General features: G+C 64.6%; 94 protein-coding genes, 2 tRNA genes, 1 pseudogene and 1 riboswitch (2 of these 98 running past the window's edge). Of the genes and pseudogenes, 44 read left to right on the top strand and 53 right to left on the bottom strand.

The window, feature by feature from the left end; all coding sequences use genetic code 11:
- Nucleotides 1-47, bottom strand: partial view of a TerC family protein gene (locus OSH05_RS11085; RefSeq protein WP_104221550.1) — the 5' portion only. The gene continues 946 nt to the left of window position 1, outside the view; only the first 47 of its 993 coding nucleotides appear in the window; the start codon lies at nt 45-47; its stop codon lies beyond the left edge, outside the window.
- 250 nt (nt 48-297) lie between these two features.
- Between OSH05_RS11085 and ilvD the strand changes: the two genes are divergently transcribed.
- Nucleotides 298-2,148, top strand: a complete 1,851-nt coding sequence (gene ilvD, locus OSH05_RS11080; protein WP_266352206.1) for a dihydroxy-acid dehydratase — start codon at nt 298-300, stop codon at nt 2,146-2,148.
- 202 nt (nt 2,149-2,350) lie between these two features.
- On the opposite strand, the gene OSH05_RS11075 is transcribed toward ilvD, so the two are convergent.
- Nucleotides 2,351-3,853, bottom strand: coding sequence for a M48 family metalloprotease (locus OSH05_RS11075; RefSeq protein ID WP_104221553.1), 1,503 nt, complete (start codon nt 3,851-3,853; stop codon nt 2,351-2,353).
- On the bottom strand, nt 3,853-4,779 hold the full coding sequence (locus OSH05_RS11070) for a thermonuclease family protein (protein WP_266352205.1): 927 nt from the start codon (nt 4,777-4,779) through the stop codon (nt 3,853-3,855). The genes OSH05_RS11075 and OSH05_RS11070 overlap by 1 nt, the downstream gene beginning before the upstream one ends.
- Before the next feature lie 90 nt (nt 4,780-4,869).
- On the opposite strand from OSH05_RS11070, the gene OSH05_RS11065 reads away from it, so the two are divergent.
- The 11 genes from OSH05_RS11065 (at nt 4,870) to OSH05_RS11015 (ending at nt 17,616) form a co-directional block, all read left to right on the top strand.
- Nucleotides 4,870-4,946: transfer RNA gene (locus tag OSH05_RS11065), tRNA-Arg, on the top strand.
- Between the two features lie 671 nt (nt 4,947-5,617).
- Nucleotides 5,618-7,081: an aldehyde dehydrogenase family protein gene (locus OSH05_RS11060; protein ID WP_104221561.1), complete on the top strand. Its 1,464-nt coding sequence runs from the start codon at nt 5,618-5,620 to the stop codon at nt 7,079-7,081.
- Between the two features lie 3 nt (nt 7,082-7,084).
- Complete coding sequence (gene xylB / locus OSH05_RS11055) at nt 7,085-8,608, top strand: xylulokinase (RefSeq protein ID WP_207778839.1); 1,524 nt, start codon at nt 7,085-7,087, stop codon at nt 8,606-8,608.
- A gap of 23 nt (nt 8,609-8,631) precedes the next feature.
- On the top strand, nt 8,632-9,306 hold the full coding sequence (locus OSH05_RS11050; protein ID WP_104221563.1) for an HAD-IA family hydrolase: 675 nt from the start codon (nt 8,632-8,634) through the stop codon (nt 9,304-9,306).
- A gap of 1 nt (nt 9,307) precedes the next feature.
- Nucleotides 9,308-10,150 (top strand): MurR/RpiR family transcriptional regulator, encoded by an 843-nt coding sequence (locus tag OSH05_RS11045; RefSeq protein ID WP_104221554.1) that lies wholly within the window; start codon nt 9,308-9,310, stop codon nt 10,148-10,150.
- Nucleotides 10,151-10,197: 47 nt separating this feature from the next.
- Nucleotides 10,198-10,920, top strand: coding sequence for a ribose 5-phosphate isomerase A (gene rpiA / locus OSH05_RS11040; RefSeq protein WP_104221555.1), 723 nt, complete (start codon nt 10,198-10,200; stop codon nt 10,918-10,920).
- Between the two features lie 241 nt (nt 10,921-11,161).
- On the top strand, nt 11,162-12,244 hold the full coding sequence (locus tag OSH05_RS11035; protein ID WP_207778840.1) for a substrate-binding domain-containing protein: 1,083 nt from the start codon (nt 11,162-11,164) through the stop codon (nt 12,242-12,244).
- A gap of 92 nt (nt 12,245-12,336) precedes the next feature.
- On the top strand, nt 12,337-13,863 hold the full coding sequence (locus OSH05_RS11030) for a sugar ABC transporter ATP-binding protein (RefSeq protein WP_104221556.1): 1,527 nt from the start codon (nt 12,337-12,339) through the stop codon (nt 13,861-13,863).
- Between the two features lie 34 nt (nt 13,864-13,897).
- Complete coding sequence (locus OSH05_RS11025) at nt 13,898-14,899, top strand: ABC transporter permease (RefSeq protein ID WP_104221557.1); 1,002 nt, start codon at nt 13,898-13,900, stop codon at nt 14,897-14,899.
- 300 nt (nt 14,900-15,199) lie between these two features.
- Nucleotides 15,200-16,840 carry a GMC family oxidoreductase gene (locus tag OSH05_RS11020; protein WP_104221558.1) on the top strand — a complete coding sequence of 547 codons (1,641 nt, stop codon included), beginning with the start codon at nt 15,200-15,202 and terminating at the stop codon, nt 16,838-16,840.
- Nucleotides 16,841-16,851: 11 nt separating this feature from the next.
- Complete coding sequence (locus tag OSH05_RS11015) at nt 16,852-17,616, top strand: SDR family NAD(P)-dependent oxidoreductase (RefSeq protein ID WP_104221559.1); 765 nt, start codon at nt 16,852-16,854, stop codon at nt 17,614-17,616.
- 44 nt (nt 17,617-17,660) lie between these two features.
- On the opposite strand, the gene OSH05_RS11010 is transcribed toward OSH05_RS11015, so the two are convergent.
- Both OSH05_RS11010 and OSH05_RS11005 read right to left on the bottom strand, forming a co-directional pair.
- Nucleotides 17,661-19,151 (bottom strand): ROK family protein, encoded by a 1,491-nt coding sequence (locus OSH05_RS11010; protein WP_266352200.1) that lies wholly within the window; start codon nt 19,149-19,151, stop codon nt 17,661-17,663.
- A 2-nt stretch (nt 19,152-19,153) separates the two neighbouring features.
- Nucleotides 19,154-20,065 (bottom strand): tagatose-bisphosphate aldolase, encoded by a 912-nt coding sequence (locus OSH05_RS11005; RefSeq protein WP_104221026.1) that lies wholly within the window; start codon nt 20,063-20,065, stop codon nt 19,154-19,156.
- 180 nt (nt 20,066-20,245) lie between these two features.
- Here OSH05_RS11005 and OSH05_RS11000 point away from each other — a divergent pair, with 180 nt between their 5' ends.
- From OSH05_RS11000 to OSH05_RS10985, 4 genes are all read left to right on the top strand, one after another.
- On the top strand, nt 20,246-21,148 hold the full coding sequence (locus tag OSH05_RS11000) for a sugar-binding transcriptional regulator (RefSeq protein ID WP_104221027.1): 903 nt from the start codon (nt 20,246-20,248) through the stop codon (nt 21,146-21,148).
- Nucleotides 21,149-21,537: 389 nt separating this feature from the next.
- Nucleotides 21,538-22,536, top strand: coding sequence for an ABC transporter substrate-binding protein (locus OSH05_RS10995; RefSeq protein ID WP_104221028.1), 999 nt, complete (start codon nt 21,538-21,540; stop codon nt 22,534-22,536).
- Nucleotides 22,537-22,654: 118 nt separating this feature from the next.
- Nucleotides 22,655-23,773 (top strand): ABC transporter permease subunit, encoded by a 1,119-nt coding sequence (locus tag OSH05_RS10990; protein WP_104221029.1) that lies wholly within the window; start codon nt 22,655-22,657, stop codon nt 23,771-23,773.
- Nucleotides 23,766-24,521 carry an ATP-binding cassette domain-containing protein gene (locus OSH05_RS10985; RefSeq protein WP_104221030.1) on the top strand — a complete coding sequence of 252 codons (756 nt, stop codon included), beginning with the start codon at nt 23,766-23,768 and terminating at the stop codon, nt 24,519-24,521. The genes OSH05_RS10990 and OSH05_RS10985 overlap by 8 nt, the downstream gene beginning before the upstream one ends.
- 31 nt (nt 24,522-24,552) lie before the next feature.
- On the opposite strand, the gene OSH05_RS10980 is transcribed toward OSH05_RS10985, so the two are convergent.
- Nucleotides 24,553-25,572, bottom strand: a complete 1,020-nt coding sequence (locus tag OSH05_RS10980; RefSeq protein WP_165801716.1) for a LacI family DNA-binding transcriptional regulator — start codon at nt 25,570-25,572, stop codon at nt 24,553-24,555.
- A 195-nt stretch (nt 25,573-25,767) separates the two neighbouring features.
- On the opposite strand from OSH05_RS10980, the gene OSH05_RS10975 reads away from it, so the two are divergent.
- From OSH05_RS10975 to OSH05_RS10955, 5 genes and pseudogenes are all read left to right on the top strand, one after another.
- A complete protein-coding gene (locus tag OSH05_RS10975) occupies nt 25,768-26,730 on the top strand; it encodes a sugar kinase (RefSeq protein ID WP_104221032.1) in 963 nt (320 codons plus the stop codon).
- A complete protein-coding gene (locus tag OSH05_RS10970) occupies nt 26,727-27,989 on the top strand; it encodes a class II D-tagatose-bisphosphate aldolase, non-catalytic subunit (protein WP_104221033.1) in 1,263 nt (420 codons plus the stop codon). Before OSH05_RS10975 ends, OSH05_RS10970 begins: the two co-directional genes overlap by 4 nt.
- A 126-nt stretch (nt 27,990-28,115) precedes the next feature.
- Nucleotides 28,116-28,844: an SDR family oxidoreductase gene (locus tag OSH05_RS10965; protein ID WP_104221034.1), complete on the top strand. Its 729-nt coding sequence runs from the start codon at nt 28,116-28,118 to the stop codon at nt 28,842-28,844.
- 20 nt (nt 28,845-28,864) lie between these two features.
- Nucleotides 28,865-28,954: pseudogene (locus tag OSH05_RS25255) on the top strand (NAD(P)-binding protein); the annotation flags it as partial.
- Between the two features lie 37 nt (nt 28,955-28,991).
- Nucleotides 28,992-29,201, top strand: a riboswitch (cobalamin riboswitch).
- A gap of 112 nt (nt 29,202-29,313) precedes the next feature.
- The gene (locus tag OSH05_RS10955; RefSeq protein ID WP_266352199.1) at nt 29,314-30,336 is read left to right on the top strand and encodes an acyl-CoA desaturase; all 1,023 of its coding nucleotides are present in this window, start codon (nt 29,314-29,316) and stop codon (nt 30,334-30,336) included.
- Between the two features lie 119 nt (nt 30,337-30,455).
- Here the strand turns inward: OSH05_RS10955 and OSH05_RS10950 are convergent, their stop codons facing one another.
- The 10 genes from OSH05_RS10950 to OSH05_RS10905 all read right to left on the bottom strand — a co-directional run bounded on the left by OSH05_RS10950 (nt 30,456) and on the right by OSH05_RS10905 (nt 41,362).
- Nucleotides 30,456-30,716, bottom strand: coding sequence for a hypothetical protein (locus tag OSH05_RS10950; protein WP_104221035.1), 261 nt, complete (start codon nt 30,714-30,716; stop codon nt 30,456-30,458).
- 491 nt (nt 30,717-31,207) lie between these two features.
- On the bottom strand, nt 31,208-31,591 hold the full coding sequence (locus tag OSH05_RS10945; protein WP_104221037.1) for a COG4315 family predicted lipoprotein: 384 nt from the start codon (nt 31,589-31,591) through the stop codon (nt 31,208-31,210).
- Nucleotides 31,592-31,679: 88 nt separating this feature from the next.
- On the bottom strand, nt 31,680-32,237 hold the full coding sequence (locus tag OSH05_RS10940; protein ID WP_266352198.1) for a hypothetical protein: 558 nt from the start codon (nt 32,235-32,237) through the stop codon (nt 31,680-31,682).
- Nucleotides 32,238-32,387: 150 nt separating this feature from the next.
- Nucleotides 32,388-33,191, bottom strand: a complete 804-nt coding sequence (gene xth, locus OSH05_RS10935) for an exodeoxyribonuclease III (protein ID WP_104221039.1) — start codon at nt 33,189-33,191, stop codon at nt 32,388-32,390.
- A gap of 296 nt (nt 33,192-33,487) precedes the next feature.
- A complete protein-coding gene (locus tag OSH05_RS10930; protein WP_104221040.1) occupies nt 33,488-34,138 on the bottom strand; it encodes a LolA family protein in 651 nt (216 codons plus the stop codon).
- Nucleotides 34,139-34,351: 213 nt separating this feature from the next.
- On the bottom strand, nt 34,352-36,904 hold the full coding sequence (locus tag OSH05_RS10925; RefSeq protein ID WP_104221041.1) for an FtsK/SpoIIIE family DNA translocase: 2,553 nt from the start codon (nt 36,902-36,904) through the stop codon (nt 34,352-34,354).
- Nucleotides 36,905-36,920: 16 nt separating this feature from the next.
- Nucleotides 36,921-38,108, bottom strand: coding sequence for an aminotransferase class I/II-fold pyridoxal phosphate-dependent enzyme (locus tag OSH05_RS10920; protein ID WP_104221042.1), 1,188 nt, complete (start codon nt 38,106-38,108; stop codon nt 36,921-36,923).
- A 200-nt stretch (nt 38,109-38,308) separates the two neighbouring features.
- A complete protein-coding gene (locus OSH05_RS10915; RefSeq protein ID WP_104221043.1) occupies nt 38,309-39,661 on the bottom strand; it encodes an ammonium transporter in 1,353 nt (450 codons plus the stop codon).
- 153 nt (nt 39,662-39,814) lie between these two features.
- Nucleotides 39,815-40,153 carry a P-II family nitrogen regulator gene (locus OSH05_RS10910; RefSeq protein WP_104221044.1) on the bottom strand — a complete coding sequence of 113 codons (339 nt, stop codon included), beginning with the start codon at nt 40,151-40,153 and terminating at the stop codon, nt 39,815-39,817.
- A 276-nt stretch (nt 40,154-40,429) separates the two neighbouring features.
- The gene (locus OSH05_RS10905) at nt 40,430-41,362 is read right to left on the bottom strand and encodes an acyl-CoA thioesterase (protein WP_407660361.1); all 933 of its coding nucleotides are present in this window, start codon (nt 41,360-41,362) and stop codon (nt 40,430-40,432) included.
- 66 nt (nt 41,363-41,428) lie between these two features.
- On the opposite strand from OSH05_RS10905, the gene OSH05_RS10900 reads away from it, so the two are divergent.
- A complete protein-coding gene (locus tag OSH05_RS10900) occupies nt 41,429-42,673 on the top strand; it encodes a ubiquinone biosynthesis hydroxylase (protein WP_104221046.1) in 1,245 nt (414 codons plus the stop codon).
- On the opposite strand, the gene OSH05_RS10895 is transcribed toward OSH05_RS10900, so the two are convergent.
- From OSH05_RS10895 to OSH05_RS10880, 4 genes are all read right to left on the bottom strand, one after another.
- On the bottom strand, nt 42,674-42,874 hold the full coding sequence (locus tag OSH05_RS10895) for a Trm112 family protein (protein WP_104221047.1): 201 nt from the start codon (nt 42,872-42,874) through the stop codon (nt 42,674-42,676).
- A 1-nt stretch (nt 42,875) separates the two neighbouring features.
- Nucleotides 42,876-43,535, bottom strand: coding sequence for an LON peptidase substrate-binding domain-containing protein (locus tag OSH05_RS10890; protein ID WP_104221048.1), 660 nt, complete (start codon nt 43,533-43,535; stop codon nt 42,876-42,878).
- Between the two features lie 12 nt (nt 43,536-43,547).
- Nucleotides 43,548-44,477 carry a thioredoxin gene (gene trxA / locus OSH05_RS10885; RefSeq protein WP_104221049.1) on the bottom strand — a complete coding sequence of 310 codons (930 nt, stop codon included), beginning with the start codon at nt 44,475-44,477 and terminating at the stop codon, nt 43,548-43,550.
- 89 nt (nt 44,478-44,566) lie between these two features.
- A complete protein-coding gene (locus OSH05_RS10880; protein ID WP_104221050.1) occupies nt 44,567-45,085 on the bottom strand; it encodes a prolyl-tRNA synthetase associated domain-containing protein in 519 nt (172 codons plus the stop codon).
- Between the two features lie 427 nt (nt 45,086-45,512).
- Between OSH05_RS10880 and OSH05_RS10875 the strand changes: the two genes are divergently transcribed.
- Nucleotides 45,513-45,587: transfer RNA gene (locus tag OSH05_RS10875), tRNA-Gly, on the top strand.
- A 282-nt stretch (nt 45,588-45,869) separates the two neighbouring features.
- On the opposite strand, the gene OSH05_RS10870 is transcribed toward OSH05_RS10875, so the two are convergent.
- Nucleotides 45,870-46,958, bottom strand: a complete 1,089-nt coding sequence (locus tag OSH05_RS10870; protein WP_104221051.1) for an AraC family transcriptional regulator — start codon at nt 46,956-46,958, stop codon at nt 45,870-45,872.
- A gap of 173 nt (nt 46,959-47,131) precedes the next feature.
- Here OSH05_RS10870 and OSH05_RS10865 point away from each other — a divergent pair, with 173 nt between their 5' ends.
- Nucleotides 47,132-48,553, top strand: a complete 1,422-nt coding sequence (locus OSH05_RS10865; RefSeq protein ID WP_104221077.1) for a DUF1254 domain-containing protein — start codon at nt 47,132-47,134, stop codon at nt 48,551-48,553.
- Nucleotides 48,554-48,611: 58 nt separating this feature from the next.
- Here the strand turns inward: OSH05_RS10865 and OSH05_RS10860 are convergent, their stop codons facing one another.
- From OSH05_RS10860 to OSH05_RS10850, 3 genes are read right to left on the bottom strand one after another with little or no spacing between them, the layout of a single operon-like run.
- On the bottom strand, nt 48,612-50,453 hold the full coding sequence (locus tag OSH05_RS10860; protein WP_104221052.1) for an adenine deaminase: 1,842 nt from the start codon (nt 50,451-50,453) through the stop codon (nt 48,612-48,614).
- Nucleotides 50,450-51,106: a helix-turn-helix domain-containing protein gene (locus OSH05_RS10855; protein ID WP_104221053.1), complete on the bottom strand. Its 657-nt coding sequence runs from the start codon at nt 51,104-51,106 to the stop codon at nt 50,450-50,452. The genes OSH05_RS10860 and OSH05_RS10855 overlap by 4 nt, the downstream gene beginning before the upstream one ends.
- 3 nt (nt 51,107-51,109) lie before the next feature.
- On the bottom strand, nt 51,110-52,054 hold the full coding sequence (locus OSH05_RS10850) for an N-carbamoyl-D-amino-acid hydrolase (RefSeq protein ID WP_104221054.1): 945 nt from the start codon (nt 52,052-52,054) through the stop codon (nt 51,110-51,112).
- A gap of 268 nt (nt 52,055-52,322) precedes the next feature.
- On the opposite strand from OSH05_RS10850, the gene OSH05_RS10845 reads away from it, so the two are divergent.
- Genes OSH05_RS10845 through OSH05_RS10825 form a run of 5 tightly spaced genes read left to right on the top strand, consistent with a single transcriptional unit; the run spans nt 52,323 to nt 57,688 of the window.
- Nucleotides 52,323-53,330: a BMP family protein gene (locus OSH05_RS10845; protein ID WP_104221055.1), complete on the top strand. Its 1,008-nt coding sequence runs from the start codon at nt 52,323-52,325 to the stop codon at nt 53,328-53,330.
- Nucleotides 53,331-53,333: 3 nt separating this feature from the next.
- Nucleotides 53,334-54,872, top strand: a complete 1,539-nt coding sequence (locus OSH05_RS10840; RefSeq protein WP_104221056.1) for an ABC transporter ATP-binding protein — start codon at nt 53,334-53,336, stop codon at nt 54,870-54,872.
- Nucleotides 54,869-55,948 (top strand): ABC transporter permease, encoded by a 1,080-nt coding sequence (locus OSH05_RS10835; RefSeq protein WP_104221057.1) that lies wholly within the window; start codon nt 54,869-54,871, stop codon nt 55,946-55,948. Before OSH05_RS10840 ends, OSH05_RS10835 begins: the two co-directional genes overlap by 4 nt.
- A 3-nt stretch (nt 55,949-55,951) precedes the next feature.
- Complete coding sequence (locus OSH05_RS10830; protein WP_104221058.1) at nt 55,952-56,902, top strand: ABC transporter permease; 951 nt, start codon at nt 55,952-55,954, stop codon at nt 56,900-56,902.
- A gap of 9 nt (nt 56,903-56,911) precedes the next feature.
- Nucleotides 56,912-57,688: a TatD family hydrolase gene (locus OSH05_RS10825; protein WP_104221059.1), complete on the top strand. Its 777-nt coding sequence runs from the start codon at nt 56,912-56,914 to the stop codon at nt 57,686-57,688.
- A 90-nt stretch (nt 57,689-57,778) separates the two neighbouring features.
- Here OSH05_RS10825 and OSH05_RS10820 read toward each other — a convergent pair whose 3' ends face one another.
- From OSH05_RS10820 to deoC, 3 genes are all read right to left on the bottom strand, one after another.
- Nucleotides 57,779-58,672 (bottom strand): sugar phosphate isomerase/epimerase family protein, encoded by an 894-nt coding sequence (locus tag OSH05_RS10820; RefSeq protein ID WP_104221060.1) that lies wholly within the window; start codon nt 58,670-58,672, stop codon nt 57,779-57,781.
- Between the two features lie 110 nt (nt 58,673-58,782).
- Nucleotides 58,783-61,158: an aldehyde dehydrogenase family protein gene (locus tag OSH05_RS10815; protein ID WP_104221061.1), complete on the bottom strand. Its 2,376-nt coding sequence runs from the start codon at nt 61,156-61,158 to the stop codon at nt 58,783-58,785.
- A 47-nt stretch (nt 61,159-61,205) separates the two neighbouring features.
- Entirely contained in the window at nt 61,206-62,204 is a 999-nt protein-coding gene (gene deoC / locus OSH05_RS10810) for a deoxyribose-phosphate aldolase (RefSeq protein WP_104221062.1), read from the bottom strand.
- A 207-nt stretch (nt 62,205-62,411) separates the two neighbouring features.
- Here deoC and OSH05_RS10805 point away from each other — a divergent pair, with 207 nt between their 5' ends.
- Nucleotides 62,412-63,143 (top strand): GntR family transcriptional regulator, encoded by a 732-nt coding sequence (locus OSH05_RS10805; protein WP_104221063.1) that lies wholly within the window; start codon nt 62,412-62,414, stop codon nt 63,141-63,143.
- Nucleotides 63,144-63,160: 17 nt separating this feature from the next.
- Here the strand turns inward: OSH05_RS10805 and tkt are convergent, their stop codons facing one another.
- From tkt to OSH05_RS10775, 6 genes are all read right to left on the bottom strand, one after another.
- Nucleotides 63,161-65,170, bottom strand: coding sequence for a transketolase (tkt, locus tag OSH05_RS10800; protein ID WP_104221064.1), 2,010 nt, complete (start codon nt 65,168-65,170; stop codon nt 63,161-63,163).
- Between the two features lie 109 nt (nt 65,171-65,279).
- Nucleotides 65,280-66,053 (bottom strand): ATP-binding cassette domain-containing protein, encoded by a 774-nt coding sequence (locus tag OSH05_RS10795; protein ID WP_104221065.1) that lies wholly within the window; start codon nt 66,051-66,053, stop codon nt 65,280-65,282.
- A 2-nt stretch (nt 66,054-66,055) separates the two neighbouring features.
- On the bottom strand, nt 66,056-67,027 hold the full coding sequence (locus OSH05_RS10790) for an ABC transporter permease (RefSeq protein WP_104221066.1): 972 nt from the start codon (nt 67,025-67,027) through the stop codon (nt 66,056-66,058).
- A 70-nt stretch (nt 67,028-67,097) separates the two neighbouring features.
- Entirely contained in the window at nt 67,098-68,039 is a 942-nt protein-coding gene (locus tag OSH05_RS10785) for a substrate-binding domain-containing protein (protein WP_104221067.1), read from the bottom strand.
- Nucleotides 68,040-68,385: 346 nt separating this feature from the next.
- A complete protein-coding gene (locus tag OSH05_RS10780; protein WP_104221068.1) occupies nt 68,386-71,067 on the bottom strand; it encodes a bifunctional diguanylate cyclase/phosphodiesterase in 2,682 nt (893 codons plus the stop codon).
- 26 nt (nt 71,068-71,093) lie between these two features.
- Nucleotides 71,094-72,182 carry a TRAP transporter substrate-binding protein gene (locus tag OSH05_RS10775; protein WP_207778822.1) on the bottom strand — a complete coding sequence of 363 codons (1,089 nt, stop codon included), beginning with the start codon at nt 72,180-72,182 and terminating at the stop codon, nt 71,094-71,096.
- A 570-nt stretch (nt 72,183-72,752) separates the two neighbouring features.
- Here OSH05_RS10775 and OSH05_RS10770 point away from each other — a divergent pair.
- A complete protein-coding gene (locus OSH05_RS10770; protein ID WP_266352190.1) occupies nt 72,753-73,079 on the top strand; it encodes a hypothetical protein in 327 nt (108 codons plus the stop codon).
- Nucleotides 73,080-73,145: 66 nt separating this feature from the next.
- On the opposite strand, the gene OSH05_RS10765 is transcribed toward OSH05_RS10770, so the two are convergent.
- Nucleotides 73,146-75,272, bottom strand: a complete 2,127-nt coding sequence (locus OSH05_RS10765; RefSeq protein ID WP_104221071.1) for an ice-binding family protein — start codon at nt 75,270-75,272, stop codon at nt 73,146-73,148.
- A gap of 157 nt (nt 75,273-75,429) precedes the next feature.
- Between OSH05_RS10765 and OSH05_RS10760 the strand changes: the two genes are divergently transcribed.
- Nucleotides 75,430-76,086 carry a Crp/Fnr family transcriptional regulator gene (locus tag OSH05_RS10760; RefSeq protein ID WP_104221072.1) on the top strand — a complete coding sequence of 219 codons (657 nt, stop codon included), beginning with the start codon at nt 75,430-75,432 and terminating at the stop codon, nt 76,084-76,086.
- 12 nt (nt 76,087-76,098) lie between these two features.
- On the opposite strand, the gene OSH05_RS10755 is transcribed toward OSH05_RS10760, so the two are convergent.
- The gene (locus tag OSH05_RS10755; protein WP_104221073.1) at nt 76,099-76,632 is read right to left on the bottom strand and encodes a L,D-transpeptidase; all 534 of its coding nucleotides are present in this window, start codon (nt 76,630-76,632) and stop codon (nt 76,099-76,101) included.
- A 240-nt stretch (nt 76,633-76,872) separates the two neighbouring features.
- Nucleotides 76,873-77,976, bottom strand: coding sequence for a tetratricopeptide repeat protein (locus tag OSH05_RS10750; RefSeq protein WP_104221074.1), 1,104 nt, complete (start codon nt 77,974-77,976; stop codon nt 76,873-76,875).
- Between the two features lie 417 nt (nt 77,977-78,393).
- Here OSH05_RS10750 and OSH05_RS10745 point away from each other — a divergent pair, with 417 nt between their 5' ends.
- Both OSH05_RS10745 and OSH05_RS10740 read left to right on the top strand, forming a co-directional pair.
- The gene (locus tag OSH05_RS10745; protein WP_104221075.1) at nt 78,394-80,880 is read left to right on the top strand and encodes a glycosyltransferase family 2 protein; all 2,487 of its coding nucleotides are present in this window, start codon (nt 78,394-78,396) and stop codon (nt 80,878-80,880) included.
- 115 nt (nt 80,881-80,995) lie between these two features.
- A complete protein-coding gene (locus OSH05_RS10740; protein WP_266352185.1) occupies nt 80,996-88,483 on the top strand; it encodes a hypothetical protein in 7,488 nt (2,495 codons plus the stop codon).
- 131 nt (nt 88,484-88,614) lie between these two features.
- Here the strand turns inward: OSH05_RS10740 and OSH05_RS10735 are convergent, their stop codons facing one another.
- From OSH05_RS10735 to OSH05_RS10685, 11 genes are all read right to left on the bottom strand, one after another.
- Complete coding sequence (locus tag OSH05_RS10735; RefSeq protein ID WP_104220756.1) at nt 88,615-89,409, bottom strand: DUF1684 domain-containing protein; 795 nt, start codon at nt 89,407-89,409, stop codon at nt 88,615-88,617.
- Nucleotides 89,406-90,179, bottom strand: coding sequence for an ATP-binding cassette domain-containing protein (locus tag OSH05_RS10730; RefSeq protein ID WP_104220757.1), 774 nt, complete (start codon nt 90,177-90,179; stop codon nt 89,406-89,408). Before OSH05_RS10730 ends, OSH05_RS10735 begins: the two co-directional genes overlap by 4 nt.
- Nucleotides 90,176-90,982: an ATP-binding cassette domain-containing protein gene (locus tag OSH05_RS10725; RefSeq protein ID WP_104220758.1), complete on the bottom strand. Its 807-nt coding sequence runs from the start codon at nt 90,980-90,982 to the stop codon at nt 90,176-90,178. The genes OSH05_RS10730 and OSH05_RS10725 overlap by 4 nt, the downstream gene beginning before the upstream one ends.
- Nucleotides 90,979-91,827, bottom strand: a complete 849-nt coding sequence (locus tag OSH05_RS10720; protein WP_207778810.1) for an ABC transporter permease — start codon at nt 91,825-91,827, stop codon at nt 90,979-90,981. Before OSH05_RS10720 ends, OSH05_RS10725 begins: the two co-directional genes overlap by 4 nt.
- Nucleotides 91,824-92,771 (bottom strand): ABC transporter permease, encoded by a 948-nt coding sequence (locus OSH05_RS10715; RefSeq protein ID WP_266352383.1) that lies wholly within the window; start codon nt 92,769-92,771, stop codon nt 91,824-91,826. The genes OSH05_RS10720 and OSH05_RS10715 overlap by 4 nt, the downstream gene beginning before the upstream one ends.
- Nucleotides 92,772-92,962: 191 nt before the next feature.
- Nucleotides 92,963-94,426, bottom strand: coding sequence for an ABC transporter substrate-binding protein (locus tag OSH05_RS10710; protein WP_407660389.1), 1,464 nt, complete (start codon nt 94,424-94,426; stop codon nt 92,963-92,965).
- Between the two features lie 396 nt (nt 94,427-94,822).
- Nucleotides 94,823-95,494 carry an SGNH/GDSL hydrolase family protein gene (locus OSH05_RS10705; protein WP_104220760.1) on the bottom strand — a complete coding sequence of 224 codons (672 nt, stop codon included), beginning with the start codon at nt 95,492-95,494 and terminating at the stop codon, nt 94,823-94,825.
- Between the two features lie 19 nt (nt 95,495-95,513).
- Nucleotides 95,514-96,461 carry an ABC transporter permease gene (locus OSH05_RS10700; protein ID WP_104220761.1) on the bottom strand — a complete coding sequence of 316 codons (948 nt, stop codon included), beginning with the start codon at nt 96,459-96,461 and terminating at the stop codon, nt 95,514-95,516.
- A 1-nt stretch (nt 96,462) separates the two neighbouring features.
- Entirely contained in the window at nt 96,463-97,407 is a 945-nt protein-coding gene (locus tag OSH05_RS10695) for an ABC transporter permease (protein WP_104220815.1), read from the bottom strand.
- Nucleotides 97,408-97,424: 17 nt separating this feature from the next.
- A complete protein-coding gene (locus tag OSH05_RS10690; protein WP_104220762.1) occupies nt 97,425-98,927 on the bottom strand; it encodes a sugar ABC transporter ATP-binding protein in 1,503 nt (500 codons plus the stop codon).
- A 74-nt stretch (nt 98,928-99,001) separates the two neighbouring features.
- Entirely contained in the window at nt 99,002-100,081 is a 1,080-nt protein-coding gene (locus OSH05_RS10685; protein ID WP_104220763.1) for a substrate-binding domain-containing protein, read from the bottom strand.
- Nucleotides 100,082-100,420: 339 nt separating this feature from the next.
- Here OSH05_RS10685 and OSH05_RS10680 point away from each other — a divergent pair, with 339 nt between their 5' ends.
- Entirely contained in the window at nt 100,421-101,077 is a 657-nt protein-coding gene (locus tag OSH05_RS10680) for an SGNH/GDSL hydrolase family protein (RefSeq protein ID WP_104220764.1), read from the top strand.
- A gap of 57 nt (nt 101,078-101,134) precedes the next feature.
- Nucleotides 101,135-102,229 carry an ROK family transcriptional regulator gene (locus OSH05_RS10675; RefSeq protein WP_104220765.1) on the top strand — a complete coding sequence of 365 codons (1,095 nt, stop codon included), beginning with the start codon at nt 101,135-101,137 and terminating at the stop codon, nt 102,227-102,229.
- A gap of 112 nt (nt 102,230-102,341) precedes the next feature.
- Here the strand turns inward: OSH05_RS10675 and OSH05_RS10670 are convergent, their stop codons facing one another.
- Entirely contained in the window at nt 102,342-102,860 is a 519-nt protein-coding gene (locus OSH05_RS10670; protein WP_104220766.1) for a Dps family protein, read from the bottom strand.
- A gap of 370 nt (nt 102,861-103,230) precedes the next feature.
- Here OSH05_RS10670 and OSH05_RS10665 point away from each other — a divergent pair, with 370 nt between their 5' ends.
- The 8 genes from OSH05_RS10665 (at nt 103,231) to OSH05_RS10630 (ending at nt 110,818) form a co-directional block, all read left to right on the top strand.
- Complete coding sequence (locus OSH05_RS10665) at nt 103,231-104,757, top strand: sensor histidine kinase (RefSeq protein WP_266352180.1); 1,527 nt, start codon at nt 103,231-103,233, stop codon at nt 104,755-104,757.
- Nucleotides 104,754-105,395: a response regulator transcription factor gene (locus OSH05_RS10660; RefSeq protein ID WP_104220768.1), complete on the top strand. Its 642-nt coding sequence runs from the start codon at nt 104,754-104,756 to the stop codon at nt 105,393-105,395. The genes OSH05_RS10665 and OSH05_RS10660 overlap by 4 nt, the downstream gene beginning before the upstream one ends.
- Before the next feature lie 84 nt (nt 105,396-105,479).
- Nucleotides 105,480-105,860, top strand: coding sequence for a response regulator transcription factor (locus OSH05_RS10655; protein ID WP_104220769.1), 381 nt, complete (start codon nt 105,480-105,482; stop codon nt 105,858-105,860).
- A gap of 358 nt (nt 105,861-106,218) precedes the next feature.
- Entirely contained in the window at nt 106,219-106,350 is a 132-nt protein-coding gene (locus OSH05_RS10650) for a hypothetical protein (protein ID WP_266352179.1), read from the top strand.
- Between the two features lie 661 nt (nt 106,351-107,011).
- Complete coding sequence (locus tag OSH05_RS10645) at nt 107,012-108,109, top strand: glycerol dehydrogenase (RefSeq protein ID WP_104220770.1); 1,098 nt, start codon at nt 107,012-107,014, stop codon at nt 108,107-108,109.
- Nucleotides 108,110-108,142: 33 nt separating this feature from the next.
- Nucleotides 108,143-109,030 (top strand): transketolase, encoded by an 888-nt coding sequence (locus OSH05_RS10640; protein WP_104220771.1) that lies wholly within the window; start codon nt 108,143-108,145, stop codon nt 109,028-109,030.
- Between the two features lies 1 nt (nt 109,031).
- The gene (locus OSH05_RS10635) at nt 109,032-110,012 is read left to right on the top strand and encodes a transketolase family protein (protein ID WP_104220772.1); all 981 of its coding nucleotides are present in this window, start codon (nt 109,032-109,034) and stop codon (nt 110,010-110,012) included.
- Nucleotides 110,013-110,125: 113 nt separating this feature from the next.
- Nucleotides 110,126-110,818: an SDR family NAD(P)-dependent oxidoreductase gene (locus OSH05_RS10630; RefSeq protein ID WP_104220773.1), complete on the top strand. Its 693-nt coding sequence runs from the start codon at nt 110,126-110,128 to the stop codon at nt 110,816-110,818.
- Between the two features lie 10 nt (nt 110,819-110,828).
- Here OSH05_RS10630 and OSH05_RS10625 read toward each other — a convergent pair whose 3' ends face one another.
- The 5 genes from OSH05_RS10625 to OSH05_RS10605 all read right to left on the bottom strand — a co-directional run.
- Complete coding sequence (locus tag OSH05_RS10625) at nt 110,829-111,536, bottom strand: GntR family transcriptional regulator (protein WP_104220774.1); 708 nt, start codon at nt 111,534-111,536, stop codon at nt 110,829-110,831.
- 73 nt (nt 111,537-111,609) lie between these two features.
- Nucleotides 111,610-112,482, bottom strand: a complete 873-nt coding sequence (locus tag OSH05_RS10620) for an SMP-30/gluconolactonase/LRE family protein (RefSeq protein ID WP_104220775.1) — start codon at nt 112,480-112,482, stop codon at nt 111,610-111,612.
- A gap of 27 nt (nt 112,483-112,509) precedes the next feature.
- A complete protein-coding gene (locus tag OSH05_RS10615; protein ID WP_104220776.1) occupies nt 112,510-113,451 on the bottom strand; it encodes an ABC transporter permease in 942 nt (313 codons plus the stop codon).
- Nucleotides 113,448-114,944: a sugar ABC transporter ATP-binding protein gene (locus OSH05_RS10610; protein WP_104220777.1), complete on the bottom strand. Its 1,497-nt coding sequence runs from the start codon at nt 114,942-114,944 to the stop codon at nt 113,448-113,450. The genes OSH05_RS10615 and OSH05_RS10610 overlap by 4 nt, the downstream gene beginning before the upstream one ends.
- Before the next feature lie 40 nt (nt 114,945-114,984).
- Nucleotides 114,985-115,343, bottom strand: the 3' portion of a protein-coding gene (locus OSH05_RS10605) for an ABC transporter substrate-binding protein (RefSeq protein ID WP_165801688.1). 706 nt of this gene lie beyond the right edge of the window; only the last 359 of its 1,065 coding nucleotides appear in the window; the start codon falls outside the window, past its right edge; its stop codon occupies nt 114,985-114,987.

Below are 115,343 nucleotides of genomic sequence, written 5' to 3'. Positions count from 1 at the left end.
AGCGGCTGGCCGAGGAAATCGGTGGCGAGAAAAGGAACGAGATTCATCGAGCGGGCCCTGGTCGCCGTGCCATATGCTCAAAGGGTCCGACATCACGGTGGGCGACTCACCGCCAGAGGGGCCCGGACCCCGCTCGTGGAGCGTTAGCTGTGAACCGTTTGTTGCCCTTTCAAGGGGCGGCATCGGCAAAATCGCTCGACACCCTTCGGATTCTTGTGCAACGAGACTATCTATCGTCACCGGCCCGTCAGAGGCCCGGCGAAACCCCACGCCAATCGCCACCGATGCGAGGATAAAATGCCCGCCTATCGCTCTCGTACCACCACCCATGGCCGCAACATGGCCGGAGCCCGCGGCCTCTGGCGCGCGACGGGCATGAAGGACGGCGATTTCGGCAAGCCCATCATCGCGGTGGTGAATTCCTTTACCCAGTTCGTGCCCGGCCATGTCCATCTCAAGGATCTCGGCCAGTTGGTCGCGCGCGAGATCGAGCAAGCCGGCGGCGTCGCCAAGGAGTTCAACACGATCGCCGTCGATGACGGCATCGCGATGGGCCATGACGGCATGCTCTATTCGCTGCCCTCCCGCGAGATCATCGCCGACAGCGTCGAATACATGGTCAACGCGCATTGCGCCGACGCCATGGTCTGCATCTCCAATTGCGACAAGATCACCCCCGGCATGCTGATGGCGGCGCTCCGCCTCAACATCCCGGCGATCTTCGTCTCCGGCGGTCCGATGGAGGCCGGCAAGGTCGTCATGCACGGCAAGAAGGTCGCCCTCGACCTCGTCGACGCCATGGTCGCCGCCGCCGACGACAAGGTGTCCGACGAGGACGTCGCCGTCATCGAGCGCTCCGCCTGTCCGACCTGCGGCTCGTGCTCGGGCATGTTCACGGCCAATTCGATGAACTGCCTGACCGAAGCGCTCGGCCTGTCGCTGCCGGGCAATGGCTCGACGCTGGCCACCCATTCCGACCGCAAGCGCCTCTTCGTCGAGGCCGGCCATCTGATCGTCGACATCACGCGGCGCTATTACGAGCAGGACGACGCGAGCGTGCTGCCGCGCAACGTCGCCTCCTTCGGCGCGTTCGAAAATGCCATGACGCTCGATATCGCCATGGGCGGCTCGACCAATACGGTGCTGCACATCCTCGCCGCCGCACATGAGGCCGAGATCGACTTCACGCTCGACGACATCGACCGCCTGTCGCGCCGCGTTCCCGTGCTCTCCAAGGTTGCGCCCGCCAAGCAGGACGTCCATATGGAGGACGTCCACCGCGCCGGTGGCATCATGGCCATTCTCGGCGAACTCGCCCGCGCCGATCTGCTCAACACAGAATTGCCGACCGTCCATTCCTCGACCATGGCCGAGGCTTTGGCGCGCTGGGACATCCGCCAGACCAACTCGGAAAGCGTGCGCGAATTCTTCAAGGCGGCGCCGGGCGGCGTGCCGACGCAGGTGGCTTTCAGCCAGTCCTCGCGCTGGGAGGAACTCGATCTCGACCGCGAAAAGGGCGCGATCCGCGACGTTCCGCATGCCTTCTCCAAGGATGGCGGCCTCGCTGTCCTGAAGGGCAATCTCGCCCCCAATGGCGCGATCGTGAAGACGGCGGGCGTCGACGAATCGATCCTGAAATTCACCGGTCCGGCCGTGATCTTCGAGAGCCAGGATGATGCTGTCCACGGCATCCTGAACAAGCGCGTCAAGGAAGGCGACGTCGTCATCATCCGCTATGAAGGGCCAAAGGGCGGACCCGGCATGCAGGAGATGCTCTATCCGACGAGCTATCTGAAGTCGCGCGGCCTCGGCAAGGCCTGCGCCCTCATCACCGATGGTCGCTTCTCGGGCGGCACCTCGGGCCTCTCCATCGGCCATGCCGCACCGGAAGCCGCCTCGGGCGGCGCCATCGCGCTGGTCGAGCCGGGCGACACGATCGAGATCGACATCCCCAACCGCTCGATCCGCATCGCCATCTCCGATGCGGAACTGGCGGCCCGCCGCGCGGCAATGGATGCCAAGGGCAAGGCCGGCTGGAAGCCGACGGCGCCCCGCAAGCGCAACGTCACCCCGGCGCTCCGCGCCTACGCCGCCATGGCCACCAGCGCCGATCGCGGCGCGGTGCGCGACGTGACGCAGGTCGAGTAGCCACGCGCGAGCGCGAGCGGCCAAGTTCACGGCGGCTCGCCTCCTCCCCATCCCTCCCCCGCTGCGCGGGAGAGGCGGCGGCCGGGATTAGGTCGCTTACCTATGAAACACGCGGCGAACTCCCTCTCCCGCAGCGCGGGGAGGGAATTCACCTTATCTCCGCCAGCTTGTGCGCTTGGGATATGTCGCGGGTGCCGTCGCCCTATTCCGCGACGATCTTCACCTTCTGGCCGACTGCCGGCAGGCCGGCACCCGGCTTGATGTCGTTGAGGACCTGGAAGAGATCGAGCGGACGGTCGACGCCGCGCATGCGCGCCGCCACGCTTTGCACGGTATCGCCCGGCGCCACCGTCACGAGGCGGATGCGCAGCGGCTGCAGCGCCGCGACCTCCTGCTGCGTCAGGTGGCGGAAGCTCTGGATCGTCGCCTGCGCGGCCTGCTCAAGGCCGGGCGTATCGCTCTCATTGGCGAAGATGAAGCGATAGGTGGCGTTGGGCCCGACGCGGATTACCGCGATGCGGAACACCCAACCCTTGGCCTGCGCCTTGGCGGAAGCCGCCTCGAGCCCGTTGACCGAAAAGGTCTGGATCGAGGCCGCGTCGAGGCCATTGACCCAGCCGGAGGCGATATAGGTCGCCAGCGACGAGCCCGCGGGAAGATTGGCGCCGTCGAAGCGCAGCGCGGTTCCGTCCGGTCCGGTCGCCAACACAGCGTCGCTGGTATTGTCGAGCACGAAGCCATCCGGCACAGCGAAGCCGACGCCGAGCGTGGGATGCAGGAAGGTCTTTCCGCGCACGAAACCCTGCGTCTGGTCGTCGCCGAAGATCATGCCGTCGATGCCCTGGAGATAGCGATCGCGATCGACCTCGCCGATCCCTGGCGCACCGAACTGGCGCGCGGCGCGGATCGCGAAATCCACGCGTTGCGGCGTCGCCGGATGAGTGGCGAGAAAGTCCGGGCGCTTGTCCTGCACCGTTCCGGCCGACTTATAGGCCGCGTAGCGGCCCATGAGATCGAGGAAGCGCGCGGCGGCGAAGGGATCGTAGCCGGCCTTGCCGATGGTCCGCACGCCGATCGCGTCGGCCTCCAGTTCCTGCTGCTGCGAGAAGGCGGCGAGCGTGCGCTGGCTTGAGGCAAGCGCCAGCTGCCCAGCCTCGCCATCCTGCAGCACATCGGTGACGACGCGGCTGACGATGACGGCGGCGCGGGCCTTGTTCTGGCGCTGCATGGCGTGATTGGCGGTGACGTGCCCCATCTCATGCGAGATCACCGCCGCGACCTCGGAGGAATCATTGGCGAGCGCCAAGAGGCCGCGCGTCACATAGAGATAGCCGCCGGGCAACGCGAAAGCGTTGACCGAAGGGCTGTTCAGGATCGTGATCCGGTAGGATTGGGAGGGATCGTCGGAGGCGGCGACGCAGCGGCCGACGATGCGCGCCAAAGTCCGCTCCAGCTTGTCGTCGTGATAGACGCCGCCATAGCTGGCGACGATGCGCGGATGCTCCTCGGCCCCGATCCGGGCCTGGACGGGATCCACCGGCGCCGGATTGGCCGATCCGGCGACCGTGGTCGGCGGACCATAGGTTCCTTCAAGCGCGGTTGTGCAGCCGGCGAGGAGAAGCCCCGCCAGCATCGCGAACACCGCGCCGCGCCACCGCGGCCTCTCGTTGCGGACGCAGCACCCGTCCGTCGCGCCTTCGCTCATCACCCACCGTCGTCCAGCAGCTCGAGCTGCTCGGGATGCGTCACCCGAATGCTCGGACCGCCGCGTTGTTCGATCCAACCCCTGACCCGCACGCGTCGTCCTACAAGATCACCGGCCTTCCAGCCGATTTCGGCAAGCGCCGCAGCCGCCTCGCTCGACAGGACCACCGTAAAGTCCGTCGACCAGGTAAGTCCGAAATCAAGATAGAGGATAGGACCGCGTTCACCGACGGAAAGGACACGGCCCTCTACCAGATCATAGCTGTCTCGCCGACGCGCAAGAGCTGGATTGGTCGCCGAGGAAACCTCGTAGTACGGATCTGCCCAGAGACCAAGAGTGGAACGTCTGGCCACCCGCTCGGTTCCGGTCAGAGCGCCGATGCATTGCCGATTATCGGCGAAGGAATAGACCCGCGCGAGGCCGGCGGCGAGAATTTTCTCCTGAAGCCAGGTCTCGCTGCCATCTTCCGACAGCACGAAAAGTTGAGCGAGCGCTCGGCCATAGCGGTCACGCCGCGTCCCGCCATAGCGCAGCTCCACGGCGGCGCCGAGGGCCAGGCGCTCCAGTTCGGCCTTGGCCTCGCCAGCGAGCGGCCATGGCGCGAAATCGGGACGGCCAAGCGGCAGCTTCGGCGCCTGGATGCCGGCGAGGCGGACTTCGAGGCCGCTGTCGAGGATGATGGTGTCGCCGTCGACGACCGACGCTACCAGGCCGCCCTCGCCCGCTACGAGATCGCAGCGCGATCCGCCGAGCAGCCGCTCCACGCCAGCCGCCGACCGCGCCTTCGCTTCGCTCAAGCCGCTCTCCACCGGATCCGCCGCCGATTCGCCCGCGCCTGCCATGATGGTGATCATGCCGACGAGCATGGCAAAGCGATGGCATGGAAGCCTCTTCGCGGCAACAACATGGCTCCGGAATGCGAACATCGCCGCCATGCTCCCACGTTCCCGGCCCGGCGGAAACGGGGGTGCACGCGGCGCGCGGATCATGCTAGAGGAGGCGTCGCCAAACGGCCTGTCCCGGTAGCTCAGCAGGATAGAGCAACGGTTTCCTAAACCGTAGGTCAGGGGTTCGAATCCCTTCCGGGACACCATTTGAAGCGGCCAGACGTCGCTGCCAATGTTCAGGGGCCGGGTTGCCCTCCGCTTGATCCATTGACAGAGCAGGAAGCGCGGGCGCCGGCGATAGGTTCGGCCTTCCAGCGCCGCAGCACGATCGCCGTCACCGGCCTCGATGGCGGCGACAGCGGTGCGGAAGGTTATCGCCGACGGCGAACGGCTGCGCCCGGCGATAGCCCCAGGCTCCGTATCTGCGGCAACATACGAGTGGCATCCTCTTCAACTGAGCCGAACGGGAAGCCTTCCGACGACACCGTTGTCGAGGCGCTCGACGGACGCGTACACCGCGAATGTCTGAATCTGCACTGGCTCCTGGCGACCACGGCTACTGAATTCTATCCAGACTCGGCTGTCGTGTCCGTAGTAAAACTACCTTCTCTCTGTCGTTTTAGCCGGATCTCTGGCCGAAAGCGCGCTGCGATCCCGCACTCCATCCCTCTGCACTCCACTCATACCGCTTTAGCAGAGCCAAATATGACGCTATTATAATCGCTTATGGCGATGGCGCCCTATCGGCGCGCTCCCGGGAAATTTGGTGGGCGCTCCCTTGTGATCATGTAGTTATGCTATATTCTGAGCCAGGCTCGTCTCGTCCGCACTGACTTGGACGATAGCTATGCCGGGCATCGAGCCGCAGGGACGCGACATGATTTCTGAGCTGAATGGGAAGCTGTTCATCGGTGGCAGTTGGAAGGTCGGAGCAGGTGGACGGGTTCCTGTCGAGAACCCGGCAACCGGCGAGGTGATCGGTGAGATCGCCGCCTCGACGGGCGAGGAAGTGAATGCGGCCGTCGCCGCGGCCAGGCGAGCTTTCCGCGGCTGGGCCGACCTCCCGGGCCGCGCGCGGTCGGCGGCGCTGAAGCGGCTTGGCGGTCTGATTTCGGCTGACGCCGACCGGATGGCCCGGATCATGACAATGGAGCAGGGCAAGCCGCTCAACGAGGCTCGCGGCGAAATCCTGAAGCTTGCCGAGGCCTGTCATTTCTACGCGGAAGAGGCGGTCCGCGTGCATGGCGAAATCGTTCCGAACGATACGACGGACCATGAAAGCCTGGTGATCCGGGAGCCGATCGGCGTGGTGGCGGCGATCACGCCCTGGAACTATCCGGCCGAACTGGTCGGATGGAAGCTGTGCGCGTCGCTCGCCGCCGGTTGCACCATCGTCATCAAGCCGGCCGACCTGACGCCGTTTACGGCGCTGGCGATCGCGCAGAAGGTTGACGAGGCCAAGATCCCCGCTGGCGTCGTCAATGTCGTCACCGGGCCCGGCTCGGTCGTCGGGCAGGCGCTGGTCGAACATCCGGGCGTGGACAAGATCGCCTTCACCGGATCGAGCAGCGTCGGGCTGCACATCCAGCGTTCCTGCACCAGCGTCAAGCGGATGTCGCTGGAGTTGGGCGGCAACTGCCCGATCATCGTCACGCAATCGGCCAATCTCGATGCCGCGGTAAAGGGAACCGCACGGCGCTCGTTCCGGAACATGGGCCAGATCTGCATCGCGATAAACCGGGCCTATGTCGCCCGGCCGATCCTGGACGAATTCGTTGCCAAGCTCGCGGTCGCCGCCGAGGCGCTGACCATCGGCAACGGGCTGGACAGGCCCGATGCCGATCTGGGCGCCATGGCTTCGGCCGCACCGTTGGCGAAGACCCGCGAGCATCTGGCCGACGCACTCGCCAAGGGCGCCCGCCTCGTCACCGGCGGATCGGCGCCCGAGGGAGACGAGTTCGCGCGCGGCCACTTCTTTCGCCCGACCATCGTGACCGGCTGCACGCATGAGATGAAGGTGATGAGCGAGGAGACGTTCGGCCCCCTGATCGGCGTGATGCCATTCGACCGGCTGGACGAGGCCATCACACTGGCGAATGACACGCCCTACGGGCTCGCCTCCTATGTCTATGCGAAGGACCTCGATGAGGTGCGCTATCTGACGACGCGTCTCGACTATGGAAATGTCGCGGTCAACAATGTCGATGCCGGTGTGATGAACGCGCCCTATGGCGGGCGCAAGCAGAGCGGCGTCGGCTATGAGCACGGGCGTGAGGGTATGCTGGAATATATGAATTTCAAGCATATCCGCGTGCGCCATGACCTGCCGCAGGGGTCCTAGCCGATGATTCTGGCCCTGCTGGGGATCGATATCGGCACGTCGGGATGCAAGGCGTTGCTGATCGACGCCGATGGTGCCGTGCTGGCCAGCCGTACCGAGAGCTATGGCGTCTCGCAGCCGCGCCCCGGTTGGACCGAGCAGGATCCCTCGCTATGGATCGAAGGTGCACGGCGCGCCGTTGCCGGCGTGCTGCAGCAGCGGCCGGACGCGGAGATCGGCGGCATCGGGCTTTCCGGCCAGATGCACGGCATGACGCCACTCGACGAGGCGCACAACGTCCTGCGGCCGGCCCTCTTGTGGAACGACCAGCGCAACGCGGCCGAATGCGCCGAGATCACGGAACGGGCCGGCGGCGCGGAGGCTCTGCTGGCGCTGACCAACAACCGCATGCTGATCGGCTATACCGGCGGCAAGATCCTCTGGATGCGCAACCATGAGCCGGCGCTATACGCACACCTGCGGCATGTACTGAACCCGAAGGACTATCTCCGCCTGATCTTGACGGGCGAGATCGCGACCGAGGTTTCGGACGCTTCCGGCACCGGCCTCTTCGATGTGCGCCAGCGCAGCTGGTCGCGGCCGCTGCTTGATCGCGTCGATATCGATCCGGCATTGCTGGCGCCCTGTCATGAATCGCACGCGATCACCGGCCGTGTCAGCCGGTCCGGCGCTGCGCTTTTCGGCCTCGCGGAAGGGATTCCTGTCGTCGGCGGCGGTGGCGACAGCGTCATCCAGACGCTGGGCTCTGGCGTGATGGCGCCGGGCGAATTGCAGACCACGATCGGCACAGCCGGGATCGTCGCTGGTGCGCTCACGGCCCCGGAAGACAATCCGGACGGCCGCCTCCAGATCTTCTGCAATGTCGCGCCGGAAGCCTGGCATTGCATGGGCGTCTCGCTCAATGCCGGCGGCGCGATGGCCTGGTTCCGCGGCGTGATGGGCGCTTTCGGGCCGGCGGCGGATGAGCTTTCCTTCGACGAGATCGTTGAACGTGCCTCGCAAAGCCCGGCGGGATCGCGCGGGCTGTTCTTCCTGCCCTATCTCTATGGCGAGCGCTGCCCGCATCCGGACCCTCTGGCGCGTGGCGCGTTCATCGGCCTGACGGCCCGCCATGACGCTGGCGACCTGGCGCGCAGCGTCATGGAGGGCGTGACCTATGCGCTCTATGACATTTACGCCCTGATGAAGCGGACCGGGACCGGCCACACGGTGATCAAGGCCTCAGGCGGTGGCGCGCGCTCCGAACTCTGGCGGCAAATGCAAGCCGATCTGTTCGACTGCGAGGTTGTCACGACGGAGGGCGCGGCTGAGGGCGGAGCTTTTGGCGCGGCGCTGGTCGCTGGCGTCGGCACTGGCATCTGGCCCGACACGCATACGGCCGCCGCGCTCTGCCGCCCGTTGACGCGGCAGACGCCGGACAAGGCCGCCGGGCAAGTCCTGCGCGGCGCATTCGAGATCTTCCACTCGCTCTATCCGGCGCTGTCGCAGAGTTTCGCGACGATCTCCGAAGCGGCGCTCGACCCATGAGCGCGACCAGGGAGACCGAGTTCATGGCGACCCCAACGCCGGCCTATCAAGCGCTGATCTTCGATCTCGACGGTACCCTGATCGACAGCGCGCCCGATATCGCCGCCGCGGTGAATGGCTATCTGCGCGCTCAAGGCTGGCCGGTACAGGAGGCGGCATTTATTGAACGCTTCATCGGCAATGGCCCTCGCCGCCTGCTTCTCGACATGTTCGTCGAATTGAGGCTGCCGAGCGACACGGCAACGATCGACGACGCGCTCGCCGGCTATCTGCGCAATTATGACGAGGCGCCGGTCAGCCTGACACGCTTCTATAGCGATGTCCGTACCGATCTCGACCGGCTCAGGCAGGCGGGATTCCGGCTCGGCATTTGCACGAACAAGCCGCACGCCCTTACCCTGCGCATTCTTGACCTCCTCGGTATCGGACCGCTGTTCGAGGCCGTGCTCGGTGCCGACGCGGTCCCTGCCTGCAAGCCGGATCCAGGGCATCTGCTGGCGGTGGCGCGGCTCATGGGGCTGCCGGGCGGCGCCTTCGCCTATGTGGGTGATACGGCTGTCGACGCGGCGACCGCGGAAGCCGCCGACGCGCCGTTCTTCGTCGTGCCCTGGGGCGGGGGTCCGCTCGTCGAGACGTCGCGCGGCCAGCGTATCACCCGGCTACTCGATCTCCTGGCCTATCGACCGGCGGACCCCTGACATGTCGACGAACAGCCTGCTGCAGCGCATCCTTCAAGAGAACGACCGGATGGGTCCGGCCGAGCAGCGGCTGTGCAGCTTCGTCAAGTCTCATCCCGGCAAGGTCATCCATATGAGCATGGCGCGGCTATCGCAGGAATGCGAGGTCAGCGACCCGACGGTCATGCGGTTCTGCCGGCGCTTCGGCTATGAGGGCTACCAGGACTTCAAGCTGCATCTGGCGCAGAGCCTCGTCCCCTCCGCGCCATTCGCCTATGAGCAGATCGTTCCCGACGATTCGATCGAGAACATCGTCCGCAAGACGGCACGCAACTCCCTGGCCGCGATCCAGCGCGCGCTGGAGGATTTGATCCCGCGGCAACTCGAGGAAGGTGCCCGCCTGCTGCAGGCGGCGAGTTGGATCGGCATTTACGCCACCGGCATTTCCGAAGTGACCGCCATCGACGCCGAACACAAATTCCAGCGGCTGGGCCTGCGTTGCGCCGCGCTCGTCGGGCGCAAGAAGCAATGGATGCATGCGGAGACATCGCGGCCGAACGAGGTCGCGCTGATCTTCTCGCAATCGGGCCATACCAAGCAGATGGTCGAAATGGCGATCGCTTGCCGCGCCGGCGGGGCAAGAGTGGTTTCGGTCACGGCCGCCGATAGCCCGCTCGCCAGCGTTTCGGACGTGCTGATCGCCGTGACGCCTTACGACCGCACCGAACTGCTGACGCCGCTCGCCTCGCGGCTCAACCACCACCTCGTGATCAACATGCTGGTGACCTCGATCGCCGTCACCAGCGGCAGCGAATTCCCGGACCAGCTTCCGGCGCTCGATTCCTGGCAGACGGACAAGATCTGAGCCTTCCACGACTCCACCGTCCCGATCATTGGACCCCAAGGACAAAGATGACTGCGCAAGATGAAGCCAAGAAGGTCGCCGGGCGACGCGTAATCGAGGAATTCGTGCGCGACGGCATGAAGCTCGGCCTCGGCTCCGGCACGACGTCGCATTTCTTTGTCCGCGAACTCGGCAAGCATGTCGCCGCCGGCCTTCGCGTCACCTGCACCACGACGTCGCGGGCGACGAATGACGTTGCCCGTGATGTCGGCATCCGCATCGCCGACCCGAACGATATCGGCGAACTTGACCTGACGATCGACGGCCCGGACGAGATCGACCGCAGCTTCCGAATGATCAAGGGCGGCGGCGCGTGCCTGCTCTGGGAGAAGATCATCGCGCATGCGTCGCGCCGCATGATCACGATCTGCGACGAGACGAAGATCGTCGATCAGCTCGGCGCGTTTCCCCTGCCGGTCGAGGTGGTGCAATTCGCCTGGAAGCAGACCGAGCGGATGGTCAGCCGGCTGCTCGCCGAACACGGCATCCCAGAGGCGACGATCGCGCGTCGGATGCGCGACGACCAGCCGGTCGTGACCGACAGCGGCAATTTCATCCTCGACTGCCGTTGCGGCACCATTCCTGATCCCGAACGGCTGGAGCTGGAGCTGAACCGTATACCAGGCGTGGTCGAGAACGGACTGTTCACACGGGAGTCCCAGGGGATGGTCGTCGGCTGCCTCGACGGCACGTCCTATGTCGCGTTGCGTAATGTAGTGAAACACACATAGCCGCAATCTACCTGTTGCGAATGAACGGTCGGTGGTGCTCGCGCAACAGGCGCACCGCCGGCCCTACTACGTGGAAAATCCACGTAATTCGAACGACTTAGGCATCTTACAAGCCCTGATGACCAATGCCGAGACTTTGTTGCCTTCTCGACGGGATGCCATTGACACCCACGCCAATGTAGTGAAACTAGATAACTCTATTCGGCAGGGACAGGAGGCCGAATGGGAATGGGAGGATCAAGTGACGGACATAAACAATCTGAGCCGCCGCAGCCTGATGAAGGCGGGAGCGGCGATCGGCGTGGGTACGATGCTGGGGGGCTCCGCCTTCGCGGCGGATCGTGTCTTCGTCCCCTATAGCAACAAGAGCCTCGACTACTACTTCTTCGTCATCCAGGAAGAAGCCGTGAAGCGGGCGGTGCTGGCGAACACCTGGGAATTCCAGGCGACGAACGCCAATTTCGACAATACGCGCCAGCTTGAGCAGTGGCAGAGCCTGATGCTCAGCAATCCCTCCGCGATCATCAGCGATCCGATCGATAGCCAGGCCATCGTCAGCGCCATCCGCCGCTACAACCAGAAGAAGATCCCCGTCGGCATCATCGATACGCCGGCCGATGGCGGCGATGTGGCGATCACCGTGAGCTTCGACAACCAGCTGGGCGGCGTGATGGCCGCGCAGGAGATCATCAAGCGGCTGATCGCGAAGCATGGCAGCCCGAAGGGTACCGTGCTGAACTGCTTCGGCGCGCTGCAGAGCGTCGCCTGGCGCCTGCGCAAGGAAGGCATGGACGCCGAGTTCGCCAAATATCCGGAAATCAAATATCTCGCGCGGCCGACCGAAGGCGCGCTCGACCAGATGCTGGCCGTGACGCTCTCGACGCTTTCGGAGTTCCCGGATCTCGACGCCGTGCATGCTCCGTCCGACTCGCCCTCGCGCGGCATCGTTACGGCCCTGCAGCAGAAGGATCGCTGGAAGAAGGTCGGCGAGGAAGGCCATGTCATCTTCGTCAATATCGATGGCGAGCCGGTCGCGCTGAAGTGGATCCAGGAAGGCTATATGGATAGCTGCGTCTCGCAGGACCCGATTGCCTATGGCGAGATCGCCGTGGAGATGCTCGGCAAATACGCGATGAAGGGCGAGGCCGTGCCGATCGGCCCCTATACCAACAGCAAGTATTTCTGGGAAAAGGGCGATATCGTCCAAGGCAAGACGGGCGCGACGCTGATCATCCCGCCCTTCATCATCGACGCCAGCAACGCCGCCGATCCCCGCCATTGGGGCGCGATTGCGGAAAACGTCTGGAAGATCCCCTATACCTAGCAGGACAGGAAAGCGGCGTCGTACCCATGAGGTGCGGCGCCGCCTGAAGCTTGGCCGCGGCGTGTCCGCGGCCGATCGTTGTCGGATAGGAGATGCGCGTGACCGTGCCGATGACAGCCCGATCGCAGGCCACGAGTGACTATGTCCTGCGCGTGGAGAATGTCCGCAAGGTCTATGGCGGCGCCGTGGCCCTGGACGGCGTCAGCCTCGCCATCCGACGCGGTTCGATTCACGGCCTGCTCGGCGAGAACGGTGCCGGCAAGAGCACCCTGGTCGGCGTGATCTCCGGGCAGCGCCAGCCTTCCAGCGGCACGATCTATCTCGACGACGTCCCGATCACCCATGCCGACGTTCAGTCGATGGAAGAGGCTGGCGTGTTCCTGGTGACCCAGGAGCCGATGATCATTGACCATCTGAGCGCTGCCGAAAACCTGATGCTCGGCATATGGCCCCGCCGGTTCGGCTTCGTGAACTGGCGCAAGCTTCGCGCCGACGCCGCGCGGATGCTCGAGGGAACGGGCATCGACCTCGACATGCGTGCCGGTGCGCTCAATGCTGTGGCTCGGCGCAAGCTTAACATCCTGCGGGCCATGTTCAGCGGCGGCAAGGTCATCATCCTCGACGAGCCGACAGCGGCGCTGACCGTGGAGGACCGGACGCAGCTTTTCGACTTCATGCGCAGATTGAAGGCCGAGGGCGTCACCTTCATCTTCATCTCGCATTACAATGACGAGATCCTCGATATCTGCGACGCGGTTTCTGTCCTTCGCGACGGCCTCCTCGCCGGCAGTTCCGACGACGTCGGCAGCCTGACCTCCGCGACGCTCTCCGAGATGGTGCTTGGACGCGGCCTCGTCCTTTTCCAGCGCGAACGCCGCTCGTTCACCGCGGAGAGTCCGGCCGTCGAATTCCGCGACATCGTCAGCCCGAACGTCCGCATCCCCGCCTTCGACCTGCGCGTCGGCGAGGTTGTGGGCTTTACCGGCCTGCCGGGCGCCGGCGCCAAAGAACTGGCGCGCTGCATCTTCGGGCTGATGCCGGTCGAGTCCGGCACGATCCGCTTTCCGGGTGCCGCCGTGGCGCAGAAGCTGCCCGGCTCGCCGCGCGACGCATTCGAGAATGGTATCGCCTTCCTGTCGGACGATCGCCGCCGCGACGGCGCGATCGGGCAGATGTCGATCGGCGCCAATATCTCGCTTTCGTCCTTACCAGCAGTGGCCCGTTCGGGCTTTCTGAGCCGCGAAGCGGAACTGGAGCTCTCGGAACGCTATTTCGCGGCCATGGGCATCAAGGCGCCGTCCGCGTCCGTCGCGGTCAACACCCTCTCCGGCGGCAACCAGCAGAAAGTGTGCCTCGGCCGGGTGCTGGCGACCGAACCACGGGTGCTGATCCTCGACGAACCGACCCGCGGCATCGATGTCGGCGTCAAGCAGGATGTGCTCCGCATCGTCGACCGATTGAGTGATGCCGGCGTCGCGGTCATCATCGTCTCGACGGACACGGACGAAATCACCCGGGCGGTCGACCGGGTCTGCATTTTCGAGAACGGAATGATCGCCAAGGAACTCACCGGTTCCGACATAACCAATGACCGGCTCCGCGGCCTGGAACCCAATTGATGGGGCGCGGAAGCAGGGAGGATAGCGAGCAGAGATGAGCCGCACGATGACCGTCGCCGCCAAGAGCAATGCCTCCTCCACCGCGCGAGGTGGCGGGATGTCCGCGCTTGGCTGGATACTGCACAATGTCGTCTGGATCTGGCTGATCGCGCTTGTCGCGATCTTCGGGCTGTTCAACCAGTTCTTCTTTACGGTCTTCAACCTGCAGAACATCATGGTGCAGGCGACCGTGCTCGGGATTCTCGGGCTCGCCGTCGCGCTGCCGCTGTTGGTCGCGGAGATCGACCTGTCGCTACCCGCCAATCTCGGCTTCTCATCGGCGATTGGCGCCTTGGCTTATTCCGACTGGGGCCTGCCCTGGTTTCCGGGCGTCATGCTCGGCGTGGCGGTGGCGACGCTGATCGGCTTCTTCAACGGTCTCTGCATCACCAAGCTGAAGATGGTGTCGTTGATCCAGACCCTCTCGATGATGATCATCCTGCAGGGCGCGCTGCTGGCCCTGACGCAGGGCCGCACGATCACCAATCTTTCGGACGGCTATATCTGGATCGGTCAAGCCACGATCGGCGGCTGGCCGATCATGCCCTTCATCTTGATCGTCGCCCTCGCCGGCGTCGGCATCCTGCTCGGCCGGACCGTGTTCGGCCGCCGGATCTATGCCGTCGGCGGCAACCCGGTCGCCTCGAACTCCGCCGGCATCCGCGTCGACAGCGTCAAGATCATGACCTATACGCTGGCCGGGTTCCTGGCCGGCGTGGGCGGGTTTCTGCTGGCCTCCTGGCAGATGGCGATCACCTCGAACCAGGGCTCGAGCTACCTGCTCTATGCCATCGCCGCGCCGATCATCGGCGGCGTCAGCGTGTTCGGCGGCAGGGGCAACGTCATCGGCGTTTTGGGCGGCGTATTGCTGCTCACCGTGATCCAGGTCGGCCTCGCCATCGTCTCCGTGCCTTCCTTCTATGTCGGGATCATCGGCGGCTTCATGATCTTCATCGCGGTCGCCATCGACGCGATCCGAGTGCGCTACTTCAGCTGATAGCGTGGGGGGAACGGCATGCTTTGCCGACGCCCGCGGGGCTCGGCATGGGGAGATGCCCGCGGACGACCGGCGATGCGGACTTCAATGCACGCTCCGATGAACAAAATGCCATGAATCGTGCCCCATGTAGGCGCGCCCGGCGTATTGACAGGCGCGTCCCGCCGTCCGACCAAGTATCGGAGCAGCGATCCAACGGGCGGCGGCGAGGTGACGACCGTATGGGAGCGCTTCGAAGGGCCAACGCGATTCCGGAAGCCCTTCCAATGAAATAGAAGGCTTATTCCAAGGGAGCGTGCGTTGTCAGAGACATTCGATCATATCGTCATCGGGGGCGGGGCGTCCGGATGCGTTGCGGCCTCCCGGCTTGTGACGGACGGCAATCGACGGGTCCTGCTGCTCGAGGCGGGATATTCGCACCACCATCCATTGCTCGACATGCCGCCCGGCATCTTCAAGATGATCAATGGCTCCAAATATATGACCTACCATCACACGGTGCCGCAGCCGCACCTGCATGACCGGGTCCATGATATCCCCCAGGGCAACGTTCTCGGCGGCGGCACGTCGGTGAACGCGCAGGTCTATATGCGCGGCCGCCCCTCTGACTATGATGAATGGGAAGAGATCCTTCGCGGCAACAATGAGGGTGCGTCCTGGGGGTGGTCGACCGTCCTCAAGCATTTTCGCCGCATCGAAGGCAACAACCGGCTGAGCAACGAGTTCCACGGCAGCGACGGGCCTTTGCTGGTCTCCGATCCCGGATATGTCGACGACGTGTCGCGGTGGTTCGTGCAGAGCGTCCAGGAAATGGGCGAACCGTTCAATCCGGATTTCAATGGGACGGCGCAGCGCGGAGTCGGCTTCTATCAATTCATGAATCGGGCGGGAAAGCGGTCGAGCGCCGCCTACGCCTATATCGAACCGCTCAAGAACGATAAGCGTCTGACGGTCCGTTTGCGCGCCGCGGTGTCGCGCATCAACGTTGAAAACGGCCGGGCCGTCAGCGTGACCTACACCGACGAGAAGCGACAGGAGCACACGGTATTCTCGAAGGGCGATATTGTCCTCAGCGCGGGCGCTCTCGTTACGCCCAAATTGCTAATGTTGTCGGGCATCGGACCGGCGGCGCATCTGGAGGCGCACGGGATCCAGACCTTGGTAGACCTGCCGGGCGTCGGGCAAAATCTGATCGATCATCCGGAGGTTCCGGTCATCTCGGTCGCCAACGGCCCTTATGGCTATTATCGACAGGGCGTCGGCTGGCGGATGCTGATGAATGGCTTGCACTTCAAGCTGTTCGGCAGCGGCCGAATCCTGTCGACGGGATTCGAGGCCGGCGCCTTCATCAACCCCATCGATCGCGACGCCCCGCCGTCCATTCAGGCCTTCTGCGTTCCGATCGTCTATCTCGATCGCGACCTCCTGAAGGTGTTTGACGATACCTACGGCGTCACCATCACCACGGTCGTCGCCAAGCCGAAGTCACGCGGATATGTCCAGCTTCGTTCCGCCGATCCGGCCGCCCCACCGCTGGTCTCTCCCCACCTGCTCCAGCACGCGGACGATATGGCAACCATGGTCGCGGGGCAGCGCTTCTTCCGCGATGTTCTGCTGTCGGGACCGCTGGGCAAACGCGTCGAAAAGGTGATTGCGCCGGCAGGTCCGGATCTGAGTGACGAGGCCATGGCGGAACATTGTCGCCGTTTCGTCAAGACCAATTACCACCCGGCCAGCACGGCACGCATGGGGGCTGATGGAGACCCGATGGCGGTCCTGGACGCCCGGCTCAGGGTGCGTGGCATCGACAATCTGCGTGTCTCGGATCTCTCTGCCGTGCCCAACATCAATGCCGGCAACACGACCGCGCCGGCCATGATGCTGGGAGATCGCTGCGTCGATTTCATACTCGGGGTCGAACAATCCATGGCGACAAACTGAGAGATAAGACCATGATCCTCGATCTGTTTTCCCTCGCGGGCAAGGTGGCGCTGGTTACCGGCGCTACCCGTGGCATCGGGCTTGGCGTAGCGCAGGCTCTTGCCGAAGTAGGCGCGCACGTCATCCTCTCCTCAAGGATGCCCAAGCCGGACGTGATGGCATCGCTCCAAGCGGCCGGACACAAGGTGTCGTATATCGCCGCCGACATGGAAGATCCGGTCGCGCCGGCCCAGCTTGTCGCCGATGCCACGGCCCTGCATGGCAGGTTGGACATTCTCGTCAACAATGCCGGTATAGCCTATCACGGCGACACCCACAGTTTTGCCGAAGCCGATTATCGGCGTCTTATGGACGTCAACGTCGATGCCGTCTTCAAAACCTGCCAGGCCGCCCTCGGACCGATGCGCCTGCAGAAGAGCGGCGTCATCCTCAATATTGGCTCGATCTCTGGCTTCGTCTCCAACATTCCGCAGCCCCAGGCGGCCTACAACGCCTCGAAGGCGGCGGTGCATATGCTGACGAAAAGCCTTGCCAGTGACTACGCCAGCGAAGGCATTCGAGCCAACGCCATCGCTCCGGGCTATATCGACACCGATATGACGGCCAGCGGCTTTGCCAATCCAGAATGGTCGCCCATCTGGAAGGCGATGACGCCGCTGCCGATGGTCGGCACGCCGAGGGACATCGGCGCGGCCGCCGTCTATCTGTGCTCGGAGGCGTCCCGATACGTGACCGGTGAAGTGCTGGTCGTCGACGGCGGCTATACGACCCGGTGAAACGTTCGTTTCGCTCCGGGACACCAACCATCGACGCGGATCGTTCAGCGGGCCGGGTCCGGCAGCGACAGGGCGTCTGACATCAGCCACCGGACCAGCCGGTCGACATCCACCGGCGCGGTCGTCTCGACGTCCAGCAGCGGGCCACGGCCGATCGGCTTGGCGCGGGCGGCGAGGGCCCTCAGTTCCTCGGCATATTCGGGGCCCGGATGGCCGGGCAGACGCGTGGTCGCGCGGGCCGCATAGCGCGCGGCAACGATATCCGGCGGCGCATGGCACCAGATCTCGGCGGTCGACGCCACCTTGGCCATGGCGAGGTGCTCTTCCAGCAGTTCGGGAGGCTGGAAGCCGAACCAGGCATCGACGATGAAGGTCGAACCTGCCGGTGCCTCGCCGATGATAGAGAAAATTGCCTTGTAGCTCGCCCGCCCCAGCACGCGGTTGAAGGGCCGGTCGACATTCTCGATCAGTTCGAGGAAAGGATTCTTGACGGTGTCGAGCCCGAGGATCGGCCAGCCCGTATGGGCCGCCAGCGCCCGGGCGACGCCGCTCTTGCCGCTGGCCGGGACGCCATTGACGAGAATGGCACGACGGCCGACGGCCGCGGTCGGTCGCAAGGCCGTTATAGCAGGCGATGCGGGCGGCTTGGCCGTGGCAGCGCTCGTCCTTTCGAGCGCGGCCAGAGCGCCGCCGATTACGCCGGCGTCATCGCCAAGCGCGGCGGCGGCAATGTGCGATTCGTACCAGGAAGTCTGGTTCGGCAGCGCCGCGACAGCGGATGCGGCTTCCGAGCCGAGCCCGCCGCCGAGAAGGACGACCTCCGGATCGAGTGCGGCGACCAGACTGTCGATCGCCGCGCGGAGCGGGACCGCCCAGCGTTGCAGAATATTCGTGGCGGCGGCATCGCCATTTGCGGCAGCGGCGCGCAGATCGGCCGCCGTGGTGCCTCCGGGCAAGCCGGCCTCGGCGATGAGCCGGCCGAGCGCCGTGCCCGAACTGGTCGTCTCGACGCAGCCGCGCTTGCCGCAGACGCAGCGAAGTCCCTCCGTCTCGACGACGATATGGCCCAGTTGGCCGGCCGTGCGGCGGCCATGAACCAGGTGGCCCCCGTCCATGACGGCGCCACCGATGCCGGTACCAATGGTCAGCATCACGGCATTCTTCAAACCGCGCGCCGCACCGATCGCCGCTTCGGCGACGAGAGCCATCGCGCAGTCATTGTCGATCGTGACCGACCGGCCGAAAGCTGCTTCGATCCGGCTGCGCACGGGAAGGCCCGAGAGGTCGACATAGCCGCCCGAGAGCACCTCGCCTGTGGCCGCATCGACACGGCCGGGGACGCCGATGCCGATCGCTTCGGCATCCGGCGCATCGACCGCTTCGATGGCAGCCGCGATGGCAGCCATGGCGCGCTCGGGATCATGATCGCTTCGGATCCGGGTGCGAGCGAGAATCTCCCCGCTTTCCGAAACGCGGGCGGCACGGATATGGGTGCCGCCGATATCGACGCCGACAGCCGTCCTCCCGCCCGCCATGATCAGGCGGCTGCAGCGACGGAGCGGTGGCGCGCAATAACGGCCTGGATTTCGCGCAGGCGCGGCACGGCGATCATGGTCAGGCGTTCGCGTGTCACTCTGCGGTCGAGCGAAATGCAGTCCTTCCAGAGCGAGCGGCCGGCGATCACGCCCGAGGCGCCGTTGGCCATGGCGATCTCGACCTGCTTCAGGAAGGTGTCATGGCCGACGCCGGCCGACAGCACCGCCCACGGCACGTCTCCGGCGAGGCGGGTGACGGCGGCGCAGGATTCGGGCGAGCCGGGATAGGGCAGCTTGAGAACCTTGGAGCCGAGATCGAGGCAGATCTGCGAGCCACCCTGGATCAATTCGGGGATCTTGGCCGCATAGGCCTCCGGCGTCTCGCCTTCGAGCGCATAGGTCAGGAATTCCACGACGATCAGCAGGTCCTCGGCCGCGAAATCGGCGATGACCTGTTTCAGGATCTCGATGTTGTGCGTGTTGGCGGCAGGCGTGTCGGAGCGCAGATAGACCATGATCTTGCCGCCCGTTCCGCCGAGCTCGCGCACCTTGCGGGCGGTGATGCCATCGACCAGCTTGGAGAGGCGATAGCCTTCCGGCGAAACGTCCCAGCCCGAAGCGTCGAGGCCGATCAGGAGCGCCGTATTGCGATGCAGTGTGCCGTTGTTCACGATCGCCGGCACGGCGCAGATCGGATCGACCAGCACGCAGGAGGCCTCGATCGCGAGATAGCGGGCAATATCCGCCTTGGTGTCGCCCAGCACTTCATTGCTGATCTTCGCCTGCTCGGCCGGATCGCTCGCCAGCAGCGTGCGCATGCCGCCGCGCTGGTCGCAGGCAATCACCATCATGGCGCCGTCGGCGCCGCAGATCTGTTGGTAGCCGCGAAGTTCGGCGGTTGTCATGCGAGCCATGGGGGTCTCCTCGGGCGCGAAAATGCATTATGCGGCTATTGCCTCACCGTGGCGGCTAAGGACAATTGCCTCATCGCAGGGATCGGGTATAGCGTCTCTCGGTGCTGGTCTGTAACACATTGCTGAAAGGAATTGCAACTGTCCCAGTCCACGCCTCCGGAGACCCGTTCAGCGCGGACGATGCTGCACACGGTCGCCAAGCTGCACTACGAGAGCGACATGAGCCAGGTCGACATCGCCAAGCGGATCGGCGTCTCGACGGCCACGATCTCGCGCATGTTGCGGCAAGCCCGGGCGGAGGGGATCGTGCGGATCGAGGTGCGCGATTTCGAGGAGCCGGAGGATCTGGCGGAGCGGCTGGCCAAGGCGCTCCGCCTGCAGCGCGCGGCCGTCGTCGACGTGCCTCCGGCGAGCGCCGCCGCGGCGCTGGCGGACCCGCTGGGCGGCTTGCTGCGCCAGTCCGGCCTTGCGGCGGGCGGGGTGCTGGCGGTTGGCTGGGGCCGCGCCATTCGCGAGGTCATCCAGGTCGGCCTTCCCTCGATTCCGGGCGTCCTGGTCGTTCCGGCGACCGGCGGCATGCAGCAGCAGGCGGCGCATTTCCAGGTCAACGAATTCGTACGCCTCGCGGCCAAGCATCTGGGCGGCGAGCCTCGCTTCATCCATGCGCCCTACCTGCCCTCGGCGGAGACGCGGGCAGCGTTTCTCGTTGATCCGACGATTCGCGAAACGGTCGCGCTGTGGGACCGGATCGACGTCGCGGTCGTGGGTGTCGGGCTGCCGCATCTGCCGACCGTGACCGAGGAGAGCGCGGCAACGCCGAGCGAACGCCGGCTGGTCGGCGCGGCCGGCGATGTGATTCGCCACTATTTCGATGCGGACGGCAACATCCTGTCCTGGGAGGGGGAGGGCCGGATGATCGCCGTCTCGGTCGACCAACTCCGGCGGGTACCGCTCGTCATCGGCGTGGCTGTCGGCGAGGCCAAGGCCGAGGCGATCATTGGCGCGGCGCGGGCCGCACTCCTGAGCGCCCTGGTTACCGACAGCACGACCGCAGCGGCGATTCTCGCCCGGTTGGCGCGTTGAGTGTGCCGCGCGCAAAGCAGCAGAAATGCTGCATTGCGGCGTGATCTCAGGACCGTATCTTTCGCCACGTAAAAATAGGGCTTGTCGCGCACAAACGCAATTGACAGGCGGGGCCGGCTGCCCTCTAGTTTGCCCCGAGCGCCGGCCGGGAACCGGCAAACAGGGCGCTCGCCCCGCGATCGGTCCTCGGAGGAGGGCGCGCAATCGTTGTTTTCGGGGCCGGCGTCATTCCGGCCGTCGCCAGAGCGCAGGAGGCGTTCTGAGGTGTGAAAATCGCTTCAGCAACAAATTTCGCTTGACGAGACGGCCCGTCTGTCGCGGTGATATGGGAACTGGCCACGTTGATCGGGCCGGTTAGAAACTTTGAACAGCTCATGAGGGAGGAAACCATGGAGCGTCGTTCGGTTATCAAGATGGCGGTCGCAGCCGCCTTGGCCGCGTCGATCGGTCTGCCGGCAATGGGCGGTGTCGCCCACGCCCAGGCCAAGAAGTACACCATCGCCCTGATCCCTGGCCTGACCACGGATGCGTTCTACATCACGATGCGCAAGGGCGCGCAGGCAGCCGCCGATGCCCTCGGCGTCGAGCTGGTCTTCCAGGGCGCCCCGGATTTCAATCCGGTTCTGCAGGTCCCCGTCCTCGACGCGGTCATCGCCCGCAAGCCCGACGCGATCCTGATCGCGCCGACGGATACGACCCAGCTTGTCGAGCCGCTGCGCAAGGCGAATGATGCCGGCATCCCGGTGATCACCGTCGACACCTTCATCGGCACCGGCAAGTACCAGACCGGCGCCGGCGATGCCGACTTCCCGTACTCCTACATCGCCTCGGACAACGTGCTCGGCGGCCGCATGGCAGCCCGCGCGCTGGCCACCGCGATCGGCGGCGAGGGCAAGGTTTACGTCTCGAACGTCAAGCCGGGCATCTCGACCACCGACCAGCGCGAAGAAGGCTTCAAGGCGGAGATGAAGGAGAGCTTCCCGAAGGTCACCGTGCTGGAGACGCAGTTCAACGAGAACGACGCCAACAAGGCGGCTTCCCAGCTGCAGGCGGTATTCGCCCGCAATGCGGACCTGAAGGGCGTGTTCGGCGCCAATCTGTTCTCGGCTCTCGGCGCCGGTACCGGCGTCCAGCAGGCCGGCCAGGCCGGCACCATCCGGGTCGTTGCCTTTGATGCGCCGACGTCGATCGTCGACAACATCAACAGCGGTCTCGTCGACGTGGCGATTGCGCAGCATCCCGCCGAGATCGGCTATTACGGCGTTGTTTCCGCCTATGCCCACCTGACCGGACAGTCCATCCCGGTCTCGATCGGCACCGGCTTCACCGTGATCGACAAGAAGAACGTCGCCGATCCGAACGTCGCCAAGTACATCTACTCCAACTGATCTCGGAGTGACTATATCCTCCCCCGGACGTTCCGGGGGAGGTCCTTTGCGACCTGTCGCCGTCCCTGCCGCCTCAGGCCGAATAAAGTGCGCCGTCCCGCGCTGACCGGGTGAACTCATGACAATTTCCGAACCGAATGTGCCGGCCGCGGCCGGACATGCCAGCCCGAAGGGGCATGCCGCGGAGCATGGCCATGGTGCCGGGCCCGGCCACGTCGCGCCCCAGGCCGATCACGCCGACCGCGCCAAGACCATACTCCAGCGCGTGGCCGACCTCCGGGCCTGGCTCTTCCTGGCCGCGCTGATCATCATCTTCGAAATGTGGGCCCGCCTCGATTTCGGCGGTACCTTCGTACTCAACCCCTTCAATCTGCAGTCGATCGCGATCTTCGCCGTGGCGCCATTGCTGTTGGCGACCGGGCAGACCTTCGTCATCATTTCCGGCGGCATCGATCTGTCGCTCGGCTTCATCATGGGTCTTGCGGCCGTGGTGGCGTCCCATGCCATCAACTTCGCCAATCCGGTCATGGGCCTGCCCATGGCGGTGCTGTTCGGATTTCTCGTGGCCGTGGCTATCGCGGCGATACCGGGCGTCATCAACGGCCTCCTGATCTCGCGGCTGCGCGTTCCGCCCTTTATCGGCACGCTCGGCATGTTCGGCGTCGCGCGCGGCGTCGCTTTCCTGCTGGCCGGTGGGACGACGGTTCCCGTCAACAATTCCTTCTTCGCGACGATCGGCAATGGCCGCTTCTTCACGATTCCCTACATCGTCATCGTCGCCGCGATCTTCGTGCTGATCATGCATTACCTGCTGAGCCAGACGAAATTCGGCCAGCACAATTATGCGATCGGCGCCAATGTCCAGGCGGCGCGGCGTGCCGGCATCGACATCAAGTCGCATCTGCTGCGCCTCTATATTCTCTCGGCCGTCTGCGCCGGCGTCGGCGGCGTACTCTACGCTGCCCGCTTCAGCGCCGGAGCCGCACAGGCCGGCGAGCCGCTGCTGCTCGACAGCGTGGCCGCGGTCGTGATCGGCGGTGCCAGCCTGTTCGGCGGCTCGGGCACCATCCTTGGCACCGTCGCCGGTGCACTCGTCATCGCCGTGATCCAGTACGGCCTCGTCTTCGTCAATGTCGAGCCGTTCTGGCAGTTCATCAGCGTCGGCGTCGTCATCATCATATCTGTTCTCATCGACCAGGCGCAGCGCCGGTTCAGCGGGGGTCGCCAGGATGAATAACGTTCCTCATGCCGGGCCTCTGCTCGAGGTCATCAATCTCTCCAAGCATTTCGGCGCCGTCCGCGCCCTGAGTGACCTGTCGATGACGGTTCATCCCGGCGAGGTGGTGGCCCTTGCCGGCGACAATGGCGCCGGTAAGACGACGCTCATTAAGGCAATCTCGGGCGTCTACCGTCCGAGCTCCGGCGAAATCCGCCTCAAGGGCCAGCCGGTGAGCTTCGCCACGCCGCAGGAGGCGCGCGACCAAGGGATCGAGACGATCTACCAGGACCTTGCGCTCGCCGACAATCTGACGATCGGAGCCAACATCTTCCTCGGCCGCGAGCCGATGACCAAGCGCTTTGGGTTCCTGCCCGTGATCGACCGCAAGAAGATGGCGGACGCTGCCCGCAAGACCATGGCGCTGCTCGACTTCCATGTCAGCCGCATGGATGCGCCGGTGAGCAATTTCTCCGGCGGCCAGCGTCAGGCGGTGGCGATCGGCCGGGCTGTCTACTGGAACGCGCAGATCCTGATCATGGACGAGCCGACGGCGGCGCTCGGCGTTCCCGAACAGCGCAAGGTCATCTCGCTCATCCATCAGTTGAAGGCGCAGGGTCGCGGCGTGATTTTCATCTCGCACAATCTGCAGGATATCTTTGCCGTCTCCGACCGCATCGTCGTGCTGCGGCGCGGCGTCATGGCCGGCGAGCGCAAGATCTCCGAGACGACGCATGATGAGGTCGTCAAGCTCATGGTCGGCGGCTGAACCCTACCGCGCGGCGCAAGCCGCGCGGGCCTCAAGCCGAGGCGCGCAGCACGAGTTCGGCGTTGACGAGGACCTGGTCTCCCGACAGGCGCGGATCGTCGAAGACGCGGCCCGGATCCAGTTTGGAAAGCAAGAGATTGATGGCGAGCCGTCCCATCTCCGCCGTGTTCTGCGACACCGTGGTCAACGGCGGCCACGTATATTCGCTGAGCGGCTGGTTGTCGTGACCGGCGATCCGGAGATCGCAATCAGGTCCGAGCCCAATTTTGAGGCCAGCCTGGTTAACGGCCGCCAGAACACCGAAGGCGACACGATCATTGCCGCAGACCACGATTCCCGTCGGGAAGCCGCCATTGCGCAGGATCCGGTTCGCCTGCTCAAAGGCATAGCGCTCAAAATCCCAACTGTCGGAGCGCTCGAGTTCCAGAACGATCGGCTCCAGCCCGCGCCGCTCCATTGTCGCGATATAGGCGTTACGCCGGTCATGGGCGTTGCTATTCACCCAGGGCATGTCGAAATAGCAGGGCCGGTCGCCAAGCCGCGTCAGGTAATCGGTAATGAGCGACATGCTTTGTGCATTGTTGGTGCCAACGAAGGGCTGCTCATCATCGAAGGGCGCATCGATGAAGACGATCGGGTTGCTCCGGGCGAGCGCCTTGACCTTGGCGCGGTGCTTCGCATTGCCGCCGACAGGCGCCATGATGATGCCGGCGACGTTCAGCGAGGTCAGCGTCTCGATCGCCTCAGCCTCCAGTTCGGCCTTGCCGTCAGAGGAAAAGACGAACGGCATGTAGCCCGCCTGCGTCGCTTCCGCCTCGATGCGCCGGCGCAGGCCCGTATAGAAGGGGTCCAGCGAATTCGGAAAGATCAGGCCGATGATCTTGGTGCGGCGCCGGTTCAGATTGACGGCGAAGAGGTTCGGCCGAAATCCGGTCTCCGTCAGCCCGACCTCGATCCGTTCGCGAACCTTGACGCGGACCGAGTTCGGATTTTGGAAGTATTTCGATACGGTCGGCCGCGACAGGCCGACGGCGGCCGCGAACTCTTCCATCGTCCGGATGTTCGTCTTCGTCATGCGTCTCAGTCTTTCGCAGGTAGATCCGGGCTGCGCCGCCCGGCAAATCGGTCTACGAAAGGGCTGCCAGCTTGCACCCATCTTGTCAAACAAATAGACGTGCGCAAATAAAATGCTTTACGTGCATAAAGTAATGGATGCCCGTGGTGCCTCTCGCCCCGTGGCCGCATTATGACGGCGGCAATCGGGCCTGCCGTCGCCTCGCTAGGCGAATTGCTTGTCGAGTTCGTCTGCACGGAAAAGGACGGCCATAATCGCCTCGCCGCTCCCTATGTCGGGCCGTTTCCGAGCGGCGCGCCGGGCATCTTCATCGATCAGGCGGCACGTGTCGGCGCACGCGCGATCTTCGCCGGAGCGGTCGGTTCCGATGCCTTTGGCGGCGTGCTCACCGACCGGCTCACGGGCGTCGGCGTCTCGAACGAATTGATCCGTGTCGTCGACGGCGTTCCGACCGGTTCGGCCTTCGTCTCCTACAATAGCGACGGCACCCGCGACTTTGTGTTTAACATCGCCCACTCGGCCGCGGCGCATCTGCCGGACGCCGACGAAATCACCGCGGCCTTCTGCGTCTACGGGACGGGCGTCTTTCATATATCGGGATCGACGCTCGGCGACGGAGCCATGCGGGCCACGGCGCTGGAGGTGGCGCGCGGGCTTGCCGAGGCCGGAATCGCGATTTCCTTCGACCCCAATGTACGCAAGGAACTGCTTGGCGATCCGGGCTATTTCGCCGCCGTCGAGGCGCTGACGGCGCTCTCGACCTATTTCCTGCCGAGCGAGGAGGATGCGGCCGTACTCTTTCCCGGTGCCGAGTTCGCCGATTATGCGGGCCGCCTGATCGCCGCCGGCGCGGAAAGCGTCGTCCTGAAACGGGGCGAGTTCGGCTGTCTCGGTCTCGACCGCAGAGGGGAGCGCGTGAGCCTTCCGGCGCATCGAACCACAGTCGTCGATCCCACCGGGGCCGGCGATTGCTTCTGTGCCACCTATGTCGCGCTGCGCACGCTCGGCCTCCCCTTTGCCGCGGCACTGGCGCGGGCGAACGCAGCCGGTGCGCTCGCCGTTGGCAGGCTCGGCCCGATGGAGGGCAATTCGAACCTCGCGGCGATCGAACGCCGGCTGGAGGGCGCGGCATGAGAACGCTGCTCGATATCGTCGCCGCGAACCGCGCCGGCGAACGGACCGGGATCCCGTCCTACTGCACGGCCCACCCCGAAACGCTGCGTGCCATCTTCGCCGCCTATCGCGACGATGACGCGCCGATCCTGATCGAGGCGACCTGTAACCAGGTCAACCAGTTCGGCGGCTATACCGGCATGACGCCCGCCGATTTCCGCCGCTTCGCCGAGGGCCTCGCCGCCGACGAGGGCGTCGACGCAGATCGTCTCATCCTGGGTGGCGACCATCTCGGCCCCAACCCCTGGAAAAACGAGCCGGCAGCCATCGCCATGGAAAAGGCGAAGGCGATGGTCGCGGCCTTCGTCGAGGCTGGCTTCACCAAGATCCATCTCGATGCCTCGATGGCCTGCGCCGATGACGGCCAACTTGCCGAAGCGACCATGGCGGAACGCGCCGCCGACCTCGCCATCGTGGCGGAGCGCGCCGCCGCGAGCCGGCAGCTCGCCTATGTCGTGGGTACCGAGGTGCCGATCCCGGGTGGCGAGACCGAGACGCTGGACGCCCTCGCCGTCACGACCACGACCTCGGTCCAACGCACGATCGATCTCCACCGCACCGCCTTCGCGGCGCGCGGCCTCGACGCCGCCTTCGACCGAGTCGTCGGCATCGTCGTCCAGCCCGGCGTCGATTTTGGCAACGACAAGGTCTACGCCTTCGTGCCGGAGAAGGCCGCCGATCTCTCGGCCACGGTGGCGAGCCTGCCGGGCCTCGTCTTCGAGGCCCACTCGAGCGACTACCAGACCGAGGCGGCGCTGGCGGCGCTCGTCGACGGCCATTTCGCGATCCTGAAGGTCGGCCCGGAACTGACCTTCGCCTATCGGCAAGCCGTGGTCGCACTGGCCGGCATCGAGGCGTCGCTGGGGCCAGCCGAACCCTCCGGCATCCTTGACGTGATCCGCACCGAAATGCGCGCTGCGCCGAAGGATTGGCGCGGCTACGTCGCCGCCGATGAGCGTGAGGCAGCGATGATGCTGTTCGGGCTCAGCGACCGCGTACGCTATTATTGGCCCAATCCGCGCATCCAGGCCGCGCTTGGCCGCCTCCACCGCAATATCGCCGAGGGCCGGCCTGAACCCGGCCTCGTCGCACAGGCGACCGGTGGCCTTGTCGGCCCGGCCATCGATCCCGCCGGGCTCCCCCGCCAACTCGTCCGACAGATGGTGGGCGCGGTCGTCGCCAAATATCGCGCGGCGGCGCGCGACGGCGGCGCGGGCTGATCGATCGGCGGCCTTGATATCCGGAAGAATATTTGCGCGAGAAAAGATATGAATTGACGAGCGGAATATATGCCGCCTAGCATCCGCTCATGAGCGCCGCAAGGCGCCGGCCATCGGGAGGAAGGCATGCGGACGGAACTCAAGAACAAGATCGTCCTCGTCACGGGCGGCAGCTCGGGCATCGGGCGGGCCATGGCACGCGCGGTCGCCGAAGAAGGGGCGAAGCTAGTCCTGGTCGGACGCTCGGCCGAACGCCTCCAGGCCGTGGCGTCGAACCTGCCGACCGAGGCGCTGCCGATCGCCGCCGATCTCACCAAGCCAGCCGAGGTCGACCGGGTCGTCGCCGAGGCGCGCGCCCGCTTCGGCCGTATCGATATATTGCTGCCGAATGCCGGGCTCTATATTCCCGGCGACGTCGCCGAGGGCGATCCCGACGCCTGGGACGAACTCCTCGCGGTCAACGTCAACAGTGTCTTCCGCCTGGTCCGCGCCGTCCTGCCCGAAATGATCGAGCGCAAGGACGGCCATATCCTGATCACCAGCTCGATCTCGGGCCATCAGGCGATCCAGTGGGAGCCGATCTATTCGGCCTCCAAGCATGCGATCCAATCCTTCGTCCATGGTCTCCGCCGCCAGGTAGCCCCGCAGGGCATCCGCGTCGGCGCCGTCGCGCCGGGCATCGTGCTGAACGAACTCTGGGGCTACAAGGACCCGGCTGCGATCGACGCAAAGGTCGAGAGCCGCGAGGGATTGCGCTCCGAGGATGTCGCCGATGCGGTCGTGTTCATGCTGACGCGGCCCGCCAATGTCACGATCCGCGACCTCGTCATCCTGCCGCAGAACCAGGACCTCTGATCGTGTCCGGCTTCGACTACATGATCGTCGGCGGCGGCGCCGCTGGCTGCGTGCTCGCGAACCGGCTTTCGGAGAATCCGAAGGTACGCGTTGCTCTCGTCGAGGCCGGGCCCGACCGGCACGCGTTGACTTCGTATCCGAATTAACGCCTAGTCTGACCGTCACGGTCTCTTGAAGCCCAAGATTCGAGCGTTTGAGGGAAGCCGGTGCGGCATCTGCCAAACCCGGAGCTGTCTCCGCAACGGTGAGCGGTTCGCCGAAGCCCATCGCGCGTCACCGGGATCGAAATGATCCTGGAAGGCCGGGCGGAAGCGACGACCCGCGAGCCAGGAGATCTGCCGCGACGCCGTAAACGTCCCTGGGCGGAGTGTTCCGGTGGATCGTCGCTTGCTGCAGACGGCCCCCGTGGCGTCCGCGTGCCTCTTGCGCGTCCTCCCGGCCTTGGCCCCAAACGATTGGGTTTGTGCCGGTGCCTGTTCCTGTTGATGCCGATGTCGCACGGGCGGATCCCCATGGTCATCTGGATATTCCGAAAGCCGCGCAGCCTCTTCGGCTCGCCCGCATCGATGCGATCGGAATTGGGGCGATCCACCTGCTGGCGCTTCTGGCGTTCGTGCCGTGGCTCTTCAGCTGGACCGGCGTGGTGGTGGCGATTCTGGGGCTCTATGTATTCGGCACGCTCGGGATCAGCCTTTGCTTCCATCGCATGCTGACCCATCGCGGCGTCGTCTGCCCGAAATGGCTGGAGCACAGCTTCGCCATCCTCGGCGTGTGCTGCGTTCAGGATACGCCGGCCCGCTGGATCTCCATCCACCGCAAGCATCACGAGCATGCGGACGAACAGCCGGATCCGCACACCCCGCTGGTCAACTTCCTGTGGGCGCATATCGGGTGGATGCTCTTCACCAATCGCGAGCTGACACGTCGGGCGTTGATCTCCCGCTATGCCAAAGACGTCCTGCAGGACCCGTTCTATGCGAGGCTCGAAGCGAACTTCCGCTGGGTTCGGGTGATCCTGATTTCGTGGGCGCTCTTCTTTGCCGGCGGGTTCGTAGCCGAATTGCTGCTGGGCGGCAGCCTGCTGGAGGCTTTGCAATTCGGCCTCAGCCTGCTGGTTTGGGGAGCCTTCGTCCGCACGGTGCTGGTTTGGCACATTACGTGGTCGATCAATTCGGTGACCCATCTTTGGGGGTACCGCAATTATGAGACCGACGAATCCAGCCGGAATAATCTGATCGTCGGCTTCCTCAGCAATGGCGAGGGCTGGCACAATAATCATCACGCCGACCCACGCTCGGCCCGCTACGGCCACCGCTGGTGGGAACTGGATGTAACCTGGCTAACGATCCGGTTTCTCTCGGCCGTGGGCCTCGCCACCAAGGTCATCAAGCCCTCCCCTCACGTCCAGGAGCGCTACGCCAAGCTGGCCGCCGCGACCGCGCACGGCGGCTCCGCTTCAACGCCGCAACGGGCGGATCGCCAGACCCCCTGACAGGCACGGAGAAGGCGCGTACCGCTCCCGAACATCTGCGTCAAGAAATACCGTTCAGCAGCGACTTGAATCCTGCCGCGATCCGCTGAGAGCCTTGGATGCGGCGCGACCGCTCGGCCTCAGTCGTCGAGGGCGTGCCAGGGCAGGTCCGAATCGGAGATCGGCTCGCGTTCGAAGACGATCGATCCATGGAGGTCGTCACCGAGTTCGATGACGCGCGAATACATGCCGAGTTCGGCGGCGGAGCTGGCGAGATTCGTCGCGCTCCGCAGCGCGTCATCATGGGACGCGAAGCTCGCCACCGGCAATCCGTCGCGATGGAGAAGCGAACGCTGCCCGCCGCCGTCATACTCGATATAATACGTTGCAAAATCGAGCATATCGGCACCTCCACTCCCCGTGCCCGGCGGATTCTAGGCTGAGTCGACCATGGGTCCTGTGCCTCGCGGGCAACAGGAGCCAAAGGAACGCCTATTCCCCCGGAAAAGCAGTGGATCGACCGGTACCCGCTAGGATTGACGAAGGGAGATTAGCCCTGCAGCTCGAAACGCGGCGCGTCGAAGCTCATTCGGCGACCTCGCAGCTAAAGCGGATCTCCAGATTGGAAGGGCGTGGTGACGAGAGAAGACGCTGCCCCGCTGCCTGACACGCCGCCAGCGACTCAAACCCGCCCACGGCCGAGATCGAAGAGGAAACGGCGAGACTCTTCGTCTCCTCCGTCGCCCCGTAAACGATCGACAGCATAACCAATATGTACATTCAATCCCCCGAACCGGGCCCACCCGATGTGGGCCTGAAGCCCACGAATATGCTTGCCTTTATCGAAAATTGAAAGTGGCGGTGCCGCCAGGCAGGCACCGCCCTTAGCTGGCTATTTCGCGACGTGCCAGACGCCGCCGACGCCATCACCGACGACGTCGCCCGGCTTCTTGTCCTTGATGAAGGTGTAGAGCGGCATGCCGTCATAGGCCCACATCTTCGTTCCGTCCTTCCGGTCGACCAGCGTCCACTCGCCGCTCGCCTTCGCCTTGGCTCCGGCCACAAAGGGCGGCCAATTCACGGCGCACTGGTCGTAGCAATTGGACACGCCCTTCTGGTCCTTGTCGAAGGTGTAGAGCGTCATCCCCTTGGCATCGACATAGACCTTGCCGACGGACGTCTCCATCATCTTGGCCGGTCCGGCGGCAATCGCCGGCCCGAAGGCTCCGGCAAGCATGGCCAGAGCCAGAACAGTTCTCGTGGCTGCGGTTCTCATGGCTGAAATCCTCTCTGTTGACGTGTGCCGACGATGTCGGCCGCAGCAAGAACACGCGAGGACGGCAATCTATTCGAGCCGGAGTCGGTTAACGCAGATCCGTTTCGGGATAGGCCCGGCTCGGCTGGCATATGCCGTCGCGACAGAGGAAGAGCAGGGTCTGGTCGGGCCAGCAGCCATGCGACGCCAGCTCTGCTTTCGCCACATAAAGAATGAGAAGGCGAAACTCGGCCACGCCATCCGCCGACGGATCCAGATTGGCATAGACCGCCACGCCGTCGAGACCGGATCGCTCGATAGAACCTGCAAGCCGCACCCCGCCGTGGACGAGGCCGCCTTTCCAATAGACGCCAGCCCGGCACGCGGAGTAGCCGCTTGGGGCCACGAACCTGGCATAGTAGCTGCCGCCACGAACCCGGGTGAGCCAGGCCGTGCCGCGATAATCATCTGAATGGATGAGCCGCTTCAGGAACCGGTCGCTCGAATCTTGTCCGGCGGCGTCCGGAGAGCAATCGGTCCGAAGAGCGCGACAACCGGCTTCGACGAGCAGGGCGGCCGTCCCGCTGTCCATATCGCGCCAGCCCGGAAGCTGGAAGTCACGATCGGCGCGGAGATGAAATTCCTCCTGATAGACGCGCGGGACCAAGTCCCGGGCAGCAGCGGTACGGGCCGTTGCCGGGAAGAGAAGCCCAAGGGCCGCCGCGACGCCAAGCCACCGGAACATGGCCGCCTCCGATCGGAGACAACCATTCTATCATGCGAGGCTGCGACGCAGAACGATCGGATAGATGAGAGCTCAGGCAGCGATGCGCACGATGACCGGGACATGGTCGGAAGGCCGGGCCCAGCCGCGCGCCTCGCGCAGCACCTCGACGCCAAGGAGGCGCCCCTTGAGCGGCGGCGTCACCCATACATGGTCGAGCCGGCGGCCTCGATTGGAGGCTTCCCAGTCCTGCGCCCGATAGCTCCACCAAGTGAAGAGCTTCTCTTCCGGCGGAATGAAATGGCGCATCGCATCGACCCAGCCGCCAGCCACGCGCACCGCCTCCAACAGTTCCGTTTCGACCGGCGTGTGGCTGACGACGTCGAGCAACTGCTTGTGCGACCACACATCGTGCTCCAGCGGCGCGATGTTGAGATCACCGACGAGGATCGCCGGCCGGTTGGTCTGCGCGCCCGTCAGCCAGGTCCTCATCTCGTCCAGGAAGCCGAGCTTATGCGCGAATTTCTCGTTGACCGCCGGATCGGGTTCGTCGCCGCCGGCCGGAACGTAGAAATTATGCAGCGTGATCGGCAGATCGCGATCCGGCAGAACGACCGAGACGTGACGGGCGTCGTCCTTTCCGTAGAAGCCCTGACGGGCCGTCTCGGCGAAAGGCAGGCGCGAGAGCGTCGCGACACCGTGATAGCCCTTCTGACCGTGTACGGCCTGATGGACATAGCCGAGCCTCGTGAAGGCGCCGGAGGGGAAACTGCCCTCGACGCATTTGATTTCCTGCAGGCAGAGGACATCGGGGCGATGCGCCTCGAGAAACGATGTAACCAGATCGATGCGCAGCCGCACCGAATTGATGTTCCAGGTCGCGATCGTGATCGTCATGCTGAACCCCCGAAGGAAGCCAAGGGCATACGCAATTCGCCTTCCAAGTCCAATCGCAATTGCGCAATTCGGGCCACGAAGAAGCAGACAAAGAAACGCCCAGCCCCGGGGGAGGCTGGGCGTCGCGCTCGGAGCGCTTTAGCGCCTGTCGGGGACATGGCGCCTCGCGGAACTGGGGCTCGGTGAGACGGGGGGCACTACCAAGCCTTGGGTCGTCCCGCTATGGTTCGAAGATCGGCACGCCGTGGCCCGTTTTCAAGTCCCGACTCAAAAGGCGGCGGATCACAACGCCGCGATCAGCGCAGCTTGGTGCTGGGCAGATAGTAGTCGATCTTGAAATTCTTCGGATCGGCCGGCTTGCCGACCTCGACATCATAGATCGCAACCGACGTATCGAGGCCCTGCGCGTCGGTGACCACCCATTGGCGCAGCTCGAAGCTCTGCTTGTCGAAGATCAGCTTGAGCGAGCCGTCGCCAAAGCTCGCATCCTGGGCAAGGACGAGCGAGATCAGGTCCGGCTCCTCCGTAACCTTCTGCACGATCGACGCGGAGGTCAGATCGATGCGGTCGGCGAGCAGATAGCGCAGCGGCGTCTTCGACAGCGGATAGAGATCCTGCGTCATCATCTTGCTATCGCGGATCGCCACTTGGCTACCGTCGCAGATGACATCCATCTTCACGGGCGGATTATAGTGGAAGCGGATCTTGCCCGGACGGCTGATGAAGAAGACGCCTTCCGACTGTTCGCCATTCGGTCCGAACTGGATGAAGCGACCCTGCATCGTGCGGATCGAATTGAAATAATTGTCGATCTTTTTGAGCGTGGCGGCCTGATCCGCAGAAAACGCCGCGCTTGCCGGCAGGGCCCAGCCGAGGGCTGCCAGCGCCAGACCGGAGGCGAGGACGGAACGGCGCGTTGAGCCGGAGACGTTGTTGAGCGCCTTCATGGCATCCCTTCGTGTCGCAAGGGCCGCCGGAAGCGGCCGAGAGGCCGAAGGCAGCCGTAATCGGCAGGCGCCTTCGACTAGGTGGGTTTGATGGCGAATTCACGGCGGGTGGCCGGACCGACCTTGCGGGCGGAGCGGCTTCCGGATCGCGAACGGCAAACGCCGCCTGACGAAGATAGGGCCTTCCGCCCGCTGCGAAAGGGGTGGGCGACGCTAGAACCGCCCCTCCTCCTCCCCGCCGACGAGAATCTCTCTTTTTCCCGCATGGTTGGCCGGCCCGACCAGGCCTTCCTTCTCCATGCGCTCGATCAGCGAGGCCGCGCGATTATAACCGATGGCAAGCCGGCGCTGGATATAGCTGGTCGAGGCCTTGCGGTCGCGCAGCACCACGGCGACGGCCTTGTCGTAGAGATCGTTCGATTCCTCGCCGCCGAGGAGGGAGGCATCGCTACCGGCGCCGCTCTCGCCGCCTTCGCCGTCATCCTCCGTAATCGATTCGAGATAGTCGGGATGGCCCTGCGTCTTCAGATGGCGCACGACCTTCTCGACTTCCTCGTCGCTGACGAAAGGTCCGTGCACGCGCTGGATACGGCCGCCGCCCGCCATGTAGAGCATGTCGCCCTGGCCGAGCAGCTGCTCCGCACCCTGCTCGCCAAGAATGGTGCGGCTGTCGATCTTCGACGTCACCTGGAAGGAGATGCGCGTCGGGAAGTTGGCCTTGATCGTGCCGGTGATGACGTCGACCGAGGGGCGCTGCGTCGCCATGATGACGTGGATGCCGGCGGCGCGGGCCATCTGGGCGAGGCGCTGGATCGCGCCCTCGATGTCCTTACCGGCGACCATCATAAGATCGGCCATCTCGTCGATGATGACGACGATATAGGGGATCGGCTCCAGCGGCAGGTCCTCCTGCTCATAGATCGCCTCGCCCGTCTCCTTGTCGAAGCCGGTCTGGATCGTGCGCGTCAGCACCTCGCCCTTGGCCTTGGCCTGGCCGACGCGCGCATTGTAGCCATCGATGTTCCGGACACCGACCTTCGACATCTTCCGGTAGCGGTCTTCCATCTCGCGCACGGTCCATTTGAGCGCGACGACGGCCTTCTTCGGGTCGGTGACGACGGGGGTCAGAAGATGCGGGATACCGTCATAGGTGGAAAGCTCCAGCATCTTCGGGTCGATCATGATCAGCCGGCAATCGGTCGGCGTCAGCCGATAGAGCAACGACAGGATCATGGTGTTGATCGCAACGGACTTGCCCGAGCCGGTGGTGCCGGCGACGAGCAGATGCGGCATGCGGGCGAGATCGACGATGACCGGCTCACCGCCGATCGTCTTGCCGAGGCTGATCGGCAGACGCGCCTTCGACTTTTCGAAATCCTCCGCTGCCAGCATTTCGCGCAGATACACCATCTCGCGCTTGGCGTTGGGCAGTTCGATGCCGATCGCATTCTTGCCGGGTATGACGGCGACGCGCGCCGCGATAGCGCTCATCGAGCGGGCGATGTCGTCGGAGAGGCCGATGACGCGCGACGATTTGATGCCAGGTGCCGGCTCCAGCTCGTAGAGCGTCACGACCGGGCCGGGCCGGACATTGACGATTTCGCCCCGGATGCCGAAATCATCGAGAACGCCTTCGAGCACACGCGCATTCTGCTCGAGCGCATCGAGATTGATGCGCGAGCGCGGATCGATCGCCTTGGGCTCGGTGAGAAACTGCAAGGCCGGAAGCTCGAATTTCTCGGCTCGCAGCAAGGAGGGTTGCGCTTCCTGGGCCAGGCGCTTGCCGGGCTTCGGGCGGGACGCCGGCGGGGTGACGCGCGGCGTGGTGGTCGCGGGTCCCCGCGCGGGCACGGCATCGAGGCCATCGTCGTCCGCGTCGAAATCGTCCTCGTCTTCGAGTGCAGGGCGCGGGCTGACGGCGCCGACGCCGAATTGCGGCTCCATCCGTTCCGCCCTGCCGGATGCGACCGTCAGCGAGCGCGTTTCGGCCGGCCGACGCCGAAAGAGACGGCGCGTGCCGGCGCGCAGCGAATAGCCCCAATGGGCAAGCTGTCCGAGCGGCACCGCTAGGAACCCGCCGCCCTCGTCCTCCTCATCGTCCTCGGTCTCGTCATCCGCCGGAACGACGCGCTTCGGCGCCGGTTTGGCCGCGTTCCGCAGGGCCGCACGCTTCGGCTCGGCCACAGTTTTGCGGGCCGGCAGCAGCCCGAAGGCATGAACGAGGAGGAGAGCGGTCAGCGCGGCATAGATCCCCTGCGTCGCCAGCCTCGCCGTCGTGCTGTCGGCGCCGATGAAGATCGACGCCGGCAGCCGAGCGACCAGATCGCCGAGGACGCCGCCGAGGCCGGTCGGCAATGGCCAATGTGCGGTCACTGGCAGGAAGGCCAATGCTCCGGCGCCCAGAACGGCCGCCCCCAGCCAGCTCGCCGCCATCACGCCGCGAAAGCGGCGGATGCCGCCGAACAGCGCCCGCCAGCCCCAGATCACGGCCGGAAGCAGCAGGAGGACCGCGCCGATGCCAAAGAACTGCATCAGCAGATCGGCGAGGATCGACCCTGGAAAGCCGAGCGCATTGGCCGCCGGCTTGGACGTCGCATAGGAGAGCGACGGATCGTCGACCGCCCAGGTGGCGAGCGCCACCGCGACCGCCGCCGTCCCGCCGATGAGGGCGATACCGATTGCAAGGCCGAGATGCCGCTGCACGAAACGGCGCAGCCCGTCATCGTCGGAGTCGAGGGCCAGGGCTTCGGAACGGATCGAGCGCATCGTCACATCCTGTCCTTCACGATCGGTCGAAAATATCTGCCATGCGTGTCAGTGCCTCGCGGGTGACGTCGAGGTCCTGAACCATGGCGATGCGCAGGTATCCGACGCCGGGATTGTGGCCCTCGGAATCCGGCAGGCACAGATATCCGCCCGGTATCGTCCGCACCCCGCCCTCCTGCCAGAGCCGGACGGCAGCCGCTTCGCCATCCGGAACGGGCAGCCAGAGAAAGAACCCGCCCTGCGGCACGCCCCCGCCGAGCCTATCGCCGAGGATTGCCTCGGCCAGCGCGAATTTCTCGTTGTAGAGCGCGCGGTTCGCCGCGACATGGCTCTCGTCGGAATAGGCCGCAACCGCCACCGCCTGCAGCGGGCCGGGCACCTGTGGCGCCGCCATGTTGCGCAGCCGCGTCCAGCCGGCGATGAAGCCCGGATCCCCCGCCGCGAAGCCGCAGCGCAGCCCCGGCAGATTGGAACGCTTGGAGAGCGAGTGGAACGTGAGGACGTTGCCATAGCCATCGCCCAGCGAATCGGCCGCCTCGAGCACGCCGGGCGGCGGCGCCGTCCGGTAGATCTCCGAATAGCATTCGTCAGCCAAGATCATGATGTCGTACTGCCGCGCCGTCCCGATCAGTCGCTTCCATTCGCCGAGCGTCGCGACGCTGCCCTGCGGGTTGGAGGGCGAAGCGACATAGATCGCGACGGTGCGCGCCAATATGTCTTCGCCGAGCGTGGCCAGATCGGGCAATGTCCGCTCGCCATCCGGCTCCACCAGGACGATCTCCGCGCCCGCGGCTTCCGCGCCGGCCGCATAGGCTTGGTAGAACGGGTTCGGCAGCAGCACGATCGGGCGTTCGATCCGGCGGGTGCGTTCGCGCGCGCCAAGCGCCGCGAAGAACAGCCCCTCACGCGAGCCGTTGAGCGGCAGCACCATCCGTTCCGGGTCGATAGCGTGAACGAGGCTATAGCGATGACCGAGCCAGTCGGCGATGGTGCGGCGAAACGCATCGGTACCGCGAATGGCTGGGTACTGGCCGAATTCGCTGAGATGCGCCGCGATGGTCGGCCCGACGAAATCGGGGATCGCATGCTGCGGCTCGCCGAGGCCGAGCAGGATCGGCGGCCGCCCGGGCGGGATGCCCGCCAAGCGGTCGTTCAAGCGGGCGAAGGGCGAAACGAGCCTTACGGCGCTCGTGGTGCCGGCCATGCCGATCCTCGTCGGTGAACTCCAGGCGCCGACTCTAGCCGCCCTTGGTTAAGCCCCCTTTAACCATCGATGTCCGGCAAGGGCGGTTGGCAGCTCCGGGCCCGGCGAATAGCCTCCCAAAATGAAAAAGCCCCGGCGGGAAGCCGGGGCCAGTTTTCGCGCTTGGGAGGACGGGGCACGCGAGGCGCCCCGTTTCGCGATCAGCTGTGGTAGGCGCGCTCGCCATGCTCCTGGATATCGAGGCCTTCGCTCTCGACTTCGGGGCGCACGCGGAGGCCGACGATGACATCGACGATCTTGTAGAGGATCGCCGAACCAATGCCGGACCAGACGATCGTGAACAAGACGGCCTGGATCTGCACCCAGACCTGATGGCCCATCGCATAGTCCTTGATGCCGGTACCGCCGAGCGACGGGCTGACCAGAATGCCGGTGGCGATGGCGCCGACGATGCCGCCAATGCCGTGGACGCCGAAGACGTCGAGGCTGTCGTCATAGCCGAACGCGTTCTTCACCGTGGTGACGAAGAAGAAGCAGACGATCGAGGCGACGAAGCCGAGGCAGATGGCGCCGACCGGACCGGCGAAGCCGGCAGCCGGCGTGACGGCCACGAGGCCGGCAACAACGCCCGAGATCGCGCCCAGCATGGACGGCTTGCCGCGGACGACCCATTCGATGAACACCCAGCCGATCGCCGCACCGGCGGTCGCGACGAAAGTGTTGATGGTGGCCAGACCCGCGACCGAGCCGGCGGAGAGAGCCGAACCGGCGTTGAAGCCGAACCAGCCGACCCACAGCAGGGAGGCGCCGATCATCGAATTGGTCAGCGAATGGGGCGGCATCAGATCCTTGCCGAGGCCCATGCGCTTACCGACCAGGATACAGCCGACGAGGCCCGCAATACCGGCATTGATGTGGACGACGGTACCACCGGCGAAGTCGAGGGCGCCGAGCTGGAACAGCCAGCCGGTCGACTGCCAGACGCTATGGGCGACCGGGAGGTAGATGAACGTGACCCAGAGGATCATGAACAGCACCACCGCCGAGAACTTCATGCGCTCGGCGAAGGCGCCAACGATGAGCGCCGGGGTGATCGCCGCGAAGGTCATCTGGAAGACGACGAAGACATATTCCGGAATAGTGCCGGAAAGCGTGTCGGGCGTGATGCCCGCCAGGAAGGCCTTGGACAGGCCGCCGATGAAGCCGCCGCCATCGGTGAAGGCGAGGCTGTAGCCGTAGAAGACCCAGATGACCATGACGATCGAAGCGATCAGCAGGCACTGCATCAGCACGGACAGCATGTTCTTGGTGCGGACGAGACCGCCATAGAACAGGGCAAGGCCCGGGACGATCATCATCAGCACGAGGACCGAGGAGATCAGCATCCAGGCGGTGTCGCCGGAGTTCAACACCGGCGCGGCCGCGACGGCCGGAGCTGCGGCGGCTGCAGCGTCGGCCGCGGGTGTTGCGTCCTGGCCATAGGCCATGGCCGTCAGCGTCAGCAGCGAACCTGCCGCGCCGAGCAGTGCATAAGGGGCATTTCTGAACTTCATGGAACCTCTCCTCTCGGTCCGACCGTCCGGTCGGCTGCCAGCGCCCGGAAGGCCGAGCCCCTTCTCGCGTATGTTGGCCGCGTAGTCGGCGATACGATCAAACATTGTGCAACTTACCATCTCTATCGATGCGGAAACGAACCGCTGCCTCCGTCAAAGAGCGTCGGAATCGGTCTCGCCCGTGCGGATGCGGACCGCCTGTTCGATCGAATAGACGAAGATTTTTCCATCGCCGATCTGGCCGGTCTTGGCGGCACCGCTGATCGCTTCCACGACCTGATCGACAGAGCCGGAAGGCACGGCGATCTCGACCTTGAGCTTCGGCAGAAAGCTCACGGCATATTCGGCGCCACGATAGATCTCGGTATGGCCCTTCTGGCGGCCATACCCCTTCACTTCCGTCACGGTCAGTCCCTGCACGCCAATGGCGGTGAGGGCGTCGCGTACCTCGTCGAGCTTGAATGGCTTGATGATCGCCATAACGATTTTCATGTCATCTTCCCGTCTATTTCCGGCACTTCTGCACCGTCGTCGATTGGTCGACCGGAAATGCCCCCGCTGCGCGTAAAGCCTTTCGCTGGCTAGCGTCTAACAAAGTCCGTGCCAGATGGGGCCTGACATTTCAGCACGGCGTGTTTTCGCGCAATTATTGGCTGCATCGCCACAGCAGACGAGCGATCTGGCCATGATGCTCGTGCATACAATATGCAGATGACCAGAAAATGATCAAAAAAACACCCCGAACACGCCTAATATCTAGGCATCGCCTCAATCGCGAGCAGGGGACGCCTGGACGCTCCTCACGAGGCCTTCCTGCGCGACGGAAGCGATCAGCGCTCCGCCGCGCTCGTAGAGGCTGCCGCGATTGAAACCGCGCGAGCCATGGGCAGACGGACTGTCGCTGACATAGAGCACCCAGTCGTCGAAGCGGAACGGCCGGTGAAACCACATGGCGTGATCGAGGCTGGCCACCTGCAGCGTCGGATCGAACACCCAGCGCCCCTGCGCGATCAGCGTCGTGTCGAGCAAGGTCAGGTCGGAGGCATAGGCGAGGACGGACCGCACAAGCCCGACATCGCTTCCAAGCTCGACACGCGGCCGCATCCAGACCGCCTGCGCCGACGCAGAGCCATCCCGTCGCATATAGGCGCCGATATCCACCGGACGGATCTCGATCGGTCGGGGCCGTCGCCAGAACTTATGCGCCGTCCTCGGCGCCTCGCGCAGCAGCACGTCGAGGAACTCCGCCTCGGATGGCAGAGCATCCGGTGCCGGCACCATCGGCATCGACGTCTGGTGCTCGAGCCCTTCCTCCTCGGCATGAAAGGACGCGGCCATCGAGAAGATCACCTGGCCATGCTGCTCGGCCAGCACGCGCCGTGTTGAGAAGGATCCTCCGTCGCGGATCCGTTCGACCGCATAGATGATATCGGCCTCCGGGTCGCCGAGACGCAGGAAATAGCCATGCAGCGAATGGCAGGCTCGATCCGTTACGGTACGCGACGCGGCCATCAGAGCCTGGCCCAGCACCTGGCCGCCGAAAATGCGCTGCCAGCCCGGATCGAAGCTGCGACCGCGGAACCGGTTGTCGTCGACGGGATCGAGATCCAGTATGGAAAGGAGATCGTCGGTCACGGTGGAGCCCGGCGGAAAGGAAGCGGCGGCCGGCCGCGCCTCCAGATGCGGCGGCGCACCGGTCAAGTCAATGGGCCAGTTCGCGCCTGCCATCGGGACCGCGGCAGCCGACTCGATGCAAGGAATGCCGTCATGACCAAGGAGACCCACGAACCGTCGGGCGCACCGCGGCGCTTCGACGTCGTCATCGCCGGCGGCGGCTATGTCGGCCTCTCGCTGGCGCTGGCGCTGCGTAAGGGCGAACCTTCGATGGCCGTCGCCGTGGTCGATCCGGCACCGCTGGGCGCCGGAACCCGCGACAGCCGCGCCTCGGCGATCGCCGCGTCCGCGCGTCACATGCTGGAAGCGCTCGGCATCTGGGAGCGCCTCGCGGACGAAGCCGAGCCGATCACCGAAATGGTAGTGACGGACAGCCGCACCCGCGATTCCGTCCGCCCCGTCTTTCTCACTTTCGCCGCCGACGGCGCGCCGGACGGCCCGCTCGCCCATATGGTGCCGAATGCCGCGCTGGTCGGCCATCTCCTGGAGGCGGCGGATCGCTGCGGCGTCGTCCGGATCGAAGGCTCCGTCGCCGATTTCGTGGCGACGCCCTCGGCGATGGTGGTGACGCTCGCCAGCGGCGAGGCGATCAAGGCCCGCCTGCTCGTCGCGGCGGACGGGGCAAAATCGCGGCTTCGCGATCTCGCCGGCGTCCGTACGGTCGGCTGGGATTACGGCCAGTCGGGCATCGTGGCGACGGTCCAGCATGAGCGTCCGCATGGGGGCCGCGCCGAGGAGCATTTCCTGCCGGCAGGACCCTTCGCCGTCCTGCCCCTGCCGGGCAACCACTCTTCGCTGGTCTGGACGGAGACGACCGAGGCAGCCGAACGCCTGCTCCGCGCTGACGAGTTCACGCTCCAGTTCGAATTGGAACGACGCTTCGGCCATCATCTCGGCGCACTCAGCCTCAAGGGCAAACCGCGCGCCTTCCCGCTCGGGCTTCGCGTCGCGCGCCGCTTCATCGCCCCGCGCTTCGCGCTTTGCGGCGATTCGGCCCATGCGATCCATCCGATCGCGGGCCAGGGCCTCAATCTCGGCTTCAAGGATGCGGCGGCGCTCGCCGAGACCGTGATCGACGCCGCCCGCCTCGGCCTCGATCCGGGCATGATCGAGACTCTGGAGCGCTATGAGCGCTGGCGGCGCTTCGACACGGTGCAAATGGGAATGGTGACCGACGGGCTGAACCGGCTGTTCTCGAACGACAACCCGGCGCTGCGGATCGCCCGCGATATCGGGCTCGGCCTCGTCGATCGCCTGCCGCGCTTGAAGCGGCGCTTCATCGACACCGCCTCCAATGCCGCCAGCGGGCCAAAGCTGCTGCGCGGCGAAGCGGTCTGATCAGATATCTTCGATCGGCCGGGCCTCGTCGGGCAGCATGATCGGGATGCCGTCGCGGATTGGATAGGCGAGCCGCGCTGCGCGGCTGACCAGTTCCTGCCGCTCGAAATCATAGTCGAGCGACGTCTTGGTCAGAGGGCAGACCAGCATTTCGAGAAGCTTGGGGTCGATCCGGCTCGCCGGACGCTCGGGCGCGGCCATCCTATTGCAACAGCTGCGATGCATCGCCGCGACGCGCGAGCGAGATTTCCGTGAGCGCGATCAGCGTCTCGGCGCGCGAGCGAAGGTCTGCCGCCTCGAGCAAGGCCTGCTTCTCCGCCGGACCATAGGGGCTCATCATCGACAGCGCGTTGACGAGCGTCTCGTTCGAGGTACGGCCGATATTGTCCCAGTCGGCCTCCAGCCGATGCGCCTCGAGATAGGCCCGGAACACGTCGAGCAGCCGGTCGCGGTCGACACCCTCGGCTCCGGCATTCTCCTCGAAATCCTCGCGGAACGGCTCGGCCGTCACGCGGCAACGGCGGAAGCCCGAGACCGCCTCGACCTCCTCGACGATTCGGAAGCGCGAAATGCCGGTCAGGCAGATCATGTAACGCCCGTCATCGGTCTCGCCATACGACGTGATGCGCCCCATGCACCCGATGGGGAACAGCGCGCCCTCGTCGCTCTCGGCGACAGGCTGGATCATGCCGAGAATGCGATTGCCCGCCATCGCCTCGTCGACCATCGCGAGATAGCGCGGCTCGAAGATGTTGAGCGGCATCTGCGAACGCGGCAGCAACAACGCTGCCGAGAGCGGGAATACCGGAATGATCTCCGGCAGATCCGCCGGAGATCGATAAGTGGCCTTACCAGCCTGCATGCGATTTGCGCCTCAAGAAAACAGAACGGAAGACAGACGGCGACGTCCCGAAAGGGTTGCCTCATCGGTCATTCCCCAGGCCTCGAACAGCTGGACCAGCTGTTTGCGGGCCTTGTCATCTTCCCAATTGCGGTCCGCCCTGACGATTTCAAGGAGGCGGTCGGTCGCGCCCTCACGATCGCCCTTAGCGTTCAGCAGCAAAGCCAGATCGAAACGGGCGGCAAAATCCTTGGGATCGCGCTCGATCCGCGCCGCCAGTTCTTGCTCCTCGCCCAGTTCGGCGGTCTGCGCGAGCAGCGCCAGCTGTGCCTTGAGGCCTGTGACCAGCGGATCGGCAGCCGCCGCTTCCGGCACGCCGGCCAGAAGCGCCTCGGCCTTGTCCGCTTCGCCCACGGCGATATGGCAGCGGGCGAGCCCCACCAGCGCCTTCAGGTTCTCCGGCTCGGCCGCAAGCACCGCAGCATAGAGCTGCGCCGCCTCGGCCGCCGCGCCCGCCGTCAGAAGCTCTTCCGCCTCGACAAGCGCCGCCTCAATCTCGCCGCCGCCGGCGGGTCCGGCCAGCTTGTCGATGAAGGCCTTGACCTGTCCCTCGGGCAGCGCGCCCATGAAACCGTCGACCGGACGACCATCGACGAAGGCGATGACCGCCGGAATCGACTGGATGCCAAGCTGGCCGGCAACCTGGGGATGGTCGTCGATGTTCATCTTGACCAGCCGCACCGCACCCTTTGCCGCCTTGACCTGCTTTTCTATCACCGGGGTCAGCTGCTTGCATGGCCCGCACCAGGGCGCCCAGAAATCGACCAGCACCGGCTGGCGCCGCGATTCCTCGATGACGTCCTTGGCGAAGGTCTGCGTGGTCGTCTCGCGAATGAGATCGTCACCGCCGCCGGCGGGGGCGGGCTGGAACGAAGTGCCGAAGCTGTAGCTGGGCTGGTTCATGGGTCTTGCCTTGATCATCCGCCTGAAGTTGATCCGCCCCGCCTCTGGCAGGGCCTTTTCGAGCCCAAGATGGCGCTTCGCCGTCCGATTTACAAATCCGTCTGGATCGAAACGGCGGAAAAGTCGACAAGGCGTGGCGCGTGGCCCGTGGCGGCGAGGAAGCGTAGCAGATCGGCGCCGGAGATTGTCGTCGTCGCGGTATTGACGAGCGGATGGAAATTCGCGGCCTCCGCTGCGGCGAAGCGATCGTCGAGGACGAGCTCGATGCTGGGCGGCCGGTCGTTCAGCAGCGCAAAGGGCGTGACCGAGCCGGGGGTGACGCCCAGAACGGCAAGGAGCCGCGCCGGCGCGCCGAAAGAAAGCCGCCCCCGCGCGCCGATCCGTTCATGAAGCCGCTTCAGATCGATCTCGGCCGCCTCCTCGGCGACGACTAGAAAATGCCGGTCCTTCTTGTCCTTCAGAAACAGGTTCTTGGCATGCAGCCCGCGCAGCTTGCCGCGCAGCCGCCGGCTCTCCTCGACGGTGAAGAGCGGCGGATGATCCACGGTCTCCGTGGGAATCGATAGCGAAGCCAGGAAAGCGAACAGATCGGACGACGAGGCAGGCATGGAGGGGTTCCGCACAGCAGACGAACTGGATAGCGCCGCAAGCCGCCGGAGCCAAGAGAACAAGGCCAGGGTACAATCCAGAAGATGAAGAGTTGAAGGCCGTGAAGTCGGCGCCAGACGGGATCAATGTATGGGTCCGTGCAGGGCGGGACGACGACTGGCAGCGGCGTTCCCCGCCTGCAAGGCAATTTGCAGAGCCAGTTCGTCTCGGAGCCGTACGCCACGATTGCAGGCCGGCAGACATCGACACGCCCCATCTGCGTTGGATGCAGGGTCCCGCGAACCAGCCAACCCAACAAGCGGGTGGCCACGAAAGCAGGTCGGCACGGGCCGTCATCCACAGGCAGCCGGGCCGGCGCAAAACCCTGTTGCATTCCATCCACGCCTGCGCCATAAGGTGCGCCGTCCGACGACGTCGGGCACGGATGCGGGTGTAGCTCAGGGGTAGAGCATAACCTTGCCAAGGTTAGGGTCGAGGGTTCGAATCCCTTCGCCCGCTCCAATTTTTCCGGAACCCACCGGAATGCGAAAAAGCCGCGGATCTCCGCGGCTTTTTGCGTTTTGGGGTCAAGCGGATCCGGAATTCGGCTAGCGAGGTTGAGCGTTCATGCAACCCGCGGCGCCGCGCTGTCACGGGTTCGATCGGACGGGATGCTGAGGCCCGCCATGGCAGCTGGATCCGGGCCAATGTCTGGAAGGGCGACCAACCGGGATAGCCGAATTTCGAATGGCCGCCCGGAGATCGCGGCCAAGCGGCAGCGAATCGGGCTATCGCCGCGTGAAACTATGAAGCACCCGCATTCTTGGCCCGCCGGGTGTTGCGGCGATAGTCGCTGGGGCTGAGACCAGTCGCCTTGCGGAATGACCGCGCGAAATGGGCCGGCGCCGAATAGCCGAACGAGGCGGAAATCTCCGTAACGGACGCCTCGGTGTGACGCAGCAGTTCGGTCGCCCGGCGCCCGCGGACGATGCCGGTCAGCGTGCGGAAATCAGTGCCCTCACGGTTCAGTTCGCGCTGGAGCGTGCGGACACTGATGTCGAGCGAGCGCGCGGCGCTTTCGATCGAGACCTTGCCGGAAAGAACCTGCGACCAGATCTGCTCGGCGAGCAGGTCGCGCAGGCCGGAGAGCTTGGTGCAGTCCGTGCGCGCACGGGCGACGTCCTCGACGGTGATCAACGCCGCCGTTCGGTACGCCAGCGGCGTCGCCTCGAGCCATCGTCGGTCGAGGCAGAGCGTGACAGTCGGGGCATCGAACAGAACCGGGCAGCCGAATGTTTCCTCGAAGCTCGCTGTCTTCGGCGGTCGCGGCAGGTCAAGCTCAAGCCGCACAGGCCGCCAGGCAGGCGGCAGAAACGCGCGGCAGAGGCTCAACACGACGCCGGCAGCGCCGCAGGCGACCTGGGCATAGCCGTCGCGGCCGCGCGCCGCGCTCGAATAGGTGATGCGGGCGAGCTTGCCTTCGATGCGCAGCCCGACCACGTCGCCGCGGCTGTGAAAGCCGATGGTGGCGATCGCCCGTTCGATCGCGGCGCCCAAGGTCGGCGCGGCCAGCAGGTAATCGCCCCAGCAGCCATAACTTGCGATCGTCAGATAGGGGGCGAGAAGCAGCCCGAAATACTCCTCCCCCGCGAACCGTGCGACCGCGCCTGTGAAGAGCGTCATGGTCGCGTGCGGGATGAAGCAATCCCGGTTCTCGATCGCCTCGATATCGAGCATGGCCGCACGTGTAGCGCGACGGAGCAAGGACTCGCCGTAGGCATGGCGGACGAAATCAGGAACTCCGGCCAACGCCGTTACGCAGATGAGCGGCATCGCGTCGAAACGAGACGCGGCGGTCAGGCGTGCGACGGTTGGCGCAAAATGGTTCGTCATGGCCTGGCCTCTCGACCTAGTTTCCCGCGCACGCCAAAAGAAGTCGGGTTGGGAGAGTTCTCCGGCCCGAACAGTCGAACAACTGACTCTAGCGATCTTTCGCGGGGATGACAGGCCCCGAACAGTCGGCTGTCGGCGTCGATGTGATTTTGACAGACAAGAGGGCAACTTCGATGAAACGTACCAGTGTTGCGGCGGCGGCCTTGCTTTCGAGCATCGTTGTCGGCGGCTGGATGGCTCCGGCGCATGCGCTGACCACCGACGAAGCGAAGAAGATCGCGATGGACGCCTATGTCTATGGCTATTCGCTGGTCACGACGGAAGTAACGCGCGTCCAGATGACCAATGTCGACAAAGCCGACGGCCTGCATTCGCCCATGGGCCAGTTCGGCAACGTCAAGCGCTACCCGCCAGCCGACTATCGCGGCGTTTCCGCGCCGAACGCCGACACGCTCTATTCGCTGGCCTGGATGGACCTCGACAAGGAGCCCTGGGTCTTCTCGCATCCCGACATGGGCGACCGCTACTTCCTCTTCCCGACCTATGATCTCTGGATGCCGGTGATCGCCTCCCCCGGCTCGCGGACGACGGGCGAAAAGGCGGGTAACTTCCTGATGGCCGGCCCGGGCTGGAAGGGCAAGGTTCCCGCCGGGATGACCAGGATCGACGTGCCGACCCGCTATGTCCTGATCCTCGGTCGCACCTATGCCAACGGCACCGACAAGGACTACGCCGAGGTGAATGCGCTGCAGGCGCAGTACGACCTCCGTCCGCTGTCGGCCTTTGGCAAGTCGGACTATGTCTACCAGGCTCCTGCGGTCGATCCGAACCCCGGTTATTCTATGACCGACAAGCCGCAGCAGGTTATCCTCGGCATGGGAACCGAGGGTTACTTCAATCGGCTCGCCACGCTGATGTGCCATGACGCGCCACCCGCCGCCGAGGACGCCCCAATCCTGGCGGAAATGGCGAAGATCGGCCTTGAGCCCTGCAAGCCGTTCAGCCTTTCCACGCTCGGTGCCGATACGGCAGCCGCGCTGAAGGACCTGCCGCAGCAGGCGCTCGACTTCCTCGGCAAGAACGAGTCGACCATGGGCGTCGAGAAGAACGGCTGGGTCTTCGCACAGGTCGGCGCCTACGGCACGGATTATGTGAAGCGCGCCGTGGTCGCGGCGTTCGGCTGGCCCGCCAATCTGCCGCAGGACGCCGTCTATCCCTATACGATGGCGGACAAGGACGGACATCCGCTCAATGGCGCCAACAAGTACACATTGACCTTCGCGAAGGGGCAGGAGCCTCCGGTCAATGGCTTCTGGTCGATCACCATGTATGAGATCGACCAGGGCTGGTGGTTCGTGCCGAATGCGCTCAACAAGTTCACGGTCAGCCCGCGCGACCACCTCGTCCCCAATGCCGATGGCTCGGTGACGCTCTACTTCCAGAACGAATCGCCCGGCAAGGACAAGGAAGCGAACTGGCTCCCGGCCCCCAAGGGTGCGTTCCTGCCGATGATCCGGATGTACTGGCCGAAGGAGAAGGACCCGTCGATCCTCAACGGCACCTGGCTGCCACCACAGATCGTCAAGGTCGACTGATCAGCCGATGGGCAGGAGAGGCGCCCGCCTCTCCTGCCCCGGCGCGTCCGGCGCGACGTCACCACACCGTATCGTGGATCTGGCCGGTCTGGACATTGACCAGACCGAGCGGCGCGAAGGGGCTGGGGGCGACCAGGACCCAGCGCCAGGGCGAACAGGTCAGCGTGGCGAAGGACAGCCGCTCCGGGAACCCGGGCCACCAGCGCGGCGTGAAGGTCGGCTCATACATCCAGTCGATCGCCTTGGCCTGCTCGTACAGGGCCTGCATGTCGGCATCGAGGGCCGCGGCCGAGCGGCAGGACATCAGGCCCGCGACCTCGTAGCGGACGGTTGCGACCACCCGATTGTCGGCAACCAGCACCCAGCCGCCCTGGATCCTAGATAGCTCGTTGACGGCCACGGCCATGGCCTCGTCGGACGATCCTACGCACCAGATATTGTGCTTGTCGTGTCCGAGCGAACTGGCGACGGCGACGTTGGGCGTGCGCGGGCCGGTGCCGAGCCAGAACATTTTGGACACCGACCGCGTGCCAGCGAAGCGATCGACGATGGCGAACTTGGTGATGTTGCGGCTTTCGTCGCGCTGCACGAGACCGTCGCGAACCGGCAGTTCATAGGTCAGGAAATCGTCGGCCCAGTGGAACGGCCGAAGCACCGCGGCCTGCATGGTGGCGCGGCCGGGCGCGGCGGGAATCCCGAAATCGCTGGCCGCAAGTTCACCGCCCACCTGCACCGTATCGGTGGCCCAGGACGGCCAGGCGATCTGCGGCACGGGCTCGATATATTCCTTGCCTCTCGACACCTGGCGACCGTCGGCCCAGACCTCGGCGATCTCGAAACTCTGCAAATCGGACAGCAGCACGATATCGGCAAAGCGGCCGGGCGCAATGGCGCCTACCCAGGGGGTCAGGCGCATATGGCGCGCCGGATTGATGGTCACGCATTGGATGGCGATTTCCGGCGCGAGGCCGGATTGGATCGCCACGCGGACATTATAGTCGGTCGCGCCCTTTTCCAGGGTTTCGCTGGCGCTGCGATCATCCGTGGCGAAGGCGATCTGCGACCAGTCCTGCAGGCCGCGCTCCAGCAGGCCCTTCAGGATGTCGGGCATGGAGTGGACGCGCAGTTCCATGAACAGGCCGTGTCGCAGCTTGTCCCAGAACTCGTCGACCGTCCACGCTTCGTGGTCGGACGCCAGCCCCGCGGCGGCGAAGGCGTTGATCGTCGGCAAGTCGCGGATACCTGCGGCATGGCCCTCGACCACGCCGCGCTGTTCGAATGTCGCCTCGATCATGCCCCAGAGCCGGTCATGCGAGCCGTTGCCGGCATCCCACACCGCCGGCCAATCCATCACTTCATCAAGGCCCGCCACCATCAGGCTGTCCTTGAGAAACGCGGACTGCTCGTCATAGCCGAGCCAGCCGCCGCCATGTTCGTAGGCGGTGGGCGGCACGGCGGAACCGGGCAACGGAAATATCTTGAGCGGCGAACCGTGCCTGCGCGCGGTCATCCAGAACTCGAGCGTGCGCGACCCACGGACGTTGGAGAATTCGTGGCTCGCCTCGCAGGTCCAGCTATTGCCGCGCGGCAGCACCAGGGCCGCTTCCCATTCGGGCGTCAGATGGGAGCTCTCAATATGCTTGTGCACTTCGCCGAGGCCAGGAATGGCCATGAGATCGGGGCGATGCTCGTGATGGCGGCAGCTTCCCGGATAGGACCCGGCCGGGCCGACATAGGCGATGCGATCGCCCTTCATGACGATCTCCTGGTCGTCCAGCCAGGTCCGGGTCGCGACATCGAGCAAGCGCCCGACGCGCAGGCAGACATCGGCCGGCGACTTGCCCATGGCCACCAGCGTCAGGGCCTTGCGAATTAGGACTTCGGACTTTGCGTCGATCATTCGGAACCTGATGAAAGCGTCCCCACGCCGGGACCTGCGAAACAGACGGAAAGGATACGGCCCGATCGCGGACCCACCGCACGGAAGCCATGGTCCATGGCGCCGTCGAAATAGACCGAGTCGCCGGTGCCGAGCACCACGGGAGCGTAGGGGCTCATTTCGAACGCCACCGACCCGTCCAGCACATAGACGAATTCCTCGCCCCGATGAGCGCTGCGCACGCTGGGGCTGCCGGCCGGGCGCGGCGGAATGTCGATCAGCATCGGTTGCAGCGACTTGGCCGCCAGATCGGATCCCAGGGCCTCGTAGAGCCCCATATCGGTTCGGAAATGCGCGCCCTGGCCAGCCCTCGTGATCGCTCGCGCTGCGCCGGAAAAGCGCGGGTGGGGATTGCCGCCGAGCAGATCGACAAAATCGATGTCGAGCCCTGCCGCCAGCCGGGTCATCACGCTATAGGCCGGCTGGGTCTGGCCGTTCTCGATTTTGGACAACGTCGAAATCGCGACGCCGGTGCGCCGGGAAACCTCGGCCAGCGTCCAGCCATTGGCCTTGCGCAGGTCGGATAGCAGTCTGGCCACCGCGAGGGGGTGTACGTCTTCGCCCCGACCAGACGGCGCCAGGGCGGCGCGACGGCCGGCAGATCGAGGGCGCATCGGTCAGTCATCCTCCGGCGGCGGCACGGGGCCCTTGCGCTCGACGATGAGGCCGTAATGCTGCGGTTGGCGGTGGCGGGCCAGGTTGAAGATGGTCTGGCGGTACAGCGTTGCCATATCGAGATCGCAGCGCGCGGTCACCACCTCGTCGCCGGTCGAAGTCGCCATGGCCACGACCTGGCCCGAGGGCGCCACGATCATCGACTGCCCGATGAGGTTCGAGCCCTCTTCCAGCCCGGCCTTGGCGGTTGCCACCACCCAGATCGAGTTCTGATAGGCACCGGCCTGCACCGACAATTGACTGTGGAAGCCGGTCAGGCTGTCGAAATCGAAATTCCCGGTGTGGTCATCGGGCGTGTTGTAGCCGACTAGCACCATTTCGACGCCCTGCAGCGCCAAGACCCGATAGGTCTCGGGCCAGCGGCGGTCGTTGCAGATGCACATGCCCATGACGGCGCCCATGGTACGCCAGACGGGGAAGCCGAGATTGCCCGGCTCGAAATAGTACTTCTCGAGGTGCTGGCTGTCGCGGCCGGGTTGCGGCGCATCGTAGCCGGGCAGATGGATCTTGCGATATTTGCCGACGAGACGGCCGGCCCGATCCACTAGGACCGAGGTGTTGAAGCGGTGCCGCCCACCATCCTCTTCACTGAGTTCCGCATAGCCGAGGTAGAAACCGACGCCAAGCCGACGGGCCTCGTCGAACAATCTCTGCGTATCGGGTCCCGGCATACTGGATTCGAAAAAGACGTCGATCTCGGATGGATCGGTCAGATACCAGCGCGGAAAGAAGGTCGTGAGCGTCAGCTCGGGGAACACGACGAGTTCGGCACCGCGCTTATGCGCTTCGTGCAACAGGGCGATCAGCCGGTCCACAACCTGATGGCGCGTGTCCGAGCGGGCAATGGGTCCCATCTGGGCCGCGGCGGTGACGATGGACCGTTGCATGGTGATCCCAAACGATACGCACGCGCCAATTTTCCAATTGGAAAACCGGCTCGGATAGGTTGATTTCAGGCAGATCGTGACGGCAAGACCGCAACCCTGTCAATCGATTTTCCGTATAGAAAATTGCGATGGACGCCGGCTTTGCGCTTGTCCATATTCTTTACCGCCAGTGCGATCATGGAGGTGTCGCACCCGGCGGGTCGGAGGGTCGAGATAGCGTAGGATTGCGGCGATCGCCGCGGCATGGGGAACGAAAGGGTAGGCCCAGATGACCGAAAAGAAGATGATGATTTCCTATCGTGGCCGGCTGCGTTTGATGGCGGCGCTGGCACTGGGAGCCCTCACCGGCCCGCTGATGGGTGGCCTGGCCTTCGGAGCCGAGGCCCTCAAGGTGGCGATGATCCTGCCGGGCCCAATCAGCGACAATGACTGGAACGCTGGCGGCTATGCCGGACTGCAGGCCGCGGCCGCCAATCTGGGTGTCGAGGTTGCCTATAGCGAGAACGTCGCCGATGCCGATGCGGAGCGCGTGCTGCGCGACTACGCCTCGCGCGGATACGGCCTGATCTTCGCTCATTCGTTCTCGTATGGCGATGCGGCGCTGGCCGTGGCGGAAGATTTCCCGGACGTCAAGTTCATGGCCGGCACGGCGAAGAACCTCGCCCCCAATGTCGGCACCTACGACAATCCGGACTATCAGGGTGCCTATCTCACCGGCATGCTTTCCGCCGGCGCCAGCAAAACCGGCACCATCGGCTGGGTCGGCGGCAATCCTGCCCCCAACATGCTGGCCAACTATCACGCCTGGGCCGCGGGCGCTCAGGAAGTGAACCCCAAGGCGAAGGTGATGATCTCCTGGCTTGGTTCGTGGTTCGACCCTCCGAAGGCCAAGGAAGCCGCCATCGCCCAGGTCGAGCAGGGCGCCGACGTGCTCAGCGCGCAGTCGGTCGGCGTGATCGACGCGGCCGTGGAAAAGAACGTGCTGGTGATCGGAGCCGTTTCCGACCAGAACCATCTCGGCCCCAACGTGGTGCTGACCAGCGTGCTGTGGGATCTCGGACCGCTGGTGACGGATGTCACCAAGTCGGTGAGCGACAATCGCTGGGAGAGCAAGGCCTGGAGCTACGGCGTCAAGGAAGGCTCGATCAAGCTGGCCGACTTCCATGGTCTGGACAGCAAGGTTGATCCGGCCGTGCTGACCGCCGTCAAGGCCAAGTTCGACGCCATCAAGTCGGGTGCCTTCGTCGTGCCGCACGACACGTCGATGGTCGAATAGGCCTTGGGCTTCAGTCCTGAAACCGAACCGGCGCCGCTCAGCCTGAGCGGCGTCACGGTTCGCTTCGGCAATTTCATTGCCAATGACTCGATCGACTTTTCCGTCGGTCGCGGGGAGATCCATGCCCTGCTCGGGGAAAACGGTGCCGGCAAGACCACGCTGATGCGCGTGGTGGCTGGCCTGCAGGTGCCCCAGCAAGGCACGATCCTCATCAATGGCCAGCCCGCACGTCTGACCTCCGCCCTCGACGCTGCCGCACTGGGCGTCGGCATGGTGCATCAGCACTTCATGCTGATCCCGACGCTGACGGTGGCGCAGAATGTCTGCATCGGCATCGACCGCGCCGGGCGCTATTTTCCAAGGCTCGGGCAGGTGGCGCGCGAACTGGACGAGATCGGGGAGCGCTACAATCTGCGTGTCGATCCGCATGCCCGGGTGGGTGACCTCTCGGTGGCCAGCCAGCAGCGTGTCGAGATCGTCAAGGCCCTCTATCGTGGTGCCCGCATCCTCGTGCTGGACGAGCCGACCGCTGTCTTGGCGCCCCAAGAAGTCGAGGGGTTCTTCCACGTCCTGCGCAGGCTGGCCGAGGCCGGAACCGCCATTGTCTTCATCAGCCACAAGCTGGGTGAAGTCATGGCGCTCAGCCACCGCGTCAGCGTGCTGCGCCATGGCCGCCTCGTCGCCAGCATGCCAACGTCCCAAACGAACCCCGCCGAACTGGCCAGATTGATGATCGGAGAAGATCTCACCCTGCCTGTGGTCGACGAAACGGCTGTTGCCGGTCCGATCGCTATCGAGGCGCGCGGCATCGGCTATGTCGACGAGCGACAGGTGACGCGCCTCAGCGACGTGTCGCTGGCGGCGCGAAGCGGCGAAATCGTCAGCATTGCGGGGGTCGACGGCAACGGGCAGCACGAGCTGGCGGAGCTGCTCGCCGGCCTGATCACGCCCAGTTCCGGGACTGTCATCATGGCGTCTGCCGCCGGAGCCATCGACGTCAGCCGAAGCGGACCCGCGGAGCGGATCGCCCTGGGCCTGTCGCATATCCCGGAGGATCGGCAGCGCACGGCGCTGGTGGACCTTTCGATTGCCGAAAATGCCGTGCTGGAAACGATCGACCGGCCGCCGCTGTCGCGCCGGGGCCTGTTGTCGCTGCCGGCCATCGAGACCTTCGCGAAGCGCCTGATCGCTGACAACGACGTTCGCTGCATCGGGCCTCGCCAGCGGGTGATGACGCTTTCAGGCGGCAACCAGCAGAAAGTGGTGCTCGGGCGCGCCCTCAGCCGGGAACCAAGCGTGGTCATCGCCGTGCAGCCGACCCGAGGGCTCGACATTGGCGCCACAGCCTTCGTGCATCAGCAATTGCTGGCACAGCGGGCCCGTGGCGCTGCCATCGTGCTGGTATCCACCGAGCTGGACGAGGTGCTGGCGTTGTCGGACCGCATCGTGGTGATGTTTGCCGGCCGCATCGTCGGTTCGATGCTGCGCCGCGACGTCACGCTCGATCGGCTGGGCGCGATGATGACCGGGCATGCCGCATGAGTGTCAGCGAGCCGACCATTCTGCCATCCGCCGTCACCGCCGCCCATGCGGCACGGCGAACGGAAATCGTCTCCAGCCTAGTAGCGGTGGGACTAGCCCTGGCGGTCGGCGCGGTGCTGATCCTCGCCTGGGGCGCCAATCCGCTGACTGCCTATGGCGCCCTTTTCGACGGCGCCTTCGGGTCGTGGAACAGCCTGGCCGAGACGCTGCTGCGTTCCATTCCGCTGACCTTCACCGGCCTGGCGATCGCCATTGCGTTCCGGGGCGGCGCGTTCAATCTCGGTGCCGAGGGCCAGCTCTATCTCGGCGCCACCGCGTCGGCCTTTGTCGGGCTCATGCTGCCTGGCCTGCCGTCCCTCATCCTCATCCCGGCGATGATGCTGACCGCCATGGTTGTCGGAGCCCTGTGGTCCGTGCTCGCCGGCATATTGAAGCTGCGGTTCGGCGCCAACGAGCTGATCACCACGATCATGCTCAACTACATCGCCATCTTTCTCGTCGCCTATCTGTTACGCGGGCCGCTCCAGGAGGCCGCCGGATATTTGCCGCAGACCGAGCGGCTGGCAGCCGCCGCGCGGTTCCCGAACCTCATCGAGGGGACGCGTCTCCATATGGGCGTCCTGCTGGCGCTGCTGGCCGTCGTCCTGACGCATGTCGCGCTCTGGCACACCACCTGGGGCTTCAAGCTGCGCGTGGTCGGCCTCAATCCGCGCGCCGCGCTCAATGCCGGCATCAACGTCACGGCCATCACCGTCTCGGCTTTCCTGCTCAGCGGCGCGCTGGCCGGGGTCGCGGGCTATATGGAGGTTGTCGGCGTGCAGCGCCGCATGATCGAGAACCTGTCGCCGGGCTTTGGCTATACGGGCATCATCGTCGCCCTGCTCGGCCGCACCAATCCCTTCGGCGTGCTGGCGGCGGCGATCCTGTTTGCCGGGCTGCAGGTCGGCGGCAGTACTATGCAAGCCGCGTCGGGCGTACCGAGCACATTGACCACCATCGTCCAGGCGCTGGTGGTCCTGTTCGTGATCGGACGCGGCGCTTTCGACACGTTGTTCGCCCGCGGGAAGGCCGTCTGAGCCATGGATATCCTGGCCTATCTCTCGGATCCCGTGACGGTCGGCTTCCTGCAGGCCACCACGCGCCTCGCCATTCCGATCATGCTCGCGGCACTGGGCGGCATGTTCGCCGAGCGAGCGGGCGTGCTGAACATCGGCCTGGAAGGCACCATGCTGAGCGGCGCCTTTGTCGGCTTTGCCGTGGCCTTCGCCAGTGGCAACCTGTGGCTCGGCGTTATCGGCGGCATGGTGGCCGGCGCCGTCATCGGCCTGATCCTGGCCTTCTACACGGTGCGGCTCAGCAGCAACCAGGTCGTCGTCGGCATCGCCATCAACCTGCTGATGGTCGGTGTCACCAGCTATGCCTTTCGGGCCCTGTTCGGCACCGGAACCAACGCACCGCGCGTGACGCCCTTCCCGGCCATCGACATCCCGTTGCTGCACCAGATTCCACTGCTCGGCCCACTGCTGTTCCAGCAGGGCGCTCTGGTCTATGTGGCGCTGCTGCTGATCCCCGCCGCCTGGATCGTGGTCTCGCGCATGGCGATCGGCACGGCGATCACCGCTGTCGGCGAGCATCCGGCCGCGGCGGAGACGCTGGGCATCTCGGTCAACGGGATCCGCACCCTGTGCCTGGTGGTCTCAGGCCTGCTGGCGGGCCTCGGGGGTGCCTTCCTGTCGCTGAGCGCGACGGGCCTGTTTCTGGACAACATGACAGCCGGGCGCGGCTATATCGCATTGGCGATCTTGCTGCTCGGGCGCCGCAATCCCTGGGGCGTTCTCGCGGCCGCGCTCTTGTTCGGCGGAGCGGATGCGTTCCAGCTGCGCGGCCAGAATCTCGGGATCGGTGTCCCCTATCAGTTCCTGGTCATGCTGCCCTATCTTCTCACCGTCATCGTGCTGATCGGCTTTGCTGAAAAGGTGCGCGACCCCGCGGCGCTCGGACAGCCCTTCCAACGCCACAAGGCCGAATAGGACTTTGGGATGCTCATCGACAGCCATCTGCATCTGGATTTCGACGAATTCGCCACCGACCGCGACGAGGTGATGGCACGGGCCGCGGCGGCCGGCGTCGACGCCTATGTCTGCATCGGCATTCGCGTGCGCGATTTCGGCCGGGTGCGAGCCGTCGCCGAGACCTATGACAATGTCTGGTGCACGGTCGGCACGCTGCCTCATTTTGCCGACGAAGAACATGACGTCACCGCCGCCGAGATCGCAGCCCATACCCGCCACCCGAAAGTCATCGGCATCGGCGAGGCCGGTCTCGACACGTTTTACGGCAACGCCTCCTGGGATGCGCAGGTCGCTGTATTCCAGGCCCATATCGATGCCGCCCGCGAGACCCAGTTACCGCTGGTGATCCACTCCGTGCGGCAGGACGCGGCCATGATCGACATGTTGCGGAGCGGCATGTCCAAGGGCCGTTTCCGCTTCGTCGTGCACGCCTTTTCCGGCGGCCCCGAACTGGCCAAGACGGCGCTGGAGCTCGGCGGCTATCTCGGATTCGGCGGCCTGCTGACCTATCCGGACAACCATGCCATGCGGGAGATCGCAGCATCGGCCCCTGCCGACCGCCTGCTGCTGGAAACGGATTCCCCCTCGCTGGCGCCTGTTCCCTACCAGGACGAGCGCAACGAACCGGCCCATATCGTGCGGACGGCTCAGCTTCTGGCAGAGTTGCGCGGCGTCACGGCTGACGAGCTCGCCCGCACGACATCCGACAATTTCTATCGCTTGTTCGCGAAGGCGCGTCTCTGACCCGCTCTTCTTCCGGATCTTCGTTGGAAGGGATCCGCCTGCCGGACGCTCCGCGCCTGATCGACGCCGTCCTGCAGGCGGAAACAACGTTCAGGGAAGCCGGCTGCGTTCGGGCTGCTTCAGCGTCTCCTGCGCGGCCTTCAGCTGGGCGCGTGTATACATCAGCGCGTGGGACGCCAGATCGTGGCTGTCCTCCCAGAGATTGCGCCAGATGCCGAGGATACCTTCCAGCGGCTGGCCGACGACGCGCGAGGAGAAGCTCTCGAACGCGATCGGTCCAGTATAGCCGATCGCGACCAGCGTCCGGAAAACCTCGGCGAGGTTGATGGTGCCCGAGCCGAGATAGCCGCGATGCGAATCGCCGGTGTGGAAATAGCCGATATACGAACCCGTATCGCGGATCGCCGCGCCGATATCCGATTCCTCGATGTTCATATGGTAGACATCGAGATGAACCTTGACGTTCGGCGCGCCGATCCGCTTGCACAGCTCGACACCCTGAGAGGCGGTGTTGAGCAGGTTCGATTCGTACCGGTTCACCACTTCCAGGCCGAGCGTGATGCCGCTGGCGGCCGCCGTCTCGGCGACTTGTCCCAGCACTTCCGCGGACATCGCCACACCGGCGCTCGTGGTCGGCCAGACATTCTTCTGGAACGCCGAATGCAGGATGCCGCAAACATATTGCGCGCCGAGATCCCGGGCGACGCGCACCGCATCCTCGAGCTTCTGTTTGCCGCGCGCGGCCTTTTCCTTGTCGCCGCTGGAAATATCCGTATCGGCGTCCAGCCCCAGCGACAGGTTGATGCCGATCCCGTTCAGTTCCAGCTGGCGGCGGGTGAAATCGACATCGATCGAGCCGGGATCGAGCGCCGGTGCCTCGATGAAATCATATCCGACCTCGGCCGTCCTCGCGATCGCCCGCGTGCACTCCTCGTGGCTCCATCCCGCTTCCCAGACGAGCGCGTGAACGCCGAGTTTGTTCATTTCAGTTTCTCCTCCCTTTGACACGCCTGCGTGCCGATTCTTGGTTCGACGCAAGATGGCCGGGAATCGCTCCCTTCGAAAGAGCCTTTCAGCGAGCCACCGTGCCGACGCTACTCGCCATAGGGGATCCAGATGTTCTTGACCTGGGTCGCCCGGCCGAGGAATTCGCGCCCTTCTCCGGAGGCCGGGCCGAACCAGTCCCGTTCGACCGTCTCCGTCCAGACCTGCTTCAGGTTTCCGGCCGACGCCTTCTCGACCCGGCTGGCGATCTCCGACGTCCCGAAATACCAGACGCCGTCCACTTCCTCGTGCTTCGACAGATCGACGATCAGGGCATCGCGGTCGCCGGTCACGATGTTGACGACACCGTCCGGCAGATCCGATGTCTCGAACACCTGGTAGAAATCGGTCGCGGCGAGCGCATAGCGCGGCGAGGGAAGGGCGACGACGCGATTTCCCGTGGCGATCGCCGGTGCGAAGGTCGAGACGAAGCCCAGCAGGCCCGGGCTTTCGGGACAGGCAATGCCAAGAATGCCGACCGGTTCATTCATCGCCAGCGCCACGCCGCGGATCGGGGGTCGATGCACCGCGCCCTCGAACTTGTCGGCCCAGGCGCCATAGGAGAAGAGCCGCGACACGGAAGCGGCCACTTCCCGCGCGCTGTCCTGCTTGCGCTTGCCGGTCATGGCCGACAGACGGTCGGCAAATTCCGAAGCGCGCGCCTCCAGGTTCTCGGCGATGTAATAGAGGATCTGCGCGCGGTTATGCTCGCTCGCGCCGGACCAGCCGGTTGCCTTGCGCGCCGCCTCGACGGCATTGCGGATGTCCTTGCGGTTGCCCTCGCCGACCTCGCCCAGCACCGCGCCGGTGGGCGTCAGGACAGGGCGTGAATAGCCGCCATCGGGCCGCGCCTGCTTGCCGCCGACATAGAGCTTGGCGGTGCGATCGACAAAGGCCGTGCCGAGGACGTCGCCGGTCGGCGCCGGCTGGGGCTCGGAGCGAAGCGGGACGGCCTTGACGCCGCGTCTGAGCTTGGAATAGGCCGCCAGCCCCTCCCGACCGCCTTCGCGCCCGAAACCGGATTCCTTGTAGCCGCCGAAACCGACCCCGGCATCGAACATATTGGTGCCGTTGACCCAGACGACACCGCATTTGAGCTTTGGGGCGATGTCGAGCGCGAGCGACAGCGTCTCGGACCAGATCGAGGCGGCGAGGCCATATTCGGTATTGTTGGCGAGTTCGACCGCTTCTGCGGGCGTGCGGAACGTCGTCGCTACCGCCACGGGGCCGAAAATCTCGACCCGCGCGACGGTCGACGCCGGGTGAACCCCCGTCAGCAGCGTTGGCGGATAGAAGCAACCGCCTTCCGGCAGGCGGGCGCCCGGCTGATGCAGCTTCGCACCCTCCTGGACACCGAGCTCCACCAGTTCGCGGATGCGCTGGAGCTGCACCGGATGGACGATCGCGCCCATGTCGATCGCCTTGTCGAGCGGATTGCCGACGCGAAGCGTCTCCATGCGCGCCCGCAGCTTGGCGACGAAGCGATCATGGATGCCTTCCTGCACCAGCAGGCGGGAGCCCGCGCAGCAGACCTGGCCCTGATTGAACCAGATGGCATCGACGACACCCTCGACAGCCGCGTCGAGATCGGCATCTTCAAAGACGATAAAGGGCGATTTGCCGCCGAGTTCGAGCGTGAGGCTCTTGCCGGTTCCGGCCGTCGCCTCGCGAATGATACGGCCGACCTCCGTCGAGCCCGTGAACGCGATCTTGTCGATCTCGGGATGGCGGACGATCGCCTCTCCCGTCGTGCCGTCACCCGTGACGATGTTGACGACTCCGTCCGGCAGGCCCGCCTTCTGGCACATCTGCGCAAACAGCAGCGCTGTGAGGGGGGTGTATTCCGCCGGCTTCAGCACGACGGTGTTGCCGAGCGCGATGGCCGGGGCGACCTTCCATGCCAGCATCAGCAGCGGGAAGTTCCACGGAATGATCTGGCCGCAAACGCCGATCGGCTCCCGATCGGCGAGTTCGCTGTCCATGAGCTGCGCCCAGCCGGCATGATGATAGAAATGGCGCGCGACGAGCGGGATGTCGATGTCGCGGCTCTCCCGGATCGGCTTGCCGTTATCGAGCGTTTCGACGACGGCGAAAAGGCGGCTGTGACGCTGAATGAGCCGCGCTAGGGCGTATAGATACCGAGCGCGCTGATGACCGGAGAGCGCCTTCCATGCCGGCCCCGCCTTCGCCGCAGACTTCACGGCTGCGTCGACATCCGCCGCATTGGCGAGAGCAATCTTTGCCAGCACCTCGCCGGTCGCGGGCGCGACGGTGTCGAGCGTGGCGCCGGATTTCGCCTTACGCCAGGCTCCGCCGATGAACAGCTTCGTCTCGGCACCAAGGCTACGGATCCACTCCCGCGCCTCCTTGTCGCTCTCGGGGGCGGGACCGTATTCCATCGTTTCGAGGATCTCAGCAATCGACATGGGACTCTCCGGGATCGCTCCCTGACCCGATGCAACCGAAAGGTCGCTCAGGCCATCGAATGGTGGCTGAAGGAGGCGTAGCGCCCGGTGACATGGTGTTCGAGCTGGCGCTCGATATCCGCCAGAAGCGACGAGGCACCGAAGCGGAAGAGGTTAGGCTGCAGCCAGTCATTGCCCAGCTCTTCCTTGATCAGGGCGAGATAGGCGAGCGCGTCCTTGGCCGTCGAGATACCGCCGGCCGGCTTGTAGCCGACGACATGCCCGGTCATCTCGCGATAGTCGCGGATCGCCCGGATCATGGTGAGCGTCACGGGAAGCGTCGCATTGATGCTTTCCTTGCCCGTCGACGTCTTGATGAAATCGGAGCCGGCCATCATGGCGACCCAGGAGGCGCGGCCGACATTGCGGAGCGTCTGCAGATCGCCGGTGCCTAGGATGGTCTTCATATGCGCAGGTCCGCACGCATCCTTGCAGGCCCGGATCTCGTCATAGAGCGCGCGCCAATTGCCGGTGAGGACATGCTCGCGCGTAATGACGATGTCGATCTCCTCGGCGCCATCGGCTACCGAGGCCCTGATTTCCTCAAGGCGCGTCGCGAAGGGGGAGAGGCCCGCCGGGAACCCGGTGGAAACGGCGGCGACGGGAATGCCGGAGCCCTGGAGCGCATCGACCGCCGTCGATACGAAGCGGTGATAGACGCAGATCGCGCCGGTGGTAATCCTCCGTTCGGACAGGCCGAGTGCCGCCTGCAAATCGGCGCGCAGCGGATGCATCGCCTTGGCGCAGAGCCGGCGCACGCGCCCGGCCGTGTCGTCGCCGCTGAGCGTCGTCAGATCGATGCATTGAAGGGCGCGGACGAGCCAGGCCGCCTGCCAGTCCTTCTTGACGGTGCGCCGGCCGGCCAAAGCGGCGGTCCGGCGCTCGGCAGCGGACAGATTGACCCTCAGGCTCTCGACCGGATCCGCAGTGAAGGCGATGCCGGGATTGGACGGCTCGGGTCCCTGCACGCGCGTTCCCGCAATCACCCGCAAGCCACGATCCGTCATGCTGGACGCCTCCTGAGCGCTCACGCCGATCTCCCTGCTACATCACTTCCCAACCTATCATGTTGTACGTATAACATGCCAACATGACTGTCAACGAAACGGACCTGCGCTGGCCCTGCGAATTCCGAGGTTGGCAAAGGCGGTTGTGTTGTTGTTATGCTTACATGACAAGTTTTTTGGACGCCGCCAGCCGGTGGAGACTCGCCGATGATTAACCGCGCATCCCCGATACCGCTCTATTTCCAGCTGGCGGAAGTCCTGAAGCAGGAAATCCAGTCCGGCGCCCTCGCTGTGGGCAGCAAACTGCCGACGGAGAACGAGCTTTGCGAACAATATGACGTGTCGCGAAGCGTGGTGCGCCAAGCCTTGCAGTCGCTCTCCCAGGAAAACCTGATCGAGACCGAGCGCGGCCGGGGGGCCTTCGTGCTGGAGCGCAAGGTTCCGATCGAGATGGCTCAGCTGCTGGATCCGCTGCAGGAGAGCATGGCCAAGGCCGGCTTCAAGCTGACGACTCGGGTGCTGAAGCAGGAATTGATCACGGCGCCTGCCTATATCGCCGACCAGATCGGCGAGAGCGATGCCATCTTCCTGGAGCGGCTGCGCTTCGCAGACGGCATCGTGTTCCTGGTCGTGCGGAATTATCTTCCGTTTTCGCGCACCCCGGACCTCCTCGCCTCGCAGGATCTTGACGAGGTCTCGTTGTACCGCCATCTGGCCGAGCGCTACGACATCGTCGCGACGACCGGAAAGCGCCAGGTCGAACTCGCGAAACTCAACGATCAGAGGACGGCATCGCTTCTGCAGGTCGAACTCGGCAGCTACGTTCTCTTCAATCGCGAGGTGACCTATGACCAGAACCGGAAGGTCATCGAATATTACGAATCCTGGCACCATCCCGATCGGACCCGGCTGACGATCGACCTGCAGCGGCGCTATTGACGGAGCGTTGAAGCCCCTCAGCGGGTCGCAAGGAGCCGGCGAGCCTCGTCGATGACGCGGTCCGCCGTCACGCCGAGATGGCGGTAGACTTCCGGACCCGGCGCCGATTCGCCGAAGCTCTCGACGCCGACGACGGTGCCCGGCCCCTTGAGGAACTGGTGCCAGTAGAGGGGCGACCCTGCCTCGACGAAGACGGCGGGCGTTCCGGTGGCGAGGACCTCGTTGCGGTAGCCCTCGTCCTCACGGGCGAACAGATTGCCGTTGGGGATAGACACGACGCGCACCGTGAGCCCATCGGCCTCGAGCCGGTCGGCCGCGGCGAGAGCAAGGGCAAGCTCGGATCCTGTCGCCGCGAGCACGATATCGGGCTTGCCGGTGCCCCGCTGGCGCAGCACATAGCCGCCGCTCCGGATGCCGGCGAGATCGGACGGCCCATGCGCGAACACGGCTCCATCCTGGCGCGCGGCGATGATGACGCTCGGCCCCTTCCGCTCCAATGCCGAATGCCAGGCGACCAGCGCCTCCAGCTCCGAGCCGGGGCGCCAGACCGAGATATTCGGAATGGCGCGCAGCGCGACGATCTGCTCGACCGGCTGGTGCGTCGGCCCGTCCTCGCCGACGCCGATCGAATCATGCGTGTAGAGGAAGATCGAGCGCAGACCCATCAGAGCGGCCATGCGCACGGCATTGCGGCTGTAATCGCTGAAGACGAGATAGGATGAGCCGTAGGGGACGAGGCCCCCATGCGCCGCCATGCCGTTCATGATCGCGGACATGCCGAATTCGCGCACGCCGTAGTGCAGGAAATTGCCGCTGAAATCAGACGCCGTGATCGAGCGGGAGGCCGAAGTCCAGGCCAACGTCGAAACGGACACATCGGCGGAGCCGCCGATCAGTTCGGCGGCCAGTCCGGCGAGCTTTCCGGCGACCCGGCTCGAAGCCCGCCGGATCGGCTGCTTGACGGGGTCGGTGATGACGATCCGCTGGGCCTCCTCTTCCACCCAGGCCATGATGGCCGGGGACACTTCGCCCGCCATCCGGCGCTCGAATGCGGCGGCGAGTTCGGGATGCGCCGCGCGATAGGCCGCGAACAATTCGTTCCAGGCGGCCTCCTGCGCCGCGCCGCGGGCGCGGGCGTCCCAGGCAGCGTAGATATCGTCGGGAACGAAGAAGGCCGGGTGGTCCCAGTTCAGCGCCTGGCGCGTCAGCGCAACCTCGTCGGCGCCGAGCGGCGCGCCATGCGCCTCCTCCTTGCCCTGCTTGTTCGGCGCGCCGAAGCCGATGATCGTCTTGCAGCAGATCATCGTCGGGCGATCCTGTGACTGCCGCGCCAACGCCAACGCCTCCGACACAGCCTTCGGATCGTGGCCGTCGACATCGGCGATCACATTCCAACCGAGCGAGCGGAAGCGCGCCGGCGTATCGTCGGCGAACCAGCCGCCAACCTCGCCGTCGATCGAGATGTTGTTGTCGTCATAGACGGCGATAAGCTTGCTCAGCCGAAGCGCGCCGGCCAGCGACGCCGCCTCCTGCGCGACGCCCTCCATGAGGCAGCCATCGCCGACAAAGACATAGGTGGTGTGGTCGACGATCGGGAAGCCGTCGCGATTGAACTCGGCCGCGAGTTTGCGTTCGGCCAGCGCCATGCCGACGGCATTGGCGAAGCCCTGCCCGAGTGGACCGGTCGTGGTCTCGACGCCGGCGGTGATGCCATATTCGGGGTGTCCCGGCGTCTTCGAATGCAGCTTCCGGTGGCGCCTCAAATCCTCGACCGTCAGGCCATAGCCGGAGAGATGCAGCAGCGAATAGATCAGCATCGATCCGTGGCCGTTGGACTGGACGAACCGGTCTCGATTCGCCCAGTGCGGATTGGCCGGGTTATGCTTCAGGAAGTCGTTCCAGAGGACTTCGGCAATATCCGCCATGCCCATGGCCGTTCCGGGATGCCCCGAATTGGCCTCCTGAACGACATCGACCGTCAGGAACCGGATGGCATTGGCGATGTCGCGCCTGGCGAGGGACTTCATGGCTCGGAACCTCAATTGGAATGCTTTGACTTATTGTGTTGTCCGGACAGCATGGGTCGGCGCCGCGCCCTTGCCCGATCACGGGTCCAGCCCGACCGGCCGCGGCGCCTCAGTGCGCGGCGGGCCGTTCGGCGAGCAGCTCCTGCCCTGTGATGATCATCTCGACCTCCTGGACCGTCGTCGTCTTCGGATCGATGTCGTCGGCAACGACACGGCCGCCGCGCATGACGATAATCCGGTCGACGACCTGGAAGACGTGATGGATGTTGTGGGCGATGAAGATGCAGGAATGGCCGGCATCGCGCATTTCCCGGACGAAGCGGAGTACGCCCTGCGTCTCGGCGACGCCGAGATTGTTCGTCGGCTCATCGAGAATGATGAGGTTCGACTCGAAATACATGGCGCGGGCGATAGCGACGGACTGGCGCTCGCCGCCGGACAGTGCGCTGATCGCGGTTGAGGGCGGAATGTTCTTCTCGATCCCGACCCGCTTCAGAAGCTTCCTGGTGACCTGCTCCATCAGCTCCTGGTCCATGCGGTTCAGGAACTTCCAGCCCTTGATCGGCTCCCGGCCGAGGAAGAGATTGCGCGCGATGGAAAGCTGCGGCACCAGCGCCGAATCCTGATAGATCGTCTCGATCCCGCTGGCGATCGCGTCAGTGGTCGAACGGATGGCGACCTTCTTCCCCTTCACATGGATCTCGCCGGACGACATCGGTACCGCGCCGGAGAGCACCTTGATCAGGGTTGACTTGCCGGCGCCATTGTCGCCGAGCAAGCCGACGACCTCCCGGTTGCCAACATCGATATTGACGTCGTGCAGCGCCTGGACGGCCCCGTAGAACTTGTTGACGCCGCGCATGCGGATGAGTTGTTCGGTCATGCTCAGGCGCCCCCACCGTTCCGCCGTGCGAAGATGGCGCGCAGGATCATCATCCCGAGGATAATCGCGCCGATGAAGATGTTGTAGGCGAGGCCGGGCACGCCGACGAAGACGATGCCGTTGCGCATGACGCGCAGCAGAAACACGCCGATCACCGTGCCGACGATCGTGCCACGGCCGCCGGTCAGCACCGTGCCGCCGATCACAACCATGGCAATGACCTCGAGCTCATAGCCGGTGCCGCTGTTCGGATTCGACGCTGCGGTGCGGATCGAACTCGTGATGCCGGCGAGGGAGGCCAGGGCCGCGGAAAGCATGAAGAGGGCGATCTTCGTCCGGGCGACATTCACGCCGCGCGCATGGGCGGCGTTGGGGTTGCCGCCGACGGCCTGGAGCCAGTTGCCGAAGGCGGTCCAGCTCAGCACATAACCGGAGACGACGGCCACGACGGCGAAGATGGCGAAGGAGGAATAGAAGCGGAAACCGCCGATATAGAACGAACCCGCCAGCCCGTCGGTCAGCCAATTGTTGCCGCCGCTCCAGGTGCGCTGGGGGAATCCGTCGGTGATGTAGAGCGCCGTTCCACGCACGACCAGCAGCATGCCCAGCGTCACGAGGAAGGACGGGATCGCGAGCCGCGTCGTGATGTAGCCGTTGCACCAGCCGATGAAGAGGCTGACGGCCATCGTGATCGCGAAGGCGGCTTCCAGCGATACGCCGGCGCTGTTGAACAAGGTCCACATCAGCACGGCCGAAAACCCGAAGACCGATCCAATGGAGAGATCGAATTCGCCCGCCGTCATCAGCAGCGTCATAGCGAGGGCCATCAGCCCGAGCTCGACCGTGAACGCCATGATGTTGCTGAGATTGCCCAGCGACAGGAAAGCCGGACTCATAATACTGAATATGATGAACTCGGCGACCAGCAATATGAGCGGTCCGATCTCCGGACGCCGGATGAGGCGTTGAAACATGCTGCCCTCGGATTGAAGATTTCAAAAAAGAGGAGGCATGCACCGATGGTGCACGCCTCCCCAGGCAGCATCACTTCTTGGGAGACATCATCTCGATATACTTGGGCGCGTCGGCCTTTTCGTACATCGAGCCGGTGAGGATATTGAAGTTCGGGGTGATCCCGCTGCGGGCCATTGCCGCGAGCGAGAGGGCGAGATAGCTGGCCGCCTGCGGGTCGTGCCAATGCGCCGCCTGCACATAGCCGTCCACCACCTCATTGGCGGTGTCGAGCGAGTTGCCCCAGCCGACGACCGGGATATCGCCGGGCTTCACGCCGACCTGGTCGAAGACGCGCTTGACGCTGCCCGAGACGAGATCGCCCAGCGGGAAGATCGCGTTGATCTTGCCGCGATTGGCGGTGAGATAGTCGCTCATGCGCGAGATGATCTCGGCCTGGTCGAGCGTCGCCTCGGTCACCTCCCAGGTGATGCCGAGCGGCTTCAGCACGCTGGCGATGCCCTTCTCCTGGTCGGCGCCATAGGTCGCGCCGGGAACCTCGACCGGCATCCAGATGAAGTCACCGGGCTTCACGAGCTTGTGGTCTAGGGCGTACTGCGCCGTCTCGGCGCCTGCCTTGAAATTGTCGCCGCCGACAAAGGCGAGGAAATGCGCGCTTTCATCGTTCGAGTTGAAGGCGATGATCGGGATCTTGCTGGCGGTCGCCTCGGTGGTGAGCTCGACAAGCGAACCCGCCTGGGGGCTCGCCGCCACGATGCCGGCTGCGCCAGCCGCGATCGCCGCACGCACGGCTTCCTGTTCAGACGGTACGTCGCCATTGTGGAAGGACGTCTGCACGGTGTTGCCCGTGTCCTTCGCCCATTGCTCGGCGCCCGCGAGATAATACGTCCAGACAGGGTCCGCCGGGGATCCATGCGAGATCCAGAAATAGGGCTTCTTGTCCTCCGCGTGGACGGCGGTCGCGAACAGAGTCGCGGCGGCCAACAGCACGCCAGCCAAGGCACGCTTCTTCATAGACTTATCCTCCCACTCTGATCAGCTGAGCCACCATCCTCCAGGCAGCCAACATGCCGAAGCTAGTCATATACTGACGAGCTGTCAATGTGTTGTACGTACATCATTATAACATGATTTAGTTGATTCTGGTGACGAATGGCGCTTCAGAGTTCACCTCTCGATCGGAACCAGGCCAACTGGGTCGTGTCGTTCGGAGCGCACCCTATGCCGGCTCAATTCCGGCATCGATCCGAGCCGCAGGCTGGGCACGGCAGCAATGCCGAGGCAGAGCGCACGCGTTTTCGGGCGACCAGATATCGGTTTCCGTCATTCGCCGCCCGCATGGGACGACGATCGATCGGCCCTAGGCCACGCCTTCGATGCCCTGCCATGGCGCGCTCGTCTCGAAGGCGGAGGCGATCGGAAGCGGTTTGCCGAGAAGGAACCCCTGCGCCTCCGTGCAGCCGATACGAGCAACGGCGGCCAATTGCTCCGACGTTTCGATGCCCTCGGCCGTCGTGGCCATGCCGAGCCGATGGGCAAGGCCGGCGACAGACTCGACAATGGCCGCGCTGTCGGCGCTGTGGGCCATGTCCTGGATGAAGGAACGGTCGATCTTGATCTTGTCGAGGGGGAAGGCCCTCAAATGGCTAAGGCTGGAGAACCCGGTGCCGAAATCATCGAGCACGATGCGCACCCCAAGGGCCTTCAATCGCCGCAGGACCTCCAGGTTACGCAGATCATCGGTAAGCAGCGCCGTTTCGGTGATCTCGAGTTCTACCCGTTCGGGAGAGAGGTTCGTCTCGCGCAGGACATCGACAATCGTCGTCACAATATCGCCGATGGCGAGCTGGACCGGCGACAGATTGATCGCGACCTTCAACGCGCCCGGCAGGCTGGCAACGTCTATGCAGGCTTGGCGCAACACCCAGGCTCCGAGTTCGACGATCAGCCGCGTCTCCTCGGCGACGGGGATGAAAATGTCGGGTTTGATGAAGCCCTGCTGCGGATGCTGCCAGCGCAGCAAGGCCTCGAAGCCACATAGCCGGCCGGACTTCAGATCGAAGATCGGCTGATAGACTAAGGCGAACTGGCCCTCGGCGAGAGCCAGGCGCAGATCGGCCTCCATCTGCAGCCTGTCACGGAGCCGGGCTTCCATTTCCGCGACGAAGACGCAGGTCGTCGACCGACCTTTCGCCTTGGCCTCATAGAGGGCCAGGTCGGCTTGCTGCAGCAGCATGTTGGGATCCGCCACCGACCCGTCACCGAGGGCGATCCCGATACTCACACTGGTGCCGATGGTGTGACCGAGGATCCGGTAGGGCTCGCTGAGCGCCCCTATGATACGAGCCCCGAGAGTCTCCGCGTCCATTGACGAGGCCGGGGCCAGCTTGATGATCGCAAACTCGTCGCCGCCGAGGCGCGCGACAGTTTCGCCAGGGCCGACACAGGCATTCAGCCGCTCGGCGACGGTTCGCAAAAGCGCATCGCCGACCTGGTGGCCGAGCGTGTCGTTGACGTCCTTGAAGCGGTCGAGATCAAGGTAGAGCAGCGCCATGGGCGCGCCGCGCGCGCTGGCCAATCCGAGGGCATCCTTGATCTGTTCATGGAAAAGGGTCCGATTGGGCAGTCTCGTCAGTTCATCGTGGTGAGCCAGGAAGCGGATCCGGCTCTCTCGCTCGGAAAGCGCCTCGTTCTGACGCCTGGCCTCCTCGGTTGCCTCATTGGCCCGCCGATTGGCTTCAGCGAGTTCGGCGAGCGTCATCTTGAGCGGGGTAATGTCGGTACGAATTCCGACGACACCGCCATCCGCCATCCGGCGGTCGTGAACGAGCAGCCAGCGCCCGTCTGGCAGAAGCCGTTCATAGGCGCCACTGGCCTGCCGATGCCAGGCGATCGTCCGCTCGATGAATGCCTCGTGGGCTCCTTCAGCCTCTGGATACTGCCCAAGCTCAACGCCCCTTCGGAGAACGTCCTCAGCGGTAGTTCCAGGGACCATCAGAGGCGCGCTGAGTGCGTAAAGCTCACGATAGCGCTGGTTGCAGGTAACGAGGCGATCCTGTTCATCCCACATGACGAAGCCATCGGACATGGCGTCTATGGCGCCTGTCAGCACCGCCGCGGACCGTGCCCGCTCACTGTCCGCCCGTTCGCGCTGCCTGGCGGCGAAGAGCAGGGCCGCGCCGAAGGCCGCAATCAGAGCGACGCGGATCAAGGAGCTGATCGCTATGCGATCGCGATCTGCGCGCCAGCCTGCCAGTACCTCCTGCAGGTCTTGGACAAGCACCACACGGACGTCGGAATAGAGCGAGGTCCGGGCCACGATGAGACGCTCGGCACCATCCTTACCGGAACCGACGAAGGCTTGGCCATCCGCCACTTGCCCGCCCAACTCCGACTCATGCAAGCGACCCGTCTTGATCTCGTCATGCGGAAGCGCCGCGATCAGTTCCCCGCTGGGGCTCTCGAGATGCAGGATCGAGCCCGGAGGCATCCGCGTCTCCGCGATCAGCCCCATCAGCGTGAGCAGCGGCACCTCGGCAACGGCGATAATGCCGTTCCATTCGGGGACGGTTCGCGCCACGTAAAGCGACCATTCGCCCGTCAGCGGATTGCGTACGGGTCCCACGAGCGCTGTCGGCGAGCGGGTGAGGTCGGTGAGGTCGATCGAAAGAGGGTGGCGCATGTCTCGTGAGCGGGCCGATGCGAGGACGGTTCCGTCAACCCGGACGAGCATGAGATTTCGATAGGCGAGCGTCTGGAAGTTGAGCCCCGAGAGCAATTGGCTCGATAGGTCAGTCTCTAGCGGCGAGACCTTCGCCACAGAAAAGAGAGTGGCGAGGCTCGCCAGCGCCCCATGGACCTGAAGCAGCTGACGGTTCAGTGCATTTTCGGCCGCCTGAGCGGAGCGCTCCAGCGAGGATTGCGCGGCGCTGATCGCAGTCTGGCGACTCTGCACCACGATGATCCCGGGGCCGATGATACTGGCCGCCACCATGACGATCGTGGCACCAACGATGATCAACTTCAGGAGGCGCCAGGGCATGGATTAAGGACCAAAGGGCGAAAGGATCACTTTGTGCCGACCTTGATGCCGTGGAGAACCGCGAAATAGGTGTTCCAGTCCTGCATGCAGATCTCACCGCACCGCTCGATCCAACGCGGTAACACCACATCTCTGAGGATTTGGTTGCGTCTCTGCGCATCGGACTGCGAAGTCGCGACGACCGTCATCGGCCTCGCCGGAACAACGCCGCAGTCGGCTGTGCCCGCGTTGCACGCCAGCCCGCGGTTCGTATCCGTCTCGGCCTGCTTCCAGATGCGGTTCTCAAGCTCGGTGACGCCGTTCCGGATCACAAGGCGGTCGGCCGGCGGCAGCGCCTTCCAGGCGGTAACATTGGCGCCGAAGACGGAGAGTCCCCAGCTCAATGCCATGGCGTGCACGTGGGATGTATAGTCGTACAGGCCGATTTCATAGCCGCTCAGCGTCCCGGTGATGGCACAGTCGACGACGCCGTCCCGCAGCGCCGGAGCCACCTCGGCGAAACGCAGCAGCACCGGAATGGCACCAAGCCCCGTCATCAGTTCCGACTGGCTGACCGACGAGGTACGGACCCTGCGGCCGGCGAGGTCGTCGAGTCCCGTGAAAGCTTTGGAACAGAAGACCACTTGGGCGGGGTAGGCGTAGATTCCGAGCAGTTCAATATTGTACCGCGCAAGCAGGATGTCGCGCAGCCTCCCACGAAAGACATGAACCGTCTGTCGAAGCGTCACCATGTCGGGATTGAGAACCGGCTGGTCGACCGCGTTGAGTTCGGGATCGTCGCCGGATACGACCGACAGCAGCGCCGTGCCGATCGGCACCACGCCGAGACGCATCAATTGGAGCATCTCCTGGGGACGCAGCCCGCCTCCATCCATCGGACGGATCATAGCCGCAATGCGTCCTTGCGACCTCCGAGTGATTTCGCTCTCCCAGAACGGCTTCTCCAGCTTCGTATATTGGCTCACCCCGCCCAGTCCGCCGACGATCTGCAGCTTGACGGCAGCCTGACCACGGTCTTCGGCCGGCGCGGCAGCGGACAGGCAGGCCACCAGGGCAAGGCCCGACAAGGCCGCGATCGCGCCCGCGACCCGAATATGGGACAGGATCGACGGCACTCTGGATCCCAATCTCACGTCTCGCCTCCCGGCCAGGCGCCCTTGGCTCTGCGCTTCCCAGCCATCGGGGCGATCGTGGAATCGCTCAGCCTATGGCAGGCGAACGAAATCGGGACGCCTACCCTATAGATGAACCATGCGGCCTCGGCTTTGTCGATCACCCCGGGTTTGCGGGGCGCAAGGCTTCGGTTGCTGTAGCGGCCGGTCCTCCACACAGACGGCCGACAATCCGACGCGATCATCCATTTCAGGGAATTGGGGCGAGAGCCTCGACGCCGCGAAAGAGGCAGCGCCGGATCGACACCCCTTGAAGCGCTTTCTCAGGCAACAGGACGGAATGGATCGTCGTCGACGCGCGATCCCACGGTCCGACGCTGCGATCGTCGGATCTATCTGGCAATCGATCAGATGGCCGAAACAGCGTCTATATTCCGCCCCTACCTACCGCGTCTACATCAATAACAGTAAAATTGAACACTACTAATATAATATCTTATAATTCATTTGACTTATCGGCTATTCATATCCATCGTAATATATCTGACAACTATCTATTTCGGGCAAAAATCAATGGATTATCTGGTTAAAATACTGTTTTTGCTTGGCGGTATATCCGTAGCCTTCTTTGCATATCCCTGGGTGGGCAATGTCCGGATCTTCGTGGTGCAGCCGATTGGCGCCATACCCAAGGGCGTGACCGTCGTCGTCTATGGCGTCGAGGGGCTTCGCTTCATCGACAGCCCGGACGCCTTCTGCCAACGCAAGAGCGGCGGCGTTTCGCTGTTCTGCCGCGGCATGACGGCCGACAAGGTGGTCCGGGAAGGCACCATCCTGCTGCGCCTTCCGTTCAACCGGACGCTTTACGCCCTCTCCAACGCACCGGTTCTCGATCAATGAGGCCAACGGGTCGCCCCGCACAGAGCCGGAAGCCGCGCTCCGGCGCGCGGCGACGGGCAGGCAAGTTCACCACGCGTAGCTGACGCGTCCGGTACCGGCATAGGTTTGCGCATTCTCGGCGAGCTGGCTGTCGAAATAGACGCCCGCCGACAGGCCTCCGGCGAGGCTCAGTTCAGCCCCCGCGGAGGCGAGCAGGGAATTCGCAACGAGCTGGGCGCCGCGGACCTCGAAGCCCACGCCGGGCAACGTCAGAAAGCTGGCATCGATGACGGGATTGCCGCCATCATTATGGGCCCAGGCGAGGCGCGTCCGGAGCGACAGCACAGCTGCGTCGAGGATGATCCTCGTCCCGAGCCGAGCGCCGAGTTCAGTCGTCGTGGCAGTCGTCGTGTTCGAGGCATAGTTCAGCGCGAAGGGCGACGTGTTCACATAGCTGCTCTCGCTATAGGCCGGCATGAAGTAGGATTGGACCTGCAGGGCGGCATATGGCGTGACCCAACTCGAGCCCGGCACGCCGCCGACATTGGGCATGTCGAACTGGTAGCCGGTCTCGATCTTGCCCGCGACGTCATAGGCCACGAAATCCGCCGTGAAGCGGTCATAGCCGACCGCTGTCAGCGCGCGCTGTGTCGAGACGTCATTCAGCGCTGAGGCGAGCGCCGCCGCGACATAGGCGGGCCCGAAATCGGTGCGTCCATAGAGAGCCGCCTGATAGATATCGCTGTCGCCGCTGCCGAGATCATCGGCAAGACTGAAGCTCGCGCGCCCCGCTCCGAGGGCGAAGCCGATGCGCGTGCTCGGGGTCACGAGATAGTCGAGGCCGCCGGAAAAGCCGGCCGTCTTGATGTTTCGGTCATGCGTGGCGAGCGCCACGTCGCCATCGATATTGCTTTCATCGCCATAGCCAGCAACCCAGATGTTGATCAGCCGCGGATCAATGACCGGGGTGCTCTGAATGGCGGCCGTCGCCGCGTTCGCGTGCGCGGAGAGATTGTCTTCCGGACCGTAGCCGAGAACTTTGACCGTGGCCGGCCCGGTGCCGTTTCGATTGTTGAGCGGGGTGGTGCCATTGTTGCCGAAGGCGCCGTGATCGTCGCTCATCCGGCTGAACAGTTCGGTCATGAACGAGTTCATCGCTTGCATGCCGGCAGGCGCAGCGGCTGTGCTGGTCTCCCCGGCGAGCTCGGAAAACGCGGTCCGGAGCTGGTCCGGTGCGAGCAGGTTCAGAACCAGCGGCGCCTGGCCCCCGGCCGCGATATACGCATCGAGCCCTTCGGCCAGAGAGAGCTGGTTCGTCCCCGCAACGGGCGTTCCCGTCCCGCCCGTCGGCGTCCCACCAGTCCCGCCGGTGCCGCCGGTGGTCGATCCACCAGTGCCACCCGTGCCGCCGGTGCCGCCGGTGCCGCCCGTCCCACCCGTTCCCCCAGTGCCGCCCGTCCCACCATCGCCCGGCGTCGTCGGAGTCGGTGTGGTGATGACCTCGCCGAAAGTCGCCTTCTCGACCGTACAGACCGATATCGTATTGGTATCGAGCGTCACGGCGCCATTCCTGGCCAGTGCCGCGCCGCAATTAATGTTGGCGCCGGTGTTCAGCGTGATGCTGGTCAGTGCCAGAATTTCGCCAGCAAAATTCGTCGCCGTTCCGAGGGTCGCCGAACTGCCGACAACGAAATAGACGTTGTTGGCCTGGGCGCCATTGATCAGCGCGACGGAGGAGCCGCTACCGGTCGTCAGCGTGCTGCCGACATTGATGATGAAGACCGCGTTGGGATTGTTCTTCGCATCCAGCGTTACGGTACCCGTCAGTTGGGCCGACGTATTGTAGGAATAGACGCCCGGGGCGAGGACGAGGCCGGCAAGGTCCTGTCCCGTCAGATCGACGGTGGCGGGGCGCGCCGCGAGATTGTTATAGGCGGATACTAGATCGACTTGGGCCTGCACCGCCACTCCGTCGTTAAGATAGGTGGAGTACGGCGCTACGACCACACCTGGAGGAAATCCAGTGACTGCGGTGCCGGGACTGAGTCCAATATTTCCGTTGATGACCGTCGTGCCCGTATTCGTGATCGTGGAGCCGGCGAGGATCGCAAAACTTGCCAAATCCTCGGCATGTGCATTGGACGAATTGAGCGTCACGGCCGAAGAAAGTGAGACGGTTGCGGCTGCGAATATAGTTATGGGGCGCGTCCTCATTGTTTTTTCCTTCGCTGCCTACATATAAGGTCTAGTCAATTATTACCGGCCGGCAGTTTGAACGAGTGAGCAAAATTGCTCACTCCCATATCGATGATTCTGGCCTTCATTAGCAATTCGTGAACATTTTCTTCTTGACTTCGGGAGGCGCCAACATTTGTTTGAGCCAAATCTGTTCTTGACCACACCAGGAACCGGCAAGAACTTATTGAAAACACCGAGAGATCGGGTGCTGTTCTCGCAGGGCGATCCGGCCGATTCCGTGTTTTATATCCAGGCCGGCAAGGTCAAGATCACGGTGGTTTCCGAGCAGGGGAAAGAGGCAGTCGTCGCCATCCTCGGTGCCGACCAGTTTTGCGGGCAAGGCTGCCTGGCGGGGCAGACCACGCGCATGTCCACCGCGTCGACAATCATCGACAGCGAAATCATTCGGCTCGACAAGTCTGTGATCGTCAAGGCCCTGCATGATGATCCCAAATTCTCGGAGATGTTCGTTCAGCGCCTGCTGCAGAGAACGATCCGCGCCGAGGAAGACCTGATCGATCAATTATTCAATTCAAGCGAAAAACGGCTCGCACGAGCGCTTCTTCTTCTGGCCAATTATGGCCAGGAGGGGACGCCAGAGCCGATACTGACGAAGGTCAGCCAGGAAATGCTTGCCGACATGATCGGGACAACGCGGTCCCGAGTCAGCTTCTTCATGAACAAATTCCGGCGACTTGGCTTCATCGACTATGATGGTCATATCGAAGTCTACCCGTCGCTGCTAAGCGTGGTACTTAACGATAATCCTCATACTCGCTACGAAGAATAGCGTCGCCGCGAGTCAGCGTGTGACGATTACGGGCGTTCCGACATCAACGCGATCGAACAGGTCGGTTATGTCTTCGTTATACATGCGGATGCAGCCGAAGGACACGAATCCACCGATCGACTTCGGTGAATTGGTGCCATGGATGGCATATTCCCCGCCGGAAAGCGTCATCGCGGCAGCACCCATCGGGTTGGCTGGAGAGCCCGCCTCGATCAGCTCCGGCAGATTGGGCCGCAGTTTACGGATCGCATCGGGCGGTGCCCAGTTGGGGCGGAGATATTTGCCGCTGATGACCGATTCACCGGCCCATTGCCGCCCGGCGCGTCCAACCCCAACCGGATAGCGTACAGCCTGGCCTGCCCCCAGCACGAAATAGAGCCGCCGTTCCTTCGTTCGCACAATGATCGTGCCCCTTGATATCCCGTGATCATCGAAGACGACGACCTCGCCTGCGATGGCCGGGGAAACAGCCAGAAACGGCCAGAATAAGAAGGCAAAAGACAAAGACAATACAATGTAAAATTGTGCGCAAATGCGCTCATACATTGCGAATTCCTGACTGGATTACATGTGAAAAATGCTCGCTGGGACAGACTAGCACGATCGACAGATCGAATGCACAAATCCACCATCGGATTGATCGTGGGCTCACCGATTCTTCCAGCGGCGAGCGCGGCGCCCAAGCGGCGGCGCTAGCCATCAAGGCCAACCGTCGCCGAGCACGGCCCGCGACCTCGGTCGACAGGCATCCTGCTGCCCCCCGGCGGCAGGATGCCTCGTCTGAGCCTATTGGGCCTTCGCCGGGCCAGCGGCGGTGACAGCGGGCTTCGCCGCGTCCGTTGACGGCTTCGTGCCGGCACTGCCAAGCGCCTTGATCCGCGCCTCGACAAAGGCCGGGGCGCCGGGCTGCGCGGCGGCCAGTCGGTAATATCGCATTGCCTCTTTCCGGTTCGCGCTCACTCCCTTGCCGCTCTCCAGAAGCGATGCATAGCCGGCTTGAGCCAGGACATTTCCCTGATCCGCGGATTTCTTCAGCAAGGCCGCAGCCGTCTTGTTGCTTTGCTTCACGCCCCGCCCGGAAAGATACATTTGAGCAAGTTTGAACTGGCTCCAGGCGTTGCCCTGGTCGGCCGCCGCCTGGTAGAATCCCGCCGCCTTCTTCAGGTCTTTCGCGACACCCTTGCCCTCGAAATATTTGTCGCCCAGGGTGTATTGCGCCCAGGCATTTCCGAGCTTGGCCGCCTTCTCGAAATCCTTCAGGCTTTGCGCTGGGTCAGCCGTTATGCCCTGTCCCGTTTCGAGCACGCGGGCCAGACTGTAGACGCCCCAGGGATTGTCCTGCGCCGCCGACTTTCCGAACAGTTCCGCCGCCTTCTTATCGTCCTTCTGAACTCCATTGCCAGATTCATAGAGCAGTCCGAGACTATATTGCGCCCAGCTATTATTCTTCTGAGCCGACCATTTGTACCATTTGGCCGCCTCTTTATAGTTTTGCTTGACGCATGTGCCGGCCTCATAAAGCTTTCCCATGTTCAGCTGGCCCCAGCCGTCGTTCCTGTCAGCGGCCATGCGGTAATAGGCCACCGCATGAAAGCAGTCGCCGGCCGCCAGCGCCCGGTCGCCGGCCTCGTTGGGACCGGCGGCGGCAAACCCGCAGGATCCAGCCAGAACCGCCGCGGCGAGCGCGATCCTGCGAACATCGAACGAACCAGCTTTGTGCGCGATCATGCGCCGACTCCCCTCATTTCCCACCCTTGCGCGGCTCTCCCTCATAGCGGGTTCGAGCTCGACGAGGGCCATTCGCCCCGTTGAATTTCCAGCTGCCAGGATTCGCGACCTGCGATCGTGACGGAAAGGCCACACTGCCCCAGCCAGCGCGAGGATGGGCATGGCGAAATCTGGCCCTATCCCGGTTCGCCGCTCGGCCGGCGTTGCGGAGCGATCCCGCGGCGCCTATCGTCGGCGCTGTAAAAGCACAGAAGTTACAGTTCGTTGCGGACCATCGGCCGGACGTTGATTCCGTCGCGTTCCGCGCGGGTCTGTAACTTTCGGGGCGGGGTCGGGGGTTGAATCGTGGGTTTTCAGGATGATGGGGGCGCAGCTATCGCGCCTTGCGCCAGAGCAGCGTTGCATTGCGATGCGCGATCGGTCGACTGGCTGATCCTTTGCCGCTCGAGAACGCGCGCGCCCTAGCGGCGCGGCCGTCTATTCGTGATTTCCAATCTCACACGGTTCGGCGGGCTGCCCTGCCTGCTGAAGCGCTGAGTTGCGGAACCGCCCTTGGGCGTTTCTTCCGGTGCTCCATCCATGAATTCATCTACGCCCGAAGCGCCGCACCCATTGCGGTGGCTGTTCCCAACGGAAACCGTCAGGGTACTTGTCCTGCTGGCGATTTCCGTCGTCTGCTTCGGCGCGCTGGGACTGCATCTGCACCGCAATGTCGAGATGCAGACCATCGACCGCGTCCTTTATTACGGGCTGCTGATCGGTCTCTTCTACTGCTGCACCTCCTATCAGATCAGCCGATATGGCGCTGCCAGTCGGGCAGCCCGCCATCGCTTCTTCTCCGATGAGGAGGTCGACTATCTCCTCGATTCCGACGCGCCGGCGGTCACAATCCTGATTCCGTCCTATCGCGAAGAGCGCCGCGTCATCGTCATGACGATGCTCTCGGCCGCGATCACGCGCTATTCCAATCGCCGTATCGTCCTTCTCGTCGACGACCCGCCATCGGATCGCGCCTCGCTCGCCGGCACGCTCGCCGCCGTCGCCGAAGTGCGCAAGATGCTGGCCGGCCCGATTTCCGCGTTCCGCACCGAGCAGGATGCCTGGAACCTTCGGCGCGAGATGGGCTCGATCTCGCTTCGCTACGAGGCGGAGCGGCTATCGCTAAATTACGGGCGCGCCGCGGATTGGCTTGAGGGCCGTGCTCGCTTTTTCGAAGCCGAGATCTCCCCAGAATTCGCCCATGTCGACCGCTTCTTCATCGAGCGGATCGTGCGCGACCTCGCCCGCCGCTATGACGGTGAGGCGGCAGCGGTGGCCAAGCGATCACTGACGCTCGACGATATCGACCGGGAATATGCGAAGCTCGCCTCGCTGTTCTGCGACGACATCACCAGCTTCCAGCGCAAATCCTTCGACAATCTCTCGCATGCGCCCAACAAGGCGATGAACCTCAACGCCTATATCGGCCTGATGGGCGGTTCCTACGCAGTGAGTGGGACGGGCCGCGGCCGCGGCATCGAGCCGTGCGCGGCTTCGGCCAATACCCTGAATATCCCCGAGTCGACCTACGTGCTGACGCTCGATGCCGACAGCGTCATACTCGGCGATTACATTTTGCAGCTCGCGCATCTGTTAGAGAGCCATCCTCGCCGCGGCGTCGCCCAGACCCCCTATCTGGCCTTTCCCAACAGCCGCGAAACCGTCGAACGGATCGCCGGCGCGACGACGGATATCCAATATCTCGTCCACCAAGGCGCGACCTTCTTCAACGCATCCTACTGGGTCGGCGCCAATGCCCTGATCCGCTTCACGGCGCTCCAGGACATCCGCCGCGAGCAGGTCGAGGGCGACAAGACCTGCCCGGTCTTCATCCAGGATGAGACCGTCATCGAGGACACGGGCTCGACGATCGACCTGCTCAACGCCGGCTGGTCGGTGCATAATTTCTTCGCGCCGATGGCCTATAGCGCGACGCCCGGCGATTTCGGCGCCCTCGCCATCCAGCGCAAGCGCTGGAGCAATGGCGGCCTCATCATCTTTCCGATGCTGCTGCGGCAATATCTGGGGTCGCGCGGCCGGTTGCGGCGCCTGCCGGAACTCATATTGCGCTCGCACTATCTTCTGTCGCCACTGATCGGCAACGCCGCCGTCTTTACGCTGATGGTGTGGGCGAGCAAGGACGGACAGGCGCTGATCTGGACGCCTTTCGTGATGATCCCGTATTTCCTTCTCTACGGGACCGATTTGAAGAAGCTCGGTTATCGCGCCCGCGATCTCTTCGCCGTCTGCTCGCTCAACCTCATGCTTCTGCCGGTCAGCTTCGCCGGCATCGCGGCCTCGATTCGCCAGGTGGCGACGGGACGCAAGGGAAGCTTCTCACGCACGCCCAAGGTGGCGAACCGAACGTTCGTGCCCCCCTACGCCTTCCTGTTCAACGGCTTCATGCTGGCTCTGATGTCCGTCTATGTCGTGCAGGGGCTGGTGGCGCGCGAATATCTCGGCACGATCATTCCTGCGGCCAATGTCTCGCTCTATTTCTACGGCCTGCATCGCTTCGTCGGGTTCCGCAACGGCTTTGCCGATCTCCAGCTCAGCATGCGCACGCGCCTCGTCGATGCGATGGAGCGACTTCAGACGGCCACCTTCACGCCATTCTCGGGCGGGCGCGGCCGTCTTGCCGGATTGGCGCTCGTTTCCGCCATCCTGATCCTGACACCGCAGCACTTTGGCGCCACCGGCGCCGCGACGGATGTCGCTTCCGCGCGCGGCGCGCGGCTCGTGGGTCTCGATGCGATGAGCCGCTCCGAACCTGAGAACTTCACGCCCGCGCGCGTCGCATTCCCGGTGCTCGCCTCGCGAGCCTCGGCGATCGACATCGGGACCCAGCCACAAAGTAGCGAGGCGTCGTACCCGACGCTCTTCGCTGGCGACCGCCCCGGCATGCGCGAGACGATAACGCCGCAAGCCTCGATGGTTTCGCTGAGCCCGGCGCTGCTTTCGCCGGCCTTTGCCGACAGGAATTCAGCGCCATCCATGATGGTGTCCGGCGAGGTCCAGCCGAAATGACGATGGCCATGCGAGATGAGTTTTCGGTCCGTCTGGACCGGATGAAATGCAGCAAAGATGGGGCGCCGCGGGCGGATACAGCATCCGCCGCGATGGGTTGCCGGGGGGCGCAGTCATGAAGTCAGGTTTCCAACTGAGCGCGATCCATCGCCGGCCAAATCATGGGCTGGGTTCTTTCCGAACCGGACGAGGCTGGCGTCAGGCGTTGCTCTGCGGCGCCGCCCTCAGCACAGCCATGCTGGTGCCGAGTGGCGAAGCCTCGGCCGCCTGCGTCACCTTCGGGACGACGGTCTACTGCGGCGGGAATGTATCCTCAGGCATTGTCGCCACCGATCCGCGCGACACGCTGAATGTCGGCTTCGTAGGAACGAACATCGCTCCCGCCCTCGGTATTGACGGCATCAGCTTCCTGTCGAACGGTGCCATCACCGTCAACAGCTTCCTGGGCAACCATGCGATCGACGTGAGCGGGCTCGGCGCGGACGGCATCGAGGCCAAGAGCTATGGTTTCGGTGCGATCGACATCAACAATTTCGGCGACATCACCTCGAGGGATGGCAGTGCCATCAACGTCGAGACCGGCGGCAACATCTCGGTCCTGAATGTCGGCGATGTCAGCGCGGGGCTCGACGCCATCCGCCTGCACGGCACCAGCGGTGGCACCATCGACATCAGCCAGTTCGGCGATATCACCTCGACGGGCGGCGCCGGCATCAATGCCGACACGAATGGCGGCATTTCCGCCCTCATCATCGGCGACATCGACACCCAGTCCGACGGCATCGGCCTCGTCAGCCATGAGAGCGGCGACGTCTCGCTTGTCCAGCAGGGCGACATCACCTCGCAGGACGCCCACGCCATCTATCTCTGGGGCCAGGGCAACCTCTCCGAAACCAGCAGCGGCAATGTCGTTGCCGATCTCAATGCGATCCATCTCGAGAGCCATGGCTCGGGCGACGTCACCGTCGACCACACGGGCGACATCACCTCGATTTCGGCGAACGGCGTCTACGCCGCGTCCTCGGGCAGCAGTGGGTCGACGGGCAATGTGTCGGTCACGGTCGACGGCGACATCACCGCCGCGCTGACGGGCATTTACGCGACCTCGAGCGACGGCAGTCTCGTCTCGGTCTCGCACACGGGCGACATCACGGCCTCCGGCGGCCAGGGCATTTTCGCGACCGCCGCGAACGGCGCCGTCTCCGTCGTGAATGACGGCACCATCCGCTCGACCGATACCGGCATCTATGCGGAAAGCACCTCCACCAGCGGCGTCGCCGTCGACCAGACGGGCTTGATCGAATCGTCCGGCGGTATGGGCATCTATGCTCGCGCCTCGAACGGCACGGTCAATGTGGTCAGCACCGGAGACATCCAGGCCTACGACACCGGCGTCTACGCGCTGGCAAACAGCAGCAGCGCCACGGTCAACCAGACCGGCAACATCGTGTCGGAAACCGGCAACGGCATCTATGTCTATGCGCCCGACGGCGCCGCAAGCGTTACGGGCTCGGGCACGATCGTCTCCGAGAAGACCGGCGTCTATGTTTCCAGCACGGGCGACTACACACCCGCCACCGTCAACCGCTCCGGCGACATCTATTCCGAGAGTGGCAGCGGCATTGTCGCTTTGACGTCGCGCGGCGTCGTCAGCGTGACCAACAGCGGCACGATCACCGCCGCCGGAGACGGCATTTATGCCGAGAACACCTCCGACCGGTCGGTGACGGTAGATCAGTCCGGAGCGATCTATGCCGGGGGCTACGGCATCCACGCTTATTCGACGAATGGCTCCGTCAGCGTGCTCGGTACTGGCGACATCTTGTCGGCCGATACTGGCGTCTATGCTTTGGCCGATGGTGGGGCAACCTCCGTCAACCAGACCGGCGACATCGTATCGCTCGGCGGCAATGGCATCTATGCGAGTTCGCCGTTCAGCACCGTCACCGTGACGGGATCCGGCTCTATCGCCTCGCAGGAGACAGGTGTCTATGCCGCCAGCAGCGGCACAGCGACTGTCAACCGCTCGGGCAATATCTATTCGGAAACCGGCAGCGGCATCATCGCCAGCTCCGACCTCGGCGCCACGAACGTCACCAATGTCGGGAACATCATCGCCGCCGACGACGGCATCCATGCCGAGAACACCTCGGCCAGCGCCGTCACCGTCGACCAGACCGGCACCACAATCGCCGGCGGATATGGCATCTATGCCCATTCGCCGAGCGGCACGGTCAACGTGACCGGAACCGGCAATGTTATGTCTGGAGACACAGCCGTCTATGCCCTCGCCGAGAGCAGCTCCGTTTCCGTCCACCAGACCGGCGACCTCGTCTCGACAAGCGGCTACGGCATCTACGCGACCGCGCCGGCCAGCACGGTGACCGTGACGGGCTCGGGAGCGATCGCCTCGCAGGAAACCGGCATCTATGCGTCCAGCATGGGAACGGCGACCATCGATCGCTCGGGCAATATCTATTCCGCAAGCGGCAGCGGCATCGTCGCCAGTTCAGCGACCGGCGCCGTCAGCGTCACCAATGACGGGATCATCGTCGCGGCCGAGGACGGCATTCATGCCGAGAACACCTCGGCCAGCGCCGTCACCGTCGACCAGTCCGGCACCACGATCGCCGGCGGCTATGGCATCTATGCGCATTCGCCGAGCGGCGCGGTCAATGTGACCGGAACCGGCAATGTCCTCGCGCAGGACACGGCCGTCTACGCCCTCGCCAATAGCAGCACGGTGAACGTCAACCAGACCGGCGACCTCGTCTCGGTCGGCGGCTACGGCATCTATGCCAGCGCGCCGGCCAGCACGGTAACCGTGACGGGCTCGGGAGCGATCGCTTCGCTGGAGACGAGCATCTACGCCGCCAGCAGCGGCACGGCGACCATCAACCGCTCCGGCAATATCTATTCGGAGACGGGCAGCGGCATCGTCGCAAGCTCCAGCCTCGGCGCCGTCAGCGTCACCAACAATGGAAACATCGTTGCGGCCGAGGACGGCATCCTTGCCGAGAACACCTCGGCCAGCGCCGTCACCGTCGACCAGACCGGCACGATCCTCGCCGGCGGCTACGGCATCTATGCTCATTCGCCGAGCGGCGCGGTCAGTGTGACCGGAACCGGCAATATCCTCGCGCAGGATACGGCCGTCTACGCCCTCGCCAATAGCAGCACGGTGAACGTCAACCAGACCGGAGATCTTGTCTCGGCTGAGGGTTACGGCATCTATGCCAGAGCGCCGGCCAGCACCGTCACAGTCACCGGGTCCGGTTCGATCGCCTCATATGATACCGGCATCTATGCGTCCAGCATGGGCGCGGCCACGGTCAACCAGACGGGCGACATTGCTTCGCAGACCGGCAGCGGCATCGTCGCCACCGCCTCTCTCGGCGCGATCAGCGTGACCCATGTCGGCGCCATCGTCGCGGCCGAGAATGGCATCGACGCGGGCAATTCGTCCTCCGCCGCGGTCACGGTCGATCAGTCCGGTTCGATCGATGCCGGCAATTACGGCATCTATGCCCATTCGACGAATGGCGTCGTCACCATCGCCGCCACCGGAAACGTCACGGCGACGGACACGGCCGTCCTCGCTACGACGAACGGCTCGGGTGTCTCGGTCCACCAGACCGGCGACATCGTTTCGGTCAATGGCTATGGCATCTATGCGACCGCGCCGGCCGGCACCGTTTCGGTGACCGGCTCCGGTTCGATCGATTCGCAGGAGGCCGGCATCTATGCCTCCAGCACGGGCGCGAACACCGACGTCACGATCGATCGCAGCGGCGACATTACATCCCGCGGCAGCGTCGGGATCATTGCAAAGGCGACGCTCGGCGCCGTCAGCGTCACCAATGTCGGTGCGATCGATGCGCTGGAGATCGGCATCGATGCGGAGAACGCCTCGTCGAATGCCGTGACGGTCAATCAGTCCGGCTCGATCCGCGCCGTGAACGGCTACGGCATCTTTGCTCATTCACCCAATGGCACGGTGAGCGTGAGCGGAACGGGAAGCATCGAATCGGGCGGCACCGGCGTCTACGCCGTCTCGGACAGCGCAGCCGCCTCGGTCAACCAGACCGGCGACATCATCTCCTATTCCGGCAATGGCATCTATGTCTCGGCGCCGTCGGGAACGGCGAGCGTCACCGGGTCGGGCACGATCTTGTCGGAAGAGACGAGCGTCTATGTCTCGACCACCGGCACCAACACCGACGCCACCGTCAACCGCTCGGGGAACATCCAATCCTTGAGCGGCAGCGGCATTGTCGCGACGTCGGCGCTTGGCGCCGTCAGCGTCACCAATGCCGGCACGATCACGGCAAAGCAGGACGGCATCTACGCCGTCAACAGCTCGTCGAGTGCGGTCAGTGTGAACCAGACCGGCTCGATCAATGCCGGCGGCTACGGCATCTATGCCCGCTCGCCGAACGGCACCGTCACCATCTCCAGCACCGGCGATGTCGTCGCGCAGGATACGGCCGTCTATGCCTTTGCCGAAAGCGCCGCCGCTTCGGTGAACCAGACCGGCAACATCGCCTCCTCCACCGGAAATGGCATTTTCGCGAGTTCGTCGACCGGCGCGGTCACGGTAACCGGCTCGGGTTCGGTTTCGTCGGAAGGCACCGCCGTCTATGCCGCAAGTGCCGGAACGGATGCGGCTGTCACGATCGATCGTTCGGGTGACATCAATTCATGGAGCGCCCTCGGCATCGTGGCGGGCGCTCTGGGGAACGTCAGCGTCACCAATGTCGGCTCGATTGTCGCCCAGCAAGACGGCATCTACACCTTCTCCCTCGGTGCAGGTACCAGCACGACGATCGCGCAGTCGGGCGACGTCACTGCCTGGAACGGCACGGCGCTTTACGCCACCGCTATCGACGGTGCCGTGACGATCAATTCGACCGGCAATGTCGAAGGCGCCTCGGGCATCTATGCGCATAATGCCGGCTCAGGCGCGGTCAGCGTCTCGCAGACCGGACTCCTGCTCGCCGATACGGGAACCGGCATCGACGCCTACTCGCCGAACGGCGCGGTCAGCGTGACGGCCAATGGCGGCATTACCGCCAAGCTCGACGCCATCGACGCCAGCAACGAGAGCGGCGCCGCCGTCCAGGTATCCACGACCGGCGCCATCACTTCCTATGACGGGGCCGGCATCGTCGCCACCTCGGCAAGCGGCGATGTCACGGTCGGCGCCAACGGCGCGCTGCTGGCCAAGCTGAACGCCATCACGGCGACAAGCCAGGAAGGCGGCGCGGTCAGCGTCACGCAGGAGGGTGGCTCAATCACCTCCTATTCGGGATCGGGCATCGTCGCCGCATCGGCTTCCGGAATCGTCCAGGTGTCGAGCCTCGGGGCCATCGCCGCGCAGTTTGACGGCATCAACGCCAGCAATCTGGGCGATGGCAATGTGACAGTCACCCATGGCAACGGCACGATCAACGCCTATTGGGGAACCGGCATCGCCGCGTCATCCGTCACCGGGGGCGTCAGCGTCACCAATACGGGCGACATCTTCGCCGATCTGGACGGCATCGATGCCAGCAGCCTGGGCGACACCAACGCCGTGTCCATCGCGCAGACCGGCAATATCAGCTCGACGTTCGGCAGCGGCATCAGCGCTTCGGCGATCCGCGCGGCCGTCAGCGTCGTCAATAGCGGCAACATCACCGCCGCGACAGACGGCATCGATGCCAGCAATGAAAGCGACGACCAGGCGGTCACCGTCAGCCAGACCGGCAATATCACCGCGGCGACGGGCGACGCCATCCACGCGACGTCCTCTCAGGCTGCCGTCAACGTCACCACGAATGGCGCCATCTCGGGCGCCGTGGACGGCATTCATGTCGGCGGCTACGGCAATCTGAACGTCGCGGTCAATGGCGGGACCGTCCAGGGCGGCACGGATGGCGCTGGCGTCGCCTTCAATATCGGCGCCGCCAACACGCTGACCAACTACGGCACCATCCAGAACGCTGCCGGCATCAACGGCCTCGCCGTCGAGGCCACCAATGTCGACGACATCTACACCACGACGACGATCAACAATTACGGGACGATCACCGGCAATATCGACCTGACCAACTGGAACAACGCGTTCGACAATGCGAGCGGCGCGACGTTCAACATGGGCACTTCGGTCGATCTCGGCTCCACCGGGACGCTGACCAACAACGGCACGGTCTCCATCGGCGGCACGGGCAGGGTTGCGACCACCGCCTTCACCGGCTCCTTCGTCAATACCGCGCTGGGAACGCTGCTGGTCGACCTCGACATGGCGAACAATGCCTCCGACGTCGTCAATATCAGCGGTTCTGCCAGTCTCGCCGGCGCGCTCGGCGTCAATTTCGAGAGCTTCAAGGGCGGCCCGCAGCGCTACACCTTCCTGACGACTGGCGACGGCATTTCGGAAAAGAGTCTCTCCTACTCCAACCCGGTCGTGCTCAGCTACATCGACTACGGCACCAGTTCCGAAACGGCTACGCTCGTCATCGACGGCTTCGACTTCGCGCCGGCCGGTGTCACGGGCAACGGTATCCAGATCGGCAATTACCTGACGCGCAGCGTCAACACCAACAGCGCGCTCTATTCGATCGCGCTCAATCTCGTGCAGATGAACTCCCTCAGCGCCGTCAACGCGGCGGTGAACCAGATGTCGCCGAACATCTATCTCTCCAATGAGCAGGCGGCCGTTCTCGGGATTTCGGATTTCTCCGACAATCTCATGAGCTGCCGCGTCGAGGATGGCGCCAATTTCTTCGGGGCCGAGGGGCAGTGCGCCTGGCTGCGCGGCGATTATCGCAATCTGAAGCAGGACAGCTCGGCAAGCAGCGTCGGCTATGACAGCGACACCTGGAACTTCGCTGGCGGTGCCCAGTTCGCCGTGGCGCCCGAATGGCGCGTCGGCTTCGCCCTCGGCGCGACCTCGGGCAATATCCGCGACGACCAGAACGGCTACAGCAGCGTCAATGCCTTCAACGGCGGCGCGGTCGTCAAATATGTTCCCGGGCCGCTGCTGCTCGCCGCCGCGCTGTCGGGAAGCTATGGCGCCTATGACGCCAACCGGACGGTCGCCTTCGGCAATATCAATGACTATCTGATCGGCACCTCCAATCTCGGTGTCCTCGATGCGCGGCTGCGCGCCGCCTATACGCTGCAGAACGGCTCCGTCTATGCGAAGCCGCAGATCGATGTCGATGCGGTCTATACGCATCAGGACTCGTTCTCGGAAACGGGTGGCGTCACTGCGATCAGCGTCGACGGCTCGAACCAGACCGTGTTCAGCGCCACGCCGGCCCTCGAATTCGGCGGGCAGGTCATCCTGCCGAACGAATTCATGCTGCGTCCCTATGTTCGCGGCGGCGTGACGGTCTATTCGAGCGACGAGATGAAGCTGGTCGGCTCATTCGCGGCCGACAGCATGACCGACCCGTTCACCGTCACCACGGCGCTCGACCAGGTCCTGTGGAAGGTGAACGCGGGCGCCGATCTGCTGCCGGGCAATGGCATGTCGATCCGCCTCAACTACCAAGGCGCGTTCGGCCAGACGACGAGCGCCCAGACGATCGGCGCGAAGTTCGCCATCGACTTCTGACTGCCGAGCTCTCACAAAAGCCAAGGGCGCCCGGTCCGTTGCTAAGGACCGGGCGCCCTTGTTTTGGGGATCCGTCCTGCCTCGTCGCGGCAGGAGGATGTCATAGGCGCGGTAGCCCCGCGGTCGCCCTGCTACCTGGCGAGACGCTTTTCGCCGGCCTCGATACGGATCGGCAATATGTTCTCGGGTGGCGGCAGCGGGCAGACCGCGTGGTCGGTAAAGGCACAGGGCGGGTTGATCGCCTTGTTGAAGTCGAGAACGATCGTGTCGGCCGTGACGTCTTCGCCATAGAGGAAGCGGGAAGCGGGGTAGGTCGTATCTCGCGAAGTCAGATCGCGGATGACGAATTGCGGCGCCTCCGGCGTCCCATGCGTCGCGAGAAGTTCGTAACGCGTCCCGTCCAGCGTGAAGACTGCCTTGTGCGACACCTCGACATCGGTGGCGATGTCCTTGGTCGTGTTCACGGTGACGCCGCGCGGCTGATCATAGGGCACCCAATCGGCGACGATCCGCCATTCAGGCTTTACGCCGAAGGAATCGATGCCCGGAAAGGCTCCAGGAGCCTTGGACTGGGTGTCTCGCACGCGCAGCGCGTTCTCGCCGTTGAGCGTCGTAACCTCGAGCAGAAGGCGGCCGATCTGGAATTTGGGCGGGTTCTTCTTGTCGAGCGCCAGCCTCAGGGCGTCGCCGCCATTGGCCGGCGTGAAGCTGACCTGGCCGGCCTCGTCCTGCGTCAGGGTACCAACCCGTGCGGGCCCGGTGGTGAGCACGATGTCGTTGTCGGCAGCGGCGCCGACCGTCACGCTGCCCGGACCCAGCCAGTAGCGGCCGATGATGTTAAGCCAGCCGCTATCCGCCTTGAGATTGGCGAGACGCTGCGCTTTCCAGGCATCGAGCGAGGCGAGATAATCGCGAGAGGCACTCATCGGGTTTCGTCCTTGGCTGCCCCTGGGGCCGGCATGCGCGGCACGCTTCCCAGCAAGGTTCTGGTGTAGGGATGTTGAGGCGCGGCGAGGATCGCGCCCGTGGCGCCGGCCTCGACGATCCGGCCCCGTTCGAGAACGACGATCTCGTCGCAGAGCGCCGCGACGACGCCGAGATCGTGCGACACGAAGACCAGCGTCATATCGGCGGCAAGTCGCTTCAGCAATTCGACGATGTGAATGCGGGTCGAAAGGTCGAGCGCGCTCACCGCCTCATCGGCCAGCAATAGCTTCGGCCGGGCGACGATTGCTCGCGCGATGGCGATGCGCTGCCGCTGTCCGCCGGAGAATTCATGCGGATAGCGGGCGAGGATGTCGGGATCGAGCCCGACGGAGACCAGCGCGGCCACGACCTGCTCCCGGCGATTTCCGGGAATGGCCAGCGATCGGAGCGGCTCGCCGACAATGCCGAGCACGGTCTGTCGCGGATCGAGCGATGAATAGGGGTCCTGGAACACCGCCTGCACCTGCCGGCGATACCCGCGCATGAAGGCCCTGTCGCCCGGATCGAGCGCCGCTTCCTCAAACCGGATCCGGCCGGACGAGGGGCGCAGCAGCCCGAGCAGCAGGCGGAGCAAGGTCGTCTTGCCGGAGCCGGACTCCCCGACCAGGCCGATGCTGGCGCCCGGCCGGATGTTCAGCGAGACATCGTCCAGAACCAGCCGATCGCGGCTGTAGAAGAAGCTGACATGCTCGACGCTGACGAGGCTCATGCCGCACCATCCAGCGCCGCATCGAAGGCGCGCGCAGCCGCGACCAGAGCGCGCGTATATTCGTGCTGGGGCGCATCGAACACCCGGCCCACAGGCCCCGTCTCGACGGCGACGCCCTGGCGCAGGACAACGACGCGGTCGACCACCGCGGCGACAACCGGAAGATCGTGGCTGATGAACAGCAGCGCCATATCGCGATCGCGCACGAGGTTGCCCAGCAGCGCCAGGATCTCGGCCTGGGTGGTGACGTCTAGCGCCGTTGTCGGCTCATCGGCGATCAGCAATCGCGGGCGGCAGGCGAGCGCCATGGCGATCGCGACGCGCTGGCGTTGCCCGCCCGAGACCTCATGCGGATAGGAACGCGCGACACGCTCCGGCTGCGGAAGGGCGACCTGCTCGAGCAACTGCACGACGGCCCGGTCGAGCGCCATGCCGGAAAGCGCTCGCCCCTCGCGGCGCGCTGTCCGGCGCAGCGGCTCGGCGACCTGCCGGCCGAGCCGAAGCAGCGGATCGAGCGCGGTCAGCGGCTCCTGGAACACGAAGGCGGCGACGCTGCCGCGGAGGCGATCCAGCTCTCGGTCCGGCGTACCGATCACCTCCTGCCCGCCCAGCAGCACCGAACCCCGCACGTCGATGTCGGGCGGCAGGAGCCCGGTCGCGGCCATGGCCGTCAAGGACTTGCCGGACCCGGATTCGCCGATCAGCCCCACCCGCTCGCCGGGCTCGATGTGGAGCGACAGATCGCGGACGAGGACCGCACCGCCGGCGCTCAGCGTCAGCCCCTCAATCGCAAGCAGGCTCATCGCGCCCGCCTCCGGGTCGGATCGACCCGATCGCGAAGGCCGTCGGCGAGCAGGTTGATGCCGATCACCAGCGATACGAGCGCGATGCCCGGCGCCACGGCACCGATCGGCGCCGTATAGACCGTGCCCTGCGCCTCCTGCAGCAGCCGACCCCATGAGGCGTTGGGTGGCGGCGCCCCGAGGCCGAGATAGGAGAGCGAAGCCTCGGCGATGACGGCGAGACCGAATTGCAGCGCGAAATTGACCGACAGCGTCGGCAGGATATTGGGCAGAAGGTGCCTGAAGACGATGCCGATCCAGGACGTGCCGGAGGTGCGGGCGGCGGTGATGTAGTCCATCATCAGGACGCGTTTGGCCAGGATGCGGGTGAGCCGGGCGACGATCGCCGACAGCGCGATGCCGAGCGCCAGGATGGCCGAGCCAAGGGTCGCGGTCTCGCTGGCGGCGACCACCAGCATGGCGATCAAGAGGGTCGGAAAAGCGATGAGGATATCGAGCGTCGCGGCCAGCGCATCCTCGAGCCAGCGCGATGCGAAGGCGGCAAACAATCCCAGCGTCACGCCGATCAGGCCGCCGATCACGACCGCGCCCGTCCCGACGAGAAGCGCGATGCGCGATCCGATCATGATCTGCGTGAACAGATCGCGGCCGAGGCGGTCGGTGCCGGCCCAATGGGCGAGCGATGGCGGTTCCAGCCGTCCGCCGGACATGCCGGTCGGATCATAGGGCGTCCAGACCAGCGTCAGCAGCGCCACCGCGACATGGATACCGACCAGCAGCAGTCCGGCCGATAGGACCCAGGAACGGTTACGCCGGCTGGACGGGAGGGAGGCCGCCATCGTCATGACGCGTTCCCCTTGCCGCGGAGGCGCGGGTCGATCAGGCGCTGCAGCAGATCGGCGGCGAAGCCGACCAGCAGCACCAGGAGCGTCGAGACGAACAGCACGCCCTGCACGTTTGGATAGTCGCGCTGCTGGATGGCGAGGAGCAGCATCGAGCCGAGGCCGGGCAGCGCGAAGACCTTCTCGACCACCACGGCCCCGAGAAAGGTCGTCGCCAACTCGATGCCGAGGATCGAGACCACCGGCACGGCGCCATTGCGGATGCCGTGCCGAATCAACGCCTCGGGAAAGCTCGCGCCAAGCGCCCGGGCGGTTCGCAGATAATCGCTGCCGAGCACGTCCAGCGTTGCCGAGCGCACATAGCGCAGCAGCGAAGCGGCAATCACGAGCGCGACAGTGAGCACCGGCAGCGCCAGAGACACAGCGGCCTCGCCGACATTTTCCCAGCCTCGCAGCGGGAAGCCGCCGGACGGGAACAGCCGCCAGCGTATGGCGAAGACGGTAACAAGCAGGATGCCGAGCCAGAAGGCGGGAATGGCAATGCCGAGCTGGCTGACGACCGAGATCGTCGCGCCATACCAGCGGTCCGACTTCACCGCCGCGACAATGCCAAGAGGGACGGCGATGAGCACGGCGAGCAGGAAGCCAAAAACGGTGAGCGGCAGCGTGACGCTCATCCGTTTGCCGATCTCTTCGACGACGCTGGCCTTGCTGACGAACGAGGTTCCCAGATCGAACCGCGCCAGATTGCCAAGAAAATGCCCGAACTGCACGGTCAGCGGCTGGTCGGAGCCGACCTGCTGCCGCGCCGCCTCGATCTGAGCGTCGGTAGCGCCAATGCCGAGCAGCGCATTCGCCGGATCGCCCGGCAACAGGCGGAGGAGCACGAACAGCACGATGGCCGCGATGAAAAGCGACAGGATCAGGACAGCCAGCCGGCGGAGCAGATAGGTGAAAATGGCGGCATGCCCTTTGTCGATCGACCGGCGGCCATCTTATCGTGCCACGCGCGCCGGGTCATTACCGCCAAGGCTTCGGGACGGCCAGGTCTCCGATACCGCTGAGACTCCGATACAGCCAAGACTCAGCCCGCCGAGCGGGTGTGGAAGCCGGCGGCCGATGCCGCCGGCTCGCCAGATCATTTCGCCTTCTGGATCCCATAGGCGAAGAACTGCGAGTTAAGCCCGTTCACCGGATAGCCGCTGACCCCCGCGGCCGACACCACGATCTGGGGATAGAGATAGAGCCAGTCGCTGGCGGCATCCTCGGCAATGATCTTGTTCGCCTGCAGCAGCTTCGCCGTCTGGTCCTCGACGCTCGCCGCCTGCTCCGAATCCGCGATCAGCTTCACGACCTCGGGATTGTTGTAGCCCCAGTAGAAGTCCGGATTGCCGTAGAACACGATGTCGCGATGGTTGACATGCTCCTGCAACGTCGCCTGGAAGTCATGCTTCTGGTAGATCTTGGTGTACCACTCATTGGCGGTGATGACGTTGATCTTCACCTTGATGCCGACCTTGGCCAGTTCCGACTGCAGGAACTGCGCGACAAGCGGATGCGGATCATAGTCCGGCGTATCGAGCGTGAACTCGAACCCGTCCGGCAGACCGGCCTCGGCCAGCAGCGCCTTGGCGCTGGCGGGATCATAGGCATCGACGCCGGTGAGATCGACATACCAGGGGTCCGTCGGCGGTACCATCGAGCCGATCAGCGTGCCGTAGCCGCCCCAGATGGAATCGAGCAGCTTCTTGTCGTCGATGGCACGGGCGACGGCCTTGCGAACCTTAACGTTGTCGAAGGGGGCGGCGCGGTCGTTGAAGGCGAGGAGCTCCTTGGTGGTCGAGGCGCCCTCGGTCACCTTGAACGCCGGATTGTCCTTGAACTGCGCCAGCGAATCCGGGCTCTGAACCGAGGTGATGAGGTCGACCGCCTCTGTCAGCAGCGCATTGTTCAGCGCCGTCGCATCGGTGAAATAGGTATAGACGACCTTGGCGTTGGTCGGCGCCTTGCCCCAATAGGAAGCGAAGCGATCGAGCGCCAGGGCCGAGCCGCGGCGCCACTCCTCCAGCTTGTAGGGGCCGGTGCCGTCTTCCTTGCCGGCGATGTCGCCGGCCTTGTCGTTGACGATCCAGACATAGCTCAGATTATACGGCAGCGAGATCGAGCGCGCCGAGAGCTTGATCACGACGGTCTGGTCGTCCGGTGTCTCGATGGAGGCAATCGTCGCCAGGCTCTTCTTGCGCGAACTCTTCGATCCCTCGGCCGTGACGCGCTCGATCGAGTATTTCACGTCGGCGGCAGTGAGCGGATCGCCGGAATGGAAGGTCACGCCGGGCTTCAGCTTGAAGGTGTAGGTAAGACCGTCGTCGCTGGCGGTGAAGCTGTCGACGAGTTGGGGCACGACGCTGCCGGCATCGGTCAGCTGGAACAGCGCCTCATAGACATTGCCGTTGAACGCCTCGTTGATGCCCTGGCCGGCGCCGGCGGTATTGTCGAGGTTCTGCGGCTCGTAGAGCGAACCGATGCGGATGGTAGCGTCGGGATCGAACGCCTGCGCGAAAGCGGCAGGAGCCATCATCGACGTGAAAAGGGCAGTCGCCATGAGCGCGTTTCGAATATCGCGCGGCTTGATGTGACGCATCGGGAACTCCTGGTTGTTCGTGCGGAGGGCCGTTTCGCGCCCCATTGCGGGATCCAGAACGCCGCCCGCCCTCGAAACTGATGGCCTCCCGATCATATACGCGGATTGGACTTGGGCCGCCGGATGCGTTGCCACCTGACGACCGCCCTGTTGGAATAATTTTCTACGCGCGGGTCTCTTGGCAAACGGGCAGCACTCAGCGCGGCCGTTCTGATCCCTCCATCAGAAGACGCGGCGGCCTCGGCCTGCCGCGCTCCGGGCCATGCAGCATCCGGGAATGTCGCGGATGGCGATCAGGATGCCGGCCGAAATAGGAGGATAGCGGGCGCGACGGCGCGCCGACGCCGCTCCCCGTCGTCAGGCAGCCAATCGCCGCCCCAGCACATCCGCAACCTTGGCGGCAAGCGCCGTTCCAAGTTCGGCATTGTTCTCGGCCGTGAAATGGATGCCATCGACGCCCGCGGTGGTGACGCAGCTGCCGGCGTCGAAGAAATCGACCTTCATGAAGGAAGCGAGCGAACGATATTGTTCGGCCAGCGCCACCGTCTTTTCGCGGCCGCCTTCGAACATCCCCTGGAACCAGCTATGCGGCAGATTCTCCAGCGGCGGCGGCGCGACCACCAGAACCTGCGGAGCCGGATAGACCGTGCCGACGCCGCCGCCGGAAGTGAGCACCTGGCCGACCAGCTTGGACATGCCGAGGGCGATCTCGTAGGGCGTGCGGCGATAGAAGCTCTTGGTGTCGTTCGTCCCGAGCATGATGACGACGAGGTCGAGCGGGAGATGGCTGGCCAGCGCGGTGGGCAGATAGGCCGAGCCGTTCAGGCGCGGATCGATCGGGTCGTCGATCGACGTGGTGCGAGCGCTGAGGCCCTCCTCGATGATCTCGTATCCCGACCCGAGCGTCGCGGCCATCACGCCGGTCCAGCGCTGCTCATAGGGGAAGCGCGTGGTCGGAGCCCCCTCCGGCACAGCCATCCATCCCCAGGTCAGCGAGTCGCCGAAACAGAGAATTCGCTTGTTCGTCATGGGCAGGGTACCTCCGTTTTCAGTTTGATTTCGTCCTGACGCCGTAAAAGACGGCGGCTAGGAGGATGATGCAGCCCTGCACCACGAGCTTCCCCGGCTCCTGGACGCCAAGAGAAGTCATGACGACGAAGAGCAGCGCGAAGCAGAGCACGCCGAAGAACGGCCCCCACACGCCGGCGCCGCGCCCGAAGATGACGCCACCCAGGATCGTCGCGGCAATCGAGTTCATGACGAGCTCAGGCCCGAAGCGGACGCTGCCGACGGCGATCGAGGACGTCTGGACGAGACCCGCCAGAGCCGACATGAAGCCTGCGATGACATGGGCGGTGACGACGGTCCGCTCGACCGGCACGCCGGAAAAATGCGCCGACACCGGATTGCTGCCGATGGAGGCCACGAAGCGCCCGAATATCGTCCGAGACAGAACCAGGCTCATAGCCATGGCCAGCCCGACCCAGAAGATGAGCGGCGCGGGAACTCCGCCGGGGCGGGCATTGTAGATATTGCGGAAGAAGGCCGGCACGTCGCCCGGCGGCTTGCCGTTGGCGAGATATTCGACAAGCCCGATCAGGACGATGTTGACCGCCAGCGTGACGATGACGGCCGAGGCCCGCCGCTTGCCGATGAGAAGCCCGTTGATCAGGCCGACGCCAAGCCCCACCAGAAGGCAGATCCCGACAAGCACCAGCGGCGGAACGCCGTTGAACTGCCCCGACGAGATCAGATAGTTCACCAGCAGGATCACGCCGCCAGCCGATAGATCGATCGACCGCGAAGAGATCACCAGTAGCTGTCCCAGTACGACGATCCCCAGCGGGACGACCTGCCGGGCGAAGGTCGCGAGGATGTTGGGGTTCATCATCGCCGGCTTCAGAACCCAGAGGGTTGCCAGCAGAACCGCGAACACGACATAGGACGGGGGAATGCGGGTGGCGGCGCGCAGGACGGGGTGACGCAGGACGCTCATGTCAAAGCCCGATGTTCTTGCGCGGCTGGATCGAGATCACCGCGAGCAGGATCAATCCCTTGACCGCGGTCTGGACGAAGGCCGAGACGTTCAGGAGGTTCATGCCGTTGGCGAGCAGAGCCAGCAGGGCCGTTCCGACGACGGTGCCCTGCAGGCTGCCGACGCCGCCGGCCAGCTGGGTTCCGCCCAAGGCGACCGCCGTGATCGAATCCACGGCATATTGCGCGCCGATATTCGGATCGCCGGACGTGATCCGACCGGCCAGGAAGACACCGGCCAGCGCGGCGAAACACGAGCAGGCGACATAAGCGAGCAGCGTATTGCGGCGGACCGGTATGCCGAAGGCATGCGCGGTATCGCCGCCGCCGATCGCGAATAGATGCAGGCCGAACCGCGATCCGTAGAGCAACTTCCAGCCGACCAGGATGGCGACGACGACCCAGATCACTGGCATGTAGATGCCGAGAAACTCGCCGCTCACGAGCGTCGTGACGAGCGGAGGGATCGTTCCACCCGCCACGGGCCGGACGAGCATCGTGATGCCCTGGGTGATGCCCATGACGGACAGCGTCGCGATGATGGGATGAACGCGCAGGCGCGTCACGGCGATGCCATTGACTAACCCAATCAGCAACGCAGCGCCGAAGACGGCGGGGATCGTCACCACCGCCGGCGCATCCAGCGACAGAATGGCCGTCGACAGGCTGACGACCGACCCGACTGACAGATCCAAGCCCCGGACCAGCACGACGAGCATCTGTCCGATGCTAACGAGCAGCAGGGGCGCAGCCTGCGCCGTGAGGTTCAGGAAGTTCTGCGGGGTGCCAAAATCATCGGCAGTGACCGACAGCGCCAGGCTTGCGGCCAATCCGACGAGGAGCGGCAGCAGCCAAAGACCCTGCCGCGAATTCTTCGCCGACAGCGCATTTCCGATCTGGGTGAACATCTTTCCCATCATGTCGTCTAGCGATGCAGGGCGGCTTCGAGAATCGCGTGTTCCGTAGCGACAGCGGCCGGCATTTCGGCGACGATCGTCGCCTCATGCACGACATAGAGCCGGTCGCAAAGACCAATGAGTTCGATGGTCTCGCGCGACAGGACGAGTACCGCGCCGCCGCGATTGGCGAAGTCGCGAAGCAGTTTGTACATCTCGGCCTTGGCTCCGATATCGACGCCGCGTGTCGGCTCCTCGATGAGGAGTATTTCGGATCCGAGGGCGAGATAGCGGCCGAGCAAAGCCTTCTGCTGATTGCCACCGGACAGCGACCCCGCTGGAGCGCTCGGGCGCGAAATCTTGATCGCCATGCTCTGGATGACGCCCTCGATCACGCTGCGATAGGTGCGGGCGATGTTCAGCGCGGTGCGCTGGCTATGGAGGCCGATGGCGATGTTGTGCGCCAGCGAGAGGTCGAGGAAGAGACCTTCGTCCTTGCGGTCCTCCGGAACGAAGCCGACGCCCAGCGACTGCAACCGGCGGACGCCGGCAGCCGCCGCAACGGGGAACTCGATGCGTTGGCCCTTGATCTCGATGGACCCCGCCGCGGGTTGATACTGGCCGATGATCGACCGGATCAGCTCGCGCTGGCCCTGCCCTTCCAGGCCGGCCAAGGCTGCGATTTCGCCCTTGTGAAGCTTCAGGCTCACGGGCTGCGAGCCTGCTTTCAGTGTCACGCCGTCCAGCGCCAGCACGACGGCCGGATCGATCGTTTCAGCCCTTGGCGGGAAGAGCTCCGCAATATCGCGCCCGACCATCATGGCAATCAGCCCCTGCGGCGTCACGGAGGCGACCGGTACCGTGGCAACGTTGCGGCCGTCCTTGAGGACGGAAACCACATCGCAGACCCGGAAGATCTCTTCCATGCGGTGCGAAATATAGACGATGCCCTTGCCCTGGCTCTTCAGGGTGCGGATCTGCCGATTCAGTATCTCGACGTCGGCGGCGTTGAGGGCGGCCGTCGGCTCGTCGAGAACGATCACGTCGGCCTTCGCGGTGATGCCGCGGGCGATCTCGACGAATTGCCGCTCGGCTATGGAGAGGTTCCCGACCAGACGGCCTGGATCAAGGTCGAGGTCGAGCTGCCTCAGCGTTTCGCGGGTGGCACGCTCCATCACGGCGCGGTCGACACGTCCCGACGGCGTCAGCGGCTCGCGGCCGAGGAACATGTTCTCGGCAACGGTGAGATTGGGAAGCAGCGATAGCTCCTGGAACACCGTCGACACGCCCGCGTCGAGCGCCTCGCGCGGCGAGTTGAGGCGGACGAGCTTATCGCTTCTTCGGATCTCGCCGACATCGGGTTGATGGACCCCGGCGAGTATCTTCATCAGCGTCGACTTTCCCGCGCCGTTCTCGCCCATCAGCGCGTGGACGGTCCCTGGCTGAAGCTCGAACGAGACGTCGCGAAGCGCGGCCGTGCTGCCGAAGGACTTCGAGATCGAAATCATGCTGACAAGAGGCACTGCGGCCATCGCGCGCTCCGCTGTCGGTGTCCTCCGATCCCGGAAAGGCGGCACAAAGCTGCCTTTCCGGGACCAGGCGAGGATTACTTGTTGCCGTAGTACTTCTGCAGATCTTCCTCGCTCAGGCTGGTCGGAAACCAGACATTGGCAGAGAGATCGGCACGATAGTATTTCTTGGCCTTGTCGATACCCCAGCCGTCCGGCTCATAGGTATAGCGCTTGTGAAGCTGCTTGCCTTCGAGGAGAGCGACCGCGGCGCGCACGCCGGCAGCGCCCTGCTCCGGACCATATTCGGGCGCGATCGAATCGATGCCGGTCTCGATCCACTTGCCGAAGAAGCCATTATTGCCTTCACCGGTGATCGGGGGAATCTTCGCGCCATATTGCTGGAAGACATCCATGCAGGCGCGCGTCATATCGGCGCCCGAAGACCAGATGCCATCGACCTCGGGATTATTGAGGTAGAAGGTCTCGCAGACCTGCTTGCCCGTGTCGTATTGCCACTTGCCCGCGTCTTCCGCGATGATCTTGATATCCGTTCCCTTGAGCGATTCCAGCAGGCCCTTATAGCGGTTAATATCTTCCGGATGAGCCGGAAGGCCGCGCAGAACCCAGATGTTGCCCTTGCCGCCAAGCTTCTTCACCAGGAAGTCGCCCATCACCTTGCCGAAATGCTCGCCGCCGCCCTGGATGTCGACGGTGTACTTGTCGGTGCCGGTGAGGCCGGTATGGACGATGACGGGAATGCCCGCGGCGACCGCCTTCTCGATACCGGCATCCGCCGAGGTCGGCGTCAGCGGCGTGACGATGATGGCGTCGACCTTCTGAGCGATCAGATCCTCGATGTCGGCGACCTGCTTTGCCTGGCTGATGTTCGCGTCGAGCAGCAGGAACTGGCCGATCCGCGGGTCCTTCTTGGCGGCGGCTTCCGCCTCGTGCGCCATCTGGACGGTCCAGGTGTTGGCGTTCACGCCGAAATGGCTCATGCCGATCTTCCAGGGACCGTCCTTCTTGAACTGGTCGGCGCTGGTCATCCGGTCATCGCCGGGCCGGGGCGTCACGCCGTCCATGAGCTGGACTTCCTGCGCCTGGGCGGCGGCACCCACAAACACGGTCGTGGCGAACAGGGCGCCGACGCCGTACTTCCTCAAGGCTCCAAGCATAGTTCTCCTCCTATCGGCGCCGCAAAAGACGCCGATCTGTAAAGATTGCCGATATCGGGTGGATCAAGGCAAAACCCGGACGCGCATGCGCGGGAGCCGGCCTGCCAAGGATCACGCTGGACTCACTGGAAACGCCCGGTCGGTGCCTCCTCGCACCGTCGAGCGTTCGACAAATGGCCTCCATCTCCACCGTCGGGTGAATTTAATGCATCGGAAGCCGAGGGCTGTCAAATGATTAGTCAGAATGAATGATTATCTCTATCCTTGCGGAGCGGCACGGGGCGATCGATGATCCGGCCGGCGCGGCCGACCCGGCCGAGCTTCTGACGAGACAGCGAAATGCGCTCAATACTGTGCTTCGGCGACTCGAATACGCATGGCCAAATGCCCGGCCGCGGCCCGCTGGAGCGGTTCCGCCGCGAGGTTCGATGGCCGGGCGTACTGCAGAGGGAACTCGGCCAGAGATGGTACGTGATCGAGGAGGGGCTCAGCGGCCGGACCACGGTACATGACGATCCCATCGAGGGAGCCCACAAGAATGGCCGCACCTATTTGCGCCCCTGTCTGCAGAGCCACGCCGCGATCGATCTCGTCATCCTCATGCTCGGGACCAACGATCTGAAGGTGCGGTTCAACAAGCCGGCGTCCGAGGTCGCGATGGGGATCGGCTGCCTGGTCTACGACATAAGGGAACTCGCCCCGGGACCTCGAGGCGCCGTACCGGAGATCATGATCGTGGCGCCGCCACCAATGCTTCGGGAAATCAAGGAGTGGAAGTCGATCTTCGCCGGGGCCCACGAGAAATCGCTCCAGCTCGCCCTCGAATTCGAAATCATGGCCGACTCGCTGGGGGTGCATTTCTTCAATGCCGGCTCTGTCTGCTCCTGCGATCCGGGCGACGGTTTCCATATGGGCGCGGACGCCCATGAGGCGCTGGGCGCTGCGCTCGCGCAGGAGATCGATGCGATCGGCTGGGTCGATCACGAGCCGTCGTGAGCGACACAGGCCGAAGATCGTAACACAATCTAGGATGAGGTTTCCCCCTTGCCTGACATGAGGTTCGCTCCGCCGAATCCACTGCGCATCGCTGACCGCGCCAGCGGCCTCAACGCGCCCAGTGTCCGGAGCTACAATGAACGCCTCGTGCTTTCGCTGCTGCTTCAGAACGAGGGCACGACCCGGCTGGAGATCGGCGAGAAGACCGGCCTCTCGGCCCAGACCGTATCCGTGATCGTCCGGTCGCTGGAGCAGGAAGGGCTCGTTGCCAAGGGCGAGGCCCAGCGCGGACGGGTCGGACCGCCGACCATCCCGATGATGCTGAACCCCGAAGGGGCCTTCTCGGTCGGGATCAGCTTCGGCACCTGGTCGGCCGATGTCGTCGTCATCGACTTCGTCGGCGGCGTACGCTTCCACAAGGCGCACCCCTATTCAGACCTGTACGTCACCGGGAACGCGGTCCCCCTGCAAGCCGCCATCGAAGCCGCGGTCCGGGTTGTTCCGGAGAACCTTCGGGATCGCATCGCTGGGATCGGGCTCGCCGTTCCGGACGAAGCCACGATCGGGGATGAACTAACGAGACTGGTCGGCCCGGATCTGCCCGGAGCGCGGGCGCGGATCGAAGCCGCATTCGGACTTCCTGTGTTCATGCAGAACGACATCACTGCCGCCGCCAGCGGCGAGAGCCTGTTCGGCGTCGCCCGCTCCCTGTCGGATTTCGTGTTCTTCTATCTTGGCTCGAGGCTGCACAGCCGTTTGATTCTGAACCACCAGATCTACAACGGCAAAGCCGGCGCCAGCTACGACGTGGGGCTGTCCAATCTGACGCAGGCGCTGGCTGAAATCGGCACGGATGTCGTCCCGCTGAGCGAATGGCCGGACTTGTCTGGCCCTGCCGACCCGACCTATCGCGCGTGGCGCATGCGCGTCCGAGCGAGGATCACCGAATCGGTCGGTGCGCTGCTCGACTTTGTCCGCGTCCAGTCCGTGGTCCTGTCGACCTATGCACCGGCGCCGATGGCGGAACTCCTTCGCGCCGAGATCGCCGAGGCGCTTTCGGGGCTCGACATACAATTGGGACGCGGCCTCGTCTCCCCAAAAGCCTGGGGCGCCGCCAGCCTGCCCTATCATTCTCGCTTCATGGTGCAATAGGCGGGGTACCCGGCGAGCCGGGCTGCCGCCATCCTCGCGTCATGCGGGGACGGCGGCCAGAGCCTATGAGCGCCGATCCTTCGCTCGCTGAACGTCAGAGAGTCTCGATCGATCAGACGGCCTTGCGGCTCGCTTCGAAGAGGAACCAGGTCCGCCGTTCGGCCTCGTCCAGCCAGTTCTCGATCAGACTGGTCGATGCGAAATCGTTGTGTTCCTCGCAAACGGCGTGGGCGGCGCGCAGCAGGCTGGCGAAGATGCGGTTGTCCTGCGCCAGTTCGGCCAGCATGTCCTCGGGCGTCACATAGTCCGCGTCATTGTCGGGAATGCGCTGTTCCCGGGCGATCTGGCCGATCGAGCGCAGCGTCGTGCCGCCAATCTTGCGGCAGCGCTCGGCGACATCGTCGGTGATCGCGAAGATCTGCTCGCCCTGCTCGTCGAGCATCAGGTGATAGTCCCGGAAATGCGGGCCGGACATGTGCCAGTGGAAATTCTTCGTCTTGATGTAGAGCGCGAAGGCATCGGCCAGCACACCGGTGAGCGCCGCTGATATGTCCTTGACGGCATTCTCGCCGAGATCGGAAGGCGTGCGCAGAGGAGTCTTGCGAAGGCGTGCAGCGTCGGAAGTGGTCATGGTCGCGTTCCTTTCGGGATAGCAGAAGCTCTTTGCCGATCGCATCCGGACCGGTGTATCCGGCCGGCGGGGTTCATCTGGAAGGACGATGGCGGGTACCGGGACTGTTCCAGGGTGGTCGCCGCCGTCGTAGCTCCGTTCGGTTTCGATGGTGAGAGACTAGGCCCCGGCGCGGCGCTCCAAAATTCAATGCTCGTTTCGGTCGCGGCATACCTGCGTATAGGTGGCGCCCCCCGCCAGCCCGTGGCAGTCCTTGGAACTCGCCTCCCGAGACGGGGACACGATGAAACCTAGCCTCGCCAGAAGTGGACGTTCGTGGCGAAGCCGCCTATCCAGACCGAGGTTCATCGGATCCGGCTTGGAGTTCGGCTTGCAACAGCGTGGCACTCCCCTGTTTTCGCCTCTGGCCGCGCTGTTGATCGCAGCGGGGATCTTCGCCTTCGATACGTTGACGCCGTTCGATGTCGCCATCGCGGTGCTCTATGTCAGCGTGGTGATGCTGTCGCTCAGTTTTGCCGACCAGCGCGGAATGCTGTGGATCGCGGCCGGCTGCATGGTCCTGACGCTGATCAGCTTCTTCGTGTCTCACGCTGCCAACCCCACGAGCGGCGCGGCGGCGCGGTGCGCCGTCAGCCTGTCGGCTATCGCGATCACGACCTTCCTTGCGCTCAAGGTGCGCAACGGCATCGCGGTGCTTGAGCGGAGCAAGGCGCGCTATCGCAACATTTTTCTCGCCTCGGGTACCGCGATCGTCGAGATGGATTTCTCCGATCTGGCGAAGGAAATCGACAGGGTGAAGGCGGAAGGGTTCGCGACGATGCGTGAGCTTCGCTCAGCCCGCCCGGAATTCGGCCGCAAGGCACTCGACCTGATCCGCATCACCAACGCCAACCAGACGACGTTGAAGCTGTTCGCGGCCGACAATGTCGGTGCGCTCCGACATGCCTTCACCCTCCTTATCCCCTACGAGACGGAGGATGCGGTCTGGGCGCTGCTGGATGCGGTGGCGGAGAGAAGACCGAGCTTCGAGGCCGAGACCATCATGCTGGCTCTCGGCGGGCGGCGTGTCGATGTCGTCTGCACCTTCGCCATGCCGCCGGTCGACCCGCCCTTCGGACAGGTCCTCGTCAGCTTCATGGATGTGACGGCGCGGCGCGAGGCCGAATATGCGTTGCAGAAGGCCCAGGCGGAACTCGCCCATGTCTCCCGGGTGGCGACGCTGGGAGAATTGACCGCGTCGATCGCCCATGAGGTCAACCAGCCATTGGCGGCGATCGTGACCAATGGCCAGGCCGGCCTGCGCTGGGCCGGGCGCGACCAGCCGGACCTTGGCGAGGTTCGCAGCTCTCTGGAGCGCATGATTTCCGATGCGAAACGCGCGAGCGACGTGATCCAGAGGCTCCGCTCCCTGTCGAGCAATGGCGCGCCGCAGCAGGCGTCGCTCGACATCAACGAGGTTGCCGAGGAGACGCTGGTCCTGGTGCAGCGGGAAATCGCCGCGCATCAGGTGATGCTGCATCTCGATCTCGATCGCGCCGTGCCGCCGGCGATCGGCGACCGTGTCCAGCTTCAGCAGGTTTTCCTCAACCTGATGATGAACGCCATTCAGGCCATGTCGGCGGCGGGCGGACCGGCCCGGACCTTGACGTTGCGCTCGCGCGGCGCGGAGGAAATGGTCGTGTTCACCGTCGAAGATACGGGTCCCGGCTTTCCGGACGGCGTGCCGGACAGGCTGTTCAACCCCTTCTACACCACCAAGGCGAACGGCATGGGCATGGGGCTCTCCATTTGCCGGTCGATCGTTGAAGCGCATGGCGGCCGCATCCGCGCTATTGCCGGAACCCCGTCCGGCGCAGTGTTCGAGGTCGCATTTCCACGCCATAGGGAGGCGGCATGAAGGCCGAGGCGAACCTCGCACCGACCGTATTCGTCGTCGACGACGACCTATCGCTGCGCGAGGCGTTGAGCAGCCTGTTTCGCTCCGTGGGAATACGGGTGGAACTCTATGCGTCGACGGCCGAGTTTCTCGACAGGGGGCCAGCGTCGGCGGAGAGCTGCCTGGTCCTCGATGTGCGCTTGCCGGGCGTGAGCGGTCTCGATTTCCAGAGCCAGTTGGCGAAGCTCGGCAACAACATCCCGATCGTCTTCATGACAGGGCATGGCGACGTGCCGATGTCGGTTCGGGCGATGAAAGCCGGCGCCACGGACTTCCTGATCAAGCCGTTTCGCGATCAGGACATGCTGGATGCCGTTTCCGATGCGCTGGCGCGCGATCGGACGCGGCGCCAATCGGAACGCGAACTCGCCCTCCTGACCGCCCGATATGACACACTCACCGCTCGCGAGCGCCAGGTCATGGCTCTGGTGACGCGCGGGCTGATGAACAAGCAGGTCGCGGGCGAACTCGGTGTCAGCGAGATCACCGTCAAGATCCACCGCGGCCATCTGATGGAGAAAATGGCCGCCCGTTCGCTGGCCGAGCTGGTCAAGATGTTCCAGGCCATCGAAGCCGACCGCGGGAGCAAGGCGCCCTAAACTTCCGTATGATTTCGGCCGGGCGCCGGAAGGCGTAGATGATTTGGAAGGGCCAAGCGCATCCGACCGCCCCAAGGACCTGAAGTGCCCCGAACCAGCTGCATAGCCATTGTCGATGACGACGCCTCCGTGCGCGAGGCTACCGGTAGCCTTATCCGCTCATCGGGCCTGGCTGTTCGGACGTTTGGTTCCGCTGTGGATTTTCTTTGCGCGGCCGATCGGGCCTCGATCGACTGTCTCATCACCGACGTCCAGATGGGTCCGATCGGAGGCGTCGAACTCGCGCAAAGACTGCGCGATGAGGGAATGGCGATACCGGTGATCTTCATTACCGCGTTCCCGGACATCCGCATCCGCGAGCGGGCGATGACATCCGGTGCCGCCGGCTTCTTTGCCAAACCCTTCGACGGCCAGCTGCTGCTCGAATGCATCGAGACGGCCCTCCACGGAATTTCCTCGCATTAGGTCAGCCCTCAACGTGCATCGTTCGGCCCGCCAACGGCCGTTGGCGAGTGACGCCCGCCCGCGCTGACCCTTCGTCGGGGCGTCACAAAAATTCCTGCCCGTCCTCAGTTTTCCGTATATTGCATTGCAATTATGGCCAATAAACACCATGTAAAATGCACGATTTCGATCGCTGGAATGAGCGATCTAGATCGGAATTTCTGTTTGGGCCGGCTGGCGTTTATTTCGGCCTCTGATCGGAACGAAATCGACCTCTGGTGAATATCCTTCGGATGGTCCACCATATTTCCTGACGAAATGGGGCTGCCGCTCTGGCGCGGGTCGAGCATTTCCAGCAGCAAGAGCAAGGGAGACCGTGATGGCCAAGGGTCAGAAGCACAGCAATCGCGAAGTTCGCAAGCCGAAGGCGAGCAAGCCAGCGGCGGCGCCAGCGACGGGAAGCCTGCTCACCCGGGGAATCCTGGCGAGCGCCACCGTTCCCAAGAAGTAGCGCGAGGGATCGGACGGTCGATCCGGCACTTCGGAGCCGCCTCGATCGGACCACGCTGCAAACAGCTGGCGTTCAAGCCCGGTCCAGACGAAGCGAAGTCTGTTTCGCTGCCGCGGATGCAGATTCCGCGGTAGAACTATGACTGTTGCGCTTCTGTCTGCGGATCGGGAGATGCGCGATTAAGCTCTATCTTGGACTGTTCGCCGGGAGCGGCATCTTGAAGTGCGACGGCAGCTGGTTGCCCGCGCCGCTCAAGTTTTCAACCGGCGCCTGGTAAGAGGGCCGGCGTGACACGTTCCGTTGAATTGCAGCTCTCGGCCGCGCTGCAAACATCTTCACCTGCGAAAGCGCTGAGTTCCCAACCGATCATCGGTCGTGCGCCCCGAGCCATCCTACAGGTTCTCCAATTTCGCGACCGATCCGTATCGACCAGCTCAGGCACAGCCTGACAGGCTGAACTCGATCGCCTCCGGCGCTGAGCGCTGGGGGCCGCCATTCCAGCCCCTCCCTTGCACCCGATGATACCGCCTCGCTCACGCGGACCGCCACTACACACCGTCGGACATCTTGCGGGTCGCTGTCATCTGGGCTAATAGCACGCATCATATATCATGCATGATTTCTTCCGAGTTGACGCGGAGGGAATGGGAGGAGGCGGGTGATGAGCTTCGTATTCGGAGCTCCGGGGCGCTACGTTCAGGGCCCCGGCATCCTCGATCGGGCTGGAGAGTGGATCGCCGTCTGCGGCAGGCGTGCCATCGTGCTCGCCGACCGGTTTGTGCTCGGCATGATCGAGGCGCGCGTACGTTCCAGCTGCGAACGCGCCGGCGTTGCCGTCCATTTTGAAGCGACGGAAGGCGAGGTGACCGAAGCCGCCATCGCCGATCTCGGAGCGCGCCTCTCCGCCATCGAGGCCGATGTCCTCATCGCGGCCGGCGGCGGGAAATGCATCGATACCGGCAAGGCGATCAGCCATGCGCGCGGCGTCGCCTTCATCTCCCTGCCGACCGTCGCCTCCAACGACGCCCCGACCTCGAAAAACTACGTTGTCTATGACGAGACCCATCAGTTGCTCGAAGTCCGGCACTTGCCGGCGAGCCCGCGCTATGTCGTCGTCGACACGGAGCTGATCGCCGCCGCACCCCGCCCTTTTCTTCTGGCCGGCATCGGTGACGCTCTGACCAAGAAATTCGAGGCCGAGCAGTGCCTTCGGACCGGCGGGACCAACATGTTCGGCGCGCGGCCGTCACTCTCCGGCGTCGTCCTCGCCCGGGAATGCTATACCATCCTGCGTGCCAATGCCGAGGCAGGATTGCGGCTCGCCGGCACGGGCAGGCCGGATGCCGTCTTCGAGCAGTTGATAGAGGCCGTCCTGCTGATGAGCGGCCTCGGCTTCGAGAGCGGAGGCCTTTCCATCGCCCATGCCATGACCCGCGGCCTTTCGAAGGTTCCGGGCGCGCGCGAGGCGCAGCACGGGCTTCAGGTCGCCTATGCGCTGCTGGTCCAGCTCGCGCTCGAAGCGGATCGCGACACCGACTTCTTCGACGATCTCTACGGCTTCTATGACCGGATCGGCCTGCCGAAGACGCTCGCAGCGCTCGGCGCCGACCGCGTCGACGATGACCTTCTGGCGGCCATTGCCGTTCCGACCCTTGCCGCCCCGCACGCCCGCAATTTCGAGCGCCCGCTCGCGGCCGCTGAACTCGTCGCGGCCATGCGCGCCGTCGAGGCCGGCGAGCCGAAGGAGCGTCGCGACTAATTTCCACCGCCGAACTCAACGAGGGAGAAGATCATGTCGTCGCCCGGCGGGCCGTCAGCCCCACACGGTCAGAACGACTTCACGCCGACGGCCGAAACCGTCGCGATGCTGAAGGAGAAGGCGAAGTTCGTTCGCCTCGAGACGATCCGCCTGATCGAGATCGCCAAGACCGGCCATTATTCGTCGGTGTTCTCGGCGGCCGAGATCTTCGCCACGCTTTACTATGACGTGATGAACATACGCCACGGCGAGCCAAAATGGCCGGGCCGCGACCGCTTCCTGATGGGCAAGGGTCATGCAGCCGTCGGCCAGTTCCCCATTCTCGCGGAGCTTGGGTTCTTTCCAAAGGAATGGCTGGACGATTATACCCGCCTCGGCAGCCCACTCGGCGACCATCCCGACATGCGCAAAGTCCCCGGCGTCGACTTCTCGTCCGGCTCGATCGGCCATGCGCTCTCCGGCGGCCTCGGCATGGTGCTCGCGCAGCGCTTTACCGGCGAGACCTATGATGTCTTCGCGCTTCTGGGCGACGGCGAGATGCAGGAAGGCCAGGTCTGGGAAGCCGCGCTCTCCGCTGCCGCCCACAAGGCCTCGCGCCTCATCGCCATCGTCGACCGCAACGGCTACCAGCTCGACGGCAAGGTCGACGATGTCATCGGCATCGAGCCGCTGGACGAGAAATGGCGCGCGTTCGGCTGGGAAGTGCATGTCGTCGACGGCCACGACATCGCCGCACTCACCGAGCTGCTGCGCCGGGTTAAGGCCGATACGGCCCGCGAGAAGCCCTGCTGCATCATCGCAAAGACGCTGAAGGGCAAGGGCGTTTCCTACATGGAGACCGAGCCCGGCTGGCATCTGGGCTGGCTCGACCCTGAGGACGCCAAGCTCGCCATCGCCGAAATCGAAGCCACGGAGATCTGAGATGAGCGGACCGCTTTCCCCGAATTCCTGGCAGTATCGCGAGCTCAATGCGCGCAATCCGGGCCTCGGCTACCTATCCGACGGTCTGATCGAGCTGGTCGAGGCCGGGCATCCGGTCGTCGCCGGCTCGGCGGATCTGCAATATTCAAACGGCCTCAATAAGTTCGCGAAGGCCTATCCCGATCGCTACATCCAGTTCGGCATTTCCGAACAGAACATGGTGACGGCGGCGGCGGGCATGGCGACCTGCGGGCTGACGCCCTTCGTCGCAACCTTCGCCTCCTTCCTAGGGCTGCTCTGCTGCGAGCAAATCCGCATGGACGTCGCCTATTCGGCGCAGCCCGTGCGCCTGATCGGCCACCACACCGGCATCTCGCTCGGCTTCTATGGCACCTCGCACCACGCGACCGAAGACATCGCGACGATGCGCTCGATCGCCGATCTCGCCGTGGTCTCGCCAGCCGACGGACCGCAGTTGCAGGCGGCGATCCGCGCCTCGGCGAACTACGATCTGCCGATCTATTTCCGCATCTCTCGTGGTCGCGATCCGATCGTCTACGACAAGGATGTCGTGTTCGAATTCGGCAAGGCCGTCGAACATATCGAAGGCGAGGAACTGACCATCATCGCCTGCGGCATGGCCGTGCATGGCGCGATCGAGGCCGCGAGGAAGCTGAATGCCGCGGGACGCTCGGTCGGCGTCATCGACATGGCCTCGATCAAGCCGCTCGACCGCGACGCCATCCTGCGCGCCGCCGGCCGCTCGAAGCGGATGATGACCGTCGAGGAACACAACGTCATCGGCGGTCTCGGCGCAGCCGTCGCCGAGGTGCTGGCCGACGAAGGCGCCGGAGTGAAGCTGCTCCGCCACGGCATCTATGACGAATACAGCCTGATCGCCCCGCCGACGCATCTCTATGCGCATTACAAGCTCGACGCCGCCGGCATCGAGGAGATGGCGCTGAAAGCCATGCAGGCCTGACGGCAGGTCGGCCTGTCCGCCATTGGCGCGGCCAGGATAATCGGGCAAGGATCGGGCGCCCTCGCAGGCGGGTGGTGGCACTCGCCTGCCGAGGTTTGGAGGAGGAGGACTTCATGAAGACGGCAGTCGTAACCGGCGGCGGGACCGGCATCGGGCTCGCAACCGCGACTCTTCTGGCGGCGCGGGGCTATGCGGTGATCGCGGCCGGGCTGGAGCACGAGGACGAATTGCCGGAGGGGGTGACCTTCGTCGAGACGGACGTCACCAGCGCCGCCTCGCTCGACGCCGCCATGGCGCGTGCCGGCGACGAGATCACCGGTCTCGTCAACTGCGCCGGCATCTTGCGGCATGAGCGCGAATGGCAGCCGGAAGATTTCGCCAAGGTGTTGGAGATCAATCTGACGGCCGTGCTTGGCAGTTCCAATGCCGCGCTGTCCCGCCTCGAAAAGGCCGGCGGTGCCATCGTCAACATCGCCTCGATGTGGAGCTATTTCGGCAGCGCCGGGGCGCCCGGCTATGCTGCCAGCAAGGGCGGCGTCGTCTCGCTGACGAAATCGATGGCCGTGGCCTGGGGCGCGCGCGGCGTGCGCGTCAATGCAGTCGCCCCCGGCTGGATCGAGACGCGCATGTCGGCGCGGGCCAAGAACGATCCGGAGCGCGGACCTCGCATCACCGGCCGCATTCCGATGGGTCGCTGGGCACCCCCGAGCGAGGTGGCATCGGTGATTGCGTTCCTGCTCTCGCCCGATGCGTCCTATGTGACCGGCGCGGTGATACCGGTCGATGGCGGCTATTCATCGGCCTGAGGCCGGGCCGTCATCGCTTCGACTTCTTCGCCTCGCGCTCGGCGCGCTCCGCCTCGGCCTCTTCCTGTTCGAGCATCCGCACCAGCACTTCGCTCCAGCGGATGTCGTCCTGCATCGCGAGCTTGGCTGCGTCCGGATCGTGGCGCTTCAGGGCCGCGATGAAGTCATGGTGCTTGTGCTCGTCGCCCGTCAGCTGGCGCACCGGAATCCGTTCGTGGAAAATCCGCAGGAACGGCCCCATCAGCACCCACATATTCTCGCAGATGCCCTCCACGATCGGCATGCCGGCAATATGCAGGATGGCGAAATGGAATTCGCGATTGATGCGCGCCGCCTCGGATGAGGAAGTCGCCGCCGCCTTGATGAAGGCCGCATTGATCCGCTCGAATTCGGCTATGTTTTCGGCGGTCGCGATCTCGCCGACCCGGTAGGCGGCAACACCCTCCAATTCGACACGGATGCGCTGGATCTCACGCAGATCCGCCGGTCCCATCCGGGGTACCTGTACCGAGGTAGCGGCCCGTACCTCCAGGGCACGCTCGCTGACGAGGCGGAAGATCGCTTCGCGCACCGGCGTGATGCTCGTCCCGTATTCCTCGGCGACCGTCGAGATCGTCAGTCGCTGGCCGGGCGCGAACTGCCCCTCCATCAGCGCCGCGCGGAGGCTGCTATAGAGCTGCGAAGAGAGATTCTCGCGCGATACGGGTTTGACGGCCATTCTCTCGCTCCTCGCGACTCGATTTCCAGATTAGCCGGTTATGGCCAATCCGCACGCGCATTCGATGCGGTGATCAGCCGCCGAAGCGCGTTTCCGGCAAGCCGCGGACGCCGAGGCCGGTAATGGCGAAGAGACTCCCAGCCTGCGGGCCCGTCTCGACCACGCCCGGTACCGGCGCCGTCTTCATCGACGTGACGTACAGCGTGTCGAATTCGGGGCCGCCGAACATCACGGAGGTCACGCAAACGATCGGCATGTCGATCGTGCGGTCGAGCGTCCCGTCGGGCGCGAAGCGATGCAGCTTGCTCTTGTAGACGCCGGCGCTCCAGACATAGCCCTCGGCGTCCACAGTGGCGCCATCCGGCAGGCCGTCCTCCTCGCCGAACAGCACGAAGCGCCTCTTATTGGCGACGGCGCCCGTCGCAAGGTCGTAGTCATAGGCCCAGATCGCGCGGGAACGACTGTCGGCGAAGTAGAAGATCGATCCGTCCGGGCTCCAGCACGGGCCGTTGGAGACGACGATGCCGCTGTCGATCTCCGTGATCGAGCGGTCGGTGCCAACGCTGTAGAGCTTGCCGTCGGCGCTGGCCTCCGTGATGTCCATGCTGCCCGATACATAGCGGCCGCGCTTGTCGACCTTGCCGTCATTGACGCGGATATTCGGACCCGCCCGGTCGACCAGCCCGACGAGTTCCGTGGCGCCGGCGGCAAAATCGAAGAAATAGAAGCCGTCCGCTAGGGACAGGATCGCGCCGCCATCCTTGCGAAGCGCCATGGAGCCGATTTTCTGTGGGACATCCCAGATCTCGACCTCGCCGCCCGTCGCTGTCGCACGGAAGATCTTTTGGCCATAGCTGTCGATCCAGTAGAGCCGCTGCTCGGCGACGTCCCAGAGCGGGCCCTCGCCGAGTATCGTGTTGCAGTCGACGATCGCTTCGATCTTCATCTTGTTGGCCTCCCTCTGGAAATAAATCTACAGCCCAGGCGACGACCGCCGGTGGGCGCTCACCGCGGCAACGAGCAGCGCACCCTTGATCAGCATCTGGAAGTGCGACGACACATTCCAGAAATTGAGCCCATTGGCGAGCAGGGCCAGCACGGCGACGCCGGCAACCGATCCGCCGATACTGCCCATGCCGCCCGAAAGCAGCGTGCCGCCAAGCGCCGTCGCGGCGACGGAATCGATCGCGAAGGCGACGCCGACCAACGGGTCGCCGCTGGCGATCCGCGCGGCGAGATTGATGCCGCCGAGGCAAGCGAAGAGCGAACACAGCACATAGCAGGCGCCGATGATCCGCGCCGACCGCACACCGCCCAGCTCCGCGTTCTCCGCCGAGCCACCGACGGCATAGACATGCAGGCCGAACCGCGTCCGGTTCACGAGCGCGGAGGCGATCAGAACGAGCAGGACCATCGCATAGATCGGCAGCGGCAGGCCGAGCAGCGTGCCATTGGCATAGCGCACGAAGATGTCCGGGACCTCGCCGCCCGGGATCGGCCGGATCATCAGCGCCGCGCCCTGGACGACGGTCATGGTGCTGATCGTCATCAGGATCGGGTGGATGCGGAATTGTACGATGCCGACCGCATTGGCGAGGCCGACACCGAACGCTGCCACGAGGGCCAGCAGTGCCCCCGCAATCGGCGGCAAGCCCAGGCTGAGGATCGCCGTCGTCAGGCTGACTACCGATCCGACCGAAAGATCGAAGCCGCCGGACAGGATCACCAGCGTCTGACCGAGCGTGACGGACATGACGCTCGATTGCTGGTTCAGCAGGTTGACGATGTTCTGTGCCGTGAACGCCGCCGGCGTGGTGACGGCGAGGCCAACCGCCAGAAGGACGGCCAGACCGATCGCCGGCCAGGCCGAGCGGCGGCGCGCTGGGCCGGCAAGACTCGAGGTGAGGAGGCTCATGGCATTTCCCCATAGATCGCCGCGCGCATGACCTTGTTCTCGGTCGCCTCCGCCGCCGGCAGGCTACCGACGGTTGCCCCGTCGCGCAGCACGACGATGCGGTCGCAGAGGCCGATCAGCTCAGGCAATTCGCGCGAGGTGGCGAGCACCGGTATGCCGCTGTCGGCGAGTTGCCGCAGCAGCGCGTAGATCTCCGCCTTGGCGCCGATGTCGACGCCGCGCGTCGGCTCCTCGCAGATCAGCATGCGGATGTCGCGGACCAGCCAGCGGGCGAGCAGCGCCTTCTGCTGGTTGCCGCCGGAGAGATCGCCGATCGGCTGGCCGGGATCGCGAAGGCGGATCGAGAGCTTGCGGATCTGCTCCAGCATCGGCGCCCGCGCGTCGGGCGCGAATTGTGCCAACGGCAGGCCGGGCAGCAGGCCGGCGACGATGTTGCGGTCAACGCCCAGCGAGAGATAGAGCCCCTCGGATTTGCGATCCTCCGGGATCAACCCGAGACCGGCCGCGATCCCGCCGGCAGCGCTCGAATGCCGGATCGGTTTGCCGTCGAAGCGAATGGAGCCCGCACGGAGCTTGTGGCCTTCGAACAGCGCTCGGGTGATCTCGATCTGGCCATGGCCCTCGAGCCCGGCAAGGCCCACGATCTCGTGACGGCCGACGCTGAAATTCACCGGCCCCTTGAGGCCGGGCGCGGCAACGCCCTCGAAAGCGACGACCGGCGCCTGCTGCCCGGCTGGAATGGCGGAACGCGGCGGGAAAAGCTGGTCGAGATTGCGCCCGACCATGGCCGCGACCAGTTCATCGGAGCTGATCTTCGCCGTCTCATAGCTGCCGACATACTGCCCGTCCTTCAGCACCGTCACGGTGCCGCAGAGCGCGAAGATCTCCGGGAGGCGATGCGAGACGTAGAGGATGCCCTTGCCGGCGACCTGAAGTTCGCGAATGAGGGCGAATAGCCGCTCCGCCTCGCGATCGCCGAGGGCCGCGGTCGGCTCGTCGAAGACGAACACGTCCGCCTCGCGCATGACGCCCTTGGCGATCTCGACCATCTGCTGCTCGGCAACGCCGAGCGTGCCGGTCAGCCGTTCCGGATCGAGGGAGAGGCCGAGCCGCTCCAGTACCGTCCGGCTTTCCCGCGCCATCGCCTTGCGGTCGATGAAGCCGAAGCGCGTCCGGGGTTCGCGGCCGAGATAGAGGTTCTCGGCCACGGAGAGGTTAGGCAGGAGGATGAACTCCTGGAAGATGGTCGACACGCCCGCTTCGCTGGCCTGCTCCGCGTGACGCCAGCTGACGTCACGGCCCTTGAAGCGCAGCTGGCCCGATGTCGGCGGGAAGACGCCGGCAATCGTCTTCATCAGCGTCGACTTGCCGGCGCCGTTCTCGCCCAGGACGGCATGCACACTGCCGGCCTCGAGCTTGAGCGAGACGCCGGCAAGCGCCTTGACGCTGCCGAAGCTCTTGTGGATGTCGACCGCTTCCAGGAGCAGGTTCATCGTCCCAACCGGTATCGTTCCATCGACGGACTTTCGACGTCTACTTGGCGTAGATCTTCTTCAGGACATCGTCCGGAAGGCTGGAGCCGACCCAATAGGAATCGTTGAGATCCGGCCGGTAGTATTTGGCGATGTCGGCCTTCTGGATCGGGTCGGGATTGAGGACGTAATCGACAGCGATCGGCTCGCCCTTGAGCGCCCGGACACCGGCGATGACGGCCTGCTGGCCAAACCAGGTCGGATATTGCGGAGCGACCGTGTTCAGGTCCATCTCCTGCCAGATGCGCAGGAAGCCGTTATTGCCCTCCCCGGTCATCGGCACGAGCGTCAGCCCGTTCTCCTTCATCACCTCGGCGCAAGCCTGCGTCATCGCGCCGCCCGACGACCAGATGCCGTCGA

The organism is Kaistia algarum (assembly GCF_026343945.1).
Lineage (GTDB): Bacteria > Pseudomonadota > Alphaproteobacteria > Rhizobiales > Kaistiaceae > Kaistia > Kaistia algarum.
The sequence above is the reverse complement of the archived record's forward strand: the minus strand, read 5'-3'. Positions and strand labels throughout refer to the sequence as shown.

What these genes read in the sequence shown, in the direction of transcription:
- OSH05_RS11050 (WP_104221563.1), top strand. Translation starts at nt 8,632, where the DNA reads ATGGCGACCCCAACGCCGGCCTATCAAGCGCTGATCTTCGATCTCGAC.
- OSH05_RS10755 (WP_104221073.1), bottom strand. Translation starts at nt 76,632, where the DNA reads ATGTATGAGCGCATTTGCGCACAATTTTACATTGTATTGTCTTTGTCT.
- OSH05_RS10610 (WP_104220777.1), bottom strand. Translation starts at nt 114,944, where the DNA reads ATGAACCTGCTCCTGGAAGCGGTCGACATCCACAAGAGCTTCGGCAGC.
- tkt (WP_104221064.1), bottom strand. Translation starts at nt 65,170, where the DNA reads ATGAAGTCCCTCGCCAGGCGCGACATCGCCAATGCCATCCGGTTCCTG.
- OSH05_RS10865 (WP_104221077.1), top strand. Translation starts at nt 47,132, where the DNA reads ATGAAACGTACCAGTGTTGCGGCGGCGGCCTTGCTTTCGAGCATCGTT.
- OSH05_RS10780 (WP_104221068.1), bottom strand. Translation starts at nt 71,067, where the DNA reads ATGCCCTGGCGCCTCCTGAAGTTGATCATCGTTGGTGCCACGATCGTC.
- OSH05_RS10845 (WP_104221055.1), top strand. Translation starts at nt 52,323, where the DNA reads ATGACCGAAAAGAAGATGATGATTTCCTATCGTGGCCGGCTGCGTTTG.
- deoC (WP_104221062.1), bottom strand. Translation starts at nt 62,204, where the DNA reads ATGACGGATCGTGGCTTGCGGGTGATTGCGGGAACGCGCGTGCAGGGA.
- OSH05_RS10855 (WP_104221053.1), bottom strand. Translation starts at nt 51,106, where the DNA reads ATGCGCCCTCGATCTGCCGGCCGTCGCGCCGCCCTGGCGCCGTCTGGT.
- OSH05_RS10825 (WP_104221059.1), top strand. Translation starts at nt 56,912, where the DNA reads ATGCTCATCGACAGCCATCTGCATCTGGATTTCGACGAATTCGCCACC.
- ilvD (WP_266352206.1), top strand. Translation starts at nt 298, where the DNA reads ATGCCCGCCTATCGCTCTCGTACCACCACCCATGGCCGCAACATGGCC.
- OSH05_RS10725 (WP_104220758.1), bottom strand. Translation starts at nt 90,982, where the DNA reads ATGAGCCTGCTTGCGATTGAGGGGCTGACGCTGAGCGCCGGCGGTGCG.
- OSH05_RS10735 (WP_104220756.1), bottom strand. Translation starts at nt 89,409, where the DNA reads ATGAGTGCCTCTCGCGATTATCTCGCCTCGCTCGATGCCTGGAAAGCG.
- xylB (WP_207778839.1), top strand. Translation starts at nt 7,085, where the DNA reads ATGATTCTGGCCCTGCTGGGGATCGATATCGGCACGTCGGGATGCAAG.
- OSH05_RS11075 (WP_104221553.1), bottom strand. Translation starts at nt 3,853, where the DNA reads ATGAGCGAAGGCGCGACGGACGGGTGCTGCGTCCGCAACGAGAGGCCG.
- OSH05_RS11000 (WP_104221027.1), top strand. Translation starts at nt 20,246, where the DNA reads ATGCTGCACACGGTCGCCAAGCTGCACTACGAGAGCGACATGAGCCAG.
- OSH05_RS10705 (WP_104220760.1), bottom strand. Translation starts at nt 95,494, where the DNA reads ATGACGAACAAGCGAATTCTCTGTTTCGGCGACTCGCTGACCTGGGGA.
- OSH05_RS10680 (WP_104220764.1), top strand. Translation starts at nt 100,421, where the DNA reads ATGCGCTCAATACTGTGCTTCGGCGACTCGAATACGCATGGCCAAATG.
- OSH05_RS10640 (WP_104220771.1), top strand. Translation starts at nt 108,143, where the DNA reads ATGTCGTCGCCCGGCGGGCCGTCAGCCCCACACGGTCAGAACGACTTC.
- OSH05_RS11030 (WP_104221556.1), top strand. Translation starts at nt 12,337, where the DNA reads ATGCGCGTGACCGTGCCGATGACAGCCCGATCGCAGGCCACGAGTGAC.
- OSH05_RS10835 (WP_104221057.1), top strand. Translation starts at nt 54,869, where the DNA reads ATGAGTGTCAGCGAGCCGACCATTCTGCCATCCGCCGTCACCGCCGCC.
- OSH05_RS10850 (WP_104221054.1), bottom strand. Translation starts at nt 52,054, where the DNA reads ATGCAACGGTCCATCGTCACCGCCGCGGCCCAGATGGGACCCATTGCC.
- OSH05_RS10985 (WP_104221030.1), top strand. Translation starts at nt 23,766, where the DNA reads ATGAATAACGTTCCTCATGCCGGGCCTCTGCTCGAGGTCATCAATCTC.
- OSH05_RS10625 (WP_104220774.1), bottom strand. Translation starts at nt 111,536, where the DNA reads ATGGCCGTCAAACCCGTATCGCGCGAGAATCTCTCTTCGCAGCTCTAT.
- OSH05_RS10635 (WP_104220772.1), top strand. Translation starts at nt 109,032, where the DNA reads ATGAGCGGACCGCTTTCCCCGAATTCCTGGCAGTATCGCGAGCTCAAT.
- OSH05_RS10795 (WP_104221065.1), bottom strand. Translation starts at nt 66,053, where the DNA reads ATGACCGAACAACTCATCCGCATGCGCGGCGTCAACAAGTTCTACGGG.
- OSH05_RS10645 (WP_104220770.1), top strand. Translation starts at nt 107,012, where the DNA reads ATGAGCTTCGTATTCGGAGCTCCGGGGCGCTACGTTCAGGGCCCCGGC.
- OSH05_RS10980 (WP_165801716.1), bottom strand. Translation starts at nt 25,572, where the DNA reads ATGGAAGAGTTCGCGGCCGCCGTCGGCCTGTCGCGGCCGACCGTATCG.
- OSH05_RS10930 (WP_104221040.1), bottom strand. Translation starts at nt 34,138, where the DNA reads ATGAAGGCGCTCAACAACGTCTCCGGCTCAACGCGCCGTTCCGTCCTC.
- OSH05_RS11010 (WP_266352200.1), bottom strand. Translation starts at nt 19,151, where the DNA reads ATGGCGGGCGGGAGGACGGCTGTCGGCGTCGATATCGGCGGCACCCAT.
- OSH05_RS10675 (WP_104220765.1), top strand. Translation starts at nt 101,135, where the DNA reads ATGAGGTTCGCTCCGCCGAATCCACTGCGCATCGCTGACCGCGCCAGC.
- OSH05_RS11005 (WP_104221026.1), bottom strand. Translation starts at nt 20,065, where the DNA reads ATGGCTCGCATGACAACCGCCGAACTTCGCGGCTACCAACAGATCTGC.
- OSH05_RS10745 (WP_104221075.1), top strand. Translation starts at nt 78,394, where the DNA reads ATGAATTCATCTACGCCCGAAGCGCCGCACCCATTGCGGTGGCTGTTC.
- OSH05_RS10995 (WP_104221028.1), top strand. Translation starts at nt 21,538, where the DNA reads ATGGAGCGTCGTTCGGTTATCAAGATGGCGGTCGCAGCCGCCTTGGCC.
- OSH05_RS11025 (WP_104221557.1), top strand. Translation starts at nt 13,898, where the DNA reads ATGAGCCGCACGATGACCGTCGCCGCCAAGAGCAATGCCTCCTCCACC.
- OSH05_RS11060 (WP_104221561.1), top strand. Translation starts at nt 5,618, where the DNA reads ATGATTTCTGAGCTGAATGGGAAGCTGTTCATCGGTGGCAGTTGGAAG.
- OSH05_RS10815 (WP_104221061.1), bottom strand. Translation starts at nt 61,158, where the DNA reads ATGTCGATTGCTGAGATCCTCGAAACGATGGAATACGGTCCCGCCCCC.
- OSH05_RS10925 (WP_104221041.1), bottom strand. Translation starts at nt 36,904, where the DNA reads ATGCGCTCGATCCGTTCCGAAGCCCTGGCCCTCGACTCCGACGATGAC.
- OSH05_RS10700 (WP_104220761.1), bottom strand. Translation starts at nt 96,461, where the DNA reads ATGAGCGTCCTGCGTCACCCCGTCCTGCGCGCCGCCACCCGCATTCCC.
- OSH05_RS10945 (WP_104221037.1), bottom strand. Translation starts at nt 31,591, where the DNA reads ATGAGAACCGCAGCCACGAGAACTGTTCTGGCTCTGGCCATGCTTGCC.
- OSH05_RS10900 (WP_104221046.1), top strand. Translation starts at nt 41,429, where the DNA reads ATGACCAAGGAGACCCACGAACCGTCGGGCGCACCGCGGCGCTTCGAC.
- OSH05_RS10880 (WP_104221050.1), bottom strand. Translation starts at nt 45,085, where the DNA reads ATGCCTGCCTCGTCGTCCGATCTGTTCGCTTTCCTGGCTTCGCTATCG.
- OSH05_RS10790 (WP_104221066.1), bottom strand. Translation starts at nt 67,027, where the DNA reads ATGTTTCAACGCCTCATCCGGCGTCCGGAGATCGGACCGCTCATATTG.
- OSH05_RS10990 (WP_104221029.1), top strand. Translation starts at nt 22,655, where the DNA reads ATGACAATTTCCGAACCGAATGTGCCGGCCGCGGCCGGACATGCCAGC.
- rpiA (WP_104221555.1), top strand. Translation starts at nt 10,198, where the DNA reads ATGACTGCGCAAGATGAAGCCAAGAAGGTCGCCGGGCGACGCGTAATC.
- OSH05_RS11045 (WP_104221554.1), top strand. Translation starts at nt 9,308, where the DNA reads ATGTCGACGAACAGCCTGCTGCAGCGCATCCTTCAAGAGAACGACCGG.
- OSH05_RS10720 (WP_207778810.1), bottom strand. Translation starts at nt 91,827, where the DNA reads ATGACGATGGCGGCCTCCCTCCCGTCCAGCCGGCGTAACCGTTCCTGG.
- OSH05_RS10830 (WP_104221058.1), top strand. Translation starts at nt 55,952, where the DNA reads ATGGATATCCTGGCCTATCTCTCGGATCCCGTGACGGTCGGCTTCCTG.
- OSH05_RS10730 (WP_104220757.1), bottom strand. Translation starts at nt 90,179, where the DNA reads ATGAGCCTCGTCAGCGTCGAGCATGTCAGCTTCTTCTACAGCCGCGAT.
- OSH05_RS10685 (WP_104220763.1), bottom strand. Translation starts at nt 100,081, where the DNA reads ATGCTTGGAGCCTTGAGGAAGTACGGCGTCGGCGCCCTGTTCGCCACG.
- OSH05_RS10895 (WP_104221047.1), bottom strand. Translation starts at nt 42,874, where the DNA reads ATGGCCGCGCCCGAGCGTCCGGCGAGCCGGATCGACCCCAAGCTTCTC.
- OSH05_RS10615 (WP_104220776.1), bottom strand. Translation starts at nt 113,451, where the DNA reads ATGAGCCTCCTCACCTCGAGTCTTGCCGGCCCAGCGCGCCGCCGCTCG.
- OSH05_RS10860 (WP_104221052.1), bottom strand. Translation starts at nt 50,453, where the DNA reads ATGATCGACGCAAAGTCCGAAGTCCTAATTCGCAAGGCCCTGACGCTG.
- OSH05_RS10695 (WP_104220815.1), bottom strand. Translation starts at nt 97,407, where the DNA reads ATGTTCACCCAGATCGGAAATGCGCTGTCGGCGAAGAATTCGCGGCAG.
- OSH05_RS10630 (WP_104220773.1), top strand. Translation starts at nt 110,126, where the DNA reads ATGAAGACGGCAGTCGTAACCGGCGGCGGGACCGGCATCGGGCTCGCA.
- OSH05_RS10785 (WP_104221067.1), bottom strand. Translation starts at nt 68,039, where the DNA reads ATGAAGAAGCGTGCCTTGGCTGGCGTGCTGTTGGCCGCCGCGACTCTG.
- OSH05_RS10970 (WP_104221033.1), top strand. Translation starts at nt 26,727, where the DNA reads ATGAGAACGCTGCTCGATATCGTCGCCGCGAACCGCGCCGGCGAACGG.
- OSH05_RS11015 (WP_104221559.1), top strand. Translation starts at nt 16,852, where the DNA reads ATGATCCTCGATCTGTTTTCCCTCGCGGGCAAGGTGGCGCTGGTTACC.
- OSH05_RS10975 (WP_104221032.1), top strand. Translation starts at nt 25,768, where the DNA reads ATGACGGCGGCAATCGGGCCTGCCGTCGCCTCGCTAGGCGAATTGCTT.
- OSH05_RS10950 (WP_104221035.1), bottom strand. Translation starts at nt 30,716, where the DNA reads ATGCTCGATTTTGCAACGTATTATATCGAGTATGACGGCGGCGGGCAG.
- OSH05_RS10910 (WP_104221044.1), bottom strand. Translation starts at nt 40,153, where the DNA reads ATGAAAATCGTTATGGCGATCATCAAGCCATTCAAGCTCGACGAGGTA.
- OSH05_RS10870 (WP_104221051.1), bottom strand. Translation starts at nt 46,958, where the DNA reads ATGACGAACCATTTTGCGCCAACCGTCGCACGCCTGACCGCCGCGTCT.
- OSH05_RS10920 (WP_104221042.1), bottom strand. Translation starts at nt 38,108, where the DNA reads ATGGCCGGCACCACGAGCGCCGTAAGGCTCGTTTCGCCCTTCGCCCGC.
- OSH05_RS10915 (WP_104221043.1), bottom strand. Translation starts at nt 39,661, where the DNA reads ATGAAGTTCAGAAATGCCCCTTATGCACTGCTCGGCGCGGCAGGTTCG.
- OSH05_RS10710 (WP_407660389.1), bottom strand. Translation starts at nt 94,426, where the DNA reads ATGGCGACTGCCCTTTTCACGTCGATGATGGCTCCTGCCGCTTTCGCG.
- xth (WP_104221039.1), bottom strand. Translation starts at nt 33,191, where the DNA reads ATGACGATCACGATCGCGACCTGGAACATCAATTCGGTGCGGCTGCGC.
- OSH05_RS10770 (WP_266352190.1), top strand. Translation starts at nt 72,753, where the DNA reads ATGGATTATCTGGTTAAAATACTGTTTTTGCTTGGCGGTATATCCGTA.
- OSH05_RS10750 (WP_104221074.1), bottom strand. Translation starts at nt 77,976, where the DNA reads ATGCCCATCCTCGCGCTGGCTGGGGCAGTGTGGCCTTTCCGTCACGAT.
- trxA (WP_104221049.1), bottom strand. Translation starts at nt 44,477, where the DNA reads ATGAACCAGCCCAGCTACAGCTTCGGCACTTCGTTCCAGCCCGCCCCC.
- OSH05_RS10820 (WP_104221060.1), bottom strand. Translation starts at nt 58,672, where the DNA reads ATGAACAAACTCGGCGTTCACGCGCTCGTCTGGGAAGCGGGATGGAGC.
- OSH05_RS10620 (WP_104220775.1), bottom strand. Translation starts at nt 112,482, where the DNA reads ATGAAGATCGAAGCGATCGTCGACTGCAACACGATACTCGGCGAGGGC.
- OSH05_RS11070 (WP_266352205.1), bottom strand. Translation starts at nt 4,779, where the DNA reads ATGTTCGCATTCCGGAGCCATGTTGTTGCCGCGAAGAGGCTTCCATGC.
- OSH05_RS10670 (WP_104220766.1), bottom strand. Translation starts at nt 102,860, where the DNA reads ATGACCACTTCCGACGCTGCACGCCTTCGCAAGACTCCTCTGCGCACG.
- OSH05_RS10650 (WP_266352179.1), top strand. Translation starts at nt 106,219, where the DNA reads ATGGCCAAGGGTCAGAAGCACAGCAATCGCGAAGTTCGCAAGCCGAAG.
- OSH05_RS10660 (WP_104220768.1), top strand. Translation starts at nt 104,754, where the DNA reads ATGAAGGCCGAGGCGAACCTCGCACCGACCGTATTCGTCGTCGACGAC.
- OSH05_RS10765 (WP_104221071.1), bottom strand. Translation starts at nt 75,272, where the DNA reads ATGAGGACGCGCCCCATAACTATATTCGCAGCCGCAACCGTCTCACTT.
- OSH05_RS10740 (WP_266352185.1), top strand. Translation starts at nt 80,996, where the DNA reads ATGAAGTCAGGTTTCCAACTGAGCGCGATCCATCGCCGGCCAAATCAT.
- OSH05_RS10690 (WP_104220762.1), bottom strand. Translation starts at nt 98,927, where the DNA reads ATGGCCGCAGTGCCTCTTGTCAGCATGATTTCGATCTCGAAGTCCTTC.
- OSH05_RS10965 (WP_104221034.1), top strand. Translation starts at nt 28,116, where the DNA reads ATGCGGACGGAACTCAAGAACAAGATCGTCCTCGTCACGGGCGGCAGC.
- OSH05_RS10805 (WP_104221063.1), top strand. Translation starts at nt 62,412, where the DNA reads ATGATTAACCGCGCATCCCCGATACCGCTCTATTTCCAGCTGGCGGAA.
- OSH05_RS10890 (WP_104221048.1), bottom strand. Translation starts at nt 43,535, where the DNA reads ATGCAGGCTGGTAAGGCCACTTATCGATCTCCGGCGGATCTGCCGGAG.